Origin of the sequence: Nocardia sp. bgisy134, assembly GCF_965341865.1 — a bacterium.
Taxonomy (GTDB): Bacteria; Actinomycetota; Actinomycetes; order Mycobacteriales; family Mycobacteriaceae; genus Nocardia.
Genome location: NZ_CBDQZP010000002.1, coordinates 458,853 through 572,218 on the forward strand (window position 1 = coordinate 458,853; position 113,366 = coordinate 572,218).

A 113,366-nucleotide genomic window follows, 5' to 3' on the forward strand; every position below is an offset into this window, starting at 1 on the left:
ACGGCTGTGCTGGGCGACCATGTCGACGACGCTCGGGATGACCAGCGCGACCGGCACGTCGACCGGAATCGCCATGTCCACCTGGGTGTGCTTGGCCAGGATCGTCACCCGAGCCAGGTCCGGCGCACGGACGATACCGCGCGAGGAGTCTTCGTCGATATGGTCAAGTCGCGCGTGCGTCAAACTTCCCCCAACCTGGTGTTCTACCTCGATTTTCCGCTGACCCGTCGCGCTGGGGGGCGAGCTTGCGACCCTGGCGTCGGGGCAGCAGAATGCAGGTCGAACTGTACGACATGTCGGCGGTGGCCTCTACACTGAGCCCGAAGTCGCAGCATGTGAAGAGGGGGAATTCTCGTACGATGAGCGAACGCAGTGAGCGATTCATGTGCCAGCGCGCATCGCGCATGCCGGAGCCGAGCGTTAGCGAGGCGCAGCCATGAGCGAACGCAGTGAGCTAGTCATGTGCCTGTGCGCATCGCGTATGGCGGAGCCGAGCGAGGCGCGCGCATGAGCACCGTCCGGTTCCAGCGCCGTGCTCGTCGGGAGATGCCGCGTACGCCGGGTGGCGAGGTCACCCTGCAGCCGCCGCCCGAGATCCCAAGGGTGACACCGGGAAATCTGCTGATGAAGCTGATGCCCGTCGTCATGGTCATCGGCATGGTCGGCATGATGGCGCTGATGTTCACGCAGGGCGGCGGCATCGCGTCGAACCCGATGAGCATGATGTTCCCGGTCATGATGCTGTTCTCCATGGTCGGCATGTTCGCGGGCCAGGGCGGCGGCAAGGGCCAGAAGGCCGCCGAGGCCAACGAGGACCGCAAGGACTACCTGCGATACCTGGACCAGGTGCGCAAGGACGTCGACGACACCGCCAAACAGCAACGCGCCTCGGTGGAATGGAGCCACCCTGAGCCCGGGCTGATCTGGATGCTCGCGGGTACCAGCCGCATGTGGGAGCGCCGCGCGGGGGACAAGGACTTCTGCCACGCCCGCATCGGCATCGGCGGGCAGCGCCTCGCCACACGGCTCGTCGCGCCGGAGACCGGCCCGGTCGAGGAACTGGAACCGATCGCGGCGGTGTCGCTGCGCCGTTTCGTGCGCGCCCACTCGACGGTGCCCGACCTGCCGACCGCGATCGCGGTGAAGGGCTTCGCGACGATCGCGCTGGACGGCGATCGGGCCGAGGCGCGCGACATGGTGCGCGCGATGTTGTTGCAGCTGTGCATGTTCCAGGGCCCGGACCAGGTACTCGTCGCGGTCGTCTGCGGTCCGGACACCGCACCCGAGTGGGAGTGGACCAAGTGGCTGCCGCACACCCAGCACCCCGACGCCCAGGACGGCATCGGCACCCAGCGCATGTTCTTCGGATCGATCCGGGAGGCCACCGCCGGCCTGCATCCGCTGCTGGCCAACCGCGTCCGCTACTCGCGTAACCAGCCGGCGAATGCCGGTCTCGTGCAAGTCATTCTCGTGGTCGACGGCGGTCTGCTCGAGGCCGAGGACGACCACCTGCGCGAATCCGGCTACGAGGGCGTCACCATTATCGACCTGTGCGGATACGCACCGCGGCTGGCGGTTTCGCGCGGCATCAAGATGATCGTCGAGAACGGCGAGTGCGTCGGTCGTGGCGCCACCGGCAACCAGGAGCGGTTTGCGCTCATCGACCGGGTCAGCGCGCACCAAGCGCAGCAGGCCGCGCGCAGGCTCGCGCCGTACCGCGCCGCCACCCAGCGCAGCAGCGACGTGGAAACCGAGGACGCCGAGGTCATCTCGACGTGGGCGCAGCTGATGAACCTCGGTGACATCGGCTCGTTCAACCCCGAGAGCGCGTGGCGCCCGCGCTACGGCCGGGAGCGGCTGCGCGTCGCGTTCGGTGTCGACGCCGCGGGTCTGCCCATCGAGCTCGACATCAAGGAAGCCGCCGAGAACGGCATGGGCCCGCACGGTCTGTGCATCGGCGCCACCGGTTCCGGTAAGTCCGAGTTCCTGCGCACCCTGGTGCTGAGCCTGCTCGCGACCCACTCGCCCGACCAGCTCAACCTGGTCCTGGTCGACTTCAAGGGTGGTGCGACGTTCCTCGGTCTGGACGGCGTGCCGCACGTCGCGGCCGTCATCACCAACCTCGAGGAAGAGGCCGACCTCGTCGACCGTATGAAGGACGCGCTGGCCGGTGAGATGAACCGCCGCCAGGAAGTGCTACGCCAGGCGGGCAACTTCGCCAACGTTTCCGAGTACGAGAAGGCCCGCGCGGCGGGCGCCGATCTCGACCCGCTGCCCGCGCTGTTCGTGGTGCTCGACGAGTTCTCCGAACTGCTCACCCAGCACCCGGATTTCGCCGAGCTGTTCGTGATGATCGGCCGCCTCGGCCGCTCGCTGCATGTGCACCTGCTGCTCGCCTCGCAGCGGCTGGAAGAGGGCAAGCTGAAGGGCCTGGAGAGCCACCTGTCCTATCGGATCGGTCTGAAGACGTTCTCCGCCAACGAATCCCGCCAGGTGCTCGGCGTACCCGACGCCTACAACCTGCCCAACAGCCCCGGTGGCGGCTACCTCAAGTCCGACTCCGGCGAGATCCAGCGGTTCCAGGCGTCCTACGTCTCCGGCGCGTACGTCGGCGGCGGCTCGCAGCGCGAGGTCACCCAGGCCGGTGTCGCGGGCGGCGAGATCGACGTGAAGGCAAGGCCTTTCACCGCCCACCACGTGGACTTCCGTGCCATCGACCGGGTGCCGCTGCCCTCCCAGGCGAGCCACGAGCCGGAGGAGCATCGCACCGAAGAGGGCGAGCAGATCTCGAACGTCAACATGCTCGTCTCGCGCATCCGCGGGTACGGCCGTCCGGCGCACGAGATCTGGTTGCCGCCGCTGGACGAGGCGTCCACCCTGGATCAGCTCATCCCGCGCTCGATCCTCACCGGCGAATACTCGGCCGTCGCGACGCTGCGCGCGCCGATCGGCATCGTCGACCGCCCCTACGACCAGCGTCGCGATCCCTTGGTCGTGGACCTCTCCGGTTCGCGAGGCAACGTCGCGGTGGTCGGCGGTCCGCAGTCCGGCAAGTCGACCGCGCTGCGCACCATGATCATGGCGATGTCGATGACGCACACCGCCGAGCAGGTGCAGTTCTACTGCCTCGATTTCGGTGGCGGTACCTTGGCCAGCCTGGAGGGCCTGCCGCACGTCGGCTCGGTGGCCAGCCGTCTGGAAGAGGACAAGGTCCGCCGCACCATCGCCGAGATGACCACCATCGTCCGCCAGCGCGAGGCCCGCTTCCGTCAGCTCGGCATCGAGTCGATGGCGGAGTTCCGCCGCCTGCGGTCGATGGATCCGTCCAGCAGCCCGGGCGCTGCGGGCGCGCACGAGGACCCGTTCGGCGACGTCTTCCTGGTGATCGACGGCTTCGGCTCGATCCGCCAGGATTTCGATCCGCTCGAGCAGCCGATCATGAACCTTGCGGTGCAAGGCCTTTCGTACGGCGTGCACGTCGTCATCGCGCTGGCCCGCTGGGCCGAGGCCCGTCCCGCGCTCAAAGACCAGATCGGCACCCGCATCGAGCTGCGGCTCGGTGACCCGATGGACTCCGACCTCGGCCGCAAGTTCGCGGCGCTGGTCCCGATGGGCCGCCCCGGCCGCGGTATGACGCCGGACTGCCTGCACATGCTGACCGGTCTGCCGCGCATCGACGGCAGCGCCGACCCGACCACCCTCGGCCAGGCCGTTGCCGACGCCGTCGCGACCATCGCGCGCCTGACCCCGGGCAGGCACGCGCCCGCCGCGCGCATGCTGCCCGAGGTGCTGCCCCGCGAACAGCTGCTGCACCTGGCCGGGAATTGGCCCTCACAGCTCACCGTGGGTGTCAAGAACATGCGAATCCCGCTTGGCATCAACGAATCCGAGCTCGCGCCGGTCTACATCGACTTCAACGAGAGCCCGCACTTCGTCATCATCGGTGACACCGAGTCGGGCAAGACGACGCTGCTGCGCTCGATCATCGAGGGCATCGCCGCCGCCAACTCGCCGAACGAGGCCCGCTTCATCCTCGGCGACTACCGGCGCACCATGCTCGGCCTGGTGCCCGACGGCTATCTCGCCGGATATGGTTCCACCGCACCGCAGTTTACGCAGAACATGACCGACCTAGCCGCATACGTCGCCCAGCGAACGCCCGGCCCGGACGTCACGCCGCAGCAGCTGCGCGAGAGGTCCTGGTGGAGCGGACCGGAGCTGTTTGTCATCGTCGACGACTACGACCTGGTCGCCACCTCCATGGGCAACCCGGTCTCGGCCCTCGTCGAACACCTGCCGCACGCCCGCGATCTCGGCTTCCACCTGATCGTGGCTCGTCGCGCGGGTGGCGCCAGCCGGGCCATGTACGAGGCCACCATGGCGCGAATGAAGGACCTCGGCTCGGCAGGTCTGATCATGAGCTGCCCGAAGGACGAGGGCGTGCTGATGGGCACGGTGCGGCCGAGCCCGCTGCCGACCGGCCGCGGCACGTACATCACCCGTAACGCGCAGGAGCTGATCCAGCTGGCATGGATGCCGGCGGCCGAGTGATGTCGACGGTCGACCTTGTCCTGACGGACACCCGTATCTGGGCGCGCGGCCCAGCCACGCACTGGGACGCGCCGCCCTCGGTCGTGTTGGGCAGCAACGGAAATCTGGTCATCGGGGAGTCGTTGAACCCGCCGACCCAGGTCAGCTCCGCCGTCCAATTCGTACCCGCGGACCGGATCGCGCTACTGCCGCGCGTCCCGGCGGTGTCGGAGGCGTTGACCGCGGTCTTCGGCACGGCGTTGCAGAACCTCGGCGTCGCCGTGCCGTGTGAACGCATCACCCTCGTCTGCCCGACGCAGTGGGGCGGCCCGCGGCGCGCCGTGCTGGACGCCGCCGCCCGCCGGTTCGCGCACGACGTGGCATTCGAGGACATGGCCGCGCGCGCGGTGGCCGCCGACGAGCGCACATCGCGCAGCCGCCGCACCATCGTGCTGGAATTCGGCGCCACCACCACCGCCGCCACCGCGGTGACGCGCAGCCATCTCGGCGTCCACGTCGAAGCCTGCGAATACGAACCGAATCTCGCCCTGGCCGACCTCGGTCTCGACCAGCGAGCGTTCGACCTGCTGACCGCCCTGATCACCCGTCTGCTCGACGGCAGGCCTGCGGATGTGATTCAGGCCGTGGGTGTTTCCGATCCGGCCAAGCTCGACCTCATCGGCGCCGCGGTGCAGCAGTCCTGCGGTGCAGACGCCGAGCTGCGTCCGATCTCCGGGGCTGAACTGGTCCGCGGGACACATCAGGAACCGGAGTACCGGCCCGAAGCGGCCCCCGCCCTGCCTACCAACGAATGGCTCCAGCCGCTGCGCGAACGCGCCGCCGCCCAGGCCCCGGACCGCCCTATCGCCAAGTACGTCCTCGCGGGCGTTGCCGCGGTCGCGGTGATCGCTGCCGTCGTCGGTGGTGTCGTCGTGGCGGGCGGTTCCGACGAGGCCACGACCGCAGCCCCGACCTCCACCACAGCGGCCGCAGCGACGACCACTGCTGCCCCTGTCCGCCCGCCGCACCCGACGGGTGCACCTGGGGCACAGGAAACCTTGGGCCGCATCCGTTTCCAGGTTCCGGAGGGCTGGCGCCTCGCTCCGCCTTCCGCTCAGAGTGGCGGTCGCGTCGACCTGTCTCCACAAGACGGCGCGCGCCTGCGCATGACCCTCGTCCAGACCCCGGTCGCCCCCAACGCAGGCTACGAACAGATCGCCGCCAATCTCGAAGCCCAGATGAGAACGAAGCCGTCCATCGGCGACCTCCGCAGCGACGTCGTCTTCGGCGGCCGCTCCGGCCTCTCCTACGTGGAACGCCCGGAAGGCTCCACGGTCCAATGGCATGTGCTGGTGGAACACGGAATCCAGGTCAGCATCGGCTGTCAGTACGTGGGCAACACGTGGAGCGGTTTCGAGCCCACGTGCGAGAATTTCGCGTCGACGGTGCACGTGATTCCATAAGCGGGAACCTGCTCGGCACAAACTGATTCGGGCCCCCAGCGAAACGCTGGGGGCCCGAATCGTTCGAGTCGATCCAGTCGAACTCAGAAGAGGTTGGCGAGCGCGACGTCGGTGCCCTGCAGCTCAGCATTGCCCGTACTGACGAGCTGGCCCGCGCCGCGAAGCGTGTCGTTCAGCTGGCCGACATGCTGGTTCCAGACCCCCTGGAACTCGAGGACGGCGTTGCGGGCCTGACCGCCCTGCTCCATGAAGAACGCTTTGATCTCCGAGTGGAACCGCTGCAGCTCATCCCCGATGTCCTCGGCGCGACGGACGATCTGCTTCGCGCCCTCGTCGACGCCGGCGAAATTGGCGGAAATCGGCTTGCTCATGTTTGAAGCTCCTTCTGTGCGGGATTCTGGGTTAGACGGCAGGAAGGTCGAGGCTCGAGACCTGTGCCTGCACCTTGGCGGCGTGATCCTGGTCGTGTTCCGAGAACTGACTGGACATCTTGAAGAGCTTCTCAGAGGTTTCCATCAGCTTGTCGTTCATCTTGTCGGCCTGGAAGTAGTACCGCTCCATGAACGCGTTGAACGCGTCGCGGGCCGCTCCCTGCCAGTTGGCGCCGTTGGTGACATTGTCTTCATCCGACTTCAGCTGCCGGATGGCCTGCATGAGCCGGTCATGCTGCTCCTGGAACTGCTTCGCCTTCGCATTGATGCCCTCGGTATCAGCACTGAAGTTCGTGGAATTCCCTGCTTCAGACATTGCGATTCGCTCCTGCTTCTGCTCACGGTCAACGTCGCAACAGTCAGCTGACCTCGTTCATATGGTTGGACGCGTCTTCGGCTCGATCGGTTCCATCGAATGACGAAAAATTCGATGGATTCCGTCGCGTCTTGCCGTCTTGCGCGTTGTCGACTGGCTACACCGTGGACTGGCGGGCCTGGATGAGATCCCCCGGACATCTCGGACCGCGGTGTCTCCACGTCGGTCGCTGCCAGCGCTACGCTCCCCTCCTTCCCCCTGCTCGCGACCACTTGAACTGGCGAGTGGGCTGGCTTCGCATACCCTACCGAATGGCGCCTTGGAACGCTACAGCGTTAGCGACACTGCGGAGCGTCCGTGAAGCTTGCACGCCTGGTGGTAGGCCTATTTCACTACCTTTGCGATGACGGGCACCATCTTCTCCGCGAGTCGGCCGGGGGACTGGTCGGTCCACACCTGGAACGCTTGCACAGTCGACAGGTCGTCCACCACGACGATTTTCGCCGCACTGTTGAGCAGACTGCTCGGAAGTCCGCGCAAGCCACCGTTTCCGGCTTCGCTGTCACTGCGCAGAACGATCACCACTTCGGAATCCAGGTCGGACAGTGTGCCGCTCACCGACAATGGACGCGGTGACTTCTCCTCACCAACGGCTTTGTACTTGTTGCTGTACCGGAAACCGATGTCCTGCAGGAACTCCGCCTGATCACTCGGATTCAAGATCGCCGAGAGCGTTGCGTTGCCGAAATTCAATGCAGTGACTGTCTTGCCGTCGAATTGCGGATAGTTCTTTCGGACCTCGGCCAGCGTCTCGCCGCCGGGTCCGGCATCGGAAGGGCGAGTGAAGAAATACGTGCCCGCTGCGACGGCGATGGCGGCCACCAACGCGACAATCGCGGGCGCAAGCAGCTTGCGTGCCCGTGACGGCCGGTTCCCGTTACGCAGGGTCGTTACGCGACTCTGATCGGTGCTCTCCTGCGGCGGTTCGTACCTGGCCACCGACATGTGCGGAGCGGTCGGATAGGCGGCGCTAGGCGTGTGGGGTTCCGTCGGCTGGTGGGTAAAAGACGTGCGAGGATCGGTGTCGTGCGCGGGGCCGGGCGCCCGAAAGTGCTGCGCGCCGTACAACGCAGCCTCCGCATCGTGGATGAACTCGCGGCAGGTGCTGTATCTGGCGTTGGGATTCTTCGCCAGTGCCTTTTCCAGGACCGCGTCCAGCCCGTGGGGCAGCCCAGGGCGAGTCGCGCTCAGCTTGGGCGGCTGTTCATGGAGATGCCCCATCATGACAACCGCCGGCATGGTCGACGGATACGGGTTTTGCCCCGTCAGGAGCCGGTACAGGGAGCAGCCGAGACTGTAGATGTCGGCGCGGTGATCGAGACGGTTGCCTAGCAGCTGCTCAGGAGAGGCATACGCCACCGTGGCCATGAAGTTGCCTGTGGCGGTTAGATCCTGGCCGTCTTCGGCGGACTTGGCGACACCGAAGTCGGTCAGCAGCACGCGTTCTTCATCGCCCTCATCAGCGGCGGAGAGCAGGAAGTTGGCGGGCTTGATGTCACGGTGCAGCAACCCTCGCCGATGCGCGTAGTCGAGTCCCTTGCCGACCTCGGAGATGATCCGCAGCGCCCGCTGCGGCGTCATGATCGACGGACCCTTCTTTGCTTCTTCCGCGGCGTCGGTGCCATCGACATACTGCATCGCGATCCAGAGCTGGCCGTTTTCCTCACCGCGGTTGTACACCGCGACGATATTCGGATGATCAAGCCCCGCAGCTAGATTCGCCTCCCGCTCGAAGCGGGCGCGGAACTCGGCGTCGGTCGAGAGTTCGGCGCTCAGGACTTTCAGTGCGTCGCGTCGCGGCAGGATCGGGTTCTGGGCCAGGTAGACCGTGCCCATCCCCCCACTGCCGAGAGTTTGGATCACCCGGTATCCACCCACGATTGCGCCGGGTCGCAACGCCATTCGGTCCTCCTAGCGATATCGAAAGCACGGGCCCCGAGCCTTCCGAAGAAAAATCTAGCAAGCCGCCGTCGGGTGCACGACTCAGATCAGGCGTCGGACGAGGGTGTCCGCGGCGAACATCTGCTCAGGTCGCGCCCGCGAGGAGATCGTCTTTGCCGCGATTCACCGCGCGAGGCCCAGTCTCATCGGCAGTGCGGGACAGCGCGAGCCGGTTGGGGCTCGGCGTCGGTCACCTGCTGGTAAGCAAGGCGTACTGTGCCGAGGTCCGCTGGTGCAGGTCTTGCAGCTGCTTCCCGGATGCCTGCACCACGTAGCGATCCACCTGGAACGTGCAGAAATTCATGAGGACGGTTTCCACGCCATCGGTTTTACGAACGATCGCAAGGCATTCGACGCGATCTCCCAACCCGGACGGGCTGGCGACGATCTTCTGGTCCGGCTTCAGGTCTGCCGACGACTTCATATGCGCCCAGAACTTCTCAGAAGACTTGCTGGTTCGGCTGCGAAACACGACGGCATCTCCGAATGCGACCAGATCGACTTCACTCTGTTCCAACTCGGTGAGCAGGCTGTGGCCGGGCTGCTCCATCAGCGACAAGATGCCGCGGCCGGTGTAAGTTCCATCGGGCTCGCCTCTTGCCGGCGACTCGGGATTGCTCGCGAGCGTGCGCCCGAGGAGGCCCTGGGGGTCGAGCGGAATGCGGGGCAACTCGGCAGCCGGTGTGGGCTGGAACTTGCCGAGCAGTGGGATCTGAACATCGAGCATGCGCTCGACATGTCCGACCAGCGCCGGTAGATCGGGCGCTGCGGTGTCGTCCACGAGCTTTATGAAGACGACATAGCGGTCGTGTACGGTCCAAGAGCCGATCGATGAGACGCCAGGGCGCCAATGAGCCTGGGTATTTGGGTATTTGGCAATCTCGACCGGCTGATTGTCATGGTTGTAGGTGAAGTCGTCGTGCTCTAGCGCCGGCCCAACCGCTGCGGCCGTTGCCGCGTCGGGGAACATCAGCACGGCAATGTTCATTGTGCGCCGCTTTTCGTCTGGAGCGCCACCGGTCGACCATGAATTGACCCAACCGGCGACAAGGTCCTCTGCCACATCGTCGAACGTGTCGTTGATGACAAGATTGCCCAGTGTCTTTCGGTTGAGCACGATGTGCGGGCGAAGAAACCACGCATCCTCCACGTACGAGGGGTCGGCCTCGTAAGGAAGGGCGACATAATCCGCGAGGCGTTGCGACTCACGGGCCCTGGCTTGCTTGTCGCCCTTGGCGTTTCCGATGGTGCGCGGCTCGGTGGGGTAATTGCCGACTTCGAGTGTCGACTTGTCCGGCTCGACGCGCACGGCGGTTCCGGAGATGCTCGCGGAGCACGCGGCCGACCCGAACACCAGCAAGCCCGTTGCGCATACCGCCCAGATCGCCTGGGCTGGCCGCGATCTCGTGGTTCTGAACCTCATTCCTGCTCCCTAGCGATCGTGAGCTAGCAGCTTGTATTGCGCGGCTGCCTTCTGGTGCAGTTCTTGGATGTTCTTGCCCTGTACCCGCGCGACGTACCGGTCGTAGGCGAAGTAGCAGACCGGCGGGTAGCGATCAGTGCTGATCTTGGGACTCTTGGCTTCGAAGCACTTCGCGCTCGGCAGATTGGGCGGGCCGTCGATCGACTTGTACCCCTCGGAGGCTTGGTCGATCAGCGCGGCAATCAACCGCACCGTGCTGGCTGCGTTTTCGGTCCGATACAACCTGCCCGCGGCATTGGCAACGAGATCGACCCCGGCGTCATCGAAGGCCGCCTTCATGCGATCGGGTCGATGTTCGCGGTGCAGAGCGGTCTGTTTCGGTCCGACCGTGGACGGATCCTCGCCGTTGGCGTACTTCTCCTTGTCCTCCAGTGGCAGTGTGCGTCCGAGGAGTCCTTCCGGGTCCATGGGCAACGAAGCGAGTTGATCGACGGGGGTCGGCGTATAGCCTTTCAACATCTCCAGTTGGGTATTGAAGGCTCGCGTGGTGAAATCGATCAGCGGCGCCGTTTCGGAGGGCTCGGTGACCGGGTCTTCGATGTGTGTGTAGAGCAGAAGTGTGTCGCGGGTTAGCCAGGAGTCGAGGGTTCTCTTGCTCTCCGACCATCGCGCCCTGACTTGCGGGTGGTCCGGAATCGTTACCCGCTCGCCAGCGGTGGTCTCTGCTTGCCGATCGGCGATCCGCTGCGCAGCGGTCTCGGCCTGCGCAGCGGTTCCGAAGCGCATGACCTTCATGACAACCTGACGACCGAGCGACGGACTTCGCCGACGCTCGCCGTTGGTTTCCCATCCCGCGATGAGTCCCTCGGTCAAGCCCGAGAATTCCTCGAGGGAGCTCACATGCGGAATGTATCCCCTGAGAACCGAGCTGAGCCGCGGATCTGGATAGATCAACCGCATGTACGCGTACTTTCGATCCACGTCGTATGCCAGCGGAAACGCGTTGCCGATACGCATCGCCTCGAGGGCGAGACCCGTCTTATCCGTCCTGGTGGCATTGACGTCACGAGGTGCCGTCGGGTAGTTGCCGGAGTCCAGCTTCGAGATGTCGACTGCGGGCTCATCGAGGCGATTGTCGTTGTCGCCGCACGCGGCCGTCAGCGCGACGGTGGTTGCGATCATTGCACACAGCGCATGCCGAATTCGCATGAGTATCACTCGCTTTTCGCCAGGACGGCATACTGCGCGGCGGCCCGCTGATGCAACGTGTAGTCGACCCGGCCCGACAAGCGTGACTTCGCCACGACGACCCCGACGTAGCGGCCGAACACGACGGCGCAGAGTTCGTCGAAGTTTCGGTTCTCGTCGATCTTGTCCAACTTCACGCAGCGGGCATCGGGTAGACCCGGTGGTGGCTCGAGCTCCTCATCGTTCTTGCCGATGCGGACAAGCGTGGACTGGAGGCGAAACGCGCCGGCCAAGTCCCGAGCGCGGTACACAACGCCGCCGCGGCGCCCGATCAGGTCGACACCGCTCTCCTCGAATGCCTTCTCGAGCTCGACCGGATTGCGCTCGAAATGCAGCTCGCCTGCGGGTTGGTAGGCGGCGAAGTCCTGGTCGTCGCTGAATGGGTCACTGTAATCCGGCGCCTTCGGTAGCGCGCGTCGCATGATGCCATCCGGATCGAGCGGTGTGTCCAGAATGTCGTCCCAAGCCGGTGGCGTTTGGTTGTCCAATGCGGCGATCTGTTGATCGAGGGTGTTCTTCAGCACGCTCGACAGCGCGGCTCTATTCGGCTGTGGAACTCCGGGATTGGCCAGAATCACGTACGTCCCGTGTGCGAGGAAAGACAGCGCCGTGATGTCGTCGCCCGAAGACACCTTGGCCTGAGGATGGCCCTCGACAGGAATCGAGTGCCGTCCCGGAGCCGCGTTGGTCGCCTGATCGAACTGCTCGACCGCCTTGACGCTCGCGGCCGCGGTGGGGAATCGAAGCACTCCTATATTCAGCTTCTTGTGAGCTCGCGCGTTTCCGTTGGAGCGGGAGACGTAGGCTCCAGCGAGCATGTTGTTATCGACTACGGCGGGCCGATAACTCTCCGGGAAGACCTCGCGGATGAATGGGTACTCAGGTATGTGGAATAAATGGACTTCGCCGACCTCGGAAAGTTCGTTGTCGATATCGAACGGATGCACGACGTGGTTGATCAGGCGTTGTGCTTCGATCCTCCGCAGGTCAGTCTTGTAAGAGAGCGAACTAGGTTCGTAGTCACTAGGTTCTGGCGAATGGGCCCCGGTGTTCAGCGTCGATACGTCAACGGGCGCCAGCCCAGGCAGTGGGTGGCCGACAACAGTCGCGGAGCACCCTGCGCAGGCGACTGTCGTCGTCGCTACCAGCGCCAGCAAGCCGCTTCGAAACCTCATGGTTCCCCCTCGGATTCGCGGACCGAGTCCGCACGACTCAGCGTCGTCCTCACACACAGCATTGCCGCCCCCATAGATCGCGTACTTCCTGCCGGATCCTACGTCAACCCGCTGCACTGTGGGCGAGCAGCAGGTACTGGGCGCTCGTCCGCTGCGCGAGGTCCTGCGGTTGATTCGCCGTGACCTCTGCGACGTAGCGGCCGTGGGAGAAGTAGCAGCGGTGTTCCAGGATGATGCGGGCGCTCTGCGGTGGACCCGAGTCTTCGCGGAAGCATCGAGTCTCGGGGAGGCCGGGAGGGGCGGCTATCGGGTCGTAGCCCGATGGGGCTTGGGCGGCAAGGAAAGCGGTGAGGCGGGCCGCGGCGGCGGGGTCGCCCGCACGGTAGACACGAGAGCCCGCGTAGGCGACCAGGTCGACCCTCGCGTCGTCGAAGGCGCGGCGGGCCAGATCCGGGCGGCTTTCCAGATGCAAAGCGGCGGGCACGGTGTAGGTGCCGGTCACGTCGTCGAGGGTGCCGGGGCGTTCGGCGGCGAGAGTGCGGGCGAGCAGGTCGTCTGTGGGAGTGTCGGCGAATTCGCCGACGGGAGCCGGGGTGAAGCCGCGCAAGAGCTCGAACTGCCGGTCGAAGAGCTTCTTGGTGAAGGCCAGCAGCGGCGCGGGGTCGGGTGGGGTTGCGAGACCGTCGGAGACGAAGGTCCATAGCAGGTATACGCCCTGGGCGGTCCACGACTGCACGGAATCGTGGGCGCTGAGATAGGTGCGGCCGGTGGGGTACCCGGGCATTTCGAGGGTCTGCTTGGGCGGATACTTTTCAATTCCCTTGTTCGCGAGCAGGTGCATGGCATGGGTGGCCTGCTCGGGCGTGCCGAATCGCAGCAGCGCGATGCTGACATCGAGTCCGAAGTTGCGATTCGCGCGGCGGGAACCGCCGGTGTGCCACCCGGCGACCAGACCGGGCACCCGCTCGCCGAAGTTCTCGAGATTGCTGATCCCGCTGCCTCGGTACGGTGGATTCCGGGCTGTGTAGTGGTGACCCGCGAAGTTGGTGCGGCCGTAGACGAGCCGACTATCGAGATCCATGGGCAGCGGGACCAGGCTGCCGAGTCGGATGGATTCCCGGACGGCTCCGCTGTCCGCGGTGCGCAGCGCGGACAGGTCCCGAGGTGCGGTCGGGTAGTTGCCTGGATCGAGAGCCGAGGTGTCGACGCTCGCCTCGGGCTCGGAGCCGCAGCCGACGGTGAGGGCGAGCAGCGCCGTTAGGCAGGCGAAGGCGATGCGGGAACGGGGCATTGGTCAAGCACCCCGCGACAGGATCGAATATTGCGCAGCCGCACGCTGATACAGGCTCGGATCGAATGGCCCGCCGGGCAGCCCGTCGGCTTCGACGACCGCGACGTAACGACCGTGGACCAAGACGCAGGTGTAGTCGTAGCGCGGGTCGAAGGCGTCCGCATCGCGCTGCAGACACTGGGCGTCGGTGATGCCAGGCGGGCTCTGGAAGAGTTGCTCGTCGTCCTGGAGATCGGTGAGGGCGTGCTGGAGGCGGAACGCCGAGTCGAGATCGCGGGTGCGGTACACGGTCGCGTCGTTGCGCGCGACCACGTCGACGCCCGCGGTCGTCAGCGCTGCCTTCAGCTCGGCGCCGCGCGGCTCGAAATGCGCTTGCCCCATAGCGTCGTAGACGCCGACCGGCTGGGCGCGCTGTGAGGTCGGGCTGCCGCCCGCGGGCAGCGGCGGCAACGCCAAACGCATGACGCCGTCCGGGTTCAGCGGCAGATCGAGGATCTGGTCGACCGGTGTCGGCACGAACCCGGACAGCCGTTCGAGCTGTAGATCGAGCATCTTTCGCATTTGTGTCGCGAGGGCGGTCGGGTCGGGCTGCGGGACCGTGGACATGCTCATGATCACCATCGGTCCGCGGGCGGTGAACACATAGCCCTTCTGGTCGTTCGCGGTGGAGGCCAGGACGGCCGGGTGACCCGTGATGTCGAGGGCGTGGCGGTTCAGTGTGAGTTCGTCCATGGCGCGGTCGAATTCCGTTGCGGCGGATCGAGCCGCCTCCTCGGAGGGAAACCGCAGCAACGCGATCGACATGTTGCGCATGGCCCGCAGTTTTTGATTCGAGCGGGTGGTGACGACGCCCGCGATCAGCTGGTTGCGTTCGGCGATCGGCTCGAACTGGGCGGGCAGGGCGCCGAGAGAATCGCTGAACACCGAACCCGGGGCGGAGACAATACGCGTTGTGTCGAGGGCGGACATCTCGCTGTCGACTTCGTACGGCGCGACGAGATAGCTGAACAACCGCCGCGATTCGATCGCGAAGACGTCGACCTTGGTTTCCAACTTCGGCTCGTAGTCGACGGGCGCGGAGGGAAACGGTCCGACTGTGAGACTCGCCGGATCGACGGGAGTCATACCGGGCACGCCCCGCCCTTCGACAGTCTGCGCGCCGCAGCCAGACGTCACACCGGCGATTACGACGAGCGCCGCGGCAGCGAAAGGAAGGGCGCGGAATCCCGAAGCGGGGCGCGGCACGGTTCTCCCTTCGATCGAATGCGCGCGGCGACGGACTTTTTCACAAGGACGTGCCGACGTCCGGGTCCGGCGGGTCCGGTCCGCCGCCGTGCTCACAAACTGTTCGCGAGCAGCGCGTACTGGGCCGCCACTTTCTGGCGGACGTCGGGCTCCTTGTCGCTGGTCACCACGCCGACGTAGCGCTTGTACGGCACGTAGCAGCGGTACTTGTACTCGCGCTCCGGGTCGCCTTTGCTGTTGAGCTGCAGGCATTTCGCGCCGGGGACGTCGTTGGGGGCGCCGATCGGGTCGAATTGGTCGCCGACGGTATCGATGAGGCCGGTGACGAGTTTCTGGGCGGCGTCGTTGTCGCGGGTGCGGGTCACCGAGCTGGCGTCGACGATGGCGATCTTGTCGACGCCCGTCTCCTCGATGAGGCGCTGGGTGGCGGCTTCGTCGTCGGAGGAGTGGATGCCGTGGTTGCCGCTGTAGATGGCGAAGGTGTCCGGATCGGGGGAGTGGCCGCCGCGGTCGGCGACGGCGACGCGTGCCAGCAGGCCGTCCGGATCGACCTTCAAGGTGTCGAGCTTGGCGACCGGGGTCGGTTGGAACTTGTCCAGTGCGGGCACCTGGGCGGCGAAGGTCTTGTCCACCCAGTTCACCAGGTCGGTGCTGTCGGCGCGGGGACGCTGCACGAACAGTGAGATGACGAACTCGCGGTGGGCGAGGAAGGCGCCGACGTTGGGAACGCCTGGGCGCCAATGCAGATAGGCATCGGGGTATTTGGTGGATCCGAGCCTGCGGTTCTGGTCGGAGACGCCGATGTCGGCGTCCTCGAGTTCGCGGGCGGCGAGCTTGGCGGTGGCCTCGTCGGGGAAGCGGAACACGACATTGGTGACCGCGGTGGCGTCGGAGGCGGGGCGGGTCTGCCCGGCGGGATCGGCCTTGTCGGAACCGCTCGCGGCGAACCCGGTCACCATCTTGCGGTTGTCCAGCACCGGTTTGGAGACGTTGGCGACGAAGTCGAGGGCGGCTTCGGTGTCGGTGAGCACGGTGCTGCCGCGGCCGAACTTCAGCGACGGATCGATGCGCACGGTGGGCACCACGGCTTCGGACATGCGCATGCCCTCCAGCAGCGCGCCGTCGCCACCCGAATCCTGGTCGTAGGCATGCTTGTCCACCGGATAGGTGCCCACTTCGAGTTTGCGGACGTCGAGCTCACCTGGTAGCGCGGTGCCCGCCACGCCGCTGCACCCGGTCAACGCACCGGCCGCCACCACACACGCCGCCAAGATCGCGATGCGCGAAGTCCGAACCATGACAGGCCCCTCGTTCCTCCCGTACCTGCCCTTGAAGTTACCCGACGAACGCCGGGCAGAGCGACCGATCAGACACCGATTGCAATACGCTGGGGGACATGGCGACGACCTTGAACCAGACCCCCGGTGGAGGCCGATAACGGTGAAGGATCGGCAGGTCGAGGTCGTCGCGGGAAATCACGCCGTCGCCCGGGTCGCGGGCGCGGTGCTGGTGGTCGCGCATCGGGGCCGGGACGAGCCGACCGAGAACGCGCCGGCCGTCATGGCGCTGGAATCGCTTGCGGAACTGGTCAGAGCGGCCGTCGAGCAACAGCCGAACGGCCCCGGCGCGCTGGTCGCGCGGCAGGCGACGCGCTGGCTCATGAAGCACGCCGAGCAGATCAGCCCCGGCGTGCCGATCGATTTCGGCATTCTCTCCGCCGCGGAGAACGGCGGGGTGGCGATCTTCCTGCACGGCGCGGTGACCGCGGTGCTCGCGGGCGACGACAGGGTCGAGCGGTACCGGGGCAGCGACGCGGCGTTCACCGTCGACCGGGTCGCGTCCGTTCCTGCGCTCGGTGTCGCGCTGTTCGTCGACGACACCAAGGGCCGGGTCCCCGAAATTCCCGAGCAGCGCGGAATCGGCTGGCTGGTCGAGGGCATCGCGCAGGCCGGAGGCGCGATCGTCTGGTCGGACGGTGCCCGTTCGCGTCCGGCGCCGGTCGCGCAGCCGGAGACCGCCGAGCAGCGAGCGCCGCAGCACCACCGCACACCCGCCGCGCCGCTGCCGACCGCCCGCATCGATCCGGAACCGCGTCAGCGGCCCCGACCCGAACCGCAACCCGCGGCGACGCAGGCGTCGACCTCGATGCTGGACTCGGTGACCGACCAGGCCGATCCGCACGAGGCCGACACCCAGATCGGCGGCACCAACCCGGCGCCGCTGCCCGATCCCGATCTGCAGCGTCGCCTCGAGGCCACCGCCAAGGCCACCGCGCTCACCGTGAAGGTGATGGGATTCAAGTGCGCGCGAGCCCATCCCAGCGATCCGCGCGCGGCGTTCTGCACCGTCTGCGGCATGCCGGTGGATCAGACTCAGGCGCTGATCGAGGTGGTCCGCCCACCGCTCGGCATGCTCATCCTCGATGACGGTATGACCTACATGCTGGCCGCCGACGCGGTGCTCGGCCGCGATCCTGAGCACTCCGAGGCGGCGCAGCGCGGGCTGATTCCGCTGAAGGTCGAGGACAACTCCGGCGGAATGTCACGCGCGCACGCGGAGATTCGGCTGATCAACTGGGACGTGACCGTGGTGGACCGCGGCTCGACCAACGGCACCCGCACGCGGCTGCCCGGCTACCGCGACTGGATTCGCCTCAATCCCAACCAGCCGATGATCCTGGTGCCGGGCACCGAGGTGATGATCGGCAACCGGGTCCTGCGCTTCGAACCGGCCGCGCCGCCGCCGTTCGGGGGCTGACGGCCCGATCGACGCGTTCGCGCGGGGCCAGGGCTAGGAGTACCGCGACATGCAGGTGTTCTCGCCGTTGAGCACACCCGCGCGGAAGGCGTCCACCCTGGCGAACCCGCTCGGCACCGTCTTGCCCTGCACGTCGCTGGCCGCCAGGCCGTCGGTGAGCAGCCCCGACACCGCCTCGTCGAGATCGCCCGCGGCCAGGGAGATATCGCCCTGGGTGCGTTGGCGATTCGGGTCGGCTAGCTTGCCGGTGACCACGCCGGCCAGGCAGGCGGCGCGCAGCCCGGTCTTGGCGCCGACCAGCGACTGGCCGTGGCTCTGCTGCACCGCGAGAGTGTAGCGGGCGATGAAGACGACGTAACCGTTGTAGTCGCCGGTCACCTTGAGCGGTAGCGGATTGTCTTCGTCGATGTCGGCGGTGCCGCGTTTGGCCAGTTCGGGGATGTCGGTGGCGATGAGATTCTCGGCGGGACAATAGGAGACCGGTTCAGTGGTGGTGCCGTCGCGGCAGTCGATCTTCGCGCCGTTGTAGTCGTAGGTCGGGTTGTCCTCGACGGGCAGGATTGCGGCGAGCGCCTTGGTGAGCTCGATCAGGCTCTCCTTGTCGATCGGGTACTCGCCGGTGCTGCTGCCCAGCGTCTGCGGCAGACCGCCACGGCGCTGGTTGATCTCGTCGATGTCGATGCTTTTGCACGCCTTGGGGCCATCGGTGAATCCGATCTGCACCGCGGTGACCCGCTCGAACGCGGAGCCGTGCACGCTCTCCGGGTCGTCGGGGTCGGAGTCGCGGATCGCGACGGTGGCGGCGAGCACCGTGTTCAGGCCGTCGGAGGTGTTGATGGTGAAGTGCTTCGACTTGCCCTCCGCCACGTGACGAATGAACGCGCCCGCGAAGCAGTCGGCCTGCTGTTCCTTCACGATCACCGGATCCTTCGGATCGACGATCTTGGCCTGCGCCTGCACGGCGTGCCCGTACTCGTGGGCGAGCACCATGACCACGGCCATCTTGCCGAAAGTGTCCTCCATGGTGGGCAGCAGCACTGAGCGGTCCCACCCGATGGAGTTGTCCAAGCGACAGAAGGCCGCGTTCACCAGTCGGTAGGTGGTCTCCTTGCAGAACTCCGGCGCGTCGTTGCGCGGCGCCTTCGCACTCCAGGAGATGAGCCGCTCGACCGGTTCGAATTCGCCGTCGAACTCCTTGCCGTATTCGCCGCGCCAGTAGGTCTGGATGTCGTCGATGGCGTTGAGCGCCAGGGTGTCGGTCGCGCCGCCGTCGCCGTTGGCCGCGGTGAGGTCGGAGTCGGTCACCCCGGGACGCGGTCCGCTCGGGCCGCTCGTCGTGGGCAGTCCGGCCACCTTGAACGGGTCGTCGTAGACCGAGACCGCGCGGCCGTCCACCTCCCGCGTACATCCCGCGATCAGGGCCATCGCGCACAGCACAACCGTAATGACAGCGGTCGCTTGGAGTTTCGGCAAAGCTCCCCCTAGTCGGCCGGTAGCACGTTCTCGTCGGTCGCCGGATCGGGGCGAGAGGCACGTCGGGGGCACCGCCGATGTCCGGTTGATGGCATAGTATCCGCTGCATGTCTTTACCGGGGGCGCAGACCATCACCGTGCGCCATGATGGAACTGAACGGGTCTTCGATTCGAATCAGAAAGTCACCATGGGCCGTGCGCCCGAGGTGACGCTGTTCGTCGACAGCCCGCTGGTATCGCGGGTGCACGCGACGCTGGCCTGGCAGGGGAGCGGCTGGGTTCTCACCGACAACGGCAGTACCAATGGCGTTTTCGTGGACGCGCGCCGGCTGAGTCAGCCGGTGTCCATCGATCGGCCGACGCAGGTCAGGCTCGGCGACGCGATCAGCGGTCCGCTGCTGCACCTGCTGCCCGCCGCGGCGCCGGTGCGGCACGCGCACACGCCGCCACAACCGTCTTCGCAGCCGCAGCAGGCGGTTCGGCAACGGCCGAGTTACCAGCATCCGAACCGTCCGCCGATCGGGCAGGCATCGCATCAGCCCGCCCCATCGCATCAGCCGCCGACGCCGCATCATCCGCCGCAGCAGCACCAACCTGTCGGTGCGCACCCACCGCCTTCGCAGCCGACGCCGCAGCAGCCGAACTTCAACATGACCACCAAGGCCGACACCTCGGCGCTGCCGCCGCTGCGCACGAGGGCGTCGACCGCGCCGATCGCCAGGGCCGACCGGATCCCGTCCGGCGGCTTGGCCATCGGCCGCACCACCGACAACCAGATCGTCGTCAACGATCCGCTGGCCTCGCGCAAGCACGCCCGGCTCGTCGCGGCCACCGAGGGCCTCACCATCGAGGATCTCGGCTCCGCGAACGGCACTTTCGTCAACGGCACCCGCCAGCAGCGCGCGGCGCTGCGCGAGCGCGACATCGTCACCATCGGCAACGTCGACTTCGTCGTCCAGCAGGGCACCCTGGTGCACCGGCAGAAGCCGGTCGCCGAACAAGGTCTGCACGTGCACGGCGTCGGATTCACCGTCGAGGGCAACAAGCAGCTGCTCGTCGACGTGAACATGCAGGCGGGTCGCGGCACGCTCACCGCGCTCATCGGTCCGTCGGGCGCGGGCAAGTCGACGCTCTCGAAGCTGATCGCGGGTACCACTCAGCCGTCCGGCGGTGTGGTGACCTTCGAGGGCCGCAACCTGCACGCCGAGTACGAGGCGCTGCGTTCCCGTATCGGCATGGTCCCGCAGGACGACGTGCTGCACCGCCAGCTCACGGTGCGCCAGGCGCTCGGCTACGCCGCCGAGCTGCGGCTGCCGCCGGACACCACCAAGGCCGACCGTCAGCAGGTGATCGACGGTGTGCTGAAAGAGCTTTCGCTCACGGAACACGCCGACACCAGGGTCGACCGGCTCTCCGGCGGTCAGCGCAAACGCGCCTCGGTGGCGCTCGAACTGCTCACCGGTCCCTCGCTGCTGATCCTGGACGAGCCGACCTCGGGTCTCGACCCGGCGCTGGACCGGCAGGTCATGGTGATGCTGCGCGAGCTGGCCGACGCCGGTCGCGTGGTCATCGTGGTCACTCACTCGGTGGCCTGCCTCGACATGTGCGATCAGGTGCTGCTGCTGGCGCCGGGCGGCAAGACCGCGTTCTGCGGGCATCCGGCCGGTGTCGGCGGGGCCTTGGGCACCAGCGACTGGGCCGAGATCTTCGCGAACGTGGCGGCCAATCCGGATCAGGCGTTCGCCGCGTACCGATCCAGACAGGCGTTCGCGCCCCCGCCGCCCCCGCCGCCGCGCTACGGGCCCGCGGGCAGCCCGCCGCAGTCGAGCGGGTTCAAACAGTTCTCCACGCTGGTGCGGCGACAGATCCGGCTGATCTTCGCCGACCGCGGCTATCTGGTCTTCCTCTTGCTGCTGCCGTTCATTCTCGGTGTGCTGTCCCTGGTGGTGCCGGGCAAGAACGGTTTCGCGCCCGGCGGACTGACCACGTTGCCCACCGGTGAGATCGTGCGCGTCGGCGGCGGCGAGACCCAGCAGTTGCTCGTCGTGCTCATTCTCGGCGCCTGCTTCATGGGCGCCACCCTGACCGTGCGCGACCTGGTCGGCGAGCGCACGATCTTCTACCGCGAGCGCGCGGTCGGCCTGCTGCCCTCGGCATATCTGATGGCCAAGATCGCGGTGTTCAGCGTCACCGCGTTCCTCCAGGCGGCGGTGCTGGTCGGGATCACGCTAGCGGGCAAGAACCCGCCCGGCGCGGGTTCGTTGTTCTCCTCCGGCAGTGCCGAGCTGTACATCGACATCGCGCTGACCGCGGTGTGCTGTGTGGTGTTCGGTCTGCTGATCTCGAGTCTGGCGAAGTCGAACGAGCAGGTCATGCCGATGCTCGTCGTCATGATCATGGTGCAGCTGGTGATGGCGGGCGGGCTCATCCCGGTCACCGACCGTGTCGTGCTCGAACAGCTGTCCTGGGTGTTCCCCTCGCGCTGGGGTTACGCGGCCGGGGCGTCGACGGTCGATATCAAGACGATCTTCGCCAACGCCCAGCAGGACAAACTCTGGGACCACACCTCGGGAATCTGGATCCTCGACGTGACGCTGCTGCTGGTGATCACCGCGCTGCTCGCGTTCGTGACCTGGCAGCGGCTACGGCTCAAGAAGTCGGCGGCGTGACCACCTACTCGGGCCGCCACGACCTGGGGTCGGCCGGGATCGCGCGCGTGTCGCTCACGCAGCAGGCACACTTATGACTGTGACGGTGCGAGTAGGGGCAGTACATCTCGGCTGGGATGTGGTGTCCGTGGCAGCGGGCGGTCGACGTACTCCGATCCGGCCGGTGCAGGTGGAGGGTACGTACACGCCGCCGGCGTATTTGCTGGCCGATTCGTCGGGACGGCTGCACACCGCGGGCGTCGACCGGCAGCGTCCCGATCTCGGGATGGCCATCGCCGACGTGCGCGACATCCTCGGCCACCCGCAGATCGTGGTGGCCGGGGCGACCTGGCCCGCGGAGATGGTCTTCCGCGCCCGGATGTACAACCCGCTCGCCGCCATCGGCAAATACCTGCGCGGCAAACCGGATGTGGTGGCGCTGCCCTTCCCGGACGGCTGGCCGGACGAGAAGGTCGAGGTGTACGCCGAACTCGTCGAGACGCTCGACGTGGTGGTGGAACCGCTGCCGGAGAGCGTCGCGCTCTCGGGGTACGTGCGGGCCCTCGGTTTGGTGCGCGCGCCCGATGAGCGCAATCCGCGCGGAATCGGCGCCACCGGCGTGTACTCCGACGGCCGCACGATGCTCGTCGTCGCGGTGCACGGGGACGACGAGCAGCCCACCGAATCCGTCGACGTACCGGTGACCAGCGACGCGATGCGCGACGCGCGCTCGGCCGACAACGTGGTGATCGAGGTCATGGCCGCGGCTCGCTCCATCGGGGCGGACACCTCGACGGTGCTGCTGAGCGGCAATGTCTGTTTCAACGAGGCGTTGCGGCTCGCTTTCCAGAACCACCTCGGCCATCGGTTGCATGTCGCCGATCATCCGATGCACGCGCTGGTGCTCGGGGCCACCCATCTGCTGGTGACAGACAGCGAGGCGGGCGAGCCGGAGCAGGGCGGCAGGCATGCCGAGGGCGGGCCGCGCAACGACTACGCCCCGCCGCAGCAGGCGCATCCTCAGCATCAGATGCAGGCGCCGCAGTGGCAGGCGGATGCTGGGCAGCGGGCGCCCGAACCGCCTCAGCGTCCTGTCGAGCCGCAGCGCCCACCGGAAACGGTTCAGCGGCCCGACCTCGGTCCGCCGTCTTCACCGGGATCGCCCGTAGTCACCTACGGCCCCGGCTACCCGACCGCTCCACCGAACGCCGAACCGCCGCCCAGCGAGGAGCCGACCACCCGCGTCACCCGCGAGGATCTGGCGCGCGGTCTCCCGCCGAACCTGGCGGAGCTCGGCAGCCGGTTCACCAGGCCGCCCGGCCAGCACCCCGAGGATCAGCGGACCACCGCGCTGGGTCGGCAGGCGCCCGGCTCGCAGCCGCCCGGTTCCCCGACACCGTACCCGCCGCCCAGCCACCAGGGCTCCTGGCAGGAGCCGTCCGACGAGGACGACGAAGACGGCAAGGAGCGCAAGGGCAAGCTCTGGAACAAGATGAAGGGCAATCTGTTCGGTGCGAACGCCGTGGTGGGCGCGGTGGCGCTTGCCGTCGTGGCCATGCCTTCCGACGGCAACCGGGTCGAGTTCACCGGCGCCGAAGAGCCGGTCCGCTCGGTGATCGGCGAGGTCGTTTCCGTGTCCTGCGGGCTGACGCCGCACGTTGCGCCCGAGGACCGCAGGCAGGGGATCGCCACGGTGCGGGTGCCCTCGTCGACGGAGTCGGAATGCGCGCCGCCGAGCATGGACACGCTCCGGTATGTGGTGCCGGGACCACCGGGCGCGATCGATCCGGGGGCCCCGGTCGAGATCTGACCGGATTCGGGTCTCTCGATACCTTCCTGGTATCGTTCTGCGTTGGCGTGTGGGCGGCCGGGCGATTCCCCGTGGATCACCAGGTCGTACACCGAGGCCCGGGTCTCAACCGGCCGCCGGGGTCACCTCGACCGCACGCTTGGCCGGCAACACCGACTACAGACAGGGAAGCACTGTGCCTACGTACAGCCCCAAGGCGGGTGACGTGACCCGTAAGTGGTACGTCATCGACGCCACTGACGTAGTGCTCGGCCGTCTTGCCGTCCAGGCAGCGAATCTGCTGCGTGGCAAGAACAAGCCGACCTACGCGCCGAACTTCGACGGTGGCGACTTCGTCATCATCATCAACGCGGACAAGATTGCCATCTCCGGCAACAAGCGCACCGACAAGCTCATCCACCACCACTCCGGGCACCCGGGCGGCCTCAAGTCGCGCACTGTCGGTCAGGTGTTGGAGACCCGTCCGGACCGTCTCGTGGAGAAGGCCGTCAAGGGCATGATCCCGAAGAACAAGCTGGGCAACGCCATCGCGGGCAAGCTCAAGGTCTACGCGGGCCCGAGCCATCCGCACGCCGCTCAGCAGCCCGTTCCGTTCGAGATCAAGCAGGTGGCCCAGTGACCGCTCCCGAAGAATTCAACGAGGACTTCGCCGAAGAGGCCGCCGTCGAGGTCGTGGAGGAGGACTACGGCTACGAGGCCGAGCCCGCCGCCTACGCCCCGGTCGTCATCGACCGTCCGGTGCAGACCGTCGGCCGCCGCAAGGAGGCCGTCGTCCGCGTCCGGCTGCTGCCCGGCGCCGGTAACTTCGTGCTCAACGGCCGCACCATCGAGGACTACTTCCCGAACAAGGTGCACCAGCAGCTGGTGAAGTCGCCGCTGGTGACCGTGGAGCGCACCGAGTCCTTCGACGTGCACGCCCGCCTGGTCGGCGGCGGCCCGTCGGGCCAGGCAGGCGCCCTGCGTCTGGCCATCGCCCGCGCGCTGATCGAGGTCACCCCCGAGGACCGTCCCGCCCTGAAGCGGGCGGGCTTCCTGACCCGTGACCCGCGTGCCACCGAGCGCAAGAAGTACGGTCTGAAGAAGGCGCGTAAGGCGCCTCAGTACTCGAAGCGCTGATTTTGGCTTCGTCGATCTCCGCCATCCGGCACCCTGGAGGTGCCGGGGGCGGTATGGTCGGCGCTGCAGCTGTACGAGAGCAGGCTTCCAGCACCGCTGGTCGCCTGCTCTCGTTGTATTGACGTTCGCGGGCCTCGCACGGTTGACAGGCCGACGCCTGCGGGCTCATTCGCATGTCGCGAAACCACCTATGAGGGGCGAGGTATGGGACGTTTGTTCGGCACCGACGGTGTCCGCGGGCTTGCCAACGGATCGCTGAGTCCGGAACTGGCCCTGCGGCTTTCCGGAGCGGCGGCGCAGGTGCTCGGCCGCGGCAAGAAGCGTGCGCTCGCGGTGGTCGGCCGCGACCCGCGGGCATCCGGCGAGATGCTGGAGGCCGCCGTGACCGCCGGGCTGACCGCGGCGGGTGTCGACGTGCTCTCGGTAGGGGTGCTGCCGACTCCGGCGGTCGCCTACCTCACCGGCCTCTACGACGCGTGTCTCGGCGTGATGATCTCCGCCTCGCACAACCCGATGCCGGACAACGGCATCAAGATCTTCGCCGCGGGCGGTCACAAACTCGACGATGCCGTCGAGGATCGGATCGAGGCGCTGGTGGCCGAGGACGCCATGGTGCGCCCGACCGGCGCCGGTATCGGGCGGGTGCTGAACGCCTCCGGCGCGCGCGATCACGGCCTCGTCATCCCGGACCAGTACAGCCTGGAAGGCACCCACGAGCGGTACGTCGAGCACTTGGTCGAAGCCACCGGGCAGGACCTGAGCGGGCTCACCGTGGTGGTCGACTGCGCGCACGGCGCGGCCGCCGAGGTCGGTCCCGCCGCGTACCGCGAGGCCGGCGCGACGGTGTTCGCCATCAATGCCGAACCCGACGGCCTCAACATCAACGACGGCTGCGGCTCGACCCACCTGGAGCAGGTGCAGCGTGCGGTCCGCGAGCACGGCGCCGACCTCGGCCTCGCCCACGACGGCGACGCCGACCGCTGCCTCGCGGTGGATGCCGAAGGCAATGTCGTCGACGGCGACGCGATCCTCGCGATCCTCGCCCTCGCCATGAAGGACGCGGGCGACCTGGTCGGCGACACACTGATCGCCACCGTCATGAGCAACCTCGGCCTGCACATCGCGATGCGCGAGGCCGGAATCACCCTGCGCACCACCGCCGTCGGCGACCGCTACGTGCTGGAGGAGCTGCGCCGCGGCGGATACAGCCTCGGCGGCGAACAGTCCGGTCACGTGGTGCTGCCGAAGTACGGCACCACCGGCGACGGCATCCTCACGGGCCTGCGCCTGATGGCCAGGATGGCCCAGACCCACCGCACCCTCGCCGACCTGGCGAGCGTGCTGCGGACCGTGCCCCAGGTGCTGGTGAACGTGCCGGTCGGCGACAAGGCGGCTGTCGCCGCTGCGCCGGAGGTGCGGGATGCGGTGCTGGAAGCCGAGCGTGTGCTGGGGGATACCGGACGGGTTCTGTTGCGGCCCAGCGGTACCGAGCAGCTGGTGCGGGTGATGGTCGAGGCGACCGATCTGGTGCAGGCCAAGCAGCTTGCGGACGATCTGGCGAAGCGGGTTGCGTCGGTTTAGGTTTCGCTGAGTGATGCGGCTCGGGCGGTAGGATTTCGCACCGCGTTCAGTGGTGGCATCTGCCGCGATACTCCTGGCTCGGTCGGGTCGGTGACGGCGGCTGAGCTGCGGGGTTGCGTGTGTATCCCTGGGGTTCTGCCTGTTCGGATTTGCCTGTCTGCCATGGTTTCACCGTGAGCGGTGCTGGGCGCGTCGTGCGGCGTACCCGGCTTACCTCCCGCTGCCGGGTGGGCTGGTTCGGCTTCCGGCGTGGTCGACCGGCTGTGGTTGCGTTTCGGTCGGGTTGAGGGGGAAGTGATCGCACGTTCGTTGAGCGGCTGAGTACTTCGGACCCGAGCACTTTCGACCTGCCTTGGCTGTCAACCCCCGAACCACCATTTCTCTCCCGTCGATTTCCTCTCCTCCTCCAGCTCTTTGGACGGGACCACAGGCGGTTGACCGGGCTGGGACTTGCGCCCACTCACCTGACCGCGGGAGGTAAGCCGGGTACGGCACGCGACGCGCCCAGCACCGCTTCGAGGAATACCTGAGCACGCACCCCTTAAAGAGGACCCTCAGCAGCGGGAGTCTCGCCTCAGCCACCGCGATCACGCGAGTTGTCGGCGGAATCCGGCCTTGGCGGGCTCGCCTCAGCCACCCCGATCACGCGAGCTGTTCGTGGAATCCGGTCCGGCGGGCTTGCCTCAGCTACCGCGATCACGCGAGTTGTCCGTGGAATCCGGCCGGCGGGCGCGTCTCATCCACTCCAATCACGCGAGTTGTCGGCGGAATCCGGCCTTGGCGGGCTCGCCTCAGCCACTCCGATCACGCACGTTGTTCGCAGAATCCAGCACCAGCGGTCTCGCCCCGCCCACGCCGAACAGGCGAGTTATCTTCCACCCAGCGGCGGTCTCGCCTCGGCCGCGTTGATCAGGCGAGCTGGTCGCAGAACCGAGCGGCGGTCCCACCACGGCCGCCAGATGAGGCGAGTTGGCCGCAGAATCCGGCGGCGGTCTCACTTCAGCGAACACGGATTGCTGAGTTGCCGCGAGCCCAGTCACGGAAGCCTCACTGCACCGGCCGGACAGGGCTGTTGACCTGCAATCCAGCAGAGAGAGCCCCGAATCCGCCACCACGTACAGCCGAGTTGTCCACAGCTCCCGCGTTATCCACCGCCCAACCATTTCCGCAGGTCACCGAAACGCGTTCGCGGCGAGGTGACCGATGGTGGTCTCATGCGACCGGGACTGATGGAAGTTCGAGACAAGCAATTCGGCGCCTTCACCGCCTGGCAGGCCTTGTGCGAGTACACCCGCGCCGAAATGCGCACTCGCGTGGACCGTGGCGATTGGGTGCGCGTGTTCCACGGCGTCTACCGCGAGGCCGCGACACCGCCGACTCCGCAACTGCGGGTCGAGGCGGCGCGGCTGTCGATCGGCGCCCAGTCACTGGCCGCCGCATACGGGACCAGCGCGGAGCTACATGGATTCGCGGTGGGCGAAAGCCGGGCGACACATGTGCTCGGCGCTCAGCGGTCGCGAACCTCGCGTCTGGTCGTGCACAGCGACCGGACCGAGCCGGGCGAACTGGACCTGATCAAAGGCACCGTGACGACGAACGCCATCCGCACCACGGTCGACGTCGCGCGCACCACCGATCGGCTCGACGCACTGGCGACGCTGGATTCGGCCCTGCGCCTCGGGGTCTCCCGTACCGCATTGCTCGCGGAGAGTGAGCGGCACCGAGGACGTCGCGGCTATGTGCAGGCGGTGGAGCTGATCGAACTGGCCGACGGCCGCGCGGAGTCGCCGATGGAGTCGCGGACGCGCCTGCGCTGTATCGACGCCGGATTGCCGCGACCCGAGCCGCAGGTGGACGTGCTGACTAGCAATGGGCTACGAAGACTCGACCTGGGCTGGCCCGAGTGGCGTATCGGCCTGGAGTACGACAGCGCCGCATGGCATTCGGGCGACGCGGCGGCAGCGCGTGACGACCTGCGGCACAACTGGCTCTCGGCGGATGGGTGGACCGTCTACTACGCCACCGCCTCCGACGTGTACTTGCGACCCGAGAACTTCGTAGAACCCATCCGATGCGCGATGAGGGGGCGGTAGCTAGTGGTTGGGTTTCGCATGCTGAAGCCGCGTCGTGCGCGAGGATCAGTCTTCGATGAGCCGCCCGTTGTCCATATGCCAGCGGCGGTTCGCGCGGACCGAGTCAAGCATCCGCCGGTCGTGCGTGACGAGCAGCATTGTGCCGGTGAAGGATTCGACGGCCTGCTCGAGCTGTTCGATCGCGGGCAGGTCGAGGTGGTTCGTCGGCTCGTCCAGCACGAGCAGGTTCACTCCGCGTGCTTGCAACAGCGCCAGCGCGGCGCGGGTGCGCTCGCCGGGCGAGAGAGTGTCGCAGGCGCGCAGCACGTGCTGCCCGCGCAGGCCGAACTTCGCCAGCAGCGTGCGCGCCTCCGCGTCCGGCCAGTCCGGCATTTCCGCACTGAAAGTGTCCGCGAGGGAAGCGGTTCCGCGGAAGAGTCCGCGCGCTTGGTCGACCTCGCCGATCTCGACACCGGAGCCGAGCGACGCGGTCCCCGAGTCGGGCTGGATCTTGCCGAGCAGCAGCGCGAGCAGCGTCGACTTGCCGGAACCGTTCGCGCCGGTCAGCACGATCCGATCGGCCCAGTCCACCTGGGTCGTCACCGGGCCGAGGGTGAAGTCGCCGCGGGTGACCGTCGCGTCGGAGACCGTGGCGACCACCGATCCGCTCCGTGGCGCCGCGGCGATAGACATCCGCAGCTCCCACTCCTTGCGCGGTTCCTCCACCACTTCCAGCCGCTCGATACGGCGTTGTGTCTGACGGGCTTTGGCAGCCTGCTTCTCGGTCGACTCCGCGCGCATCTTGCGGCCCGCCTTGTCGGAATCGAGCCTCTTCGGGTCGCGTGCCTTGCGGCGGGCGTTGCGCACACCGTGCTCGAGCCAGTTGCGCTGCATCTGCGCGCGCGCCTCCAAGCCCGCCTTGGTGTCGGCGTACTCCTCGTAGGCGTCCCTGGCGTGCTGGCGGGCGATCGCCCGTTCGGCGAGATACGACTCGTAGCTGCCGTCGTAGACACCGACCTGCTGCTGCGCCAGATCCAGTTCGACGATCCGGTTCGCGGTGCGCGCCAAGAACTCTCGATCGTGGCTGATCACCATCAGCGGCACTCGCACGCCGGTGACGAACTGCTCGAGGCGAGCAAGTCCGTCCAAGTCCAGATCGTTCGTCGGCTCGTCGAGCAGCAGAATGTCGAAGCGGGACAGCAAGACCGATGCCAGTCCGGCCCGCGCCGCCTGACCGCCCGAGAGACCGGTCATCGGCGTGTCCAGCCCGCTCGCGAGGCTGGAAGTGAGACCCAGCTCCGCGGCGACCTCCTCGGCCCGCTGATCGAGGTCGGCTCCGCCGAGCGCGAGCCAGCGTTCCAGCGCGGGCGTGTAATCGTCCGCACCGCCCTCGGCGAGCCGTTCGGCGGCGGAGTCCATGGCGTGCTGCGCCGCCGTGACCCCCGTCCGTCGGCCGAGGAACTCCAGGACGGTTTCGCCCGGAATCCGATCCGGCTCCTGCGCCAGGTAACCGACCGTCGCGTCCGGCGGGCTGAGGGTGATCGAGCCGGTGGGCGCCGTGCGGTCGGCGAGCATGCGCAGCAACGTCGACTTGCCGGCGCCGTTGACGCCGACCAGGCCGATCACGTCCCCCGGAGCCAGCGTCAGGTCCAGCTCGTCGAACAGGGTGCGTTCGCCGTGTCCGGCGGAGAGTCCGCGCGCATGCAAAGTGGTGCTCACTGGGAGAAGTCTGCCGTGCTCGCGTCAGCGCACCGCACGGGGTCGCACTCGGAAGACCCTCACCGGCCGCCGAGCAGGGCGGGTTCGCGGTCGTACTCGGGGTTCCACCCTGAGTCGAGGCTTCGAGAATTCAGGGTGCCGATGGGTCACCGGACCGATGTGCGTGAGCGCGATTGTGCGGAGAGTGGATGGCACAGCGTTCGACACCAGAGAGGGAAATCCGATGACCGCACCCGCCCGCCGCCTCACCCGCACCTCCCACGACAAGTGGATCGCCGGAGTCTGCGGTGGCATCGCACAGTACTTCGGCTGGAACGCAGGCATCGTCCGGCTGCTGTTCGTTCTGTCCTGCCTGCTGCCCGGACCGCAGTTCATCCTGTACCTCGTTCTCTGGCTGGTGATTCCGAAAAAGTGACCACCACGACCGGGTCGGGGGCTGCGCCAGGGACTCGTGGATGACAGGATGGAGTGATTCCCCGCGTCCTGCGGGAGTTCCGTACCATCGCACGAGTCCCGTCCGAGGAGGAGCCATGATCACGTCCGGCGAGTTCCCGGGCATGGATCTACCCGACATCGACGCGTCCACGCCGTTGGGCGGACTCGGTGCGGTCGAACTGGACCAGCCCACCCAGGACATCAACGCCGACGGCATCCTGGATTCCATCACCACCCAGGGCGACGACGCGATGCAGGTCTGGACCGACTACGACCACGACGGCTTCGCCGACCACGTCACCGTCGTGGAAAAAGACGGCGACTACGCCGCCTGGGAATTCCACCGCCACCCCGACGGATCCTCCGAATGGGTGCGCACCGATCAGGGCAAACTCGGGCAGTAGTCGAGTCCGCCGGCGGGTGCGCCGCCAAAAGCCACCCGCCACCGACTCTTCCGAGAGGCGCCGCGCGGCCTCGTGATTCCGCACCGGCAAGACTCGTCCGACGGCGGTCCCGCACGCGGCCGAAAGCCGAGCGCCCCCAGAGGAACCCGACGATTGCGCTCGCCTCCGACTACACTCCCTCCCATACGGCCCCCGAACGCCGACCCCATGGAGGGGTGAAACAGGCCGCAGGCTGCAATGATCCGCACATCATCCGTGCGGATCATTGGAACCTGCGTCCACGTCCCCACGAGCCCGATTGAGCCTCGTTCCGGCGCCCAGTAAGTTCTCTGTACGACTGCGGCGCAGTGCTAGAGATCCGACGGAACCGAGCAACGCCCAAGCGCGTCGAAGAAAGTAAGGCGATTCTCGGCGTGCCTAGGCTCCCTAGGGTTCCGAGCTGGGGATCGGACGAAGCGACTACGGAGGGGCCCCGTACTGATGACCGACTCGAGCAGCACGCTTGGTGTGAAGACCGGTGAGCTCGGCAAGTTGAGCAACGAGCTTCAGGCGTCGACCGACGTCGTCAAGAATCAGATCAAGAAGATCAGCGACAACCTCTTCGGGCCGGGCGACGCCGGAACGAAGTACCAGAGCAAAGGCAAGGACATTCAGAGCGGGCTCGAAGCGCTGCGGCAACGCATCGACGACTGGTCGAACGCGAGCGGCGCCACCGCGGACGTGATCGGCGCCGCGGTGGTCAGCTACTCCACTGTGGACGAACAGCGTGCCAGCGAACTGAACACCAAGTGACCTGGGGGACCGAAGAATGACTGATGCGCCCGTCTCCAGCACTATCGCGCAGCTGCTGGACTACGGATCGAGGATGCTGCTGTACTTCGAAAACTTCGAGCCGCGCTACAAACGAGCCTTCGGTGACTTGCCCAGCAGCCTGAAGAGCTACGAAGACCTGCACAAGCGGTACTACGAGCAGAACGGGCTGAACGAGGACAAGCTCACGAATACGGTCGACGCCTTGAAAGAGGTCGTCAAGGCGATGCAAGAGCAGTACGGTGCGCAATCGAAGACCTCGGAGAGCATTTCGCAGGCCTGGCAGGGTGACGCGGCGACCGCGGCGCTGAACATGATGTCCACTCAGCTCAGGCTGGCCGACGCAGATGCCAAGATCGCCCAGGAAATCCTCGGGGCTTTCGAAAAGGCTCCGCAGAGCCTTCGTTTGGCCGTCAAAATCAAGTCGGACCAGGTTCTCCAGATTTTGGAGAATGGCGAACATGTAAAGATCGACGGCAAAACGCCGGAGGATGTAGACGCGATCATCTCGGGAGCGGGGGGCGTGTCGTGGACTAACACTTGGTCCGGGGACAGTGAGGCCAATAAGGTCGTCCGTATCTTCCCCGACATGCTGGAAGGGGCCAAAGACGGCTTCACAGGATGGGTCACAAACAATTTCATGGGTGGCGTGATATTCCCGGGCTCGCCCTACGAGCAGATGATCAAAGACAGATGTCAGCACTGGCTGGACAACGTCTTCAAGCCCGATTACACATCGAAGACAACGAAATTCATCGAAGCCTGTGACAAGACGGATACCAAGGTCACGGAAGCTTACGATCTGATCATCACCGCGGTGAAGAAAATCTCCGAGGAGCCGTATCCCCGGCCCGCCGGGACACCCAAGACATCCAATCCCGCACCAGGCAATAACAATCCAGGCCCGAGCCCCGGTCCTAGCCCTGGACCCAGCAACAACCCTGGTCCGAGCACCACGCCGGATGACACGACGACCGACGACGATGACGACGACTCGACGCAATCGGTGTCGTTGGAGGGTCTCGCGAGCTTGGCCGAGTCGCTGTCTTCGGCGGCGAGCACCATTGCCACGGGGTTGAGCTCGGGTCTCAGCGCGCTGAGCGGTGTCATTCAAGACGGCGTCGACACGGCGTTGGAACAGTTGGAAGCGGCTACCACACCGACGGAAGACGACGCCAAGACGGACGAGGAGAACAAGGACGACAAGGCGAAGGCCGAGTTCGATCTCGCGGGAAAGCATGTGACGGTCGAAATGGGACCGGACGGACAGTTGAAGCTGGTCGCCACCGATCCCGATGGCACATCGCACGAATACGGCATGAAGTTCGACGAGAACGGCAATCCGGTCATCACCGATACCGAGCAGAAGCCTGGCGAGGACGAGACTCCTCCTCCCGGGGAGGAGAAGCCCGCCGACGGTGGTCAGAATCCGGAGGGCGGTACCGGCAATCCCGGTGGGTCCACGCCGGTTCCGCCGGGTACCAAGCGGGAAGAGGACGGCGAGTACAAGCCGGAGCCCATTCCGGCGCCTGTCATCGAAGAGGACACCACAGAACCGGAAGAGCCGTTCGACAGCGGTGCGCAGCTGGCCGAGGCGGGACCATTGTGATTCCGGCTCGCGCAGCATGATCGGGATCGGCTAGGAGTGCAGCCATGGTGAATTACGCCCAGGAGATGGAGCGGATCGGTGACGAGTGCCGCCGGATATCCGCAGCGATCTCAGAAGATTTGATCGAGATAAACCGGAGGACGGCCGACAAGAGCCGCGAACTCGCGGAGCAGTCCGCGGCGGCGATGCGGGAGTTCTGGGAAGAGCACGGCGAAGAAATCGCCAAGGCCCAAGCCGAGGCCGAGGAGAAGGAACGGCAAGAGGTCGAGGCCAGGGCCGAACAGGAGCGGCTAGCGGCCGAGGCGCGCGAGCAGCGGGAGGCGATCGCAAGGTCCATCGCGGCACGCAAGTCGAAGGACGTCGTCACGCCGATCGACGAGGACGACGATCCCGAGTCGGAGTACTACCGACGGAAGAGCTGGTTGATCTGAGGGCCGGGAGCGTCTGAAGGCTGGGAGCGCCGCCTGCGTTCGAGCGGGCGGCGCTCTCCTCTTACTTCCGCAGCAAGTGGGCGAGGGTGCCGATGGAGAGCTTCGGCCGTTCCTCTTCTTCCTGCGGCGCGTTCGGGTCGACGAGCTGGGTGTGGGGGATGACGGTTTCCGGGTCGGCGAAGGGCCTGTAGGTCTTGTCGCCGAGGAGGGTGTAGTTGAGGTAGCCGACGAGGAGCGCGCGGGTGGTGCGAGCGGTTTTGGCTTCGTGCTTGCCCGCGCCGAGGGCGGCCAGGGCGCGGCGGCCCTCGATGATGCCGTTGTGCGAGGCGCCGTCGACTGTCCGCAGGAGCGCGTCGCCGCCCCACGCGGCGGTGAGCGGGAACGCGTTGGAGCTGACGGAGGAGACGTCGGTGGCGCCCGCCACGACGAGCGCGGGGATGTCGAGGTCGGGGGCGAGGGTTTCCGCTGCGGGAGCGGTCGGCGCGGGGTAGAGGGCGGCGAAGGCGGCGACCTTGCGCTGCGCCGCGGCGATGACGGCGGCGCCCGCACCCATGCCGTGCCCGACCAGGGCGAGCTTGTCGGGGTGCACGCTGATTTCGCCGTCGCCGAGGCGGACGCCGGTGCAAATGTCGAGGCTGGTGAGCAAGTCGGTCGCGAGGCCGAGATGTGACGGAATCGGTCCGCGCTCGGTGTCGGGAGCGGCGACAACGAAACCCCAGGACGCGAGGTGTTGGAGCAAATCGCGATAGTTGCCGACGCCGGTGAGCCAGCCGTGTCCGAACGCAACAGCTGGTAGACCGAGTCCGCTTTCGGGCGTATAGACGACCCCGGGCTGGCCCGCGATGGCCAGATTTCCCCGCAGCACCCGGTGCGGGCCGCGGCTGGTCAGGGTGCTCAGTAGCGATTTCACAGACGCCGACACGACGTGAACGTTAACCGATAAGTACTCTGGGGAGCCATGTGCGGAATCGTTGGCTACGTCGGATACCGGGACGCGCTCGGCGTCGTCGTTGACGCATTGCGCCGCATGGAATATCGCGGGTACGACTCCGCGGGCGTCGCAATCCTGGACGGACAGGGCGCTCTCGCGGTGGAGCGCAAGGCGGGCAGGCTGGCCAATCTGGAGGCCGAGCTGGCCGAAGCCGGGGCCGTGAGCTTCGCGGGCACCACCGGTATGGGTCACACGCGCTGGGCCACGCACGGCGCGCCGACCGACCGCAACGCGCACCCGCACCGGGATGTCACCGGCAAGGTCGCCGTGGTGCACAACGGCATCATCGAGAACTTCGCGCCGCTGCGGCGCGAGCTGGAGGACGCCGGGGTCGAGCTGCGCAGCGACACCGACACCGAGGTCGCGGTGCACCTGGTGGCCCATGCGTACGCCGACGGTCCGACCGCGGGCGATTTCCCGGCCAGCGCGCTGGCCGTGCTTCGCCGCTTGGAGGGCGCGTTCACGCTGGTGTTCACCCACGCCGATCACCCCGACGTGATCGTCGCGGCGCGCCGCAACACCCCGCTGGTGGTCGGCGTCGGCAAGGGCGAGATGTTCATCGCCTCGGACGTCACCGCGTTCATCGAACACACCCGCGAGGCGGTCGAGCTCGGCCAGGATCAGGCCGTGGTGATCACCTCCGACAGCTACCGGGTCACCGACTTCGCCGGCGTCGAGGACGGGGTGCGCACCCGCCCGTTCACCATCGACTGGGATCTGGCGGCCGCCGAGAAGGGCGGCCACGATTACTTCATGCTCAAGGAGATCGAGGAGCAGCCGACCGCCGTCGCCGACACCCTGATCGGGCATTTCACCACCGACGAGTCCGGCGGCCGGATCGTGCTGGACGAGCAGCGGCTCGCCGATCAGGAGCTGCGCGAGTTCGACAAGGTCTTCGTGGTGGCGTGCGGCAGTTCGTATCACGCGGGCCTGCTGGCCAAGTACGCGATCGAGCATTGGACGCGCCTGCCCGTCGAAGTGGAGCTGGCCAGCGAGTTCCGCTACCGCGACCCGGTCCTGGACCGGTCGACGCTGGTGGTGGCGATCTCGCAGTCCGGTGAGACCGCCGACACGCTGGAGGCGGTGCGACACGCCAAGGAGCAGAAGGCGCGCGTGCTCGCCATCTGCAACACCAACGGCGCGCAGATCCCGCGCGAGTCCGACGCGGTCCTCTACACCCGCACCGGTCCGGAGATCGGCGTCGCCTCCACCAAGGCGTTCCTGGCGCAAGTGGCGGCGAACTACCTGGTGGGTCTGGCGCTGGCGCAGGCGCGCGGCACCAAGTACCCCGACGAGGTGGCGCGCGAGTTCAACGAGCTGGAGGCCATGCCGAAGCTGGTCGAGCGGGTGCTGGAGACGGCGCCGCAGGTGCGGGCGATCGCCAGGGAGCTGGCGCACGTGCCGACCGTGCTGTTCCTCGGCCGCCACGTGGGGTACCCGGTGGCGCTGGAGGGTGCGCTCAAGCTCAAGGAGCTCGCGTACATGCACGCCGAGGGCTTCGCCGCCGGTGAGCTCAAGCACGGCCCGATCGCGCTGATCGAGGACGGACTGCCGGTGATCGTGGTGATGCCCTCGCCGAAGGGTCGCGCGGTGCTGCACTCCAAGCTGCTGAGCAATATCCGCGAGATCCAGGCGCGCGGCGCGCGGACGATCGTGATCGCGGAGGAGGGCGACGACACGGTGCGCCCGTTCGCCGACGACCTGATCGAAATCCCCTCGGCGCCCACTCTCTTTCAACCGCTGCTCTCGACCGTCCCGTTGCAGATCTTCGCCGCCGAGGTGGCGCAGGCCCGCGGCTACGACGTCGACAAGCCGCGGAACCTGGCGAAATCGGTCACGGTCGAATAGACCTCGGCCGGGCGTGTCCTCCCGGCTGCCGCCGCGAACGACCGAGCCACAAGCCGTCCGGCCCGTTGGCCACTTTCGGCCGAGACGACGGCCGCGGCGGACGACCAACCCAGCCGCGCGGCACCTTGATCACCTTCGGCTGAGCCGCCCAGCCGGCAGAGTGCGGGCACGCCGCGGAACCTGGATCCGTGCTGTCGCAACCGGACTCGGCGGCAAACGCCGACGGGCCTCGGAGTAGTGACACTCCGAGGCCCGTTCAACGCACGCATCACCCGCGACTGGCGATGGGTTCCCGCTCGACATCGTCGGCATCCCGAGCGCTTCCACGCTCCAGCGCACCCGACACCACCGCCCAACCCCAGCGCGCTGACCGCCGCGCCGTCCTGATCCAGTTGGGTGCGGCATACCCGTAGCCCGCGCCCGTAGCCCGCGGCGATGACCAGCCCGCCGAGCCGGGCCGAAAGCGCGTTGCCGAGGTGAAGGCGCCGATGTTCACCGCGGAGGCGAGGGTGGGGGCGCCCGCGGCCTGATCGAGAACCCGTTTCTGCGGCGGCGGGACGGTGGCGAACACGAACACGAACACGAGCACGACGGTGACGGCGGCGGCGGGCTTGCTGTGCGCGGTGAGCGTGAACAGCGCGAGGACCGCCGGCCGACCCCGAATTCGCGCTGCTCGTCGCGGCCGTCGAGGCGCTGAACACCTCGTCCGCGCGCGGTGCGCGGACCAGGGCGTATCGGCCGGTGTGACCGGAACTACTGCACGGTGACGGTGCCGCGCATCTCCGGGTGCAGGGTGCACAGGTAGCGGTAGGTGCCCGCCTGGGTGAAGGTGTAGCTCCACTCGCCCTTGTCGAAGATCGGGCTGTTGATGCCCATGGCCTTGTCGCCGATGCCCTGCACGGCGTGCGGCGCCTTGTCGGAGAACTTCCAGGTGACGGTGTCGCCGATGCCGATCGTGACGTTCTCGGGGGAGAACTTCATGTCGTCCACGTCGACGGTGACGGCGGCCGCCTTGCGTTCGCCGGTCGGGACGGCGGTCGCCGACGTGGCCTTCGCGGTGGTGGTGGGCGCGGTGGCGGAATCGTCGGAGCCGCAGCCTGCCAGTACAAGCGTCGCCGCCACGGCGAAGGCGGTGACGAACGGAGCGGGCTTGGCGCGGCTGACCATCGACATGATGTCCGAGCCTAGTCGCCGGGTGGACGGGGAACCGCCGGGGCTTGCGGCACGGCGGATTTCGCGGTGCATGGCGGTAGTGTCCGGACATGCGGGCGGCAGGCTCGCGGCACGCAGGTTCCGAACCAGTGGAGGCGCCGATGTCCGTTCAACGGGGCTATTTCACCGCCGACGAAGTGCGCGCGGCCGAGGCCGAACTGTTCACCAGGGTGCCCGAGGGTGTGCCCATGCAGCGCGCGGCGCACGGCTTGGCGACGGTCGTCGCCGGTGAGCTTCGAGCGCGCACGGGCGGCGTCGCCGGACGGGCCGTGACGCTGCTGGTCGGTTCCGGCGACAACGGTGGTGACGCCCTGTGGGCGGGTACGAAGCTGCGCCGAAGGGGCGTGGCGGTGACGGCCGTGCTGCTCGATCCCGCTCGCGCGCACGCGAAAGGGCTTGCCGCGCTGCGCGCCTCGGGCGGCCGGGTGCGCGAGGAGCTCGGCGAGCCCGATCTGGTCGTGGACGGCATCGTCGGCATCTCCGGGCGCGGATCGCTGCGGCCGCGCGCCGCGGAACTCGTTGCGGGGGTGGATGTTCCGATCGTGGCGGCGGACCTGCCGAGCGGAGTCGACCCGGACACCGGCGCGGTGACCGGGCCCGCCGTGCGCGCGGCGGTGACGGTCGCCTTCGGCGCGTACAAGCCGGTGCACGCGCTGGCCGCGCCGTGGTGTGGGCGGATCGAGTTGGTGCCCATCGGGTTGCGGCTCCCCGAGCCCGATCTCGCAGCCCTCGAACCGGCGTGGATCGGCGCGCGGTGGCCGGTGCCCGGGCCGGCCGACGACAAGTACACCCAGGGCGTCACCGGAATCTGCGCGGGCAGCGCGACCTATCCCGGTGCGGCCGTGTTGTGCACGGGCGGTGCGGTGGCAGCGACCTCCGGCATGGTGCGCTACGCGGGTACCGGATCGGCGCAGGTGCTCGCGCACTTTCCGGAAGTGATTGCGGCGCAGAGCGTCTCCGACACCGGGCGGGTGCAGTCCTGGGTGTTCGGCCCGGGGGCGGGCACGGACGCGGACGCGTACGAACGGCTCGAGGAGATCCTCGCCACCGACCTGCCGGTGGTGGTGGACGCCGACGGGCTGACCCTGCTCGCCGCCGCACCCGAGCTGGTGCGCAGCCGCACCGCGCCGACGGTGCTGACGCCGCACGCCGGGGAATTCGCCCGCCTGACCGGGCAGGAGGTGGGCGCGGATCGCGTCGGAGCGGTCCGCGACCTCGCCGAGAAGTGGCAGGTCACCGTTCTCCTCAAGGGCCGGGCCACCCTCGTCGCCGCACCGGGACATCCGGTGCTCGTCAACGAGGCGGGCGGTTCCTGGGCGGCTACCGCAGGCGCGGGCGACGTCCTCTCCGGCGTCATCGGCGCCCTGCTCGCGGCAGGGCGCGACCCCGCTTGGTCCGCCGCGGCCGCCGCCCGTGCGCATGCTCTGGCCGCCAACCTCGCCGCCCACGAGAATCACCCGACCGCCGCTCCCACTTCGGCGACCCCGCTTCTGAACCACCTCCGAGCGGCGATCCGCACTCTGCGTTCGTTGAGCGACTGAAGCCGCCGGTTGCCCACTCGACCGCGGCGTTCGCCGACCCGGGTGTCCCGTCGAGCTCGCTCCTCCGTCATCGAGGGTCGATCCCGGCCCGAAGCTGATCGAGCGGTTGTCGCTCGCTCGGGCCGCAGAACGATCGACCAGCGGTCCCCTTCATTTCGCGGATGCGCTGGGTACAGGCGCGTAGCGACGCCTCGCGATTGCCGGAGGTTGGCTGTGCTCGACAGCGGCTTTGACGAGGGCGAATGCCGTCCCGATGGACGCCAATGTTTCACTTCTCCGGCCGCGCTCGACCCGTCCGAAAGGGCTCCGACGCCGTGTTCGGGCCCGGGCCGCCGACGTCCGGTACACCTCGATGACCTGCGGTATCGGTACTCCCTCGCGACGCGGATCCCGGGAATGGCAGGATCGGCAGCTGTGAGTGCGCAAGTGGAGACGGTCGTCGATCTTGATGCCATTGCCCACAATGTGCGGGTCCTGCGTGAGTACGCGGGAGACGCGGCGGTGATGGTGGTGGTGAAGGCCGACGGCTACAACCACGGCGCGGCGGAGGTCGCGCGGACCGCGTTGGCGGCGGGAGCTCGTGAGCTCGGCACGACCACGATTCCGGAGGCGCTGCAATTGCGGGCGGCCGGGATCGACGCGCCGATTCTGTGCTGGCTCAACAACTCCGGCTCCGACTACGCCGCCGCGATCGCGGACGACATCGAGATCGGCATCTCCTCGCTGGCGCATCTGCGGTCGGTCGAGGCGGCGGCCCGGCGGGTGGGCCGGACCGCGACGGTCACCCTCAAGGTCGACACCGGGTTGAACCGCAACGGCATCGCCCCGGACGAATACCCGCGGGTCCTCGCCGCGCTGCGCGACCTGGTGGCGGAGGGCGTCGTGCGCTTCCGCGCGATCTTCTCCCACCTGGCGCACGCCGACGAGCCCGACCACCCGTTCCTCGACGTGCAGCGCGACCGGTTCGTCGAGGCCATCGCCGAGGCAGAGCGGCACGGTCTGCCGCCCGAGGTCGCGCACCTGGCCAACTCCGCCGCCGCCGTCACCCGGCCCGACCTGGCCTTCGACATGGTCCGCCCGGGCATCGCGGTGTACGGCCTCAGCCCGGTCCCCGAGATGGGCGATTTCGGGCTGCGCCCCGCGATGACGTTCCAAGCCAAGGTCGCGCTCGTGAAACGGGTGGCCGCGGGCGAGGGCGTCTCGTACGGGCACCAGTGGATCGCCCCGCACGACACCACCGTCGCCCTCGTCCCCGCCGGGTACGCCGACGGCGTGTTCCGCCCGCTGAGCGGCCGCTTCGAGGTGTGGCTCGGCGGCATGCGACGCCCCAACGTCGGGCGGGTGTGCATGGACCAGTTCGTCGTCGACCTGGGCGACAACGCCGCGGGCGTGGCGGAGGGCGACACCGCGATCCTCTTCGGCGGCGGTGTGGACGAGCCGGGCGCGCAGGACTGGGCGGACCTGCTCGGCACCATCCACTACGAGATCGTGTGCTCACCGCGCGGACGGGTCGCGCGACGTCATATCGGAGCGGATCCGGCTTGCCCGCGCTGACACCGTGTGCTGGACTCGTCGACGTGTGTGCCGCTGACAGGTGAGGGGTTCTCGATGCGATCGCGACGTCCGAAAGTAGTGCGGGGCAACAACAATCACTCGACCATCTGGCGCGGTGGGATGGCGACCGCCGGTATGGTCGGCGCGCTCGCGGGCGCGCACGCGCTACGCCGCGCGGGCGCGAAGGCGCTCTGGCCCGCGCGCCGCGACGAGTACCGCGACGAGGACTTCGCGCTCATGACAGAGGACAGCGCGGGCGCGGTGATCGCCGAGGACGGCGTCCGGCTCGCCACCAGCGAATGCGGTCCGGCCGACGCGCCGCTCACCGTCGTCTTCGTGCACGGTTTCTGCAACAGCATGGAGTCCTTTCACTTCCAGCGACGCGATCTGGAGAAGCGCTGGGGCGCGCAGGCCCGCCTGGTGTTCTTCGACCTGCGCGGACACGGGCGCTCCGGCACGCCTGCCACCGAGAGCTGCACCGTGGCGCAGCTCGGCCGCGACGTGGCCGCCGTCATCGAGGCGAGCGCACCCACCGGACCGGTCGCGCTGGTGGGTCACTCGCTCGGCGGTATGGCCGTGCTCGCCGCGGCGGCCCAGTTCCCCGAGCTGTTCGCGCGCCGGGTGATCGCGATCGCGCTGCTCTCCACGGCGGCCGCCGAGGTCACCGGGGCGGGCATCACCCAGCTGCTGCGCAACCCGGCGATCGACGGCTTCCGGCTCGCGGTGCACACCGCGCCCGCGCTGGTGCAGGCCGGTCGATCCACGGTGCGGCACTTGATCACGCCGATCCTGCACGTCAGCTCGTTCCGCGGACCGGTCAGCCCGACGCTGTCCAGGTTCACCACGCTGATGATCGACGACACCCCGGTGCAGACGATCGTCAAGTTCCTGAAAGCCATTGAGCTGCACGACGAATCGGCCGCCCTGCCGACGCTGGCCGGACTTCCGGTGCTGGTGCTCGGCGGCGCGCACGACCTGGTCATCCCGTTCCGCAACTCGCGCGCCCTCGCCCGTGAGCTGCCCAACAGCGAACTGGTCCGCCTCGCCGATGCCGCCCACATGCCGCATCTGCAGTTCCCCGACACCGTCAACTACGCGCTGCACCGGCTGCTGGTGCGCGCCGGGTTCTTCCGCGCCGACGAGGCCGACGAAGCCGACGCGGCCTCGGCAGGGTGAGCGAGGCCCGTCCCGGCGACCCCGAAGCTGATCGCGGCCGGGCCGACCCGCGCCGGTACGCTCGACCCGGATCAGCGGCAAGGCGAGAACGGATCGGAGGGCGGCGGTGACGCAGCAACGGCGAACGCTGCCGACCGTGGAGGACACCGAGGCGCTGGGCCGCGAACTGGCAGGCGAACTCGGCGCGGGCGACCTCGTGGTGCTCGACGGTCCGCTCGGCGCGGGCAAGACAGCATTGACGCGCGGCATCGCCGCCGGCCTCGGCGTGCAGGGCCGAGTGAGCTCGCCCACCTTCATCATCGCCAGGCAGCACCGCGCGGGCCTGCGCGTCGGCGCCGCGCCGGTGCCCATGGTGCACGTGGACGCCTACCGGCTCGGCGGCGATCTGGACGCGCTCGACGCCCTCGACCTCGACACCGACCTGCACGAGGCGGTGGTCGTCGTGGAGTGGGGCCTCGGGGTCGTCGAGCACTTGGCCGAGCGGCACCTGCGCGTCCTGCTGACCAGGGAACCGGAATCCGATGTGCGAACAGCGGTCTGGGAGTGGGTCGAGTAGACGCAGGTCACAGTGGGCGCCGGGCGGATCGGCCGCCGGGTTTAGCTACCCGGTAGCTCCGCGCCGCGGCGAGGTACCACCCGGTATCGTTGGGCCAATCATGCTTGTACTAGCTGTCGACACCGCGACACCCGCCGTTACAGCGGGATTGGTGGAACTGGAGCAGGCCGCGCCCGATGCGGTCACCGCGGCCGAGCTGCGCACCGTCGCCTCGCGGGTCCGGGTCGATGCCCGCGCCCACGCCGAGGTGCTGACCCCGCAGATCCTCGAATGCCTCACCGAGGCAGGCCGTTCCAGGACCGATATCGCCGCGGTCGTCGCCGGTATCGGGCCCGGCCCGTTCACCGGCTTGCGGGTCGGCATGGCGACCGCGGCCGCCTTCGGTGACGCCCTCGGCGTCCCGGTGTACGGCGTGTGCAGCTTGGACGCGATCGCCTCGGACGTCTTCGCTCAGGGCGAGTTCACCGCCGACGGCGAGCTGCTCGTCGTGACCGACGCGCGCAGGCGCGAGGTGTACTGGGCGCGCTACCGTGCCGGGCTGCGCGTCGCGGGGCCGGACGTGGTCAAGCCCGCCGCGCTCGATCACGACTCGGCCGCGGCGGTCGCGGGCTCCGCCTCGCACGTCGACCTGTTCGATCTTCCGGTGCTGCCGGTGGAGACGCCCTCGCCCGCAGGCTTGGTGCGCGTCGCCGCCGCCGAGCTGCTCGCGTGCGCCGTGCCGGAACCGCTGGTGCCGCTCTACCTGCGCAGGCCGGACGCGGTGGAGAACGCCTACCGCACCCTCGACAGGACGGGAGCGTGATGGTGGACGACGAAGTACGCACCGCCGCCTTCCGCATCGAGCCGATGAACGTGGGCGACATCGAGCGCTGCGTCGAACTCGAACAACTGCTGTTCCCGGAGGACGATCCGTGGCACGCGGTCGCCTTCCGCTCGGAACTCGCCGGACGGCACAACCGCTACATCACCGCGCGCGACGAGGACGGGCGGATGGTCGGATACGCGGGCGTGGCGCTGCTCGGTGACGCAGCACACCCCGAGGCCGAGGTGCACACCATCGGCGTCGACCCGAACTACCACCGCGGGGGCATCGGCACTCTGCTGCTCGAGGCGCTGCTCGCGGAGGCGGGCCAGCGCGGCGGACCGGTCTTCCTGGAGGTGCGCACCGACAACGCGCCCGCCATCGCGCTCTATGCCAAGCACGGATTCCACATCATCGGCTTGCGCAAGAACTACTACCACCCCAGCGGCGCCGACGCCTACACCATGCGCAGGCCGGAACTGACCGCGCTCCCGCTTCCCGACGAGGTGCTGTCGTGATCGTCATGGGCATCGAGTCCTCCTGCGACGAAACGGGAGTCGGCATCGTCCGCCGCAACCCCGACGGCAGCTGTGAGCTGCTCGCCGACGAGGTCGCCTCCAGCGTCGACCAGCACGCGCGCTTCGGCGGCGTGGTGCCGGAGATCGCCTCGCGCGCGCACCTGGAGGCGATCGTGCCCGCCATGCGCCGGGCGCTGTCGGCGGCGGGCATCGCCAAGCCCGACGCACTCGCGGTCACCATCGGCCCCGGTCTGGCCGGAGCGCTGCTGGTCGGCGTCGCGGCCGCGAAAGCTTATGCGGCGGCCTGGGATGTGCCGTTCTACGCGCTGAACCATCTCGGCGGCCATGTCGCGGTGGACACGTTGGAGCACGGACCGATGCCGCCCTGCGTGGCGCTGCTGGTGTCCGGCGGGCACACCCATCTGCTGCACGTCACCGATCTGGCCGAGCCCATCGTCGAACTGGGCAGCACGGTCGACGACGCGGCGGGGGAGGCCTTCGACAAGGTGGCCCGGCTGCTCGGTCTCGGCTTCCCCGGCGGACCCGCGCTGGACGCGGCCGCCGCGAGCGGCGATCCGAAGGCGATCGCGTTCCCGCGCGGCATGACCGGGCCGCGCGACCCGCGCTACGACTTCTCGTTCTCCGGCCTCAAGACCGCCGTCGCACGCTACGTGGAGGCCGCGCAGCGCAGCGGTGTCGCGCCCGAGGACCTGCCGATCCCGGATATCGCCGCGTCCTTCCAGGAGGCGGTCGCCGACGTGCTGACCATGAAGGCCATTCGCGCCGCCCAGGACGTGGGTGCAGGCACCCTGGTGCTCGGCGGTGGCGCCACCGCCAACTCGCGGATTCGCTCGCTGGCCGAAGAACGCTGCGCCGCGGCGGGTTTGACGCTGCGGGTGCCGAAACCGCGGCTGTGCACCGACAACGGCGTGATGATCGCCGCGCTCGGCGCGCATGTCATCGCGGGCGGGGCGAAGCCCTCACCCCTCACCGTCGCGACCGATCCGGGGTTGCCGGTATCGGTCAGCCAGATCGGCTGAGCTGTCGGGTGCCGATCTGGCTGCCTGCGGGCCGAATCGGATCGTCTACCAGCGAATGGCATTCCGTCCGGGGGTGATTCGTTCGGTCGGATCGAGCGTGCCGTTCAGCGGTGCGGGGCGAACTCGACCTCGAGCAGCGGCAGTGCGCTCGTCGTGTCCTGCCCGGCGGAGCCCGAGTTGGAGCGCGGCATCGGGATCGGAATCCTGGTGTGTGCGGGCGCCTGGGGCGGCCCACTCGCCGGAGGGGGCGCCGGGCTCGTCGACGGCCCGTATTCCTCGCGGTTCTGCTGTGTGGGCAAGAGGGGGTTACCAGGGGGATTCAGCAGCGGGCCGAGCAGTTCCGGGAACGGGATCGGCGGGAGGTTCGGGTCGGGGCGCAGCGTCGGCTGGGCCGATGGGATCGGCGCCGGTGTCGGGATCGGCGTCGGTGTGAACACGGCGCCGGTGCGGGTCGACGGCAGACCGGCCTCCTGGGTGCCCGGCGGCGGCGATGCGACGGTGGACCCCTCGGTGGTCTCGCGGCCGCCGGAGGTGACAGTCCCCGCGCCGGTCTGCGGGGGCACTGTGACCGACGTCGGCGGCAGTTGCGCGCTACTCGTCGTACCCGCGGGCGAGACCTCCTCGTCCGACGTCGGCGCGAAGGTCTTGAAGCCGTAGCCGACCACCAGGCCGACCACCACGATGGCTCCGGCGAGCGTGCCGATGACCTTGGTGAAGGTGCCCGCGGGCGCGTCGCCGCCGATCCCGGCCGCCACCGGGAACCCGGAAGGCTGTGCGGCGTCGGCCACCAGCGCGGCGCCCTTGGCGATGACCGCCTCCGGATCGTCGACGGTGAGCACCGGCACATCGAGTGCGCGTTCGAGGGTCTCGAGGACGGCGGGGATGTTGGCGCCACCGCCGATCACCGCCACCGCCTCCGGGGACTTGGGCGCCCGCGCGAACACCGCCGCGGTGAACAAGGCGGTGTCGCGCAGCAGATCTCCGATCAGTTCCTCGAAATCGGCCCTGGTGAGTTTGAGCGGCCTGCCCGCGACGTGGTCGATGGTGACGGCGGGCGAAACCGAGAGATGTTCCTTGGCGGCGCGGCCGCGGTTGGTCAGCATGCGGCGGTTCGGCCTGGTGCCGCGCCGGGCGTAGTGGAGGTCGACCAGGTGGTGGTAGATCAGGTCGTCGATCGCGTTGCCGCTGATCGCGTGGATGCGTTCGGAGCGAAGCACGGTGCCGTCGGCCTGCTCGGCGACGGTGACGCTCAGACCGGTCGCGCCGAGGTCGACGACGGCGACCGTCTCGTAGCGGTCGAGCAGCCCGGTGTGGCGCAGGAAGGTGAGCGCGGCGGTGCCTTCCGGGACCAGCTCCAGCTCACGCTGTTTGCCGGTGGCCGAACGGATCACCTGCGCCTGCTCCTTGCTGCGGTAGGCGACGGCGACGCTGGTCGGCGGCCTGCCCGCCGCCGCTTCCAGCCCGACCGAGCCGGTGCCTGCGAATCGGACGCCGACCGGCTGAGTGGGCCACGCGATGTCGTGCGGCACTTGCTGACTCGGTAGCTGGGTGGTCATCAGGTCGATGGACGACGCGACCAGATCACCGATGTCGGAATGGGCCGCGTCGGCGGAAACGACGCGGTAGTCGAAGCTTTGGGCGCCGTTCGGCGCGGTGGCGACCAGCGCCGAGCACACGACCTCGTTCCCGGCGGAGATGCCGAGGGATGTTCGCATGTTCACCTCCCTTCGAGCGGATGGTCATCCTGTCGCCGACCATCTCGAATGGACTTCCGGACCGTCGCGTGGTCGGCGAGCGATCCGAACTCGGGATCCGGCCGGACCGACGTCCGGGTGGGTCGCGAGAACCGGCCTTGGATCACGTGTGGACTTGCCCTCTGGGTGAAGCTGTGGCGCAACGGGATCTGTGACGCTGTGCTGGTTCTTTCGTAACGCTCGATGCCTCCCTCGGACGCCGGTTCGTGATGAACTCGGCGGCCGAAGAACGACCGTCGTCAATACTGTCACAATCCGTTATCCGAACGTTACAGATTTCCCGAACCAATGGAAAGCCCTGAGGCCGTGGGGCAACCAACCCTGGTGAGTGCATATCGGAACAGCGGCGGGTCGCGAAGTGGGACGACGACGCGCATTGGCACCGCCCGGCCTTGAGCGCTGGCACTCTCGTGTATAGAGTGCTAGTGGCACTGGTGAACGTGGACGGCCGGGTAACCGTCCGCCCTCCGCATTCGCCGGGTGTCAGCAGTTGTGACTACTGAGCAGGGGTCCCGGCACCCGCGACGACGGGGCTATGCGCAGGGTCAGCACCGTGACCGAACCGATGGTCCGGGACAACAGTTCCGGACGACCGTAAATCCCCTGAAAGTGGAGGGCTCAACGTGGCGAGCGTGAACATCAAGCCGCTCGAGGACAAGATCCTCGTCCAGGCCAACGAGGCCGAGACGACGACGGCCTCCGGCCTGGTCATCCCGGACACGGCGAAGGAGAAGCCGCAGGAAGGCACCGTCGTCGCCGTCGGCCCCGGCCGCTGGGACGAGGACGGCGAGAAGCGCATCCCGCTGGACGTCCAGGAGGGTGACACCGTCATCTACAGCAAGTACGGCGGCACCGAGATCAAGTACCAGGGCGAGGAGTACCTGATCCTCTCCGCGCGCGACGTGCTGGCTGTCGTCAGCAAGTGACCGCGCTCGGCGCGGTCCGGATCGGATCGCGCTTCCCGGCCACGCCCGGGATCGAGTCGTAACGACGTTGCCCCGGTTCCCCTCCCAGCGGGGCCGGGGCAACGTCGTTTCAGCCCACCGGGCGGGTTCGCACGGCCCCACCGGGCCGGACCCGCCCAGGCATCCAAGGAAAAGGACTTATGGCAAAGCAGATCGAGTTCGACGAGAAGGCTCGCCGGGCTCTGGAACGCGGCGTCGACAAGCTCGCCGACGCGGTGAAGGTCACCCTCGGCCCGCGCGGTCGCCACGTGGTGCTCGCGAAGGCGTTCGGCGGCCCCACCGTCACCAACGACGGCGTCACCATCGCGCGCGACATCGACCTCGAGGATCCGTTCGAGAACCTGGGCGCGCAGCTGGTCAAGAGCGTCGCCACCAAGACCAACGACGTCGCGGGCGACGGCACCACCACGGCGACCGTGCTGGCCCAGGCGCTGGTGCGCGGCGGCCTGAAGAACGTCGCGGCGGGCGCCAACCCGATCGTGGTCGGCGCGGGCATCGCCAAGGCCGCCGAGGCGGTCTCCGAGGCGCTGCTCGCCGCGGCCACCCCGGTCTCCGGCGAGAAGGCCATCGCGCAGGTCGCCACCGTGTCCTCGCGTGACGAGCAGCTCGGCGAGATGGTCGGCAAGGCGCTCACCACTGTTGGCAAGGACGGCGTCGTCACCGTCGAGGAGTCCTCGACGCTGGAGACCGAACTCGTCGTCACCGAGGGCGTGCAGTTCGACAAGGGCTACCTCTCGCCCTACTTCGTCACCGATGCCGACACCCAGCAGGCGGTGCTCGAGGACGCCCTGGTGCTGCTGCACCGCGAGAAGATCAGCTCCCTGCCCGACCTCCTTCCGCTGCTGGAGAAGATCGCCGAGAGCGGCAAGGCCGTGCTGATCATCGCCGAGGACGTCGAGGGCGAGGCGCTGTCCACCCTGGTGGTCAACTCCATCCGCAAGACCCTCAAGGCCGTCGCGGTGAAGGCGCCGTTCTTCGGTGACCGTCGCAAGGCGTTCCTGGACGACCTGGCCGTGGTCACCGCGGGCACCGTCGTCAACCCGGACATCGGCGTCACCCTGCGCGAGGCCGGCCTGGAGGTGCTCGGCAAGGCCCGGCGCGTTGTCGTCACCAAGGACGACACCACGATCATCGACGGCGCGGGCACCGCGGAGGACATCGCCGCCCGCAGCACGCAGCTGCGCCGCGAGATCGAGGCCACCGACTCCGACTGGGACCGCGAGAAGCTCGAAGAGCGCCTGGCCAAGCTGGCGGGCGGCGTCGCGGTGATCAAGGTCGGCGCGGCCACCGAGACCGCGCTCAAGGAGCGCAAGTACCGCGTCGAGGACGCGGTGAGCGCGGCCAAGGCCGCGGTCGAGGAGGGCATCGTCCCCGGCGGCGGTACCGCGCTGGTGCAGGCGGGCGCCAAGCTCGTCGAGCTGCGCGACTCGCTGTCCGGCGACGAGGCCGTCGGCGTCGAGGTGGTGCGGCGGGCGCTGCAAGCGCCGCTGTACTGGATCGCCACCAACGCGGGCCTGGACGGCGCCGTCGTGGTCAGCAAGGTCTCCGAGGGTAAGGAAGGCTTCAACGCCGCCACCCTCACCTACGGTGATCTGCTCACCGACGGCGTGGTCGACCCGGTCAAGGTGACCCGTTCCGCGGTGGTCAACGCCGCGTCGGTCGCCCGTATGGTGCTCACCACCGAGAGCGCCGTGGTCGACAAGCCCGCCGAGGAGGCGCACGACCACGGTCATCACGGTCACGCGCACTGACGCGTCGAGCGTGTGAAAGGCCCCCGGATGTTCGAATCCGGGGGCCTTTTCGTCATGTGGGGGTCGGTGCGCCGCTCGGCAAGCCCGCTGCGGATCGTGAGAGGCGACAGGCGTCGGGTCGATCGCGCGGAAAAGGGACTACGCGAGACGCGCGGGAAGCGGCCCGGTGCGGAGACTTCGGCGCAGCAGACGACGCGGTCGCGCGCGGAAGCTCCGGCGGGGATGGCGAGCGGTCTCTCGGCGATCGGCGCGGGAGCGCGCGAGGTCACCGGAGATCGGTGCCGTGGCGCAGCCCTGGGCGCGCCGACTGGGGGTGTAGCTCAGGAGGCGACGGGAGGTTGCTCGGCAGCGATGGCCGCGAGCAACCGACCGCGAAGCGCGGCGGGCGGCGCGGTGGCCGTCACCGCCGCGAGCGCGGCCAAGGCATCCTTGGCCTGCCGCACCTCCGCGATGAACTCGGCGTGTAGCACCGGATCCTCGCCGTCGAGCAATTCCTGTACCGCGTGATGGTCTTCGTCGTCGATCGATCCGAGCGCGACGGTGTGCGCGAGATCGATCTGGGCTTCGTTCATCTCACGTCACCCCCAAACTTTTCTTCAGTCGTGTCAATCCATCCCGAATTCGGGACTTGACGGTCGGTAACCCTACGCCGAGATAGGTGGCCACCTCCGCGTAAGTTCGGCCGCCGTAGTAGGCCAGCGAGATGGCTTCTCGCTGGGTTTCCGTGAGGCCGGTGAGTCCCTCGAGGACCGCTTGCTGTTCGAGCCTGCGCTCGACCTCTTCGATCACCTCGTCGAACTCGTTGCCGAGAACCCTTATCCCGTACGCGACTTCGCGCAGGGTATGGGCCTGCTCGGCGCGGACCCGGTCGACGGCACGCCGATGGGCGAGCGTCATCAACCACGTCACCGCCGACCCCTTCGCGGGGTCGAAACTGGCTGCGGTACGCCAGAGCTGGAGATACACCTCTTGCGTGGTCTCCTCCGCGTACCCCGGATCGTGTAGCACCCGGAGCACCAGACCGAACACGCGCGCACACGTTCGGTCGTACAGTTCGGCGAAAGCTTCCTGGTCGGACTGGCCGCAGCGATGCAAGAGAGCGGCTAGTTCGATGCTTTCGGCTGCGCGTGCCGACACCGCAGAATCCACACTCGGTGGGAAGGCTTCTCTTCGGAACGAGTCGCCCTCTGCGGCTGGCGGCCGCGTTGTCACAACGCTCCATTCTGTGTCATCGGTCACTACCGTAGCGTGCCGCTATCGCCTCCTTCCAGTGGGGTGCCAGCAAACCGCAAGCAGCTCAGCTACTTTGCGGTGAACTCCCAAACGCCGGGCGAATTCAGATGTGACACGCCAACAGCAACCGATCGCCACCGGGCCGACAATCGCGCGGCTCCTGCTCGCCGCGACCGCGGGTACGGCGGTGGTGACCGCCTGATGCCGCGCGTCGGCGTCGGTTCCGGACCGGGACAGCGGTGTGCCATCGGGTTCGGCCGGGATCGTGTTTCTGGTGTTTCAGTGGCCGGTTATTTGCTAGGCATTCGGCGCGCCACGCGGTCCGGATGGGTCGCGGATTCGCGCTGTGGCTGCGGCGATGGCTGGTCGCGGCTCAGACGGCCATGCGACGGCGGTTGCGCCGCGCGTGCATCTCGCGCTCGGTCTCCGACATGCCGCCCCAGATGCCGTAGGGCTCGCTGACTTTCAGCGCGTGGCTGCGGCACTGCATGAGTACCGGGCAGGCGCGGCAGATCTCCTTGGCTCGCATCTCGCGTGCGGTGCGGGCGCGGCCGCGTTCGCCGTCGGGATGGAAGAACACGGCGGAGTCCACGCCTCGGCAGGAACCGCGCATCTGCCAGTCCCAGACGTCGGCGTTCGGTCCGGGGAGGTGGGTCGGCATGGGCATGGTGAACTCCTCGTATTGCGAGCTCGTCGGCGTTGTCGAGCAGTTGACTGCAACAGGTGGGGGACACGTGCGATCGGCGGTGTCCCTCGGCTCGCCCTTCCGGTCGCTGCAATTTCGCGCGGCGCCGTCCGTGGCGATGAGTTACGTTAGGGGTAGCCGCGAAATTCCGTCAATAGTTCGACGCACTGGTTTTCGAAATCTGGCAATGGCGAGATTTAACCTACCCGCTGTTTACTTTTAACGTGGGTTCCGGTGATACTGTTCGGTTGGCTAGAACGCGGCGGGTAGCTGCTTGTGTCGAGTATGTCAAGGTTTCCGCAGGTCGTGAGTCTTTTTTGGGACCGCTCACAGGTTACTGGTTCCATGGGGGACAGGTAACCGGAGTGACGGTGGCCACCGTACGGGCTGTGCGCGAGCACAGCCCATATGGCGGAAACGGGGCGCGGAGGTTAATTGCGCGAAACGCGCGTGAATTTGTGTCGCGGATGATCTCGCAATGCTGAGACGAGATTTACCTGATGGAAACATGGGCGGCGTACCAGAAATGCTGACAAGTAGCCAGGTCTTCGAGCCGCCATTTACTACGCGCGGTCGTCGGCCGCGGACGGGATAGAGTTCGCGCGTGTTCGCGCCAGTTCCGACCGTGGATGTCCGATATGAAGTCCTCGCTATGGGAGCCTTCGGGGCTCGTCCCGGCCTCGCCGCTGCCGAGTTGCCGGCCGCCGAGGACGCCCTGAGTTCCTGGCTCCGGGCGGTGATTCTCGGGGGACAGGGCCGCTACGCCGCGGCCCGCGCGGAATTGTCCGCGATGCGACGGCGGACCGCCGATCCGGTACTGCTCTCGTTGGCCGCGAGCACCGAGGGCTCGCTGCTGCGTCAACTCGGCTGGCACGCTGCGGCGTCCGGCCCGGACGGACGTGCGGCCGCGCTGGCGCTGCCGGGCGGCGACCTCGCATTCGCGCCCGCCGGGTCCGCGCCGGACCGCGTCGACGCGATGTGCGACGCCCTCACCGGCCTGGCCGCCGACGCGCTGGGCGCCGGCCGCCTCGCACTGGCGCGCACGCTGCTCGACCGGAGCCGCGCCGCGCTGGATCCGGACGGCCTGCGATGGCGGGCCTGGATCCGCTGGCACTGGGTCAGCGCCGAGACCGCGTTGGCGTCGGGTGCGGCCCGGGAAGCGCTGCCGCACGCGCGCGAAGCCCTCGCCCTCGCCGAGGCCGCGCCGTCGGTGCGGCACCGCGTCAAGTCCCGGCTCCTCGTCGCCGCGGCGACGGCCGCGTCGGGTGATGTCGAACACGCCCGAGTGCTGGCCGACACGGTGGCCGCCGAATGCCGGGAGCACGATCTGCTTCCGCTGCGCTGGGCGTGCGCGATGCTGCGTTCCGGCTTGTCGGATCCGGGCGCCGCGGGCGAGGCGGCAGCGTGCGCCGCGGGAATCGCCCGTCGTGGCGGGCGTTTTCGGCCACCGGGCGCCGCGTGACGGTCGGCGAGACGTTCTCGAGACAAGTGACCATGTTGCTCGGTTCCTCGTCGCCTATCGCTATTGTTAGATCCGTTCCGCCACATCCGCGGAAGCACAGGTCATCGGGCCCGTGCCACTTGTAACGCCAGGAATATCTCTGACGATGACGCACACGGGCGAAGAGTTGGACCTCGCCGTCGCTGCCGCAGCGCAGGGCGACAGATCCGCTTTAGCTCAGGTACTAGAGCTGATCCGCCCGCTGGTTGTCCGGTACTGCCGCGCGCGTATCGGCGCGGCGGAGCGTGGACAGCTCTCCGCGGACGACGTTGCGCAGGAGGTATGTCTGGCCGTGATGACAGCCTTGCCCAGGTATCAGGACCAGGGCAGGCCCTTCATGGCCTTCGTATACGGAATCGCTTCGCACAAGGTCGCCGACGCACACCGCAACGCCGCCCGTAACAAGGCGGAGGCGATGGCCGAAGTACCAGATGTCATATCCACCGACCAAGGACCGGAACAGCGAGCTCTCGAATCGGAGACGAGTAGGCAGATGAACCGTCTGCTCGCGACTCTCCCCGAAAAGCATCGAGAGATCCTGATCCTGCGATTGGTCATGGGTTTGTCAGCGGAAGAAACCGCGGTCGCCGTGGGCAGTACGGCGGGCGCTATACGGGTGGCCCAGCACAGGGCGCTCGCGAAACTGAAGTCACAAGTGGCGAGGGCAGGTGAAATGTATGGCTAGGGATGGCGAGCGCGGTCGGGGTGACTGGAAGGCGCGACGTGGATCGCGAAATAGCGGTCCCTACGCCGGGGGGACTGGTGACACCGGACCGGTGGACATCGCCGCGGTACGCCGTGACGATGTTCTGATCGACGCCATCGCCAGCGATGGACCGGTACAGACCGATAGCGCGGAGGAGTTTCAGCTAGCCGCACTGCTGGCTGACTGGCGTGCGGAACTGATTTCGCCGCCGCTGCCGAGCGCACCGGATCTGGACGCGGTCGTTGCCGCGGTCAACCAGGAGATCGGCGCGCGCAAGGTTCGAGTCGGCGCAGTCAACCGTGGCCGTCTTCGGCTTGTCGGTCCGATCGCGGGAACCGCGGCGGCATTGGCACTGGTCTTCGGCGGTGTGACGGCGTTCTCCTACAGCGCCGAGCCCGGCGATCCGCTGTGGCGGGTCAAAGAGGTCGTGTTCAGCGAGCAGGCGCAGACCACCGTGGTGCAGCGCGCAGGCAACGAGCTGGACCAGGCCGAGCAGGCTCTGGCGCAGCGCAATCCGGCGCAGGCGAAGGCGCTGCTGGAGCGCGCGTCGGTGAACGTCGACCAGGTCAGCGACTCGGGCAAGAAGCAGGATCTGGAGTCCGAGTGGCAGAAGCTGCTCACACAGCTGCGTGAGCTGTCGCCGGAGGCGGCGGCCGCGCTCGAACAGGCCACCACGAACCAGCCGCGGCCGACCGGCGCCACCGGTTCCACCACCACCACGCCGACGCAGCCTGCCCGCGAGACCACCACCATCACCAACATGATGGTGCCGCCGATCTCGGAGACCACGCCGCCGACCACCGTGGAGCCGGCTGGACCGACCGGACCTACCGGGCCGACCGGTGGTCCGACCGCGCCGACGACGCAACAGCCGGTGACCACCGTGCCGACCACGCCTGTCGAACAGCCGCCGAACCCGGGGCCGCCCACCACGCAGGCGCCGACGACGGTCGGCGTGCCGACCGGCGGAGATGTCGAAGCACCGACTCAGCCGGCGACGAGGTCGCCGATCCTGGAGGACGGGCCGGGCACGGTGAACATTCCGACCGCGCCCTCGGTCAGCCACACTCCGAGCAACTGAGCTCGGGCGTAAGCGAGTTCGTCTTCCCCCGGTGCCTGCCGGGTGTCCGGCCGGTCGCAGGTTGGATATTCACCGTGATCGCGTGTCGTTGATCGTGTGTCGTTCGACACCGACAAGAGGAGTGCGCGCACGCCGTGCGTCGGCGTGTCGCGGAGGCCGTGAGGGCCGTCACCCGAATACGCGCGCGTCGACCGATTGCCGACCGGCGGTCGGTATTTCGTCGTGTTCGGGTGTCGGGATCGCGAGATCAGCTGTCGAAGCCGTCGAACCCGTCGCCGTGGAATGCTTCGTTCATCGACGCGTCCGCGTAGCCCCTGCAGTAATCCCAGGTGACGTACGCCTCTGGCGTCGGATCGTAGGCGGGCTCGTGTGGCCGCACCGTGCCGTCGACCAACAACTGAAGCAGGTTGGCGCGCAACATGTCCCAGTCGTGGTAATGGTCCTGCCTACAGTCCTCGCAGCTGACGACGAGCCCGCGTATTCCGCGGTGCGCGAGCAGCGCTTCGTAGACCGCGAGGTCGGCGAGATCCTCCTCGACCGCAAGGCGCTCGTGGGGATCCAGCGGCTCGCCGGGCTCGATAGCGTCGAGCGCGGCGGACGGGTCGGAGGGGTCTCCGGCAAACGGATCCGGCGGCAAGCCAGGTGGTAGATGGTCACGCACACACCCACGGTACGCAGAACAGGGTGGTCTGCGCCAGCTATGTAGGGTGCCAGTTTCGCGACCGGGCGCGCCTCCGCCTGCCACTCCGGCCGTGCGCGGTCTTCCGCCGGACTTCGTCCCGGCTGCGCCCACTGGGCTCAGTTCATCGACGAGTTTGCGGGACAGATACCATAGGTGGCAGGCGCCGGACAGTTCCCGACACGCTGACCTCGCCGCCACCGTCCATCCCATCAGTTGTGCGCGACGCCGGTCCATCCGGCGTCTCTCGCTTTCGACGTTCCAGGAGGGGTCGATCCGAATGAGTAATCCCGTACCGGGCGAACGACTGGCAGTCCGCCCCCCTACGGGTGGCGACGACCCGAACAAGATCGCCATGCTCGGCCTCACGTTCGACGACGTGCTGTTGCTGCCCGCCGCATCGGATCTGATTCCCAGTTCGGTGGAGACCTCGAGTCAGCTCACCAGGGAGATCCGGCTGCGCACCCCGCTGGTCAGCTCTGCCATGGACACCGTCACCGAGGCGCGCATGGCCATCGCGATGGCCCGTGCGGGCGGTATGGGCGTGCTGCACCGCAATCTGTCCGCCGCCGACCAGGCCGCCCAGGTGGAGACGGTCAAGCGCTCCGAGGCGGGCATGGTGACCGATCCGGTGACCTGTCGCCCGACCGACACGCTGGCCGAGGTCGACGCGATGTGCGCCCGGTTCCGCATCTCCGGCCTTCCGGTGGTGGACGAGACCGGCGCGCTCGTCGGCATCATCACCAATCGCGACATGCGCTTCGAGGTGGACCAGGACCGCCGCGTCGCCGATGTGATGACCAAGGCGCCGCTGATCACCGCCCAGGAGGGCGTCACCGCGGAGGCCGCGCTCGGGCTGCTGCGCCGCCACAAGGTGGAGAAGCTGCCGATCGTGGACGGCAACGGCCGCCTGCGCGGGCTCATCACCGTCAAGGACTTCGTCAAGACCGACCAGTACCCGAACGCCACCAAGGACCGCGACGGCCGTCTGCTGGTCGGCGCCGCGGTGGGCGTCGGCGAGGACGCCTGGTCGCGCGCCATGACCCTGGCCGACGCGGGCGTCGACGTGCTGGTCGTCGACACCGCACACGGACACCAGGTGCAGGTGCTGCAGATGGTCGCCAAGGTCAAGGCCGAGGTCGGCGACCGCATCCAGGTGGTCGGCGGCAACGTCGCCACCAGGGCGGGCGCGGCCGCGCTGGTCGAGGCGGGCGCCGACGCGGTGAAGGTCGGTGTCGGCCCCGGCTCCATCTGCACCACCCGCGTGGTCGCGGGCGTCGGCGCGCCGCAGATCACCGCGATCCTCGAGGCCGTCGCCGCGTGCAAGCCGCACGGCGTTCCGGTCATCGCCGACGGCGGCATCCAGTTCTCCGGCGACATCGCCAAAGCCATCGCGGCGGGCGCGTCCACCGTGATGCTCGGCTCGCTGCTGGCGGGCACCGGCGAATCGCCCGGCGAGCTGATCCTGGTGGGCGGCAAGCAGTTCAAGAGCTACCGCGGTATGGGCTCGCTGGGCGCCATGCAGGGCCGCGGTCAGGCCAAGTCGTTCTCCAAGGACCGCTACTTCCAGGACGACGTGCTCGCCGAGGACAAGCTGGTGCCCGAGGGCATCGAGGGCCGCGTGCCCTTCCGCGGCCCGGTGAATCAGGTGATCCACCAGCTCGTCGGCGGCCTGCGGGCCGGCATGGGCTACACCGGCGCGCAGTCCATCGCCGAGCTCCAGGAAGCGCAGTTCGTGCAGATCACCGCGGCGGGCCTGAAGGAGAGCCACCCGCACGACATCACGATGACGGTCGAAGCGCCGAACTACACCGGCCGCGGCTGACCCGACCGACGCGAGCCTCGGTAGCCGGGCAACCTGCCATCACAGGCCCGGCTGCCGCGGGCGGCGCGGGGAAGGGGCCCTGACGGAGTCGCCGGTCGAGTTCAGGACACCGGTGCACATTCCGGTTTTCGGCGCGAGGTACAGGACGCGATTGCGATCCGAGTGGGTACCCCGTGCATGATTAACCTGTTCGCGAGTCGACGTGCCCGCACGGGCGCTCCCTCCCGACCACCCCGAGGGCGAGTCTTACGAGCCCGTTCGCGGCCGTCTCGCTTCCGAGCGGTCGAAGCGCATGCGACGCAGTCGCGAGTCTCGACCGCTCGGAAGCGAGACATAAAAGGCCGCGAACACGCGCGCGCCAGCGCGCCAAAGACACGGCCGCGAACACGCGCGCGCCAGCGCGTAAATAAACACCGAAAGGACAGACAAGTGCGCGACATGGTCGAAATCGGCATGGGCCGGACGGCCCGGCGTACCTACGAACTGGACGATGTCGACATCGTTCCCTCGCGGCGTACCCGCTCGTCGAAGCAGGTGTCGCTGGCGTGGCAGCTCGACGCCTACCGGTTCGAGATTCCGTTCCTCGCGCACCCGACCGACGCCCTGGTGTCGCCGAAGTTCGCCATCGAGCTCGGCCGTCTCGGCGGGCTCGGCGTGATCAACGGCGAGGGCCTGTGGGCCAGGCACGCCGACGTCGAGGCGAAGATCGATCAGCTGCTCGAGCTGGTCGGCAAGGGCGGTTACGAGCGCGCGGTCGCCATGCTGCAGGAGCTGCACGCGGCGCCGATGCAGCCGGATCTGCTCGCGGCCGCGGTGGCCGAGGTGCGTGCGGCGGGCGTGACCGTCGCCGTGCGGGTCAGCCCGCAGAACGCCCGCGCGCTGACGCCCGCCCTGTTGCAGGCGGGCATCGATCTGCTCGTCGTGCACGGCACCATCATTTCCGCGGAGCACGTCGGTGACGGCGAACCGCTGAACATGAAGACCTTCATCGCGGAGCTGGACGTGCCCGTGGTCGCGGGCGGTGTCAGCGATCACCGCACCGCGCTGCACCTGATGCGCACCGGCGCCGCGGGCGTGATCGTTGGCTACGGCTCCTACCCCGGCGCGACGACCACCGGCGAGGTGCTCGGCATCGGGGTGCCGATGGCCACTGCCATCGCCGATGCCGCGGCCGCGCGCCGCGATTACCTGGACGAGACCGGCGGCCGCTACGTGCACGTCATCGCGGACGGCGATATCGCCACCTCCGGTCAGCTGGCGAAGGCGATCGCCTGCGGCGCCGACGCCGCCATGCTCGGGGTGCCGCTGGCGCTGGCCGCCGAGGCGCCGGGCCGCGGCTGGTACTGGCCGTCGGCGGCCGCGCACCCGTCGGTGCCGCGCGGTTCGCTGCTGCACGTGGACGATCCGTGGGATCTGGGCGGCGAGTCCACCGAGCAGGTGCGCCCGAGCCTGGAGCGGGTGCTCTTCGGTCCGTCCGACGACCCGTTCGGCTCGCTGAATCTGGTTGGCGGCCTGCGCCGCTCGATGGCGAAGGCCGGGTACTCGGACCTGAAGGAGTTCCAGAAGGTCGGACTCAGCGTTCGCGCCTGAGGCCGTCCGCGTTCGCCTCGAGCCCGCGCCCGACCGATCGGGCGCGGGCTCAGCGCTGTTCGTCGGCTGTGCGAACCGGCGTCACCGCGCGTGCGTTGGCATCACGTGGTCGCGGAGGAACTGCCGGATCGTGTGATTCACCGGTTCCGGGTGGGTCATGGTGACCGCGAGGCGAGCGCCCGCGATCTCCACGTAGGTCGCCGACGCCAGGCCCGCGGCCAGTTGTTTAGCGCGGTCGTGCGTGATGCCGCTGTCGGTGGCGTGGATGACCAATGCGGGACAGGTGATTTCGGGAAGCCGGTCGAGCACCGACTCCCTGGCGAGCAGGCAGCCCGCGGCGACCTCGATGCCGTCTCGATCGCGGCCGAGCCAGCGTTTGGTCCAGATCGCCCGATACCAGTCGTCGTCGCCGATCAGCCAGGTGGCGAGCCGGCCGACCGCGTGCTCCCTGCTGTCGTCGTCGTACCACTCGTCGAGGAAGCGCTGGGTGGCCGTGGACTGCTCGGGCGTCGGTCCGTGCGCCTCGGTGCTGATGAGGATGAGTCCCGCGATCCGCTCGGGCGCGATGAGCGCGGCGCGCAGCGCGGTGAAGCCGCCCTGCGCCGTGCCGCCGAACACCGCGCGCTCGGCGCCGAGCTGGTCGAGCACGGTGAGCGCGTCGCGCGCCGCGGTCCAGTACGTGAAGGGTAGGCCCTGATCCCTGGTGCGTCCGTGCCCGCGAGCGTCCCAGGACACGATCCGGAATTCCGGCGCGAGCGCGGCCATCTGTGCAGCGAACATGGTGCGGTCCATGAGGAATTCGTGCGCGAGCAACACCACCGGACCGTTGCCGCCGCTGTCCTCGTAATGGATGTCGGCGTCTATCGCACGGGCGAAGGGCACGAGCAAGAGGATAACGAGCCGCGGCCCGGTCGATGCGGGATTCGAGCCGCCCGCTTCGAGATAGTCGGAGGAGGCCGAGGGCGCCCGGTGTGTCGGAGACAACGTGCCTGCACAGGGGACCTGCCCGTTGGTTCGGGCGCGCACCCGGCTCACTAGACTGTGGCTGTGGCAGAATCCCAGAGACCGGTCCTCGTCGTCGACTTCGGTGCCCAATACGCCCAGCTGATCGCTCGGCGGGTGCGCGAGGCAAGTGTGTACTCCGAGGTGATTCCGCATACCACCACCGTCGAGGAGATCGCCGAGAAGAACCCGCTCGCGGTGATTCTGTCCGGCGGCCCGGCCAGCGTGTACGCCGAGGGTGCGCCGCAGCTGGACGCGCGGCTCTTCGATCTGGGGCTTCCGGTCTTCGGCATCTGCTACGGCTTCCAGGCGATGGCGCAGGCGCTGGGCGGCACGGTCGCGCACACCGGCACCCGTGAGTACGGCCGCACCGAGCTGAACATCGACGGCGGCCTGCTGCACGGTGGTCTGCCCACCATCCAGCCGGTGTGGATGAGCCACGGTGACGCGGTCACCGACGCGCCGGAGGGCTTCGAGATCACCGGCACCACCGCGGGCGCGCCGGTCGCCGCGTTCGAGGACCGGGCCCGTCGCCTGGCGGGCGTGCAGTACCACCCCGAGGTGCTGCACTCGCCGCACGGTCAGCAGGTGCTCAGCCGCTTCCTGCACGAGCTCGCGGGCATCCCGTCAGCGTGGACGCCCGCCAACATCGCCGACGCGCTGATCGCGCAGGTCCGCGCGCAGGTCGGCGACGGGCACGCGATCTGCGGCCTGTCCGGCGGTGTGGACAGCGCCGTCGCGGCCGCGCTCGTGCAGCGCGCCATCGGTGACAGGCTGACCTGTGTGTTCGTCGATCACGGCCTGCTGCGCTCGGGCGAGCGCGAGCAGGTGCAGCAGGATTTCGTCGCCGCGACGGGCGCCAAGCTGGTCACCGTCGACGCGGTGGACAAGTTCCTCGGCGAGCTGAAGGGCGTCACCGATCCCGAGGAGAAGCGCAAGATCATCGGCCGCGAGTTCATCCGCTCCTTCGAAGACGCGGTGAGCGAGGTCGTCGCCGAGCACGGCGCCGAGGACGGGCAGGCGCCCGAGGTCGAGTTCCTGGTGCAGGGCACGCTGTACCCGGACGTGGTGGAATCCGGCGGCGGCAGCGGCACCGCGAACATCAAGTCGCACCACAATGTCGGTGGGCTGCCGGAGGATCTGGAGTTCGAACTCGTCGAGCCGCTGCGGCTGCTGTTCAAGGACGAGGTCCGCGCGGTCGGCCGCGAGCTGGGCCTGCCCGAGGAAATCGTTGCGCGCCAGCCGTTCCCGGGTCCGGGCCTGGCAATCCGCATTGTCGGCGAGGTCACCGGTGATCGTCTCGCCACGCTGCGGCAGGCCGACGCGATCGCCCGCGAGGAGCTCACCGCGGCCGGGCTGGACCGCCAGATCTGGCAGTGCCCGGTGGTGTTGCTCGCCGATGTGCGCAGCGTCGGCGTGCAGGGCGACGGCCGCACCTACGGTCACCCGATCGTGCTGCGCCCGGTGTCCAGCGAGGACGCCATGACCGCCGACTGGACCCGTTTGCCGTACGAGGTGCTCGAGCGCATTTCGACTCGTATCACCAACGAGGTCGCCGAGGTCAACCGCGTCGTGCTCGATGTCACGAGCAAGCCGCCGGGCACCATCGAGTGGGAGTGATCCCCTGAGACCTCGACGGCCCCCGCACACGAGGTGTGCGGGGGCCGTCGGCGTTTCGGGATTCAGTCCGTCTCGGCGCGGCTCCAGCCGAGGCCGAGGACGAGGTGGCCGAGTAGTGTGCCGCCTCCGGCGTGGGCCCTGGCCGGCGTGACCGGCACGACCCGCGCGACGGGCGTGCCCGGTCGTTGCGGCGGCGTCGGATCGGCCGCGTCGGTCTCGAATTGTTCTCGCGCCATGAGGTTCTCCTGTGCGACTCGGGCCATCGCGCTAGTGCCGTCTGCGGGGGGAGATCACCAGCAGGACGCCGACGACGATGGCGGCGATGACGACGATCCAGCCGAAGGAGATCGCTCCGCTGGCCGTCGCGGTGGGGCCGATGAAGCCCCAGACGCTCACCGCGAGGGCGAGCAGGCCGACTATCAGCAGGGACGCCGACGGTCCTCGGCCTTCGGTCGGGTCCTTGGGGCGGGGTTGTTCAGCCACGCTGCACCTCCACACTGCCGAGATGAATGTCCACATCGAGGTCGAGCACCGGGGCGCCCGGGGTGTTCGGACCGGTGACGCCCTGCGGGCACAGGTTCTCGCCCATGTTGACGGTGCAATCGGTGCGAACGGTCATACCCGCCGGCACCAGGATGCGGGCCTCGCCCATCTGCACATCGACGTTCACCGTCCGGTTCTCGGTCAGGTTCAGCGAACGCAGGTCGAGCGTTCCCGAACCCATCGAGATCCGGTAATCCTGCTGTAGTTCGGCCATCGTCGCGGGCGTCCAGACGTGATCGCCCATGGCGCCCCTGTCGAATTCGATGGGTCCGATCATCGAGGCGAGCATGACGAAGCCGGCGAGCGGAGCGGTGACGACCAGCAGGCCGTAGCCGCGCCGCAGGAACGCGCCGAGCACCAGGCCGAGGCCGATCACGGCCAGGGCCACCGAGGCGATCCGGCCGGGCGTCATCCAGTCCACGCCCGCGGCGGCGATCGCGCCCGTACCCGCCGCGGCCAGGATGGCCAGGCCGAGCACGACCGGGGTGAGCCGGGAACGGGGACGCTTCGGCGGCAAGGCGACCACCGGGCGGGCCGGGGTCGGCTCGGGCAGGTCCCAGGCCAGCGGCGCCACGCCGAGCGGATCCCACGACGGCGGGGTCACGCCGGTGAAGGCCGCGGGCGTCGGGTGGGCCGGGATACGGGCAGGCTGTTCCGCGAGCGTCTTCGGCTCGGTGGGGGCTTTCGGCTCGGCGTCGGGCTTCTCCAGCGAAAGCGATTCCCCGGCGCTCGGCTGCGGTGACGAGGTCCGCGCTTCGAGCACTTCGGTTTTCGCGTCGGTCACCTCGGCGGGTTCGTCGACGCTTTTGTCCAGCGATACGGTCTCCGGCGCATCGGCGCGCAGCACGGGGGTCTCCGCCTCCGGCTCGCGCGGTGTGTCGGGAACGTAGGCGTCCGGCAGCTTGGTGTACGGGCTGTACACCGGCGGGACGTCGGGGACCGGGTAACCGGGGTTGCGCAGCGGGCCGGTCGGGAACGCGGCTCCGGGGTAGCCCGTCGCGGCGAGGCCGTCGGCGAACCCGCTGTCGGCGAAACCGCCGTCGAGTGCGCTGGTGCCCGGCGGCGGCTGCGGGCACCGCATGAACAGCATCCACCAGCCCGCCAGCATCAGGGCCAGGCTGATCATTCCGGAGCCCGCCAGCCCGACGCCGAACGGGCCGACCGTCGTGACCGCGATGGCCAGCGCCACGATCAGCACGACCGTCTTCGTCTGCGACTGTGAGCTGTGTCCCTTGCCGAACAGCGATTCGGCGGCCGAGGACTGATCCCCGGATTCGTTCAGCAGCAGCCAGGCGAGCAGGTACAGCACGATGCCCGCGCCGCCGAAGAAGGTGGACACCACGAACGCGACCCGCACCAGCACCGGGTCGACGTTGTAGCGCTGCCCGAATCCTGCCGCGACGCCCGCGACCGGACCCTGCCGCGGCAACCGGACGGGCCGCGTCTGCCACATCTGCTGCAGCTGATCGCCGAAGGTTGTTCTCGTCATAATCCCCATGGTGCGGCTGACCAGCGGCGCGGCGCATCGGGGGGAACCCTGAAATACATCCTGATCCGGTTGGACGGGCGGGCGCGGGCCCCGGCGATCACATCGTGAACGGATCCCCGAACACCGCGCCGTCCGCGGTCACCTCCGGCGTTTCCGCCGTGATGATCGCGTAAGCCTGCACCGTCAACGGCCCGCCGCAATCCTCGACGTGGACGCGCCGGTCCCGGCTGAACACGTACCCCGTGCTCCCTGGCAGCAGCTCCTTCTCGCCGACCGGCACGTCGACCACCTTGCCCGGGCTGATCGAGAGATCGACGCCGATCCCCGCGCTCAGGTACGGCCCGACGCTCACGTCCACCCCGGGCAGCAGCGACTCCGGCGTCAAACCCAGGTGCGCGCTCGCATCCGCGTCGATGCCGACCTCGGCCCCGAGATCGAGCTTTGCCTTCAGGTCGACCGCGCAGGCCACGAAGTACCCGGTCTTCAGGTGACCGGTTCCGTCCGACACCTGCCCGTAGAACGTATTGTCCAGGAACACGTCCCGATTCGTCGGCATGCCGTTCAGCGATCCCGTCGGCCGGGCCGCATGCTCGGTGTGGCCCACCGTGAACTCCAGCCCGCCCGGGGCGGAGTACGTCTTCTCGTGCGGTGCGAGATCGACCGCCGCCGCCTGCGGTGCGAGCCCCGAGAGGCAACCCACCGCGATCGCGACAGCGGCCAGCCCAGACTTCCCATACATACGGGTATCCCCCTCGTTCCACGCCCGGGCTCCCTACCCGGCGCGACCACGGACTGCCCCCGTGGTCGCTTTCAGCATGGTCGGCGGTCCTGAAGGAATGCTTGGAAAGTCCCTGTAAGAGGGTGTGATTCAGGAGCAGGGTGGGCGGTAGGGGAGTTGGGGGAGGTGGCGTTGCCAGAAGTCCTCGGTCAGTAGGGAGCCGGTGACGTTGCAGATTCGATCGATGGCATGGGAGATGTCGAGGTCCCAGACGCGCAGCCCTCCGCCGGAGATGACGAGGTGGTTGCCGTGGGGGAGGAATTGGGCGGTCCAGTTCTCACCGTCGCGCGGCGGTGCAATGGGGGCGCCGACCTGTCGAGGATTGGCGTGATCTGTCAAGTCCCACAGGGTTATTCGGCTGTCGCCACCTGTGATGACGGCGCTGCGGGAGTCTGCGGCGAAGGAGATACGGTCGACCGAAAGGCTGTCCGCGACGATCGGCGCGCTGATCGGTTGGATGTGGCTGCGGTCGCCGATGTCCCACACCTGCATCAGCTGGTTGTTCACCAGGAGCATCGTCCGGCCATCGGGAGCGAACTGTGCGGTGCTCAGGTTGGTGTCCAGGTCGGGAAGGGCGTTGCCGAGCGGGATAGGTCGTAGCGGATCGGCGAAGTCCCACAACGTGAGTGGCTCCCACACGACATGGCCCGGCACTAATGTGCGGACCGCGAGGAGGCTGCCGTCGCTGCTGAATGCGATGTCTCTCGCGCCGGCGACCGACACCTTTTCGCCGAGCGGGGTGGGGTTGGCGAGATCCTGGAGGCTCCACACTTGGAGCGAGTCGTCGTGTGACGTCACGGCGACCCGCCAATCCGGCCGGATCGCGTAGTGGTCGGTGTTCTCCAGCATTTTCGCCCAGTCGCCGAGACGACGCACGTTCGCCGGATCGGAGATGTCATACAGCGCGATGGGGCGTCCGAGCGAAGTGATGAGCAGGGTAGTGCCGTCTGGGCTGACCTTGGACGGGTAGCTGCCGGATTGGTGCGTGAAGCGACCTAGCAGCCGCCACCGCAACGGATCTCGGGTGTCCCAGATCTCGCTCGCGTCAGCGCCCGAATAGGTGACCGCGCGGTGGCCTGCCGCGTCGAAGAACGGAAAAGCCGACTTCTCTGCCGCGCCCGACACCAGTCCAGGCGGCATCGACCAGACGCGCAGGTTGCCGTCCGGGCCGCTCGCTGTCAGGGTCCGCCCGTCGGAACCGAACGCCAGGTCGGTGGGACCGCCGCGGCAGGGCATCGCCAAGCCGTTCGAGTACCGACAGGTCACCGGACTGATCGCCAGCGGCTCGTCGATAGGTGCGGGCCGGGACGGATCCGCTACGGTCCACAGTGCCGCCCGTTTGGTGGTGGCGACTGCGAGCACCAGGCCGTCCGGGCTGAAGGCGAACGACGACAGGACGAACTCGCCGATATCCACCGGTGCGCTGATCGGTGCGGGCGATATATCTCGCCCGACCCGCCACAGCCTCACCGCCGCCTGTTCCGCCTGCCGGTTGGGTCGCAGCGACCCGTCGCCCGTGCCGACGGCGAGAATTCGCCCGTCCGGGCGGAAGTCCATGTGGCGCAGTGCCGCCGTGTCGGCCTCGATCGGCGATCCGATCGGCACGATGCCCTCGGGGCGGCCGACGTCCCACAGCTGAATCCGCCCGTCGCTGGGCAGCGTAGTCGTAGACAGCTTGTTCGTCAGGACGGCCAACACCGGCTCGGTGGGGCTGAACAGCACGTCGGCACTGATGTCTCGTCCAAGCGGCAGCACCTGCCGAAGCTGTGGGCGAACGGGATCGGTGACGTTCCACAGCGTGACCGAGTCGGCGTTCACGGCGGCGAGGATGTTGCCGTCCGCACTGAAGCTCGTGGCCACGTACGGTCCAGCCTCGGCGCGCGGCAGCTCGGCCAACTGTCGTGGTGTGCCCGGCTCGGAGATGTCCAAGAGCCGCGTGACCTCGTTGCCGCTCGTCGCCATCACGCGACGGATCGGACTGAACCCGACATGCGAGATCTTGCCGGGGAGCTGCGTCAGCTTGCGGGGGTGCTGTGGGTTGCGCGTGTCCCACAGGTAGGCGACGCGGTCGTGGTCGACCGAGGCCAACAGCGCACCCCCTGGCTGCTGAGTCACCTCGACGTACCCGTTGACGTGGGCCGAGACGGTGGTCGCGAGTGGTTGATTCTGCGCGCTGAGCAGCTGGGTTCGCACCGCCTCGTCGCCGGGCCGCATCCGTTCGGCGACGAGATAGAGCTGCGCGGACAGCGAGGGATCGATGGCGCGCAGGCGCTGAGCCTCGGTCAGCACGGCGGCGAAATTCTTCTCCGCACGCTGTCGTTCCCCGAATTCGGTCTGGGTGTAGGCGGTGAGGCCGAGCACCAACAGCACCACTCCCGCCAACGCGAGACCGAGCCGGGTCAGCGAGGTGCGTCGGCGGGTCCGGCCGCGCGATGCGCGCGAGGCGTGCAGGAAGTCGTGGACTACCCCGTCGGCCGCCACGGCGTGGTCGAGCGCCGCCTCCAACCGGGACCCCCGATACAGCAGCGCCGGATCACGCCCCATCGAATCCCATTCGACCGCATCGGCTTCCACCCGCTGCCGCACCAGATAGCCGACCCGGTTCTCATCGATCCAGGCGCGCAGTCGCGGCCAGGCGTCGAGCACGATCTCGTGGGTGAGGAACACCGAGTCGGCGTCCAACGTCACAAGCCGGGTGCGCACGAGCAATTCCAGCGCCGTGGCGGCGGAGAGCGGGTCGGGACTGCGCTGCTGGAGTGCGGGGCGCACCGCGATGCGCCGGGTGTCGCGGGAGTCGCGCGCCACGGTGACGAGTCCGAGCAGGACGTCCTTCGCGGCAGACTGCTGCGGATCGGACAGTTCGCTCCACGCCTGTTCCGCGGTCGCGGCGACGGAGCCGACCACACCGCCCGCCGCGCGATAGCCCGCGACGGTCAGTTTGCGTCCCTCCCGGTGCTGCCAGGTGGCGGCCACGACGTGGGAGAGGAGCGGCAAGGCGCCAGGGTCGTAGCTCTGGCGGGTCCGATGGTCGCCGAGGCCGCAGAGTTCGGTGATGACGAGTTCGTCGAGTCCGGGTTCGAGTTTCAGTCCCGCGCGTTCGGCGGGGCCGGTGATCGCCTCGGTGAGCTCGTCGACGCGCATGGGGCCGAGCAGATAGCTGCGCTTTTCCAGGGACTCTTGCAGAACGGGATAGTCGAGGCAGCGGGCGTAGAAGTCGGCGCGCAGGGCGAGCACGACGGCGACGTTGTCGGTCTGCGTGGCGTGCCGATCGAGCAGCGCCAGGAACTCGTCGCGCTCCTGTTCGTCGGCGCAGACGGTGAAGAGCTCTTCGAATTGGTCGATGATCAGCAGGAGCGATCCATCGGTCGACCTAGTCGCGGCGGCGCGGTCCTCGCCGGATGCTTTCACCGCGTCGGTGCTCGCGAAGTTCTCGCCCAGCACGCCAACAGTCTTCGCCGAGGCGATGCCAGCGGAGTCCTTGTCCTCCGTGCCGAATACTTTCGCCGAGTTGGTGTGGACAGAGTTCTTGCCTTGCGCGCCCGAGGGCTTCGCCGAGTCGGTGTCCGCGACGTCCCTGTCCTGTACGCCAGGAAACTTTGCCGTTTCCGTGCTCGCGGCGTTCTTCTCTTGCCCGCCAAGGGCCTTCGTCAACGAGTCCAGCGGATGCGCGCCGGGCGTCACTGTGACGATGTGCCAGTTACCTTGTCCCCGTGCGAGTTCGGACGACAACCCCGCCGCGAGCAGCGAAGACTTACCGGCTCCCGATGCGCCGATGAGCGTGACGATTCCGCCACCGTCGCGCCCAGTGTTCCGTACCAGCTCGGTGAGCTCCTCGGTCACCCGCTCGCGCCCGAAGAAGATGTCGCTGTCGGTGTTTCGATAGGACTGGAGGCCGAGGTAGGGGCACACGGCGTCGTCGGCGTCGTCGGGCGTCCAGGAGTTCGACGCGGTCCACAGCCGCTTCCACTCCTGCGGGTCCGCGAGTTTCGCGGGCAGCGCGGCGCCGCGCTTCTTCGCGAGATCGATGAGCGTCAGTACCACCGGCAGCAGGGATTCGAAGCGGGCGGGCACATTTCGGCCCGCCTTCCAGTCGCTGATCCGCTGGGCGGACGCCGGGTTCGCCGCCGCGGCGGCCCGCATGCGGTTCTCCGCCTGGGCGGCGACCCTGCGCAGCGTCGGGTTGCCCGCAGCGGCATACAGGTCGGCGAATCGTTCAGCGAAAATCGCTCGTGGCGAACGAATTTCCCCCCGCAGCGCGTCCCCTGTCACGCGTGCCCACGGAAACGTTTGGGCGGTACGAACACAGGGACAATTTACCCGGCCGGGCCGCCGCTCACCTCCTCGACAGAGGCGGTGCGCCGCATCGCGCACCGCCTTCCATCTCGACCTCACAGGAAGATCGGGTCGCCGTAGACCGCTTCGCGCCCGCTGACTTCCGACGACTGCGCGTCGACGATCGTGTACGAGCGGATGGTGAGCGGACCGCCGCAATCCTGCACCGAGACGTGGAAATCGCGGCTGACGAGGTAGCCGGTGCCACCGGGCGGCAGTTCCTTGGTACCGACCTCGAAGGGCTGGACCTTGCCCGGCGTGATCGACAGGTCGATGCTCGCGCCGATGTGCAGGTCGGGGCCGAGGCTCGCGTCCACGCTCGACGAGGCCGAGTCGCCGCTGCTGGAGCCGCCGACCTGGAATCCCGCGTCGAAGCCGATCGCCGCGCCGAGGTCGATGCCGACGGTCAGGTCGACCGCACAGGCGACCAGGTATCCGGCCTTCAGTGTTCCGGTCCCGCCCGCGTCGATCCGGCCGTAGAACGTGTCGTCGAGGAACACCTCCCGATTGGTCGGTATGCCGTTCAGCGGGGCCACCGGATGGAAGGCCTGATCGGAGTGTCCGACGGTGAACCGGAATCCGTTCGGCCCTTCGACCGTCTTCTCGTGCGGCGCCATCGGTGCCGCCCCGGCGAACGGGCTCCCCGTAAGGATCATGCAGACCACCAGGACGGCGGCCGAGAACAGCGACGCGAATACCGATATGTATTTCATGTGTTCCTCCCCGAAGTGCTTTCCCGCCGAAATGCGGGTGATCGAACCGGGTGATCCCGGTGGTGACCGGGTCTTCGGCGACCCAACGGAAAGGTATGGGGCGGTCGATGTCCGGGCCCAGCGCCGCAAGCGGGTCGTGAGCGGGAAAGCCCTGGTCGCGGCGTCGGTGCGGGTTTTCCGGACCGGCGAGGCGAGTGGGCGGGCCCGTGCCGCCGGTCGGGCTCGACGGCCGGGCGACAACTCGGCGGATGCTTGCATCTCCGCAGCTCAACAGGGTTCTTTGTCCGGTCCGGACGGCGTGGTGCGTCCGGATCGTGCTCCGGCTGGACCGGAAAGTCCGGGTTTCGGCGGGGCGGTTCTGCGTACCGGGATCGGTCAGCAGGCCGGGCGAACCGGTGGACCTTTGTTTCCGCAGTTCAACGGGATAGTCGGTCCAGAAGGACAACGTGGTGTGCCCGGATCGCGATCCCCGCGGGGATGAGGGCGAGATCAGGGTGATTCCTGATGGCCGGGGTCGGGGGAGCGTGCCAGTATCGAAGCATGCACCCGACTGGTCCCGCGTTCGACGCTGCCCGCGGCGCCGCTCCGGGCTTCGGGAGCGCGCCCGGGTACGACGCCTCCCGCAGCTTCGGCGGCGGGCGCGGTCTCGGACCCGCCCCGGTGCTCGATCTCGGCAGACATCCGCAGCTGCGGCTGGTGCGCCGGTCCGGCGGACGGATCGTCGGCGGTGTCGCAGGCGGTCTCGCCGACCACCTCGGGCTCGACGTGTTCAAGGTGCGGATGGCGTTCGTGCTGCTTTCCGCGCTGGCGGGGGCGGGCATCATCGCCTACGGCCTGCTGTGGATCTTCACCCCGAGCGGCGCCGATTCGGCCAAGCCGACCGGCACCGAGCGACGCCAGGCGATCGGTCTCGCGCTGCTCGGGCTCGGTCTCTCGGTGGCGGTCTCGTGGTTGATGAACGGCACCGTCGCGGCGAAGGTGATCGTGCCGATCGTCGTCGTCGCGGTAGGCGCCGCGCTGGTCTGGCGCGAATACGACACCGACGGCCCCCGTTCGCTGCTCGGCCTGCCCGCGCACCCCTCGGTGATCACCTGGGCGCGCGTCGTCGCGGGCGCCACCATGGTGGTGCTCGGGCTCGGCGTCGTCGTGCTGGCCAGGATCGATCTGAGCTCGCTCGGTTCGGCGCTGATCGCGGTGGCGGTCACCCTGATCGGCGCCGGACTGCTCACCGTCCCGCTGTGGCTGCGCATGATGCGCGCGCTGAACACCGAGCGCGCGGCCCGCATCCGCAACGAGGAACGCGAGGAGATCGCCTCGCATCTGCACGATTCCGTGTTGCAGACCCTGGCCCTGATCCAGCGTCAAGCGGACGACCCGCAGGAGGTGGCGCGGCTGGCCCGCAGCCAGGAGCGGGAACTGCGCAGGTGGCTGTTCGAGGATTCCGGTCCCGCGCAGTCGAGCTTGGCCGCGGCGCTGCGCACGATCGCGGGCGAGGTGGAGGACCAGCACGGCGTCAAGGTCACCCCCGTGACGGTCGGTGATGTCTCGATGGACGTCGACGACTCCGGAAACGGCCTGCCCAAGGAACATTTCACCGCGCTGCTCGGCGCCAGCAGGGAAGCGATGGTGAACGCCGCCAAGCACGCGGGCGTGCCGACCATCGATCTGTTCGCCGAGGCGGAGCCGCACCAGGTGAGCGTCTTCGTGCGCGACCGCGGTGCCGGATTCGACGTCGCCGCGGTGCCGCAGGACCGGCAGGGCCTCGCCAAATCCATCCGCGGCCGGATCGAACGCCGCGGCGGCCAGGTGGAGATCCTGTCGACTCCCGGTCGCGGCACCGAGGTGCGGATCTTCATGCCGCGCAGCGACTCCGGGGCGCACGAGGGCGCGGTCACCGACGCCGCGGGGGCCGGCGATCCGCCGACCGAGCGCGTCAGGCAGTCGGTGCGGTCCGGAAAGTAGTCGCGGAACCGGCAAGCGGTCGCACTCGGTCGAGTCGCGGGCGATGGACAACGTCGTGGCCGGGCCCGCGGTGTGGTACCGATGGAATGCGGACCTCCTCCTGGTGGGTCGGCGCAGTCAGGGTGGGTCGCTCCACCGAAGGTGAGGAGAAGCAGGTGAGCGTGCGGGTCTTTCTCGTCGACGATCACGCCGTGTTCCGTTCGGGTGTGCGCGCGGAGCTGAGCCGCGAGGCCGACATGGAGGTGGTCGGCGAGGCGGGCGGCGTGTCCGAGGCCATCGCCGGGATCAAGTCCACCCGTCCGGACGTGGTGCTGCTCGACGTGCACATGCCGGACGGCGGTGGCGTCGCGGTGCTGGCGGGTATCGAGGACGGCCCGGTGTGCTTGGCGCTCAGCGTGTCCGACGCCGCCGAGGACGTGATCGCGGTGATCCGCGCCGGCGCACGCGGCTACGTCACCAAGACCATCTCCGGCGCCGAACTCGCCGACGGCATCCGCAGGGTCGCCGGTGGTGACGCCGTCTTCAGCCCGCGACTGGCCGGATTCGTGCTCGACTCGTTCACCGGTAAGTCCCCGGTCCCCGAACCGCCGCTCGACCCGGAACTCGACTCGCTGACTCCGCGCGAACTCGAGGTCCTGCGCCTGCTCGCCCGCGGCTACACCTACCGCGAGATCGCCGAGAACCTCTTCATCTCGGTGAAGACCGTCGAGACGCACGCCTCCAACGTGCTCCGCAAAACCCAGCAGTCCAATCGCAATGCCCTCACCCGCTGGGCGCATCGCCGCCGCATCGATTAGTCCTCGCAAACCTTCCACACGCTTCGCAGCGGATACCCCTGCGAGGCGTGTGGAACGTCTGCGATGTGCCGTTACAGCGCGATGATGATGATGCCCATGATGATGAGCAGGCCGATGAAGAGGCCGATGGCTATGGCCAGGGGGGCGTTGTTGGGTTGGGATTTGGGAGCGCGCTGGGGGGCGGCAGGAGTAGTGGCTCTGGGGTTGGGAGCGGTGCGGTGAGGGCGGGGGAGAGGGGCCGAGTGCGGGCTGCGTAGGCCCGAGGCCGAATTCCGTGCCGCCCAGGGCGGGATGGTGCCGTCTTCGGTGCGCACGGGGGTGCCGAGGATATACGGCCCGGTACCGGGACCGAAAGCGGCGGTGAGGATTTCGTCGCGTGCCTCGGCCATGGTCGGCCTGCGCTGCGGCGCGGGCTCCATCATGTGCAGCAGGGCGTTGGTGAGGATGCCGCTGCGCGAGGGCGGAATGATCTGGGCCATCGCGGCGCGCTCCACCAGGACGTCGCTGTTCTCGTCCAAGCCGAACGGTGGCTGTCCTTCGATCGCGGTGTACAGCGTCGCGCCGAGCGAGAACACGTCGCTGGCCTCGGTCGGCTGCGCGCCGCGCGCCACCTCGGGCGGGAGGTAGGCGGGGGTGCCGGTGATGATCCCGTCCGGCTCGTCGGAGATCTCGCCTGCGCCGCGCGAGATGCCGAAGTCGCTGAGCTTGGCCATGCCGACGGCTTGGCCGCGGTCGGCGACGAGGATGTTGCCCGGTTTGATGTCGCGGTGGACGATGCCGACGGCGTGCGCGGCGGCCAGCGCGTCGGCGACCTGGGCGCCGATCTGTGCGACCTCGATCACCGGCAGCGTGTCGACCAGCGCCAGCGCCCGCGCCACGCTGCGCGAGGGCAGGTGTTCCATCACCAGCCATGGCTCGCCCGCTTCGAGCACCACGTCGTAGACGGCGATGGCGTGCTCGTGCGACAGCTTCGCCGCGACCCGGCCCTCGTGCATGATCTGATTGCGCACCTCGGTGGCCTCGGCCTCGGGCAGTTCGGCGGTGGAGAGCACCTGCTTGATGGCGACCTCCCGGTCGAGCAGCCGGTCGTGCGCGAGCCACACCGCGCCCATGCCGCCGCCGCCGAGCTTGGACTTCAGGCGGTAGCGGCCTGCGACCAGATACTCGGGGCCGACGATGGGACGGGGGCGATCGATCATGGTGTGCAGGGTATCCGAATATCCCCGCGTCGCCGCGCCTCTTGCGCCGACAAGTGGCGGTGCGAGAACAAGTTACGGCGATACCTCGCTTTTCGGGCGGCCTGGCGTTCGGCGCCGGAAAAAGCCGGGCGCGGGGTGCGCGGTGATCCCGGGCGCGTCCGGTGCTCTTGACGGCATTCCGGGGGTGGGTTTCTACTTGAGGCGTATCGAACGTATATTCGATCAGAGATCGATAGCTGGATCGGTGCTGGCTTCCGTTCCTCCGCGTGGAGGTGGGGTCGGTCCGCTCGCTTCGCCTCGGAGTCCATCGTGGGAAGTAGGTGGTTGTGATGGGTTCGGACGTGCGGGTGGGGGAGACAGATAGACAACAGAAGCTGGCCGAGCTGCGCAGTCGGATGGCCGCCATCCCCGGCCGCGGCGAGTCGGCGGCCGCGCGCGTCCCGCATGCCGAGGACATGCGCCGCGAACCGCTACCGGTGCCCCGGGCCCTTGCGGAATTGTTGCCGGAGGGCGGTCTCGGCAAGGGTTCCGTGGTCGCCTACACGGGGGCGCGTTCGCTGCTCGCCGGTCTGCTCGCCGCGGTGACCGAGCACGGCGGGCACGCCGCGGTCGTCGGGGTGCCGAGATTCGGTCTGCTCGCGGCGGCGGAGATGGGCGCCGAGCTGGCACGGCTGGCCGTGATCGCCGATCCCGGCCCCGACCCGGTCGAGGTGGCCGCGGTGCTGCTGGACGGCCTCGACCTGGTCGTACTCGGGCTCGGCGGCGTCGCCGTCCCCCCGGCGCGCACCCGCGTGCTCGCCGCTCGCGCCCGCAGCAAGGGCGCCACCCTGATCGTCGCCGACGGCGATTGGCCCAACCCCACTCTGCGCCTCGACGCCCGCATCGCCGGATACGTCGGTCTCGGCACCGGACACGGCCGCCTGCGTTCCCTCAGCCTCGAGGTCGAGGCGCGGCACCGGGCGAGCCTGCCCCGGCGCGGACGAGTCGAACTGCGCCCCAGCGGTGGTCGTGTCGAATGGTTCGCCCAGGAGACCTCGCCCGCGCCCGTCGAACTGCCGATCGCGCGGGGTGCGGCGTCATGAGTCACCCGGAGACCGGCGCCACGCGGCGTCTCCGAGAGGAGCGGTGCGGCGACCGCCGTGGTGTCCAGAGTGGTGGTGCGGCACCGTGATCCGGCCGCGTGGCGCGACGCGGGTGCTCGCGGTGTGGTGTCAGGACTGGCCCGCGGTCGCGGCGGCGGCCGTGGCCGAGCTGCCGCCGACGCGGCCGGTGGCGGTGCTGTCCGCCAATCGGGTGGTGGCGTGCTCGGCGGTGGCGCGGGCCGAGGGGGTGCGGCGCGGGCTGCGACGCAGAGAGGCGCAGGCGCGGTGCCCGGAATTGTTTCTGGTGCAGGCGGATCCGGATCGGGATGCGCGACTGTTCGAGCCGGTGGTCGCGGCCGTGGACGCCACGGTGCCCGGCGTGGAGGTGCTGCGGCCCGGGCTGCTCGTGCTCGGCGCGCGCGGGGCGGCCCGGTTCTTCGGGTCCGAGGAGACGGCCGCCGAACGGTTGGTCGACGCGGTGGCCGCGGTCGGGGTGGAGGCGCAGATCGGCATCGCCGACGAGCTGTCCACAGCGGTGATCGCGGCGCGGCGCGGGGCGATCGTGCCGTGCGGCGAGGGCGCGGAATTCCTGGCGCCGCTCGCGGTGTCCGAACTCGCGCTGGAGCCGAGCCTGGCCGCGCCGGAGCGCGCCGAGCTGGTGGACCTGTTGCACCGCTTGGGTTTACGCCGGATCGGTGATTTCGCGGCGCTCGGCCCCGCCGAGGTCGCCTCCCGCTTCGGCGCGGACGCCGTGCTCGCGCATCGCAGCGCGCGCGCCGTCCCGGAACGCCCGCCCGCCGCGCGCCGCCCGCCGCCCGAGCTCGCGGTGGAGCAGCGCTGCGACCCGCCGATCGACCGGGTCGACGTGGCCGCCTTCGCGGGACGCATGCTCGCCACCCGGCTGCACGCCAAGCTGTCCGACGCCGCGCTGGCCTGCACCCGGCTCGCGGTGTTCGCCGAAACCGAAGCGGGCGAACAGCTCTCCCGGATCTGGCGGTGCGCCGAGCCGCTCACCCCCGAGGACACCGCCGACCGGGTGCGCTGGCAGCTCGACGGCTGGCTGACCCGCCGCGATCGCCCCACCGCACCGGTTACATTGCTGCGCCTGGAACCCGTGGAGGTCGTGCGGGCGGGCGCGCTGCAACTCGGTCTGTGGGGCGGCGTCGGCGAGGAGGACGAGCGCGCCCGCCGCGCCCTGGTCCGGGTGCAGGGACTGCTCGGCGGCGAGGCGGTCCAGGTGGGAGTGCTCAGCGGCGGCCGCGGTCCCGCCGAACGCGTCACCATGGTCGTGCTCGGTGACGAACGGGTGCCCGCGGCCGATCCGGAGCTGCCATGGCCCGGCCGGCTACCGGAACCCGCCCCCGCGGTGCTGCTGCTGAACCGTCCCGTTGTGCGCCTGGAGGCGGCCGACGGAACGCCGGTCCTGGTCACCGAGCGCGGCCTGTTCACCGCCGACCCGGCCCGCCTGCACTGGGGCAGCCGCAGCTGGCCGCTGGCGGGCTGGGCCGGACCGTGGCCGATGGACGAGCACTGGTGGGTCCCCGATTCCGCCGCGGCGGCCCGCGCCCAGGTTCAGCTGGGCGGCGACGCGGGCGAGGTCCGGGTGTTGCTGCTCGTCTACAGCGACGAGTCGTGGCGAGCCGAGGGACTTTACGACTGATCCGCCCGCCAGTCCTGGCGCGCCGCCCAGTCACGCAGGCTGGTGGCTCCGGTCTCGAGCACCGACGGATCGGGTTCCGGAGGTGTCGGCGCTCCCGGGGGTGGCGGTGTGTATACCGAGGCGACGCCTTCGGCGGCCTCGATCCCGAGGTGCGGGGCGAGCATCTCCCGATAAGCGGTGGGAGATATGGAATTCCACCGCACCGGGTGTCCGAGGGCTGCGCTGAGTTCGGCGGCGACCTCGTCTCCCGTCAGTGCCTGTGGGCCCGCCACGATTCGCAGCGGGGGTCGAGCCGTCGCAGTGATCAAGGCCGCGACGGCTGCGCCGAGATCGTCCAGCGCGACCCATGGGACGGGTATTTCCCGCGGCAGCGGGTAGGCGATCTCTCCGGCGCGCACGAGCGGGGCGGACCAGGGCGCTACGAGGTTCTCCATGTACTGCCGAGCGGGTGCGACCACCGTGGCCGCCTCGATGTCGCGGGACAGTTCGGCGGACAGCAGCACGCGGGCATCCACGAACGGCACGCCGACGGGCGCGGGCGGCATCACGCTGCCGGTATTGAGAACGACTCGCCGCACGCCTGCCTTGCGGAGTCCGGCCAGCACGGACTCGGCCTGCCGGACGGCGAGGTCGGTGAAGACCAGCGGCAACTGCACGATCACGACGTCGGCGCCCGCGTACGCGGCGGCCAGCGACTCGGGTTCGAGTAGATCGGCCTGGACCGGCTCGGCATCCGGATGCAGCCGGGTAGAAGAAGAGCGGACGATGCCCCGGACGCGGTGCCCCGCCGACAGCAGCCCGCGGACGATGGCCGCGCCCTGCGTTCCGGTCGCGCCGTGGACGATCACGGTTGATGTGTTCATGCTCGCGACGTTAGTTTCCAGAATGAAGCAATACCTAGAAAGTGATATAGTTTTCCAATGGGAACTATTGGCGTTGAGCAGCTGAAACGCTTGCAAGAAGCCGCTTGTTCTGGCTGCGGTGTAGAACGCACGCTGAAGGTCCTGGACGGAAAGTGGACGACGCTGATCGTCCGAGAACTACTGTCCGGCCCCAAGCGCTTCGGCGACCTGCGCGCGGCACTCGGTTCGCCGAGCGCCAAGACCCTCACCGATCGCCTCCGCGCCCTCGAACACCAGCGGATCCTCACCCGCACCGTCTATGCCGAAGTCCCGCCCCGCGTCGTCTATCAGCTCACCGAAGACGGCGAGAGTCTCAGCGACATCCTCTACGCCATGTTGAAGTGGGGCGAGGAACACCCTCTCGTCGAGGACTGACAGCCGCGCCGAACGGTGCCTTCCGGCGAGTTCGGCGTCGCTCGGACGGCGTTCGGCCGCTGTGATACTGCCGACAAATCCTGGGTGGCGGCCGGGTGGTGGTCGGTACCCTCGAACATCGTGGATCTGACGGTTGCCCGGATGGCGTTCGGTGGGGTGCAGATCGCCTTTCGCGATTCGGGGGCGGTCGACGACACGCCCGTCGTGCTGGTGCACGGGATGGGCGGGGACGGGCACACCTGGGATCGCTTCGCGCGCCGGTTGGCGCGGACCGGGCGACGGGTGATCATCCCGGATCTGCGTGGGCACGGCCGCAGCGCGCACACCGATTCCTACCGATTCGACGAGTTCGGCGCCGACGTGCTGCGCCTGTGCGAACACCTCGACCTGCGCCAGGTGGATCTCGTCGGGCACTCGCTCGGCGGTTACGCGGTGTCCTGCGTCGCGCAGGAGCGGCCCGAGCTGGTGCGCAGGCTGGTGATCGAGGAGTGTCCGCTTCCGCTGCGCTCCGGTGACGAGGAACTGCGGCTGACCCGCCGTTTCCCCACCATCCCCGAACTCTGGCACGCCACGACCAGCCTGATCCGGCACCCGCGCGCCGTGCTGGCCTTCGACCGCTCGATGACCCGCACCGCACTGGAGCAGTTCCGCAAGCCGAACCCGGAATGGTGGGACCGGCTGTCCGACATCACCGCACCCACGCTGGTACTGCGCGGCGGGCCGGGCGGCATGGTCGATCCGGAGAAGCTGGCGGTGCTGCTCGACTTGGTTCCCGACTGCACCGCCACCCCGTTCTCCTGCGGCCACAGCATCCATCGCGACCGGTACCGCGAGTTCGAGGCCGTGGTGCTGCCGTTCCTCGCGCGGTGAACGCCTTCGACGGCTTGCCCTGTTCGTCGGCCTCGGCCGACGTCCCGCTGCCCGGCACCGCGACGCGGGTGAGCGGATGGCTCTGCGTCGAACATCCCGGCGCGTGGGGTCGTGACGTGATCGGCGACGAGGTGCTCGGTCCCGGCATCACCGCGGAACTCGCCGCGCGCACCACCGCCGCGCGGGTGCGCCCGACCCTGATCCGTCGCCCCGGACGCAGCGAATTCACCGGAGTCCGAACGGTTCTGCTGGTCAACTCGCGCGCCGAAGGCGGCTGGTGCGAGCGGCTCGAGATCGCCGACCTGAAGCAGTTGCTCGACATCGATCTCCACCTGCTCGACGGTCCGCCGCCGGGCCTCGGGGAACTGGTGACCGATCCGCTGGTCCTGGTATGCGCGCACGGCAAGCGCGATCAGTGCTGCGCCATGCTCGGTCGCCCCATCGCCGCGGCGTTGTCGGCCGCTCATCCCGGCCGGGTCTGGGAGTGCTCGCACACCGGCGGCCATCGCTTCGCGCCCGCCATGGTGCTGCTGCCTTCGGGACTCACCTACGGGCGCGTCGACGCCGCCGCCGCGAACGCTGCCGTGGCGGCCGTGCACCGCGGCGAGGTGGCGCTCACCGGTCTGCGCGGGCGCAGCGGACACAATCCCGTCGAACAGGTCGCCGAACTCGCGGTGCGCGCCGAGGTCGCCGCGGGCCTGGACGACCTCACGGTGCGCTCGGAACCCGAAAACAACTCCGTCGCAACAGATCCCACGTACGTGGGCAGCGCGCTCGTCAGCCACCACGACGGCAGGCGCTGGCGCGTCACCGCACGGACGGTCGCCTATGCCCCGCGACAGGCCAGCTGCGGCGCGGGCCCGAAACCGGTCACCGCGTTGGTCGCCGACCCCATCCAGCCGCTGCCCTGACCCCCGGGCTGGCGTGCTTCGGATGCTGGCGCGGCCGGGCGGCGCGGGGCAGGTAATGTCCCGACGACAAGCCGGTCGAGGGAGGGACGCGATGACGACACCGCCGTGGGGATCGAACATGCCGGGTTATCCGCCCGGACCACCGCACGGTGGCGTGCCGGGATATCCGCCGCAACCCCACGGTGCGCCTCCAGTTCCGCCGCCCGGCGGGTATCCCGTTCCGCCGCAAGGCCACCCGGCCCCGCCCGGCTATCCCGCCCCGCCACCGCATGGGCACCCGGCTCCGCCGCCCGGCTACCCGGCCCCGCCGCCGGGCTATCACCAACCGCCACCACCCGCTCAGCCGAACCTCGAATTCGCAGGCACCCCAGCGGTCAAGGCGTATCTCGCCGCGGTGACGCATCACATGACCGTCGGCCGGATGCAGATCGCGCAGCACATGGTCGGTCCGCTGATGAGCCTGGTCGGCGTCACCGCGGTGATCGCGACCGCGCTGAACCCGATCGATCTCGTGCTCTGCGTCGCCACGCTGGAGGAGATCTCGCCCGCCGCCGTCGACGACTTCCCGCGCCAGGTGGACGGTTTCGCCAAGAATCAGCGCAGACGGAGTGTGTTCGGGGTGAAGGGCGGCGCGATGGGAGTGGCGGCGCTGGTATCCGAACGCGTACACCCCGCCGCCGTGCAGGCGCTGCGCAATCGGCCGATGAGCTTCGGCTCGGTGGTGACGCCCGCGGTGGTGGATCTGGGGAATCGGCAGCTGCACATCGCCGCCAACACGCCCGCCGTCGGCCTGGCGATGTGGCACAGCGTGCGCTCGCAGGCGCGGGCCTACCTGCCGGAGCCGCGCCTGGTCCTGGGGTAGTCCCCGATCACCAGTGGGTGCCGGGGACCCAGCGCGCGGCGCGGCGCAGCACGGTGCCGGTGACTCGGCGCGCGGTGGATGGCTGCTGCGGTTCCGGTTGCGTGGCAACGGGCTCCACGTCGTCCTCGATGTCGGTGATCTCGCCCTTGGCGGCGGGGGAGTCCGGCAGCGCACGGTAGTAGCGGTGCAGCATGCGGTCGCGGAGCTTGGGTGTGAGCAGCGCGCCGTACTCGGCGAAGGTGCCGATCGGGACGTCGATCCGCTTGGGGCGCTCGGTGAGCGCGCGCACGATCGTGGCCGCCGCCCATTCCGGTGATTCCGACGGGCCCTGGTCGCCGCTCGGTGTGATCATCGGCGTGCGCACCAACGGCATGTGGATGGTGGTGAAGGTGACGCCGTCGGCCATGGTCTCCACGGCGGCCACCTCGGTGAACTTGTCCAGCGCCGCCTTGCTGGCCAGGTACGCGGCGAATCTGGGGGTCGCGACCTGCACGCCCGCGCTGCTGATCTGCACGACGTGGCCGAACTTGCGCTCGCGCATCTGGGGCAGCAGGGCGAGCGTCATGCGCAGCGCGCCGAAGTAGTTCACCGCCATGGTGCGCTCGAAGTCGTGCAGGCGGTCGGTGGAGCGGTGGATGGCGCGGCGGATGGAGCGGCCCGCGTTGTTCACCAGCATGTCGACGTGGCCGTGCTCGTCGAGGATGGTCTTGACGGTGTGGTCGACGGAATCGGAATCCGTGACGTCGCACTGGTATCCGTATGCCGAGCTGCCCGCGGCACGGATCTCGTCGACCACGGTCGCGAGCTCGTCGCCGCGGCGGGCCAGCAGGAACACGGTGGCGCCCTTGGCGGCCACGGCCGCCGCGGCGGCCCGGCCGATGCCGGAGGAAGCGCCGGTGATGAGGACGTGCCTGCCGGTCAGGTCCCGGTTGCGGCGGTTGCGTCGGCTCTGCCCGCGCGCACCGGCGTCGTCGGCGGAAGCTTGGGTCATCGGGTTGCTCCTTTGTCGCGGTCAACGGAGACGGCCAGGGTTGGCACGAACTTACTCTGAAGTAAGTTTACCCGCCAAGTGGCGCTCGTCACGCCCGAGGACATGGCCGAACGAACCTCGAATACATCGAACATATGTGCGATACTCGTGCGCATGGCGGACGATCGGATGGCGGACATCTTTGCCGCGGTGCGGCTCGGCAGCGGAAACCCGGAAGCGGCGCGGCGTGCGCTCGGCGCGCTGTGGGAGGAATTGGACCCGTCCGGTGATCCCTTGCAGCGCTGCGTGATCGCGCATCATCTAGCCGTCCTACAGGAAGCGGACGAGGACGCGCTGAGCTGGGATCAGCGCGCGCTCACCGCGGTGTTCGGGCCCGGTATCCCGCTGGACGAGGGCCTGCGCTGCTTCCTGCCCTCGCTGTATCTGAATCTGGCCGACAGTCACCGCAGGCTCGGCGACTTCGACGGCGCGCGAATGCAATTGGCGATCGCGCGCGGCCACCTGCGGATCCTGGCCGACGACGCCTACGGCGAGATGATTCGCGACGGGCTGGACCGGGTGGATGCCGCGGTGGCGGCCGGCTCCACCGCGCGCGTTCGCGGGGACTGATCGACCGGGGAAGCGGGCGGGCGGCGGATCGATGAGGGGTTCGCCGTCCGCCTGTTGCGACTCGGTATCCGTTGAGGATGCCCGCGCGCGTCTCTCTTCTATCGAATGTATGTTCGACTGAGGAGGTGATACGTCATGGGTTGGAGCAACGGGCCCCCGACCTGGGCGGAACTGGAGCGGGTGCTCTCCGGTCGGCCCGGCCGGACCAACCCGGACGCCATGTACCCGGGCGACGGCGGTGACAGCCCGGCGTGGTCGCGCAAGCGCGAGCCGTACGTGGCCGAGCCGATGCGCCCAGACGGCCCGACGGTGCCGTACGCGGAACTGCACGCGCACTCGGCCTACAGCTTCCTCGACGGCGCCTGCCAGCCCGAAGAGTTGGTGGAGGAGGCGGTGCGGCTGGGGCTGGAGGCGATCGCGCTCACCGATCACGACGGCTTCTACGGAACCGTGCGCTTCGCCGAGGCGGCCAAGGAATGGGGGATGACGACCGTCTTCGGCGCGGAACTGTCGCTGGGACCGCCGGACGCGCGTCGGCGCGCGACGGAAGCGGCCACGCACGCCGACGCGCCGGATTCGGCGCCGCGCACGGGCGAGCCGGACCCGGCCGGACCGCACCTGCTCGTGCTGGCCCGCGGCCAGGAGGGTTATCGGCGGCTCTCCCGCGAGATCGCCGCCGCCCACTTGGCCGCGGGGGAGAAGGGCATTCTCCGCTACGACCTCGACGTCCTCACCGCGGCGGCGGGCGGCCACTGGCACATCATGACCGGCTGCCGCAAAGGCCACCTCCGCCGCGCGCTCGCCGAGGACTTGCGCGCGGGCGACACCCGCCTGGTGCGAGCCGAGGCCGCGCTGCGCGAACTCACCGAACGCTTCGGCGTCGAACGGGTGGGCGTGGAACTCACCCACCACGGCGTCCCGGAGGACGACGAGCGCAACGCCCACCTGATCGACCTGGCCGACCGGCTCGGTCTTCCCGTGATCGCCACCACCGGAGCGCATTTCGCCGCGCCCGCGCAACGCCGCCGCGCCATGGCGCTGGCCGCCGTCCGGGCCAGGCGGAGCCTGGACGACATCGCGGGCTGGCTCGCGCCCACCGGCGGCGCGCACCTGCGCTCCGGCGCGGAGATGGCGCGGCTGTTCGCCGCCTGCCCCGACGCGGTGGCCAATGCCGCGGCGCTGGCCCGTGAGTGCGCCTTCGACCTGCGCCTCATCGCGCCCCAGTTGCCGCCCTTCGACGTGCCGGAGGGCCACGACGAGAACACTTGGCTGCGCGAACTCGCGCTCACGGGAGCGGGCCGCCGCTACGGCTCGCCGCGGGAGAACCCGGCGGCCTACCGCCAGATCGAACACGAGCTCGAGGTGATCGAGCAGCTCGGCTTCCCCGGCTACTTCCTGGTGGTGCACGACATCGTCAGTTTCTGCGCCGACAACGACATCCTGTGCCAGGGCCGGGGTTCGGCGGCCAACTCCGCGGTCTGCTTCGCCATCGGCATCACCAATGTCGATCCGGTGGCCAATCAGCTGTTGTTCGAACGCTTCCTCTCGCCGGAACGCGACGGCCCGCCCGATATCGACGTGGACATCGAATCCGATCGCCGGGAGGAGGCGATCCAGCACGTGTACGCCAAGTACGGCCGCGAATACGCCGCCCAGGTGGCCAATGTGATCACCTATCGCGGTAAGTCGGCGGTGCGCGATGCCGCACGCGCGCTGGGCTTCTCGCCCGGGCAGCAGGACGCGTGGAGCAAACAGGTGAGCCGCTGGTCCGGCGTCGCGGCCGAGACCGGCACCGACATCCCCGACGAGGTCCTGCGTTTGGCCGCCGACATCGAGGGGCTGCCGAGGCATCTCGGCATCCACTCCGGCGGCATGGTGATCTGCGACCGTCCCATCGCCGACGTGTGCCCGGTGGAGTGGGCGCGGATGCCAGGCCGCAGCGTATTGCAGTGGGACAAGGACGATTGCGCCGCGGTCGGGCTGGTGAAGTTCGACATGCTCGGGCTCGGCATGCTTTCCGCGCTGCACTACATGATCGATCTGGTGCGCGAGCACAAGGGCGTCGAGGTGGAGCTGCACAAGCTCGACCTGAAGGAAGCCGCCGTCTACGAAATGCTCTCGCGCGCCGACTCGGTCGGCGTCTTCCAGGTGGAGTCGCGGGCGCAGATGGCCACCCTGCCCCGGCTGAAGCCGCGCGATTTCTACGACCTGGTGGTGGAGGTCGCGCTGATCCGGCCCGGTCCCATCCAGGGCGGCTCGGTGCATCCGTACATCCGCCGCCGCAACGAGCGCGAAGAGGTGACCTACGACCATCCGGCGCTGGAGAATTCGCTCGGCCGCACCCTCGGCGTTCCGCTGTTCCAGGAGCAGCTGATGCAGATGGCCGTCGACGTCGCCGGTTTCACCGCCGCCGAGGCCGATCAGCTCCGCCGCGCGATGGGTTCCAAACGCTCACCGGAGCGCATGGAACGGATCAAGGCCCGTCTCTACCAGGGCATGCGGGAGCTGCACGGCATTACCGGCGAGGTCGCCGACCGTATCTACGAGAAGCTCTACGCCTTCGCGAATTTCGGCTTCCCGGAAAGCCATTCGCAGAGTTTCGCCGCGCTGGTGTTCTACTCGGCGTGGTTCAAGCTGCATTATCCCGCCGCGTTCTGCGCCGGATTGCTGCGCGCCCAGCCGATGGGCTTCTATTCCCCGCAATCCCTGGTCGCCGACGCGCGCAGGCACGGTGTCGCGGTGCACGGTCCGGACATCAATGCCAGTCTCGCCGACGCCACCGTGGAGGCGGCGGGCTCCGAGGTCAGGCTCGGGCTGGCCGCGGTTCGTCATCTCGGCACGGAGCCGGCCGAGCGCATCGTCGCTGCCCGCCGCGAAAGCGGTCCGTACACTTCGTTTCTCGATCTGACCGGACGGGTGCCGCTCACCGTCGCCCAGGCCGAATCGCTGGCCACCGCGGGCGCGCTCGGCAGCCTCGGCATCAGCAGGCGCGAGGCGCTGTGGGCGGCGGGCGCCGCGGCGGGGGAGCGCGCGGATCGGCTGCCCGGCACCGGGGCGGCGACCACCGCGCCCGCCCTGCCCGGTATGAGCGAGCTGGAGCTCGCCGCCGCCGACGTGTGGGCCACCGGGATCTCACCGGGCAGCTACCCGACCGAATTCCTGCGTCCCCAGCTCGACGCGCTCGGCGCGATCCCCGCCGCCGGATTGCTCGCCGTCCCCGACGGTTCCCGGGTGCTGGTCGGCGGAGCGGTCACCCACCGCCAGCGACCCGCCACCGCCGCGGGCGTCACCTTCCTCAACCTGGAGGACGAGACCGGCATGGTGAACGTGGTCTGCTCGGTCGGGCTGTGGACCCGCTATCGCCGCTTGGCCCAGGGCGCCACCGCCCTGCTCGTCCGCGGCCGGGTGCAGAACGCGGAGGGCGCGGTCAGCGTTGTCGCGGAACACCTTCAGCGGCTGCATCTGCGGATCGAGGGGAAGTCGCGCGACTTCCGGTGAGCGTGTCAACGCACATCGGCGTCAGCCAGGCGGCGCCGCACGCACCGTGGCGAGTTTTGCGGGTGGTACCCTATATGGCATGATCAAGACGACCGTGTACCTCCCCGAAGATCTGGAGGTCCGGCTCGACGCCGAAGCCGCCGCGACGGGGGTGAGCAAGGCGGAACTCATTCGACGGGGGATCACCATGCTGCTCGACTCATCGGACAGGCCCAAGGATGATCGACCGCTGCCGGTCTTTCGCAGCGGTCGATCGCGCAGTGCGGAAGAGATGGACGACGCGGTCTACGACCACATCAAGTCACGGGCGGCGCGGCGGTGATCATCGTTGCCGATACTTCAGCCCTCTTCGCGGCTTTCGATCAGGATCAGGTGGAGCATGAGCAAGCGCTCCTGGTCATGGAAACCGAGACATTGGTGATTTCACCACTGGTCATGAGCGAACTGGATCACCTCGTCCACCGCGACCTCGGATTCGAGGCGGCGATGCAGGTCACCGATGCTCTGCTGGGACGTCTGATAGACGGGCGCTACAAGCTTGCGGAGTTGAAGCACGTCGATCTCGCGGCCGCGCAGTCGATTCGCGCCAAATACGAGGGTCTCCGGCTCGACTTGGCGGACGCTGTCGGCGTCGCGCTCGCCGATAAGTATCGGACGGATTGCATATTCACGTTGGACCAGCGTGACTTCCGGGCGATCGAGCCGCTGACGCCAGGCGTTGACACCTTCCGAATCCTGCCCGCCGATCTCTGACACTTCGGATCGGGAAGTCGCGCGACTTCCGGTGAGCGTGTCCACGCGCTCGCGGCTCATCAACGCGGGGAACGAGTTCGGTGACCGTACGCACCGTGAGGGTTACGCTGCGATCATGCGGAAGCTTGCTGTGCTGTGCGTCGGTCTGCTCGGGTTGGCGCTGCTCGTCGGCTGCGGCGCCGACAAAAGTGCCGATTCGGGGGGGTCGACGGCAGTGACGGCCGGGCCCGCGCCGGTGTCGCCGCCCGGATTCCGGGAGCAGGCGCCCGCGCCGGGCGAGGGACGCGGACAGGACACCGACACCGTCGACCGCAAGGAGGTCGTCACCGGCAGTATCGAGCTCACGGCGGGCGATCCGATCGTGGCCGCGGCGCGGGTCGCCGACCGGGTGCGCGAGGCGGGCGGCCGGGTGGACAGCCGCACCGAGCAGCCCGGCACCGACGACATCGAGCCCAGCGCCTCGCTGACCGTGCGGGTACCCGCGGACAAGACCGACGCGTTCGTCAACGGTCTCGGCGGAATCGGCACCCTCACCCGGGTGAGCACCAACCGCGAGGACGTCACCATGCAATGGGAGGACCTGGACGCCAGGATCAAGGCGCTGCAAGCCTCGGTCGACCGCCTGCGCGCGCTGATCACCACCGCCGCCACCACCGCCGACCTCATCGCCGCCGAGCAGGCGCTGTCCAGCCGCCAGGGCGAGCTCGACAGCCTCACCGCCCAGAAACGCCTCCTCGACGATCAGGTCGCGCTGTCCACCCTCACCATCGAGATCACCACGACCGCCAAGGATTCCGACGAGGGACCGAGCAACTTCTGGGATGGCGTCGTCGCGGGCTGGAACTCCCTGGTCGACTGGCTGAAGGACGCGATCGTGTTCATCGGCAAGGCGATTCCCTGGCTCGGCTTCCTCGCGATCGTCGGCGGTATCGTCTTCGCCCTCGTCCGCGTCGTGCGTCGCAAGCGCCGGGCCACCCCCGAAACCCCGGCCGCCGCTACCCATTCCGCGCAGCCGGTGACCACTCAGACAGGAGCCCCCGATGCCCCCGACAGTGGTCAGGGCGATCATCAAACCCAACAGCCGTAAAGGCCCGCTCGTGGAAGCCCTCCCCGACGGCACGCTCCAGCTCTACGTCCGCGCGCCCGCGGTCGAAGGCAAGGCCAACAAGGCCGCCATCGAACTCCTGGCCGACCACTACGACGTCCCCAAAACCGCCGTCCGCCTCACAGCGGGCGCCACGTCCCGCCACAAGCGCTTCGAAATCGATACTTAGACGGTGCCGGAGGTACGCCCTAGACCCCGCCAGGGAAACCGAGCTGGCGCCAGGCTTCGTACACGGTGACGGCGGCGCAATTGGAGAGATTCATCGAGCGCCTGCCGGGCAGCATCGGGATGCGCACGTGGGCGGTGACGTGCGGGTCGTCGAGCACGTGGTCGGGGAGACCGGTGGGTTCGGTGCCGAAAAGCAGGACGTCGCCGGGTTGGTAGGCGATGTCGGTGTACCGGGTCGTCGCCTTGGTGGTGAAGGCGTAGACGCGTTCCGGCCGCAACGCCTCCCATGCCGCGGGCAGGCTCTCGTGCACGGTGACCGAGGCCAGATCGTGGTAGTCCAGTCCGGCACGGCGCAGCTTGGACTCCGAGAGATCGAATCCCAGCGGCTCGATCAGGTGCAGCTCACAACCGGTCCCGGCGACCAGGCGGATCGCGTTGCCGGTGTTCGGCGGAATACACGGCTCATGGAACATCAGGCGGAACACGGAATCAGTCAATCAGGCCGGCCGTGGAGGGTTTCGGAGCGGGTGCGGGTGGCAGGGGTTCATCTGCAAGAATCGGTGCCGTGACCGATGTCGACGCGTCCGCCGGACGACACGCAGGCGGTAGCCGTGCCGCGCAGTTCCTGCGCTGTCACCTGCCGATGGTGGCCGTGATGCTGGTCGTGCTGGTCGCGGTGGTGTTCGTGGCCTCGGATCGCTGGCGCCGCGGCGCGTTGTTCTTCGGCGGTGCGACGCTGTTGGCCGCGACCTTCCGTTTGTGCCTGCCGAGCGCGCGGGTGGGGCTGCTCGCGGTGCGCAGCAAACCGTTCGACGTCGGCGCGCTGAGCCTGCTCGGCTCCGCCATCGTCTTCCTGGCGGCCACCATCAACACCCTCGGTGTCGGCTGATCCCTCCGAGCGTTTCGACGCCGTCGCTGGACGGCGCGCGCTGGTTGGGTGGCACCGGCCGAGAAGCACAGCGACGCGCGAAACCGCTGTGTCCCAGCTGGTCTCGTGCGACGGGGAGGCTGTGGCTACCGGTTCTCGCGCGCCAGGCGCATGGTCTCGATGAGCAGTTTGGAAACGGCCGCGGCCTCGGTGAGGAATCCGTCGTGGCCGTCGCGGGAATGCACTACTTCCAGTCGATCGCAGCCGGGCAGCGCGTCGGCCAGTTCCTGCTGGGTGCGCAGCGGGTACAGGCGGTCGGAGTCGACGCCGCCCACCACGCACGGCACCGGCGTCGCGGCCAGCGCCGCTCGGATTCCGCCGCGTCCACGACCGACGTCGTGCCGGTTCATAGCCTCGGTGAGCAGCACGTAGGTGGCGGGATCGAAACGCTTGCAGAGCTTTTCGGCCTGGTGGTCGAGATAGCTCTGCACCGCGTAGCGGCCGCCGCGCCACGGGTCCTCGGAGCCCTGCGCCCGATTCTCGAAGCGGTGGTCGAGTTCGCCCTCGGTGCGGTAGGTCAGGTGCGCGATGCGGCGGGCGATGCCCATGCCGGTCCTCGGCGTGCGGCCAGTGTCGTGATAGTCGCCGCCCTGCCAGTCCGGATCGGCCTTGATGGCCGCGATCTGGGTGGTCTGGGTACCGATCTGGTCCGCGGTGGCGCGGGCGCCGACGGCGAGCACCAGCGCCGCGGCCACCCGCTCGGGCTTGCCGATCATCCACTCCAGCACCCGCATGCCGCCCATCGAGCCGCCGACCACCGCGGCGAGCCGCTCGATGCCGAGCAGATCCAGCAGCGCGGCCTCGGCGGTCACCTGATCGCGGATGGAGATCTCCGGGAAACGCGAGCCCCACGGTTCGCCGTCGGGCGCGGGCGAGGACGGTCCGGTGCTGCCTTTACAGCCGCCGAGCACGTTGGTCGCGATGACACACCATTCGTCGGTGTCCACCGGCGCGCCCGGTCCGACCATGCCCTCCCACCAGCCGGGCTGCGAGTGCACGTCGTCGGGCGTGCCGACGACGTGCGAGTCACCGGTCAGAGCGTGCTCGACGAGCACCACATTGTCCAGGGCGGGGGAGAGTTCGCCCCACCGCTGCACCGCGAGGTGCACGTCCGGGATCACCGTGCCGCTTTCCAGCCGCACGTCCCCGATGGCGATCACGCCCGGCCGACCGTCCGGCGGTGGCAGCAGGTCGACACCGGACGCCGGGCGGGCGGGGCTCTGATCGGTGCTCACGGTCACGTCGTCGCCGCCGTGAATCCGGCGCGCAGATCGGCCAGAATGTCGTCGATTCCCTCGATGCCGACGGCGAGACGGACCAGTCCCGGGGTGACGCCGGAGGCCAGTTGCTGCTCGGGCGTCAGCTGGGAGTGCGTAGTCGAGGCCGGGTGGATCACGAGAGAACGCACATCCCCGATGTTAGCGACGTGGCTGTGCAGGACTAATGCGTCCACGAACTTCTTGCCCGCGTCGACGCCGCCGCGCAGTTCGAAGGAGACGATCGCGCCGGTCCCCTTCGGCGCCAGCCGCTTGGCCCGCTCGTGCCACGGCGAGTCGGGCAGCCCCGCGTAGAAGACGGATTCGACGGCGGGGTGCTCGGCCAGGAATTCGGCGACCGCCTGCGCGTTGGCGACGTGGCGCTCGACGCGCAGGCTGAGCGTCTCGATGCCCTGCGCGATGAGGAAGGCGTTGAACGGCGAGACCGCCGCGCCCAGATCGCGAAGCAGCTGCACGCGGGCCTTCAGCGCGTACGCGGGTGCGCCGAGATCGGCGAAGACCGCGCCGTGGTAGCTGGGGTCCGGGGTGGTGAAGCCGGGGAAGCGGGACTCGCCGTTGTCGTCGCGGACGGTCCAATCGAAGGCGCCACCGTCGACGATCACGCCCGCGACAGCGGTGCCGTGCCCGCCCAGGTACTTCGTGGCCGAATGCACCACGATGTCGGCGCCGTGCGACAGCGGCTGGATCAGGTACGGGGTGGCGACCGTGTTGTCCACGATGAGCGGGATCCCGGCGGCGTGCGCGACCTCGGCGATGCCGGGGATGTCGAACACGGCGCTGCTCGGGTTGGCGATGGTCTCGCCGAAGAACGCCTTGGTGTTGGGCCGGATCGCGGCGCGCCACTGCTCGAGATCGTCCGGGTCCTCGACGAACGAGACCTCGATGCCGAGCTTGGGCAGCGAGTAGCGGAACAGGTTGTAGGTGCCGCCGTAGAGGTGCGGGCTGGACACGATGTGGTCGCCCGCGGCGGCCAGGTTCAGGATCGCGTAGGTCTCGGCGGCCTGCCCTGAGGACAGCAGGAGTGCCGCGACGCCGCCTTCCAGAGCGGCGATGCGCTGCTCGACCACGTCCTGGGTCGGGTTCATGATCCGGGTGTAGATGTTGCCCGGTTCGGCGAGCCCGAACAGCGCGGCCGCGTGGTCGGTGTCGCGGAAGGCGTAGGAGGTGGTCTGGTAGATCGGCAGCGCGCGGGCGCCGGTGCTCTGATCGGGGGCTTGGCCCGCGTGGATCTGCTTGGTCTCGAAGGACCACAGGGCAGGATCGAACTCGGCCGCGACGGGGTCGGTCATGTCATGCTCCACAAGAGTTGTTCGCCGGAACTAACGAGATCGGGAATGCGGTCTATCCACAACAACACAATTTCCGGGAACCTCCTGACAGCGCGCTTGCCCTCGACCGTCGAGGGCCCGGTCATCACCCGGAGCACCCCACCGCTGCTGGAGGGTTGCCGTCCAGCGAGCCGGGGCTTGGCGCTGGCACTCATGACCTGACGGACATGGTAGCTGGCGGGCGGTCAATGACCGAAATTCGTAGCCGATCTCACTTCGCCGATTCGGCAGGCGGTTCGGTGCAGACCCGCATGAACTCCGCGTACGCGTCGAGCAAGGTCTCCTTCGACGCACGCACCGCGGTGGCCGGATCGCCGTCCATGATCAGCGCATCGTGCGCGTCCATCGCCAAATGGCACAGCATCTGCCAGGTGGAGACGATCAGCCGGACGGAAAGCGCCCCCTGCGTGGTGTCGAGGCGCTCGGCCAGCACGGCGGTGATGGCGTCGGATTTGTTGTCGGCGAACTCCAGCGCGCGGCTGTTGACCGAAGGGCAGTCGCGCGCGATCCGCTGCATCTGCTGAAACCTGCGGAACGAGACCGGCGAGTTCTCGGTGGCAGCGTCATCGATCACCCGCAGGTAGGCATTGCACAGCGCGCGCAGTTCGTTGCCGCCACACGGCTCTTCTCGCAACTTGTCGGCAACCATTTCGCCGAAGTCGAGGACGGGCGCGAGGACGATGTCCTCCTTCGTCTCGAAGTAGCGGTTCACGGTGCGTGGCGAGACGTCGGCCGCGTTGGCGATCTGCTCGACCGTTGTCGCGTCGAAGCCCTGGGCCTCGCAGAGCTCCAGCGCGATGCTCGTGATCCGCATCCTGGTCTGCTGCTTCTTGCGCTCGCGCAGGCCGATCGGGCGTTCTCGCATCGCGGTATCGCCGCATCCTCGGTTCGCAGGCGCGGCGTTGTCCCCGGTCACGGCGGGATTGCCGACCGTGTCCGGACTCGGCGTCGGTGATTCGAGCATCTCCCCACTGTAACGCAGATCCCACATCAACTGTCCTATCCAGGCAAATGTCTGACTGCGACATTTTTCTATTGACGCCAAATGTCGGCCGATGACAGGATTGCTGCCACGCCACTTCGGACGATTGAGGAGACAAAGTGAGCGAGACTTCGACAGCCGTGCACGTGCCGGAGGGCCGGCGCGACTCGGCCCGCTGGCTGGCATTGGGGGTGATCGGTCTGGCCCAGCTGATGGTGGTCCTCGACGCGACCATCGTGACGATCGCGCTGCCATTCGCGCAACGTGACCTGGGCATCAGCGAGGGCGACAAGCAATGGGCCCTCACCGCGTACACACTGATCTTCGGCGGACTGCTGCTGCTCGGCGGCCGTCTGGCCGACTTTCTCGGCCGCCGCCTGATCTTCATGGTCGGCCTGGTCGGCTTCGCCGCCGCGTCGGCGCTCGCGGGTCTGGCGCAGAACGGCGCTCAGCTCTTCGCGGGCCGGGGACTTCAGGGCGCCTTCGCCGCACTGCTCGCACCCGCGGCGCTCGCGCTGGTCTCGGTGACCTTCACCGAGGCGAAGGAACGGGCCCGGGCCTTCGCGGTGTTCGCGGGCATCTCCGCGGGCGGCGCGGCCATCGGGCTGATCGCGGGCGGCGCGCTCACCGAATACGCGTCCTGGCGGTGGACCCTGCTGGTCAACACCCCGATCGCGATCATCGCGCTGGTCGGCGCGCTCGCGTTCGTGATCAAGGACGTGCCCGTCGCCCGGACCGGCGGCTACGACGTGCCCGGCGCCGTCACCGTGACGGCAGGCCTGATCGCCATCGTGTACGGCTTCAGCCGCGCCGCCGAGCACGGCTGGACCTCGGGCGGCACCCTCGGGCTGCTCGCGGCCGGGCTCGCGCTGCTGATCGCGTTCGTCGTGATCGAGCGTCGTTCCTCGAATCCGCTGTTGCCGCTGCGCATTCCCGGGGAGACCAACCGCGGCGGCGCGCTGCTCGCCGCGTTGCTCATCCCCATCGCGATGTTCGCGATGTTCCTGTTCCTGAGCTTCTACTTCCAGGTCACGCTCGGCTACTCGCCGCTGAAGGCCGGTGTCGCGTTCCTGCCGTTCCCCGCGGGCATCGCGATCTCAGCGGGCGTCACCAGCGCGTTGCTGCCGAAGCTCGGGCCGCGGCCGCTGATGGTGGTGGGCGCCGCGCTCGGCGTGGTCGGGCTGATCTGGCTCGCGCAGCTGAGCTACGGCGACAGCTATGCCGCGGGCGTGCTGCCCGCCCAGCTGCTGATCGCGCTCGGCATGGGTCCGCTGTTCGTCGGGATGCAGGCGGTCGCGCTGCACCGGGTGGACGAGGCCGACGCCGGTGTCGCGAGCGCGTTGCTCAACGCGGCCCAGCAGGTCGGCGGCGCGGTCGGCACCGCGCTGCTCACCACGATCTCGGTGCAGGCGGCGAAGGATTACTTCGCCGACAACCCGACCGTCAGCGACCTGGCCGCCCGCGCCGCCATCCACAGCTACGACGTCGCGTTCTACGTCGGTGCGGGTTTCTTCCTCGCCGCGATCCCGGTGATCGCGCTGATGATCAAGGCCGGACCGGAGCACTTCGCCGAGGACGCGGAGGAGGGCGCTCGGATTCCGATCGCGGTCTGATTCGGACCGGGCATAGCCCGCGCATCGGATCCTCGCAGATCCGGTGCGCGGGCGGTGTCGCCTCCGGCGGTCGTCCAGTTCCCGCCCAGGTCGGAGTGGTCGATCGCCCCGGGATGACATTATGGAGAAAGTGGTTGGGGTCACAGGGGGGCTACTCGTCGGTAACTCGGCGCGTCGTCCGCACAGTGGGCCCTCCCCGCACGGTGAGATCGTCGGCAGCAGTACGCTTGTCTTGCTTGCACCACACGTCCCGCAAACAACGCGGTACATATACGTTGTCTGTTGAACAGCTGGGGTCCGCTCACAAGCGTCTTCGCCTGGCCGTGCAATAAGGGCACCATCCTAGGAGGACACGAAGATCCATGTCCAAGATCAAGGTTGAAGGCGCCGTCGTCGAACTCGACGGTGATGAGATGACCCGGATCATCTGGCAGTTCATCAAGGACAAGCTGATCCACCCGTACCTCGACGTGAACCTCGAGTACTACGACCTGGGCATCGAATACCGGGACAAGACAGACGACCAGGTCACCATCGACGCGGCCAACGCCATCAAGAAGCACGGCGTCGGCGTGAAGTGTGCCACGATCACGCCGGACGAGGCCCGCGTCGAGGAGTTCGGCCTCAAGAAGATGTGGCGCTCGCCCAACGGCACCATTCGCAACATTCTCGGCGGCACCATCTTCCGCGCGCCGATCATCATCTCCAATGTTCCGCGACTGGTTCCCGGCTGGACCAAGCCGATCATCATCGGCCGCCACGCCTTCGGCGACCAGTACCGCGCCACCGACTTCAAGGTCTTCGAGGCGGGCACCGTCACCCTCACCTTCACCCCCGAGGACGGCAGCGAGCCGATCGTGCACGAGGTCGTGAAGATGCCGGAGGACGGCGGCGTCATCATGGGCATGTACAACTTCAAGAAGTCCATCGAAGACTTCGCGCGGGCGTCGTTCAACTACGGCCTGCAGCAGAACTACCCGGTGTACATGTCGACGAAGAACACCATCCTGAAGGCCTACGACGGCATGTTCAAGGACACCTTCCAGGAGGTCTTCGACGCCGAGTTCAAGAGCCAGTTCGATGCGGCGGGCCTGACCTACGAGCACCGTCTCATCGACGACATGGTCGCCTCCTCCATGAAGTGGGAGGGCGGCTACGTCTGGGCCTGCAAGAACTACGACGGCGACGTGCAGTCCGACACCGTGGCCCAGGGCTTCGGTTCGCTGGGTCTGATGACCTCGGTGCTGCTCACCCCGGACGGCCAGACCTGTGAGGCCGAGGCCGCGCACGGCACCGTCACCCGGCACTACCGCCAGCACCAGCAGGGCAAGCCGACCTCGACCAACCCGATCGCGTCGATCTTCGCCTGGACCCGCGGGCTCGAGCACCGCGGCAAGCTGGACAACACCCCCGAGGTGATCGGCTTCGCGCAGACCCTCGAGGACGTCGTCATCAAGACCGTCGAGGGCGGCCAGATGACCAAGGACCTCGCGCTGCTCGTCGGCGGCGACCAGGGTTACCTGACCACCGAGGAGTTCCTCGGCGCGCTCGACGCGAATCTGGCTCGCGCGCTGCGCTGAGTCCACACCGGGGGCCGGGCGTGATCCGTCCGACCCCGACCGGCGCTGGGACTTCCCAGCGCCGGGGGTTGAACCGGGCACCCGCCCACCTCGCGGTGAACGGGTGCCCGACGTGTATCCGGGAACGCCGCGGCGGATCCCGATGACGCCGGTGCGGCCGTCGCGTGCGGCACGCCGTGTGTGTCGGTCGAGTGCCGATGCGCCGCGGTCCATTCGCGCGGCGTGCTCAGCTCCCGGAAGACGCCGGTGTGTCGACCAGTCCGGCGAATGCCCTGGTGAAGCTGGCCGTTCCGTGCCCGCGTTCGACCTCGGCGTCGAACAGGCGCTGCAATGGATCGAGCAGATCCGTTGCCACGCCTTGGTTTCGGCTGGTGGTGCGGATGTCGACGAGCCCGGTTGCGTTGACCGCGAGATCGGAGAAGTTCACCGGGAACTCCCGCGAGTCGATCTCGGCGGCCAGCGTCGGCAGCATGTCGAGCAGCGCGCGCAACCAGGGCACCAGGAACGTATCGGTGAAGTCCACCGCGGAGACCTGCTCGGTGTGCACCATCGCCGTCGCCTGGAAGAACCCGCCGAACAGGCCGTACATCCCGCCGAGCACCGCCATGTCGTGCAGCGCCGCGAGGCCCGCGTCGGTCCCCACGTACCTCGTCGCGCCCAGTTCCCTGACGACGTCCGCGAATTCGGCCTCGGCGTCGGCCGCGCCGCTGTAGACGAGCAGCGTATCGGGTGTGCCCACTGTCTGCGGGACGCCGAAGATGCCGCCGTCCAGCAAGCGCGCGCCGTGCTCGGCGAGCCGGTCGGCCAGCTCGCGCGCGGTGTCGGGCCTGCCGGTGGCGACGTTCAGTACCGTGCGTCCGTTCAGCGCCGAGCCCAGCGGGGCCAGTTGGTCTCCGGCGGCCGCGGTGTCGGCGAGCACGGTGACGATCAGTTCGCCCGCCGCGACCGCGTCCGCGACGTTGTCGGCGCGCCGTGCGCCCAGCTCGTCGAGGTGAATCGCCTTGCCCGGCGTGCGATTCCACACCGTGGTCGGGTGCCCGTTGCGCAGGAAGACCTCGGCGATCGCCGTGCCCATCCGTCCGAGACCCAGCACGGTGACCGATGCCTTGCTCATGATTCCTCCGTCGTGTCGTTCTGTCGGGTGGGCGCCCGCCGACCAGTCTTCGCGCTCGGGTCGCCGAGACGTGAGTGGCAGAACTGACGCCGATCGAACTATTCCTGCCATACTCGAGGAATGAGCGAGCGAATCATGTGCCAGCGCGCAGAGCGAACGCCGAAGCCGAGCGTCAGCGGGGCGCGGGCATGAGTGGTCGAACCGTCGCCATGGCCATCGCTCCCGGCGCGCTGCACCCGTGGGATCTGTACGAATTGGGTGTCGTCGCCTCGATTTTCGGCACGCCGCAGCCGGATCTGGCGGAGCCCTGGTACGAGCTGAAGGTCTGCTCGGTGACACCGCAGCCGGAGACCCAGCCGATCGGTTTCGGCGCCTTCCTGCGCGCCGAGCGCGGTCTCGACGACCTGCTCACCGCCGACACCGTGATCGTTCCTTCGGTGGCCAACGAGTGCGTCACCGCTGAACGCGAACTGCCACCCGAATTGCTCGACGCGCTGGCGGCCGCGCATCGCGGGGGCGCGCGCATGGTCGGGCTCTGCGACGGCACCTTCGCGCTGGCGGCCGCGGGGCTGGTGGACGGGCGGCGCGTGGCCGCGCACTGGGTGCACGCGGAGATGCTGGCGAAGCGCTTCCCTGCCATCGAGGTCGACGACTCGGTGCTCTACGTCGACGACGGCGATGTGCTCACCAGCGCGGGCATGACCGCGGCGGTCGACCTGTGCCTGCACCTGGTGCGGCGCGATCTGGGCGCCGAGGTGGCCAACCAGCTGGCGCGCCGGATGGTCATCCCGCCGCACCGGTCCGGCGGTCAGGCCCAGTACGTGGACCGGACGGTGCCCGCGCACCCGGCGGACGACCTGGGCGTGGTGCTCCAGTGGGCGGCCGAACACCTCGACGAGCCGTTGACCGTGGACACGTTGGCGGCCAGAGCCAATATGAGCCCGCGCACCTTCCATCGCCGCCTGCACCGCTCCACCGGAGCCACTCCGATGCAGTGGTTGCTGAATCAGCGACTCGCGCATGCCCAATCGCTGCTGGAGACCACCGACTTCAACATCGAGCGGATCAGCCGCCTGTCCGGCCTGGGGACCGCGACCAACCTGCGCAGGCATTTCGCGTCCGTGATCGGCGTGACGCCCGCCGGGTACCGGAGGACCTTCGCGCGCCGGGAGTCGATCGGCTGACCTGTCCCACTTGCTGGAATATCGAGTGAGCTGGGCGAATACGGCGGCAGGCGGTGGTCTAACTCACGTCGGATCGGGGAGCGATCCGGCTCGCGCGCCGGTTACATGAAGACGTGACGAGCCAGGTAGCCACCCATCAGCCCGACCCGCCCGAGAAGGCGCGGACCGATTGGCATGTCCCCGCGATGCTGGCACTGGCTCTGGGCGGCTTCGGCATCGGCACGACCGAGTTCGTCACCATGGGATTGCTGCCTGATATCGCGCAGGCTATGAACGTCTCCGAGCCGATCGCCGGTCACGCGGTGTCGGCCTATGCGCTCGGTGTGGTGATCGGCGCGCCTGTACTGGCCGCGCTCTGCGCGCGGGTTCCGCGCAAGCGCCTGCTCATCGCCTTGATGATCGCGTTCACCGTGGGCAACGCGGCCACCGTGGTTGCGCCGAACTTCCAGACCTTGGTCGCCGCGCGCTTCGTCTCGGGTCTGCCGCACGGCGCCTATTTCGGCGTCGCCTCGCTGGCCGCCGCCACGCTCGCGCCGGCAGGCCGGCGCGCCAAAGCCATTGCCGCGGTTATGCTGGGGTTGAGCGCCGCCAATGTCGTCGGCGTTCCCACAGCCACCTGGCTCGGCCAGCATCTCGGCTGGCGGGACGCCTTCGTGGTGGTCGCCCTGATCGGCATCACCACGGTCGCGGCGCTCGTGCGATTCGTGCCGGAACTCACCGGCATCAAAACCACCAACCCGATGACCGAACTCGGCGCGCTGCGTCGTTCGCAGGTATTGCTGACCTTGGCGGTCGGGGCCATCGGCTTCGGCGGCATGTTCGCCGTCTACACCTACATCACCACCACCCTCACCGATGTGGCGGGCATGTCGCTCGGCCTGGTGCCGGTGGTGCTGATGCTGTTCGGTCTCGGCATGGTGGCGGGCAATATCGTGGGCGGCGTGCTCGCCGATCGCGGCGTCGATCGCGCGATCTTGCTCGCGCTGGTCGCCATGTCCGTGGTGCTGGCGGGTTTCGTCGCCGCGGCGCAGCACCCGGTCACCGCCGGGCTCGGCGCGTTTCTGGTCGGCGCGACCGGCGCGGCGCTCGCCCCCGCTTTGCAGACCCGCCTGATGGACGTCGCCGCCGACGCCCAAACCCTCGCCGCCGCACTCAATCACGCGGCCTTGAACATCGCCAATGCCGCGGGCGCTTGGCTCGGCGGCCTCGTCATCGCCGCGGGCCTCGGCTACACCGCTCCCGCCGCCGCCGGCGCGGGCCTCGCGGTGGGCGGTACGCTGCTGTTCGCCGTCACCGTGTGGATCGCCCGGCGCACCGAACCGCCAGAACATACAGATCTGTATGTAAGTGTAGAATCGTCGGAATGACCAGGACCGCCGCCGACAAGCCGCAGCGCCGAACCCAGGAGCAGCGCAGCAGCGAGATGCGCGTCCGGCTGCTCGACGCCACCATCGACTGCCTGGTCGAATACGGCTACGCGGGCACAACGACGCCGCGGGTCGCCGAGCGCGCGGGGGTCACGCGCGGGGCGCAGGTGCACCACTTCGGGTCCAAGAACGATCTCGTCGTCGCCGCGATCAGTCACCTGGCTCAGCGCCGCGCGGAGACCGCGATGCGGGAGATGGCCAAGGTCGAGAGCGGCGCCGATCCGGTCGCCGCGGCGCTGGACTTCCTGTGGGAGCTGCACCAGGGCCCGCTGTTCATCGCGACCGTCGAGCTGTGGGTGGCCGGCCGGACCGATCCGGTGCTGGCCTCGGCCATGGAGAAGGTCGAGCCGTTCGTCAACAACGCGGTGCTGATGGCCGTGGCCCGCTTCGTCCCGGACGAGATGCGCCGCAAGGACGCTCGCGATTTCGTCTACACCGCGATGGACGCCCTGCGCGGCATCCTCATCTCGAACTTCATCGAGCCCGACACCGACCGGGCTCGTCGGCGCTGGGTCCGCGCGTCGGCGAATCTGCGCGCCGCAGCGGTGGCGAGTCTCGTTCCGCGATTGCAGTGATGCGACGCGCGCCGACGCTGAATCACGCTGGCGCCGAAGCTCGCCGATGCCGGAGCTGCCCTGTCACTGTCTCCATCTCTGAGGCTCCGCAGGCTGCCTCCGGCAAGGCGTCATGTTTCACCGATGCCGACGCCGAAGCGCGCCGCGCCGAAGTGCCCCGATGCATCGGTCATGTTGTCGTCAAGTCCGTCTCATCTGATTCGGCGGATTTCTGAATGCCGCGGGTCGACGGAGGAGGCGGGGGTTGTCATCGCGGGCGCTCGGTATGCGGCGGCGGCTTCTTGCAGCTCGTTCAGGACGATGCGGCCGGGGTAGTAGCGGTGCGGGTATCGGTTTCGGTAGTAGCAGCGCCAGTAGCTGGCGACGCGTTGGCTGGTGAGGTGGAGGAAGTCGGGGTTGGCGGCGGCGAACCGTCCGTAAGCCTCGTGCTGGGCGGTGTCGACTGTGACGACATCGGTGAGTCCCCGCTTGATGTCGATGACAATGTCGACCACGTATTCACCGACGAGCTTGATGACGAAGGGAACGATCCACGGATCGGTGGCGCCGATGATCTGGTTGAGGTGGTGCTGGCGGACGTAGCCGTCGCTGTGGCGGCTGTAGAGGCAGTGCAGGATCTTGGTCTGCGTCGCAGACAGTTGGGCTGTGGTGTCGTCCGATGGAGCGGGGGTGCACAGGCGGTAAGGGATGGCGAGGTGCTCACCTTCGACAAGGACGTTGAAACCCCGAGAGAGCACCGGATATCGCGCTGGCGGCAGGCCCTGCGCGACGACGCGTACGTCATCGGCGAGGGCTGCGGGGAATGCTGCGAGAAGGACGAGTTCGAGTGCGGTGTTCAGATGGTTTATCGGGTGCGGCGAGATTGTAGGCCGGTCTGCACGAGGGGCTGGTCCGGCAGGCCAGCGTGACAGTCGGCCGGTGAAGGCCCGTGCGTCATGGACAGCGGAGGTTGGGTTGAAACCGAATTCGCCCCACTGCGGCTCGGTGAGCTCGGACCGGATCATGTCGGACCAGTCGGCGCGGGCCATCAGCGCCGAGTAATCGGCGGCCAGAGCGGCGACCTTGTCCGAGGTCCAATCCAGTTCCGGGGGCGAATCATTCAGCAATTCCGTGATGGTTCGCACGCTACGGATGCGTGGGAGGGTCGGAGCAGCGGCGGTGAGTAATTCGCAGTAGCGAACCAGCACTGGTAGCGCATCGGGGTAGTTCCGGATATCCGTGGTCGGTTCACCGACGATCAATGCGTCCAGGATGTCGGCAGCGCCGTCCAGTAGTTCGTCATCGACGGAGGACTCGAGCAGAGCGTCGCGGAGATCGCCTGTGGTGGCCGCGATGTGGGCGAGGTATGCGGTCATCACGTTGTTACGGAAGCCGGTCCGCAACAACCAAGCTTTGATCTCGGGATCTCGGGATCCCGTCAAACGCTGTACGGCGTGGACACGTCCCCATCCGTCGACCCGGCGAGCAAGCTGAAATACCGCACGATCACGATCGGGTTGGGAATTGGCCAGTGCGACAGCCGCGTAGAGCGTGAGTTCGCCCAACCCGCCCAGTAGTAGCAGCAACTCCCGATCCCGTTCGTCGCCGACCACGCCCAACATGACGATGCCGAGGGCCACCGCATTGCGGCGAGTGCCGCGTTCTGTCAGCTGCCGTGCTACCGACCGCACATCCTCGACGGGCAAGTCGATCGAGCGCAGCTCACGAACCAGGTCATCAGCCAGATCGAATGCGCGGCAATCAGCGAGTTGGTCGTGCAATACCTCGATCGCCGCACCACCGGGTGCCTCAACGATCTCTGCGATCGCCGTGACCACCGCAGCGGCAGAAGATGAATTGATTGGAGCCTTGAAGTATTGGCTCTCTACACCGACGAGGACAGTCGATTTCGGGAATTCGCATTCGTTGGGTAGGCCGTCCGGAAGCGGACTACCCCCGGCACTCCACGGCCCTGGACCGTGCAAGGCGCTGAGACCGACCGCATAAGCAAGAAGAGTGGTCTGATCATCGGAAACCAGCCACTCCCCGGGCGTCACCGGCAGGGGCGCGCGGCGCCCTTCCCACAAGAGAAGATCACGGCCACACCGTATCGGACTGTCATTCCGCCTGCAAGATTCGCGCTGCCCTCGTCACGGGCGTCCGCACCTGAGCATCCTCGCGGGTTCGAGTGAGAACTCGCCACGGTTGCGGCAGATCGCGTGAGAAACGACAGATCAGGTGAGAACTGACACCACGCGCTCGCCTGTGGGGTTGCCGAGTCGCGGGCAGTGGGGCGCATCCGGTTGACATGTCAGCGGCAGATGGCGCAGATACACAACTAGTTGTATGTCCGTCAACGCTCGATTGACCTGCCCATTCGCCATCTGGAACCACGAGTATCGGATAACCCTTGCGGTCTTACATACAGCTTTGTATGTTTGTTTCAGCTCGATCCGGTCGGATCGGACGCTGATGTCCGTCGCCCGCGCCACCGGTGCATCGCCACGGCGCGCGCAGGCCCGAAGTGAGGAGTTCGATGGCGAACAACGCCCACCCGTCGCCCGACCACCACCCCCCATCGACTCGCTTCGCGAGCAGGGTTTATGTCGTCGGCGTCGGCATGACGAAATTCGAGAAGCCGGGCCGTCGCAAGAACGAGGACGGCACCGACTGGGACTACCCGGACATGGCCCGCGAGTCGGGCACCAAGGCCCTCGCCGACGCGGGCATCGATTACCGCGAGGTCCAGCAGGCCTACGTCGGCTACGTCTACGGCGAATCCACCTCCGGCCAGCGCGCGGTCTACGAACTGGGCATGACCGGTATCCCCGTGATCAACGTCAACAACAACTGCTCGACCGGGTCGACCGCGCTGTACCTCGCGGCGCAGGCGATCCGCGGCGGGCTCGCCGACTGCACGCTGGCGCTCGGCTTCGAGAAGATGCAGCCCGGCTCGCTCGGTTCCACCTGGGACGATCGCGAGCAGCCGATGGCCAAGCACGTCATGGCGCTGGCCGAGATCTCCGAGGTGCTCTTCCCGGTGGCGCCGTGGATGTTCGGCGCGGCGGGCCGCGAGCACATGAAGGAGTACGGCACCACCGCCGAGCACTTCGCCAAGATCGGCTACAAGAACCACAAGCACTCGGTGAACAACCCGTACTCCCAGTTCCAGGACGAGTACACCCTCGACGACATCCTCGGCGCGCGGATGATCTACGACCCGCTCACCAAGCTCCAGTGCTCGCCGACCTCCGACGGTTCCGGCGCGGTCGTCCTGGCGAGCGAGGACTTCGTGAACTCGCACGATCTCGCCGGGCAGGCCGTCGAGATCGTCGGCCAGGCCATGACCACCGACTTCGCCTCCACCTTCGACGGCACCGCGAAGAACCTGATCGGCTACGACATGAATGTCCAAGCCGCACAGCAGGTCTACCGGCAGGCGGGCCTCGGTCCCGAGGACTTCCAGGTCATCGAGCTGCACGACTGCTTCTCGGCCAACGAGCTGCTGCTCTATGAGGCGCTCGGCCTCTGCGGCCCCGGCGAGGCGGGCGCGCTGATCGACGCCAACCAGACCACCTACGGCGGCAAGTGGGTCGTCAACCCCTCGGGTGGCCTCATCTCCAAGGGACACCCACTGGGCGCCACCGGCCTGGCGCAGTGCTCCGAGCTCACCTGGCAGCTGCGCGGCACAGCCGACAAACGCCAGGTCGAGGGCGTCACCGCCGCGCTACAGCACAACATCGGCCTCGGCGGTGCCGCGGTCGTGACCGCCTACCGGCGCGCCGACCGCTGACCGGCGAAAACCCTTACCCGACAGGAGCAATCATGGGACACATCGAAGCCACCAAGGACGTCAACGCCACTCCCGAGGCGCTGTGGGCGGTCGTCTCCGACCCGCAGACCTGGGACAAGTGGTTCACCATCCACGAGCGCTTCATGGAGGAACCGCCCACCGTCTTGGCCGAGGGGTCCAAGCTGGTGGCGAAGATCGTCATGCTCGGCATGGCCAACAAGCTGGAGTGGACCATCAAGGCGGTCGAGGCCCCGAACAAGCTGACCCTCGGCGGCACCGGAATGGCCGGGGTGAAGACCGAATTCACCTTCGACATCCAGCCCAAGGGCGCGGGCAGCACCATCCTGGTGTCCGGTGACTTCGAGGGCGCGCTGATCAAGGGCGCGCTCGGCAAGGCGGTCGAGAAGGACGGCATCAAGCAGCTGGACAAGTCGCTCGAGCAGCTCGACGCGCTGGCCTCGGCGTAGGTGTCGCGATGACAGCGGAAACCACCGCGTCCCGCGTCATCGAATTCGACGACGCGGGACTGGAAACCTGGTGCGACGAGGAACGTTTCTCGGTGACCGCCAAGCGGATCGCCGAATACGCCGCGGCGACCAACGATCCCATCGCGGCGCACCGCGCGGGCGAGGTCGCCTCGCCGGTGTTCGGCATCGTCCCGGTCTTCGAGGCCATGATGATGCCGGTGATCGATGTGGCGCCGATGGACATCTTCGGCCGGGTCGTGCACGGCGAGCAGGACTTCCACTTCCACCGCGCCATCCGGCCGGGCGACGAGCTGGTCACCCGGGCCAAGGCGGTCGGCTACGCGAGCAAGTCCAACGGCAGCACGATCACCATTCTCGTCGAATGCCGTGACGTGGACGGGGAACTGGTCAACGAGCAGTATCTGACCGCGTTCTTCCGGAACATCGACGCGGGCAAGACCGTCGGGCAGGCCGCGCCCGCGCACAAGTTCGACGAGTCGTTGCGCGGCACCGAGCCGTTCGCCGTCGTGGCTCAGCACGTCGACCACGACCAGACCTTCCGCTACGCACCGGCTTCCGGCGATCCGGTGCCGCTGCATCTGGACGAGCAGGTCGCCAAGGACGCCGGGCTGCCCGGCATCATCGCGCACGGTCTGTGCACCATGGCGTTCGCGTCGTGGGCGGTGCTCACCGAGGCCGCGGGCTCGGACGTGCACCGGCTGCGCCGCTTCGCGGTGCGCTTCGCCAAGATGGTCTTCCCCGGCGACGACCTGGAGACCCGGATCTGGAAGGTGGGCGCCGCCGACGGCGTCACCACCTACGGCTTCGAGACGGTGCGCGGCACGGACGTCGTGTTGAGCGACGGCCTCGCCGAGATCGCCGACTGAGCCGAGCGGCCCGCGGCTCGGACCGCCGCGGGCCGCTCTTTCGTTCGGCGCGAGCCGACACCCCATTCATCACACCTCGCCCTGTCCGGCGGGCGAGACCACAGCACAGGAGACGCACAGATGGGCGCATTGGAAGGAAAGGTCGCCGTCATCACCGGCGCGGGCCGGGGGATCGGCCGCGAGCACGCGCTGCTGTTCGCGAGCGAGGGCGCGCGCGTCGTCGTCAACGACCTCGGCGGCAGCAACGCGGGCGAGGGGACCGATTCCGGCCCGGCCCAGCAGGTGGTCGAGGAGATCGTCGCGGCGGGCGGCAAGGCGGTCGCCAACACCGATGACATCGCCTCCTGGGAGGGCGCGCGCAACCTGGTCCAGCAGGCGGTGTCGGAGCTGGGCGGACTGGACATCGTGGTCAACAACGCGGGCATCCTGCGCGACGCGTTCGTCGCGGGCATGGACGAAGCCCAGTGGGACGCCGTGATCGCGGTGCACCTGAAGGGTCACGCCGCGGTGCTGCACCACGCGGCGGCGTACTGGAAAGAGCAGAGCAAGGCGGGCAACCAGCCCAACGCGGCCGTGGTCAACACCGCGTCCGCGTCGGGCACCACCGTCCCGAACGCGGGCCAGGCCAACTACGGCGCAGCCAAGGCGGGCATCGCCGCGCTGACCCTTGTCGCCGCCGACGAACTCGCCCGCTACGGCGTGCGGGTGAACGCGATCGCGCCGATCGCGCGGACCCGGCTCACCCTCGCCACCCCCGGCATGGGCGAGATGATGGCGGCCGAGGCCGAGGCCGCCGAGGAAGCGGGCGGATTCGATGCCTTCAGCCCCGCCAATATCTCCCCGTTGGTCGCATACTTGGCTTCGGACAAGTGCCCGATCACCGGCAAGGTGTTCGCGGTGCAGGGCGGCGCCATCTCCGAGCTGGCGGGCTGGCACGACGTGAAGACGATCGAGACCGAGGGCCCCTGGCTCGTCGACGACATCGCCGCTCGGCTGCCCTGAGGCTGGGCCGCCAGAAAGGAGAACGACGATGTTCGAATGGTCCGAGACCGATGTGATGGTCCGCGACGCGGTGCGCACCTTCATCGACAAGGAGATCCGCCCGCACCTGGACGCGCTCGACAGCGGCGAGATGCTGCCGTATCCGATCATCCGGAAGCTGTTCAGCGAGTTCGGTATCGACGCGATGGGCGGCGAGGCGGTCGAGAAGCTGCTCGCCAAGCAGCGGGCCAGGGAGGAGGCGCTCGCCGCCGGTGCGGCCGCGCCGGAGAAGAGCGAGAAGCGTTCCGGCGGTAGTCCGTTCAGTGGCCAGGAGTCGCTGATGGCGGTGCTGATCAGCGAATTGTCCGGTGTCTGTATGGGTTTGGTCACCGCGATGGGGGTCAGCATCGGGCTCGGCGCGACCACCATCATCTCGCGCGGCACGCTGGCGCAGAAGGAGCGCTGGCTCGCGGACATCGTGACGATGCGGAAGGTCGCGGCCTGGGCGATCACCGAACCGGATTCGGGCTCGGACGCGTTCGGCGGCATGAAGACCTACGTCAAGCGCGACGGCGAGGACTATCTCCTCAACGGCCAGAAGACCTTCATCACCAACGGTCCCTTCGCCGACGTGATGATCGTCTACGCGAAGCTCGATGAGGGAGATTCGGTGGACAAGCGCGAGCGCAAGGTGCTGACCTTCGTCCTCGACAAGGGCATGGAAGGCCTCAGCCAGGGCAAGCCGTTCAAGAAGATGGGCCTGCACGCCTCGCCGACCGGTGAGCTGTTCTTCGACAACGTGCGCGTCGGCCGGGACCGGCTGCTCGGCGAGACCGAGGAGCACAAGGGCGGCGACGGCCGCGAGTCCGCGCGCTCCAGCTTCACCGCCGAACGCATCGGCGTGGCGTTCATGGCGCTCGGCATCATCAACGAATGCCACCGGCTGTGCCTCGAGTACGCCAAGAGCCGCAAGCTGTGGGGCCAGGAGATCGGGCGCTTCCAGCTGGTCCAGCTCAAGCTGGCCAAGATGGAGATCGCCAGGATCAACGTGCAGAACATGGTGTTCAACGCGCTCGAGCGCGGCCGTGCGGGCAAGCCGCCGACTCTCGCCGAAGCGTCCGCCATGAAGCTCTACTGCTCCGAAGCCGCCACCGACGTGGCGATGGAAGCGGTCCAGCTCTTCGGCGGAAACGGCTACATGACCGAATACCGCGTCGAACAACTGGCCCGCGACGCCAAATCCCTCATGATCTACGCGGGCTCCAACGAAATCCAGGTAACCCACATCGCCAAGGCCCTCCTGTCCCGCTGACATTTCCCGCACACGCCCCGCATAGGAACCCGCCTGTGTGGGGCGTGCGGAGGGTGAGTGAGGACGGCTGGACCGCTTACAGATGGGTTCGGCCTGAGTCCAGGCGGGGTTCTCCTATGCCGCCAGCGACACCGACAGCTCGGTTTCGAGGGCGGCGGCAATCCGTTCGAGGGTGGTGATCGTCGGCACCACGTCCCCGGCCTCGAGTCGGCTCACGGCGTGTTGGCGCATACCGGCGCGGGTCGCCAGTTCGGTTTGCGACCACCCGCGTGCTTCACGAGCTTCGCGGATCTGGCGGCCGAGTTCGTGCGCGAGCGCGTAGGCGCGGGCGGCTGCCTGGTATTCAGCGGTGGCACGGGTCGCCTCGAGGTGCGCATCGAATTCCTTCTGGCTGGTCATGATTCGGTGCCTCCTGTTGGGTCGAAGGTCAAGCGCGCCGGTTCGGTGTGCGCCGATTCGCACAGCTTGCGGGCCATTTTCGCGCGGTCGATCTGGGCTGTCTCCCGTTGTTTCGTCTTTTGAAACGCCACCCCGTCGCCGAGGTAGCGGCAATACGGTTCGCCGAGTTCAGGGCCATATGCGGCGAGAAGTCCGGCGGCGAAGTCGGCGCGAGCGAGATCGGTCGGTGACAATCCAGCCAGGAACGAGCGAACCTCGGGCTCGATCTCGATCGCGCACAGCATTACCTGGGGTTATCACATCTGTGTGATGGGACTTGCGATCGTGGGTTGCCGCCCGTACCTCTGCGCGCTCAGACCGCGCGTAGGTGGTTGCGGCTGGCGTAGACGTGTTCGGCGATGAGGGTGGCGATGCGGTCGGGGGCTTCGAGCATGGGGACGTGGCCGACGCCGTTGACGACGATGCGGTCGGCGGAGTCGGGGAGTTCCTTCAGGTAGCGGCGGGCGTAGACGCGGTTCGGGATGATGCGGTCGTACTCGGAGAGCAGCAGGCGGACCGGGGTGGTCAGGTCGGACAGGTCGGCCAGAGCGGGGGCGCGCAGGGCGCCCACGATCATCGGCAGCATCGCGGTGCAGTTCAGCGCGGCGCGCAGGACGTTGGCGATCTCGCGGCGCGGCACCGCGGAGGCGTGCTTGCTCAACAGGAACAGCGCGAAACGCTGCGGGATGACGTTGTCGGTGGCGAAATCGCCCAGCCGCCTGCCGATTCGGACGAGCGGAATCATCGAAAGGAACTTCAGCCCTACCCGGAACTGGGTGATCGAGGGGACATTCCAGCCACCGGCGGGCGCGATCAGCGTCAGCGTGCGGGCCCGGCCGCGGCGGGCGAGCTCGATGCCGACCCAGGCGCCGAGCGAGTTGCCCGCGATATGGCAGGTGCGCCAACCCAATTCGTCGAGCTGAGCTTCGACCGCGTCGGCCAGCGTGGCGACGCCGACCAGTTTGCCCTCGGCGGGCGGGCCACCCCAGTGACCTGGTAGAGCGGGGGCGTACACCTCGCAGTGTGAGGACAACCGGTCCGCCGTGCGTTCCCAGCAGTGCGGCGAGAGCATGAAGCCGTGCAACAGCAGCAGCGGATCACCGGAACCCAGGTGCAATGCCTTGATCCGTTTGTCGGCCGCGCGGGCGGCGGTTCGCGATCGGTCGGAGCGCGGGGCGGCGGCCGGGGACTTGGAGGTGTCGGACGTCATCGTCAGCACCCCTTCCTGGACGGCGGTGTCCGGGGGCGATATCTCTGACCAGCATTGTACGGTCGTTGCGTGCCCTACATCATCTCCACGGTCAACGTAAACGGCGTCCGAGCTGCCACGGGCAAGGGCATGCTCGAGTGGCTCGCGACCACCGAGGCCGACATCGTCTGCCTGCAGGAGACCCGCGCCACCGACGAGCAGACCCGCGCCGCGCTGGCGCCCACGCTGGCCGACGGCTGGTGGCTGGCGCACGCGGAGCCCGAATCCAAGGGCAGGGCCGGTGTCGGCATCCTGTCCAGGCGGGAGCCGAAGGCGGTGCGGATCGGATTCGGCAGCGCCGAGTTCGGTACCTCCGGGCGCTACCTCGAGGCCGAATTCGACGAGCTGACCGTCGCCAGCGTGTACGTGCACTCCGGTGACGCGGGCACCGCGCGCCAGGACGAGAAGTACCAGTTCATGGCCGAGTTCGGCGCCTACCTGAAGACCCGCGCCGGCGACTTCGTGGTCAGCGGCGACTGGAACATCGCGCACACCGAACGCGACCTGAAGAACTGGAAGGGCAATCTGAAGTCGGCCGGGTTCCTGCCCGAGGAACGCGCCTGGATCGACGAGCTGATCGCCGCGGGCTATGTCGACGTGGTGCGTCAGCTGCACCCCGGCGTCGACGGGCCCTACAGCTGGTGGTCCTACCGCGGCCGTGCCTTCGACAACGATTCCGGCTGGCGCATCGATTACCAGCTGGCGCGCGGGGAGCTGCCCGGCCGCGTCAAGCAGGCCGTCGTCGAGCGGGCCGCCGCCTACGATCAGCGCTGGTCCGACCACGCTCCGGTCACGGTGCAGTACCGATGAACGAACATCGCTTCGCGCATGCGGGAGCAGGGCGTCAGTGAGGTGAGGGCATGAGCGAGCGGGGTGAGCGAGTCGTGTGCGAGCGCGCTTCGCGGATGCTGGAGCCGGGTGTCAGCGAGGTGCAGGCATGAGCGAGCGGGGTGAGCGAGTCGTGTGCGAGCGCGCTTCGCGGATGCTGGAGCCGGGTGTCAGCGAGGTGCAGGCATGAGCGAGCGGAGTGAGCGAGTCGTGTGCCAGCGCGCTTCGCGCATGCCGGGGCCGGGCGTCATGGAGGTGAGGGCATGAGCAACAAGGTGATTCGGGCGCTGGCGGCGCTCGGCGCGGTGGCGGTGGTTCTGTTGCTCGCGGTGCTCACGTCGCGCGGCGGCTCCTACACCGACCGCACGGCGGGCTCGGCCACCGCGACGACCCGCGCCACGGCGACCGCCTCGAACGTCTCCGCGCGTCCGACGGCCTTCCCGCCCGCCGCGGTCACGGCTTCGCCGAGCCGGGCACAGGGCGTTCCGGACCGCGCCTACGTCACGTTGGCCGAGATCGATGCGCGCCGCTGGCCGGATTCGGCGAACGCGCCAGGCACCAAAGGCGGCGAGCGCTGGATGAATCGGGAGGGCACGTTGCCGCGCACCGACGCCACGGGCGGGTCGATCACCTATCAGGAGTGGGACGTCAATCCCAAGCAGCGCAACCGCTCCCGCGACGCCCAACGCATCGTCACCGGCAGCGACGGCACGGCCTGGTACACCGGCGACCACTACGAGACCTTCACGAGGATGCGCTGATGCCACGTCCGGTTCCGCTCTCGCGGTTCCTCGCCCGCACCGGCGACGGCGCGCCTTCCGCACCGGGCGGCAGGTCCGAGCCGGTACTCGGCGCGCTGCCGGTCGACGCGCCGGAACTGAGCGAGGTCCGCTACCGAGCGCCCGCCGGGTACCTGGTGCGCGAGTTGCGCGGGCGCAAGATGCGCGGCACCGGAGGCGTCTTCGACGAGTGGGCGGCGGCCTTCCAGTTCCCGTACTACTTCGGCGCCAACAAGGACGCCTTCGACGAATGCCTGCGCGACCTGGACGATTTCGTCGGGGAGGCGAGCGGTTACGTCGCCGTGGTGCGCGATGCCGACGCGCTGCTCGCCGATCAGCCCGACGAGCGGGACTGGTTCGAGCAGGCGATGCGTGAGTGCGCCGACTACTGGGCGCGGCGCGACGTCGCGTTCCGCGTGGTCTATCAGAGCGCACCGTTCTCGCCCGAGGTCGTCGCGCTGACCATGGCCTGATCGGCCCGCGTCACCCGAGCGGCGCGGTCACCCCAAGCGGCGCGCGAGGTCCTCGCCGAGCAGGACGAACACGTCCGTGGTGTGGTCGATGAGCTCCTCTTTCGTGAGGGGCAGTTCGCCTTGCAGCCACGTGGTCAACGTCTGCACCAGCCCGCCGACCAGGTAGGTCGCGCGGAAGAAGATGGCGGGATCCGGTTCGGGATCGGTGATGCCGTAGAAGTCGATGCCCTCGGCGGCGACCATGCGCGCGAAGACCCGGATCGTCTCGGTGGTCCTGGCCCGCAGCTCCGGTGTGGCCATGCCCGCGACCAGCGCGACCTTGGCCTTGCGCGGATCGTCGGTGAGCACATGGATGCCCGCGGCGATGGCGGCGTGTGCCTTGGCGCGCGATTCGTCCGGCGCGCCGCGCAGGCTCTCCAGGATCGCGATCGCCAGCTCCTCGGCGATCCGGTCGGTCAGCGCGGTGAGCACGGCGTCGCGGCTGTCGAAGTTCTCGTAGTAGTACCGCTCGTTGAGCCCGGCCTGCGCGCACAGCCCGGAGACGGTGAGCTTGGCCAGGCCGTGGACGCCGATGATCTCGAGTGCGGCGTCCAGCAGTGCGGTGCGCCGTTGTGCCCGGCGTTGGTCGGCGGAGACGCCGCCGTAGGTCCGCTGCGCTGTCACAGCACGATTCTGGCACGGACACAATTCTGGCATTGAGTATTGCCAGAAGGTTTGATCTGGAGGATTCTATTGCCAGATGCTGTCGGTTTCGGCTCGGGCCGGGACCTTCGATGAGGAGACAACGATGTCCGCACACTCGTCCCAGCCCGGATACTTCGCCGACAACTCCATGGCGCGACGCGTCATGAGCAAGCGCGCGGTCGGCCTCACCTACGGACAGCGGGCGCTGGTGATCGGCGCCGTGCACCCACGGCTCTACGTCGGGACGGCCGAGAACACCGAGCACCGCGGCACGCCCTACACCCGGCTGGCGCTCACCGGGAAACTGTTCGAGGCCGTCTTCCTCGGCAGCAAGGAGGAGGCGGATCGGGCGCTGGCTTTCACCACCAAGAAGCATGCCAGGGTCGTAGGCGAGCTGCCCGAGGACGCCGGGCCGCACCATCCGGCGGGAGCGTCGTACTCGGCCCTCGATCCGCACCTGATGTTCATGACCATGGCGTTCACCTTCGATTCCGCCGAGGTGATGTACGACCTGCTGGTCCGCAGGCTGACCGACGGCGAGCGTGCGGGGCTGTACCAGGACTACGTGCGCTGGGCGGAGCTGTTCGGCATGCCCCGCGACGCCGCGCCCGCCGACTATCCGGCCTTCCGCCGCTACTTCGACGGCTACCTCGCCTCCGACGAGCTGTTCCTCACCGACGAGGCCCGGTTGGTCGGGTCATATCTGGCGGGTCAGCGCGTCCCGTATCCGCAGCGTGCGCCGTTGCAGCAGGTCGCATCGGCGTTCTTCCTGCTGGTGCAGGGCAGTCTGCCGCCGCGCATCCGCGCCATGTACGGCATGCGCTGGGGAACGGCCGACGAGCTCGCCTTCCGCGCGCTGGCGGGCGGTGTGCGCACCGCGCACTTCGCGCCGCCGCTCGCCCCCAGGGTGCTGCGCGGCACGCTCGCCGGTCCGAGCGGCCCGGTCTACCGGCTGGTCTCCGACCGCGAGCGCAGGCTCACGCGGACCGGCAGGCCGAGCATGCCAGGCGTCGACCCGCGCAACTGGGCGGCTCGAAATTCCGCTGGACTCCCATGGAAAGATCGGGGGCATGTCGAGTCCCGCACCAGCCCCGGCCGCCGAGCGTAAACAGCGCGTGCTGTCCGGGATCCAGCCGACCAGCTCCTCGTTCCACCTGGGCAACTACCTTGGGGCGCTGCAGTACTGGGTCACCATGCAGGACGACTACGACGCGCTGTACTTCATCCCGGACATGCACGCCATCACGGTCCCGCAGGACCCGAAGGAACTGCGGGCGCGCACCAGGGCCGCGGCGGCGCAGCTGCTGGCGATCGGCATCGACCCCAAGAAGTCGACGCTGTTCGTGCAGAGCCAGGTGCCCGAGCACGCCGAGCTGGCCTGGGTCCTCAGCTGCATCACCGGTTTCGGCGAGGCCAGCCGGATGACCCAGTTCAAGGACAAGTCGGTCAAGCAGGGCGCGGAGAACGCCACCGTCGGCCTGTTCACCTATCCCGTGCTGATGGCCTCCGACATCCTGCTCTACCGCCCGCACCAGGTGCCGGTCGGCGAGGATCAGCGCCAGCATCTGGAGCTGACCCGAAACCTGGCGCAGCGCTTCAACACTCGCTTCAAGAAGACCTTCGTGGTGCCGGAGGCGCACATCGTCAAGGGCACCGCGAAGATCTACGACCTGCAGGACCCGACCGCCAAGATGAGCAAGTCGGCCGCCACCGACGCGGGCTTGATCAACCTGCTCGACGACCCGAAGATCACCGCCAAGCGGATCCGCTCCGCGGTCACCGACACCGAGCGCGAGATCCGCTACGACCCGGAGGTGAAACCGGGCGTCAGCAACCTTCTGGTCATTCTGAGCTCGCTGGGCGGAACGCCGATCGTCACGCTGGAGAAGGATTACGAGGGCAAGGGCTACGGCGACCTGAAATCCGACGTTGCCGACGCGCTGGTGGAATTTGTCACGCCCTTGCGCGCCAAGGTGGAAGAGTATCTGGCGGACAAAGGCGAACTCGACCGTATCCTCGCAGCCGGTGCGGAGCGGGCGCGGGAGATCGCCGGCAACACTCTCGCACAGGTCTACGACCGGGTGGGTTTCCTGGCCCGCTAGCTCGGGTACGACGCTTGCGAGGGCCGGGCGTGATTCCGCCTTCGCTTCGGCTGTGCGCGAGCCGGTGACGGACTGCGCCCGGCCGCGTTCATCGGGTGTCGAAGGGGCGAGCACGTGCAGGCGATCGACAACGTCAAGGCCGGGATCGAACATCGTGTGCAGGCGCGGC

At 68.5% G+C, this 113,366-nt stretch carries 101 protein-coding genes and 1 riboswitch (2 of these 102 cut by a window edge); of the genes, 61 read left to right on the forward strand and 40 right to left on the reverse strand.

The features are described from left to right. Window positions 1–183 carry the 5' end (the start) of a type VII secretion integral membrane protein EccD gene (gene eccD / locus ACRWNM_RS05625; RefSeq protein WP_431964155.1) on the reverse strand. 1,284 nt of this gene lie to the left of the window's left edge, so the window shows 183 of its 1,467 coding nt (coding positions 1–183); its start codon is at window positions 181–183; its stop codon lies off the left edge, out of view. A 324-nt stretch (window positions 184–507) separates the two neighbouring features. Here eccD and eccCa point away from each other — a divergent pair, with 324 nt between their 5' ends. Together eccCa and ACRWNM_RS05635 are read left to right on the forward strand one after the other, a co-directional pair. Beyond that, window positions 508–4,551, forward strand: a complete 4,044-nt coding sequence (gene eccCa, locus ACRWNM_RS05630) for a type VII secretion protein EccCa (protein ID WP_431964157.1) — start codon at window positions 508–510, stop codon at window positions 4,549–4,551. Next, window positions 4,530–5,993 (forward strand): type VII secretion-associated protein, encoded by a 1,464-nt coding sequence (locus ACRWNM_RS05635; RefSeq protein ID WP_431964159.1) that lies wholly within the window; start codon window positions 4,530–4,532, stop codon window positions 5,991–5,993. Before eccCa ends, ACRWNM_RS05635 begins: the two co-directional genes overlap by 22 nt. Before the next feature lie 83 nt (window positions 5,994–6,076). Here the strand turns inward: ACRWNM_RS05635 and ACRWNM_RS05640 are convergent, their stop codons facing one another. From ACRWNM_RS05640 to ACRWNM_RS05680, 9 genes are all read right to left on the reverse strand, one after another. After that, window positions 6,077–6,364 carry a WXG100 family type VII secretion target gene (locus ACRWNM_RS05640; RefSeq protein ID WP_431964161.1) on the reverse strand — a complete coding sequence of 96 codons (288 nt, stop codon included), beginning with the start codon at window positions 6,362–6,364 and terminating at the stop codon, window positions 6,077–6,079. 31 nt (window positions 6,365–6,395) lie between these two features. Beyond that, window positions 6,396–6,740, reverse strand: a complete 345-nt coding sequence (locus tag ACRWNM_RS05645) for a WXG100 family type VII secretion target (protein ID WP_431964163.1) — start codon at window positions 6,738–6,740, stop codon at window positions 6,396–6,398. A 384-nt stretch (window positions 6,741–7,124) separates the two neighbouring features. Next, window positions 7,125–8,702: a serine/threonine-protein kinase gene (locus tag ACRWNM_RS05650; protein ID WP_431964165.1), complete on the reverse strand. Its 1,578-nt coding sequence runs from the start codon at window positions 8,700–8,702 to the stop codon at window positions 7,125–7,127. A 229-nt stretch (window positions 8,703–8,931) separates the two neighbouring features. Further along, the gene (locus ACRWNM_RS05655; protein WP_431964167.1) at window positions 8,932–10,164 is read right to left on the reverse strand and encodes a DUF7373 family lipoprotein; all 1,233 of its coding nucleotides are present in this window, start codon (window positions 10,162–10,164) and stop codon (window positions 8,932–8,934) included. 9 nt (window positions 10,165–10,173) lie between these two features. After that, the gene (locus ACRWNM_RS05660; protein ID WP_431964169.1) at window positions 10,174–11,346 is read right to left on the reverse strand and encodes a DUF7373 family lipoprotein; all 1,173 of its coding nucleotides are present in this window, start codon (window positions 11,344–11,346) and stop codon (window positions 10,174–10,176) included. A 32-nt stretch (window positions 11,347–11,378) separates the two neighbouring features. Next, a complete protein-coding gene (locus ACRWNM_RS05665; protein ID WP_431964171.1) occupies window positions 11,379–12,587 on the reverse strand; it encodes a DUF7373 family lipoprotein in 1,209 nt (402 codons plus the stop codon). Window positions 12,588–12,690: 103 nt separating this feature from the next. Then, window positions 12,691–13,878 (reverse strand): DUF7373 family lipoprotein, encoded by a 1,188-nt coding sequence (locus tag ACRWNM_RS05670; protein ID WP_431964173.1) that lies wholly within the window; start codon window positions 13,876–13,878, stop codon window positions 12,691–12,693. A 3-nt stretch (window positions 13,879–13,881) separates the two neighbouring features. Then, the gene (locus tag ACRWNM_RS05675; protein ID WP_431964535.1) at window positions 13,882–15,003 is read right to left on the reverse strand and encodes a DUF7373 family lipoprotein; all 1,122 of its coding nucleotides are present in this window, start codon (window positions 15,001–15,003) and stop codon (window positions 13,882–13,884) included. A gap of 212 nt (window positions 15,004–15,215) precedes the next feature. Then, the gene (locus ACRWNM_RS05680) at window positions 15,216–16,421 is read right to left on the reverse strand and encodes a DUF7373 family lipoprotein (protein ID WP_431964175.1); all 1,206 of its coding nucleotides are present in this window, start codon (window positions 16,419–16,421) and stop codon (window positions 15,216–15,218) included. Between the two features lie 142 nt (window positions 16,422–16,563). Between ACRWNM_RS05680 and ACRWNM_RS05685 the strand changes: the two genes are divergently transcribed. Further along, window positions 16,564–17,880 carry an FHA domain-containing protein gene (locus ACRWNM_RS05685; RefSeq protein ID WP_431964177.1) on the forward strand — a complete coding sequence of 439 codons (1,317 nt, stop codon included), beginning with the start codon at window positions 16,564–16,566 and terminating at the stop codon, window positions 17,878–17,880. A gap of 33 nt (window positions 17,881–17,913) precedes the next feature. Here the strand turns inward: ACRWNM_RS05685 and ACRWNM_RS05690 are convergent, their stop codons facing one another. Next, window positions 17,914–19,305 (reverse strand): metallopeptidase, encoded by a 1,392-nt coding sequence (locus tag ACRWNM_RS05690; protein WP_431964179.1) that lies wholly within the window; start codon window positions 19,303–19,305, stop codon window positions 17,914–17,916. Window positions 19,306–19,460: 155 nt separating this feature from the next. Between ACRWNM_RS05690 and ACRWNM_RS05695 the strand changes: the two genes are divergently transcribed. The 6 genes from ACRWNM_RS05695 to ACRWNM_RS05720 all read left to right on the forward strand — a co-directional run bounded on the left by ACRWNM_RS05695 (window position 19,461) and on the right by ACRWNM_RS05720 (window position 28,601). Beyond that, window positions 19,461–22,022 (forward strand): FHA domain-containing protein, encoded by a 2,562-nt coding sequence (locus ACRWNM_RS05695; RefSeq protein WP_431964181.1) that lies wholly within the window; start codon window positions 19,461–19,463, stop codon window positions 22,020–22,022. A 73-nt stretch (window positions 22,023–22,095) separates the two neighbouring features. Then, window positions 22,096–23,811: a hypothetical protein gene (locus ACRWNM_RS05700; RefSeq protein WP_431964183.1), complete on the forward strand. Its 1,716-nt coding sequence runs from the start codon at window positions 22,096–22,098 to the stop codon at window positions 23,809–23,811. Window positions 23,812–23,986: 175 nt separating this feature from the next. Next, the gene (gene rplM / locus ACRWNM_RS05705; RefSeq protein ID WP_431964185.1) at window positions 23,987–24,430 is read left to right on the forward strand and encodes a 50S ribosomal protein L13; all 444 of its coding nucleotides are present in this window, start codon (window positions 23,987–23,989) and stop codon (window positions 24,428–24,430) included. Then, window positions 24,427–24,927, forward strand: a complete 501-nt coding sequence (rpsI, locus tag ACRWNM_RS05710) for a 30S ribosomal protein S9 (protein WP_431964187.1) — start codon at window positions 24,427–24,429, stop codon at window positions 24,925–24,927. The genes rplM and rpsI overlap by 4 nt, the downstream gene beginning before the upstream one ends. Window positions 24,928–25,131: 204 nt before the next feature. Next, window positions 25,132–26,508, forward strand: coding sequence for a phosphoglucosamine mutase (glmM, locus tag ACRWNM_RS05715; RefSeq protein ID WP_431964189.1), 1,377 nt, complete (start codon window positions 25,132–25,134; stop codon window positions 26,506–26,508). A gap of 1,214 nt (window positions 26,509–27,722) precedes the next feature. Continuing rightward, window positions 27,723–28,601: a hypothetical protein gene (locus ACRWNM_RS05720; RefSeq protein WP_431964191.1), complete on the forward strand. Its 879-nt coding sequence runs from the start codon at window positions 27,723–27,725 to the stop codon at window positions 28,599–28,601. Between the two features lie 45 nt (window positions 28,602–28,646). Here ACRWNM_RS05720 and ACRWNM_RS05725 read toward each other — a convergent pair whose 3' ends face one another. Beyond that, the gene (locus tag ACRWNM_RS05725) at window positions 28,647–30,299 is read right to left on the reverse strand and encodes an ABC-F family ATP-binding cassette domain-containing protein (protein ID WP_431964193.1); all 1,653 of its coding nucleotides are present in this window, start codon (window positions 30,297–30,299) and stop codon (window positions 28,647–28,649) included. A 223-nt stretch (window positions 30,300–30,522) separates the two neighbouring features. On the opposite strand from ACRWNM_RS05725, the gene ACRWNM_RS05730 reads away from it, so the two are divergent. From ACRWNM_RS05730 to ACRWNM_RS05750, 5 genes are all read left to right on the forward strand, one after another. After that, window positions 30,523–30,714: a PspC domain-containing protein gene (locus ACRWNM_RS05730; protein ID WP_067784968.1), complete on the forward strand. Its 192-nt coding sequence runs from the start codon at window positions 30,523–30,525 to the stop codon at window positions 30,712–30,714. 115 nt (window positions 30,715–30,829) lie between these two features. Then, window positions 30,830–31,138, forward strand: coding sequence for a DUF6802 family protein (locus ACRWNM_RS05735; RefSeq protein ID WP_431964195.1), 309 nt, complete (start codon window positions 30,830–30,832; stop codon window positions 31,136–31,138). A 480-nt stretch (window positions 31,139–31,618) separates the two neighbouring features. Next, entirely contained in the window at window positions 31,619–31,930 is a 312-nt protein-coding gene (locus ACRWNM_RS05740) for a hypothetical protein (RefSeq protein WP_431964197.1), read from the forward strand. 16 nt (window positions 31,931–31,946) lie between these two features. After that, on the forward strand, window positions 31,947–33,557 hold the full coding sequence (locus ACRWNM_RS05745) for a hypothetical protein (RefSeq protein WP_431964199.1): 1,611 nt from the start codon (window positions 31,947–31,949) through the stop codon (window positions 33,555–33,557). A 44-nt stretch (window positions 33,558–33,601) separates the two neighbouring features. Then, complete coding sequence (locus ACRWNM_RS05750) at window positions 33,602–33,988, forward strand: hypothetical protein (RefSeq protein ID WP_431964201.1); 387 nt, start codon at window positions 33,602–33,604, stop codon at window positions 33,986–33,988. Between the two features lie 61 nt (window positions 33,989–34,049). Here the strand turns inward: ACRWNM_RS05750 and ACRWNM_RS05755 are convergent, their stop codons facing one another. Further along, the gene (locus ACRWNM_RS05755; RefSeq protein WP_431964203.1) at window positions 34,050–34,910 is read right to left on the reverse strand and encodes a dienelactone hydrolase family protein; all 861 of its coding nucleotides are present in this window, start codon (window positions 34,908–34,910) and stop codon (window positions 34,050–34,052) included. A gap of 36 nt (window positions 34,911–34,946) precedes the next feature. On the opposite strand from ACRWNM_RS05755, the gene glmS reads away from it, so the two are divergent. Next, on the forward strand, window positions 34,947–36,827 hold the full coding sequence (gene glmS, locus ACRWNM_RS05760) for a glutamine--fructose-6-phosphate transaminase (isomerizing) (protein WP_431964205.1): 1,881 nt from the start codon (window positions 34,947–34,949) through the stop codon (window positions 36,825–36,827). Between the two features lie 268 nt (window positions 36,828–37,095). Here the strand turns inward: glmS and ACRWNM_RS05765 are convergent, their stop codons facing one another. Together ACRWNM_RS05765 and ACRWNM_RS05770 are read right to left on the reverse strand one after the other, a co-directional pair. After that, the gene (locus ACRWNM_RS05765) at window positions 37,096–37,410 is read right to left on the reverse strand and encodes a hypothetical protein (protein ID WP_431964207.1); all 315 of its coding nucleotides are present in this window, start codon (window positions 37,408–37,410) and stop codon (window positions 37,096–37,098) included. Window positions 37,411–37,580: 170 nt separating this feature from the next. Beyond that, window positions 37,581–38,000 carry a cupredoxin domain-containing protein gene (locus ACRWNM_RS05770; RefSeq protein ID WP_431964209.1) on the reverse strand — a complete coding sequence of 140 codons (420 nt, stop codon included), beginning with the start codon at window positions 37,998–38,000 and terminating at the stop codon, window positions 37,581–37,583. Window positions 38,001–38,140: 140 nt separating this feature from the next. Between ACRWNM_RS05770 and ACRWNM_RS05775 the strand changes: the two genes are divergently transcribed. From ACRWNM_RS05775 to tsaD, 7 genes are all read left to right on the forward strand, one after another. Beyond that, the gene (locus tag ACRWNM_RS05775) at window positions 38,141–39,580 is read left to right on the forward strand and encodes an NAD(P)H-hydrate dehydratase (protein WP_431964211.1); all 1,440 of its coding nucleotides are present in this window, start codon (window positions 38,141–38,143) and stop codon (window positions 39,578–39,580) included. Window positions 39,581–39,976: 396 nt separating this feature from the next. Beyond that, window positions 39,977–41,134: an alanine racemase gene (gene alr / locus ACRWNM_RS05780; protein WP_431964213.1), complete on the forward strand. Its 1,158-nt coding sequence runs from the start codon at window positions 39,977–39,979 to the stop codon at window positions 41,132–41,134. A gap of 120 nt (window positions 41,135–41,254) precedes the next feature. Then, complete coding sequence (locus ACRWNM_RS05785) at window positions 41,255–42,310, forward strand: alpha/beta fold hydrolase (protein WP_431964215.1); 1,056 nt, start codon at window positions 41,255–41,257, stop codon at window positions 42,308–42,310. Between the two features lie 106 nt (window positions 42,311–42,416). Then, a complete protein-coding gene (gene tsaE / locus ACRWNM_RS05790) occupies window positions 42,417–42,866 on the forward strand; it encodes a tRNA (adenosine(37)-N6)-threonylcarbamoyltransferase complex ATPase subunit type 1 TsaE (protein ID WP_431964217.1) in 450 nt (149 codons plus the stop codon). A gap of 100 nt (window positions 42,867–42,966) precedes the next feature. Further along, window positions 42,967–43,668, forward strand: coding sequence for a tRNA (adenosine(37)-N6)-threonylcarbamoyltransferase complex dimerization subunit type 1 TsaB (gene tsaB / locus ACRWNM_RS05795; protein ID WP_431964219.1), 702 nt, complete (start codon window positions 42,967–42,969; stop codon window positions 43,666–43,668). Next, complete coding sequence (rimI, locus tag ACRWNM_RS05800; RefSeq protein WP_431964537.1) at window positions 43,668–44,186, forward strand: ribosomal protein S18-alanine N-acetyltransferase; 519 nt, start codon at window positions 43,668–43,670, stop codon at window positions 44,184–44,186. Before tsaB ends, rimI begins: the two co-directional genes overlap by 1 nt. Beyond that, window positions 44,183–45,226: a tRNA (adenosine(37)-N6)-threonylcarbamoyltransferase complex transferase subunit TsaD gene (gene tsaD / locus ACRWNM_RS05805; RefSeq protein ID WP_431964221.1), complete on the forward strand. Its 1,044-nt coding sequence runs from the start codon at window positions 44,183–44,185 to the stop codon at window positions 45,224–45,226. The genes rimI and tsaD overlap by 4 nt, the downstream gene beginning before the upstream one ends. A gap of 104 nt (window positions 45,227–45,330) precedes the next feature. Here the strand turns inward: tsaD and ACRWNM_RS05810 are convergent, their stop codons facing one another. After that, window positions 45,331–46,941, reverse strand: coding sequence for an Hsp70 family protein (locus ACRWNM_RS05810; protein WP_431964223.1), 1,611 nt, complete (start codon window positions 46,939–46,941; stop codon window positions 45,331–45,333). A gap of 662 nt (window positions 46,942–47,603) precedes the next feature. Here ACRWNM_RS05810 and groES point away from each other — a divergent pair. Together groES and groL are read left to right on the forward strand one after the other, a co-directional pair. Next, entirely contained in the window at window positions 47,604–47,906 is a 303-nt protein-coding gene (gene groES / locus ACRWNM_RS05815) for a co-chaperone GroES (protein WP_014349218.1), read from the forward strand. Between the two features lie 179 nt (window positions 47,907–48,085). Next, complete coding sequence (groL, locus tag ACRWNM_RS05820) at window positions 48,086–49,696, forward strand: chaperonin GroEL (protein ID WP_431964226.1); 1,611 nt, start codon at window positions 48,086–48,088, stop codon at window positions 49,694–49,696. 320 nt (window positions 49,697–50,016) lie between these two features. Here the strand turns inward: groL and ACRWNM_RS05825 are convergent, their stop codons facing one another. The 3 genes from ACRWNM_RS05825 to ACRWNM_RS05835 form a co-directional block, all read right to left on the reverse strand. Beyond that, window positions 50,017–50,268, reverse strand: a complete 252-nt coding sequence (locus ACRWNM_RS05825) for an RskA family anti-sigma factor (protein ID WP_357407582.1) — start codon at window positions 50,266–50,268, stop codon at window positions 50,017–50,019. A gap of 1 nt (window position 50,269) precedes the next feature. Further along, window positions 50,270–50,845, reverse strand: coding sequence for a sigma-70 family RNA polymerase sigma factor (locus tag ACRWNM_RS05830; protein ID WP_431964228.1), 576 nt, complete (start codon window positions 50,843–50,845; stop codon window positions 50,270–50,272). A 457-nt stretch (window positions 50,846–51,302) separates the two neighbouring features. Further along, window positions 51,303–51,596: a WhiB family transcriptional regulator gene (locus ACRWNM_RS05835; RefSeq protein ID WP_067784918.1), complete on the reverse strand. Its 294-nt coding sequence runs from the start codon at window positions 51,594–51,596 to the stop codon at window positions 51,303–51,305. Between the two features lie 670 nt (window positions 51,597–52,266). Here ACRWNM_RS05835 and ACRWNM_RS05840 point away from each other — a divergent pair. The 3 genes from ACRWNM_RS05840 to ACRWNM_RS05850 all read left to right on the forward strand — a co-directional run bounded on the left by ACRWNM_RS05840 (window position 52,267) and on the right by ACRWNM_RS05850 (window position 54,902). Next, on the forward strand, window positions 52,267–53,076 hold the full coding sequence (locus ACRWNM_RS05840; RefSeq protein ID WP_431964230.1) for a hypothetical protein: 810 nt from the start codon (window positions 52,267–52,269) through the stop codon (window positions 53,074–53,076). A gap of 145 nt (window positions 53,077–53,221) precedes the next feature. Further along, window positions 53,222–53,800 (forward strand): sigma-70 family RNA polymerase sigma factor, encoded by a 579-nt coding sequence (locus ACRWNM_RS05845; protein WP_067784912.1) that lies wholly within the window; start codon window positions 53,222–53,224, stop codon window positions 53,798–53,800. Window positions 53,801–53,891: 91 nt separating this feature from the next. Then, complete coding sequence (locus ACRWNM_RS05850; protein WP_431964232.1) at window positions 53,892–54,902, forward strand: anti-sigma-D factor RsdA; 1,011 nt, start codon at window positions 53,892–53,894, stop codon at window positions 54,900–54,902. 247 nt (window positions 54,903–55,149) lie between these two features. On the opposite strand, the gene ACRWNM_RS05855 is transcribed toward ACRWNM_RS05850, so the two are convergent. Then, window positions 55,150–55,563 carry a DUF5319 domain-containing protein gene (locus ACRWNM_RS05855; RefSeq protein ID WP_011207424.1) on the reverse strand — a complete coding sequence of 138 codons (414 nt, stop codon included), beginning with the start codon at window positions 55,561–55,563 and terminating at the stop codon, window positions 55,150–55,152. Between the two features lie 298 nt (window positions 55,564–55,861). Here ACRWNM_RS05855 and guaB point away from each other — a divergent pair, with 298 nt between their 5' ends. Next, window positions 55,862–57,406, forward strand: a complete 1,545-nt coding sequence (guaB, locus tag ACRWNM_RS05860; protein ID WP_431964234.1) for an IMP dehydrogenase — start codon at window positions 55,862–55,864, stop codon at window positions 57,404–57,406. Between the two features lie 429 nt (window positions 57,407–57,835). Then, window positions 57,836–58,996 (forward strand): GuaB3 family IMP dehydrogenase-related protein, encoded by a 1,161-nt coding sequence (locus ACRWNM_RS05865; RefSeq protein WP_141807277.1) that lies wholly within the window; start codon window positions 57,836–57,838, stop codon window positions 58,994–58,996. 81 nt (window positions 58,997–59,077) lie between these two features. On the opposite strand, the gene ACRWNM_RS05870 is transcribed toward ACRWNM_RS05865, so the two are convergent. Next, window positions 59,078–59,878, reverse strand: coding sequence for an alpha/beta fold hydrolase (locus ACRWNM_RS05870; RefSeq protein ID WP_431964237.1), 801 nt, complete (start codon window positions 59,876–59,878; stop codon window positions 59,078–59,080). 159 nt (window positions 59,879–60,037) lie between these two features. Here ACRWNM_RS05870 and guaA point away from each other — a divergent pair, with 159 nt between their 5' ends. After that, the gene (guaA, locus tag ACRWNM_RS05875) at window positions 60,038–61,618 is read left to right on the forward strand and encodes a glutamine-hydrolyzing GMP synthase (protein ID WP_431964239.1); all 1,581 of its coding nucleotides are present in this window, start codon (window positions 60,038–60,040) and stop codon (window positions 61,616–61,618) included. Window positions 61,619–61,680: 62 nt separating this feature from the next. Here guaA and ACRWNM_RS05880 read toward each other — a convergent pair whose 3' ends face one another. The 6 genes from ACRWNM_RS05880 to ACRWNM_RS05905 form a co-directional block, all read right to left on the reverse strand. Beyond that, complete coding sequence (locus ACRWNM_RS05880) at window positions 61,681–61,854, reverse strand: hypothetical protein (protein WP_431964241.1); 174 nt, start codon at window positions 61,852–61,854, stop codon at window positions 61,681–61,683. 31 nt (window positions 61,855–61,885) lie between these two features. Further along, window positions 61,886–62,101: a hypothetical protein gene (locus ACRWNM_RS05885; protein ID WP_431964243.1), complete on the reverse strand. Its 216-nt coding sequence runs from the start codon at window positions 62,099–62,101 to the stop codon at window positions 61,886–61,888. After that, complete coding sequence (locus tag ACRWNM_RS05890) at window positions 62,094–63,659, reverse strand: PspC domain-containing protein (RefSeq protein WP_431964245.1); 1,566 nt, start codon at window positions 63,657–63,659, stop codon at window positions 62,094–62,096. Before ACRWNM_RS05890 ends, ACRWNM_RS05885 begins: the two co-directional genes overlap by 8 nt. 88 nt (window positions 63,660–63,747) lie before the next feature. Then, window positions 63,748–64,389: an MspA family porin gene (locus tag ACRWNM_RS05895; RefSeq protein WP_431964247.1), complete on the reverse strand. Its 642-nt coding sequence runs from the start codon at window positions 64,387–64,389 to the stop codon at window positions 63,748–63,750. A 129-nt stretch (window positions 64,390–64,518) separates the two neighbouring features. Continuing rightward, the gene (locus ACRWNM_RS05900) at window positions 64,519–68,799 is read right to left on the reverse strand and encodes an NACHT and WD repeat domain-containing protein (protein ID WP_431964249.1); all 4,281 of its coding nucleotides are present in this window, start codon (window positions 68,797–68,799) and stop codon (window positions 64,519–64,521) included. Window positions 68,800–68,816: 17 nt separating this feature from the next. Further along, window positions 68,817–69,473: an MspA family porin gene (locus ACRWNM_RS05905; protein WP_431964251.1), complete on the reverse strand. Its 657-nt coding sequence runs from the start codon at window positions 69,471–69,473 to the stop codon at window positions 68,817–68,819. A 540-nt stretch (window positions 69,474–70,013) separates the two neighbouring features. Between ACRWNM_RS05905 and ACRWNM_RS05910 the strand changes: the two genes are divergently transcribed. Together ACRWNM_RS05910 and ACRWNM_RS05915 are read left to right on the forward strand one after the other, a co-directional pair. Further along, window positions 70,014–71,435: an ATP-binding protein gene (locus ACRWNM_RS05910; RefSeq protein WP_431964253.1), complete on the forward strand. Its 1,422-nt coding sequence runs from the start codon at window positions 70,014–70,016 to the stop codon at window positions 71,433–71,435. A 161-nt stretch (window positions 71,436–71,596) separates the two neighbouring features. Beyond that, a complete protein-coding gene (locus tag ACRWNM_RS05915; protein WP_357407925.1) occupies window positions 71,597–72,232 on the forward strand; it encodes a response regulator transcription factor in 636 nt (211 codons plus the stop codon). Window positions 72,233–72,303: 71 nt separating this feature from the next. Here the strand turns inward: ACRWNM_RS05915 and ACRWNM_RS05920 are convergent, their stop codons facing one another. Continuing rightward, window positions 72,304–73,431, reverse strand: a complete 1,128-nt coding sequence (locus tag ACRWNM_RS05920; protein ID WP_431964255.1) for a protein kinase domain-containing protein — start codon at window positions 73,429–73,431, stop codon at window positions 72,304–72,306. Between the two features lie 329 nt (window positions 73,432–73,760). On the opposite strand from ACRWNM_RS05920, the gene ACRWNM_RS05925 reads away from it, so the two are divergent. Continuing rightward, window positions 73,761–74,513 (forward strand): hypothetical protein, encoded by a 753-nt coding sequence (locus ACRWNM_RS05925; RefSeq protein ID WP_431964257.1) that lies wholly within the window; start codon window positions 73,761–73,763, stop codon window positions 74,511–74,513. An 85-nt stretch (window positions 74,514–74,598) separates the two neighbouring features. Next, window positions 74,599–76,173, forward strand: coding sequence for a DNA polymerase Y family protein (locus ACRWNM_RS05930; protein ID WP_431964259.1), 1,575 nt, complete (start codon window positions 74,599–74,601; stop codon window positions 76,171–76,173). On the opposite strand, the gene ACRWNM_RS05935 is transcribed toward ACRWNM_RS05930, so the two are convergent. After that, window positions 76,164–77,036, reverse strand: a complete 873-nt coding sequence (locus tag ACRWNM_RS05935) for an NAD(P)H-binding protein (protein WP_431964261.1) — start codon at window positions 77,034–77,036, stop codon at window positions 76,164–76,166. The genes ACRWNM_RS05930 and ACRWNM_RS05935 overlap by 10 nt on opposite strands. Before the next feature lie 57 nt (window positions 77,037–77,093). Between ACRWNM_RS05935 and ACRWNM_RS05940 the strand changes: the two genes are divergently transcribed. From ACRWNM_RS05940 to ACRWNM_RS05955, 4 genes are all read left to right on the forward strand, one after another. Continuing rightward, window positions 77,094–77,450: a winged helix-turn-helix transcriptional regulator gene (locus tag ACRWNM_RS05940; protein WP_431964263.1), complete on the forward strand. Its 357-nt coding sequence runs from the start codon at window positions 77,094–77,096 to the stop codon at window positions 77,448–77,450. 141 nt (window positions 77,451–77,591) lie between these two features. After that, window positions 77,592–78,320, forward strand: coding sequence for an alpha/beta fold hydrolase (locus ACRWNM_RS05945; RefSeq protein WP_431964540.1), 729 nt, complete (start codon window positions 77,592–77,594; stop codon window positions 78,318–78,320). Next, entirely contained in the window at window positions 78,317–79,231 is a 915-nt protein-coding gene (locus tag ACRWNM_RS05950) for a sucrase ferredoxin (RefSeq protein ID WP_431964265.1), read from the forward strand. Before ACRWNM_RS05945 ends, ACRWNM_RS05950 begins: the two co-directional genes overlap by 4 nt. A 91-nt stretch (window positions 79,232–79,322) precedes the next feature. Continuing rightward, on the forward strand, window positions 79,323–80,093 hold the full coding sequence (locus ACRWNM_RS05955) for a hypothetical protein (protein WP_431964267.1): 771 nt from the start codon (window positions 79,323–79,325) through the stop codon (window positions 80,091–80,093). 7 nt (window positions 80,094–80,100) lie between these two features. Here the strand turns inward: ACRWNM_RS05955 and ACRWNM_RS05960 are convergent, their stop codons facing one another. After that, window positions 80,101–81,084 carry an SDR family NAD(P)-dependent oxidoreductase gene (locus ACRWNM_RS05960; RefSeq protein WP_431964269.1) on the reverse strand — a complete coding sequence of 328 codons (984 nt, stop codon included), beginning with the start codon at window positions 81,082–81,084 and terminating at the stop codon, window positions 80,101–80,103. A 153-nt stretch (window positions 81,085–81,237) separates the two neighbouring features. On the opposite strand from ACRWNM_RS05960, the gene ACRWNM_RS05965 reads away from it, so the two are divergent. From ACRWNM_RS05965 to ACRWNM_RS05990, 6 genes are all read left to right on the forward strand, one after another. Then, window positions 81,238–81,693: a hypothetical protein gene (locus tag ACRWNM_RS05965; protein WP_431964271.1), complete on the forward strand. Its 456-nt coding sequence runs from the start codon at window positions 81,238–81,240 to the stop codon at window positions 81,691–81,693. Window positions 81,694–81,828: 135 nt separating this feature from the next. Beyond that, window positions 81,829–85,191 (forward strand): error-prone DNA polymerase, encoded by a 3,363-nt coding sequence (locus ACRWNM_RS05970; RefSeq protein WP_431964273.1) that lies wholly within the window; start codon window positions 81,829–81,831, stop codon window positions 85,189–85,191. Between the two features lie 79 nt (window positions 85,192–85,270). Next, entirely contained in the window at window positions 85,271–85,513 is a 243-nt protein-coding gene (locus tag ACRWNM_RS05975; protein WP_431964275.1) for a CopG family transcriptional regulator, read from the forward strand. Next, on the forward strand, window positions 85,510–85,944 hold the full coding sequence (locus ACRWNM_RS05980; protein WP_431964277.1) for a type II toxin-antitoxin system VapC family toxin: 435 nt from the start codon (window positions 85,510–85,512) through the stop codon (window positions 85,942–85,944). The genes ACRWNM_RS05975 and ACRWNM_RS05980 overlap by 4 nt, the downstream gene beginning before the upstream one ends. Window positions 85,945–86,059: 115 nt before the next feature. After that, window positions 86,060–87,031: a DUF4349 domain-containing protein gene (locus ACRWNM_RS05985; RefSeq protein WP_431964279.1), complete on the forward strand. Its 972-nt coding sequence runs from the start codon at window positions 86,060–86,062 to the stop codon at window positions 87,029–87,031. Next, window positions 86,985–87,218 (forward strand): DUF167 domain-containing protein, encoded by a 234-nt coding sequence (locus tag ACRWNM_RS05990; RefSeq protein ID WP_431964281.1) that lies wholly within the window; start codon window positions 86,985–86,987, stop codon window positions 87,216–87,218. Before ACRWNM_RS05985 ends, ACRWNM_RS05990 begins: the two co-directional genes overlap by 47 nt. A gap of 19 nt (window positions 87,219–87,237) precedes the next feature. On the opposite strand, the gene ACRWNM_RS05995 is transcribed toward ACRWNM_RS05990, so the two are convergent. Next, on the reverse strand, window positions 87,238–87,702 hold the full coding sequence (locus tag ACRWNM_RS05995; protein ID WP_431964283.1) for a tRNA (cytidine(34)-2'-O)-methyltransferase: 465 nt from the start codon (window positions 87,700–87,702) through the stop codon (window positions 87,238–87,240). A 158-nt stretch (window positions 87,703–87,860) separates the two neighbouring features. Here ACRWNM_RS05995 and ACRWNM_RS06000 point away from each other — a divergent pair, with 158 nt between their 5' ends. Further along, window positions 87,861–88,106, forward strand: a complete 246-nt coding sequence (locus ACRWNM_RS06000) for a DUF3017 domain-containing protein (protein ID WP_431964542.1) — start codon at window positions 87,861–87,863, stop codon at window positions 88,104–88,106. Between the two features lie 125 nt (window positions 88,107–88,231). On the opposite strand, the gene metX is transcribed toward ACRWNM_RS06000, so the two are convergent. The 3 genes from metX to ACRWNM_RS06015 all read right to left on the reverse strand — a co-directional run bounded on the left by metX (window position 88,232) and on the right by ACRWNM_RS06015 (window position 91,714). After that, the gene (gene metX / locus ACRWNM_RS06005; RefSeq protein ID WP_431964285.1) at window positions 88,232–89,380 is read right to left on the reverse strand and encodes a homoserine O-acetyltransferase MetX; all 1,149 of its coding nucleotides are present in this window, start codon (window positions 89,378–89,380) and stop codon (window positions 88,232–88,234) included. Window positions 89,381–89,382: 2 nt separating this feature from the next. Continuing rightward, window positions 89,383–90,711, reverse strand: coding sequence for a bifunctional o-acetylhomoserine/o-acetylserine sulfhydrylase (locus tag ACRWNM_RS06010; protein ID WP_431964287.1), 1,329 nt, complete (start codon window positions 90,709–90,711; stop codon window positions 89,383–89,385). Window positions 90,712–90,798: 87 nt separating this feature from the next. Further along, window positions 90,799–90,909: riboswitch (SAM riboswitch) on the reverse strand. Window positions 90,910–90,961: 52 nt separating this feature from the next. Then, window positions 90,962–91,714, reverse strand: coding sequence for a TetR/AcrR family transcriptional regulator (locus ACRWNM_RS06015; RefSeq protein ID WP_431964289.1), 753 nt, complete (start codon window positions 91,712–91,714; stop codon window positions 90,962–90,964). A 137-nt stretch (window positions 91,715–91,851) separates the two neighbouring features. Between ACRWNM_RS06015 and ACRWNM_RS06020 the strand changes: the two genes are divergently transcribed. Next, entirely contained in the window at window positions 91,852–93,345 is a 1,494-nt protein-coding gene (locus ACRWNM_RS06020; protein WP_431964291.1) for an MFS transporter, read from the forward strand. A 362-nt stretch (window positions 93,346–93,707) separates the two neighbouring features. After that, on the forward strand, window positions 93,708–94,925 hold the full coding sequence (locus tag ACRWNM_RS06025) for an NADP-dependent isocitrate dehydrogenase (protein WP_431964293.1): 1,218 nt from the start codon (window positions 93,708–93,710) through the stop codon (window positions 94,923–94,925). A gap of 226 nt (window positions 94,926–95,151) precedes the next feature. On the opposite strand, the gene ACRWNM_RS06030 is transcribed toward ACRWNM_RS06025, so the two are convergent. Continuing rightward, window positions 95,152–96,039 carry an NAD(P)-dependent oxidoreductase gene (locus ACRWNM_RS06030; RefSeq protein WP_431964295.1) on the reverse strand — a complete coding sequence of 296 codons (888 nt, stop codon included), beginning with the start codon at window positions 96,037–96,039 and terminating at the stop codon, window positions 95,152–95,154. A gap of 188 nt (window positions 96,040–96,227) precedes the next feature. On the opposite strand from ACRWNM_RS06030, the gene ACRWNM_RS06035 reads away from it, so the two are divergent. From ACRWNM_RS06035 to ACRWNM_RS06045, 3 genes are all read left to right on the forward strand, one after another. Continuing rightward, a complete protein-coding gene (locus ACRWNM_RS06035) occupies window positions 96,228–97,223 on the forward strand; it encodes a helix-turn-helix domain-containing protein (RefSeq protein WP_431964297.1) in 996 nt (331 codons plus the stop codon). 113 nt (window positions 97,224–97,336) lie between these two features. Further along, window positions 97,337–98,590, forward strand: a complete 1,254-nt coding sequence (locus ACRWNM_RS06040) for an MFS transporter (RefSeq protein ID WP_431964299.1) — start codon at window positions 97,337–97,339, stop codon at window positions 98,588–98,590. Then, entirely contained in the window at window positions 98,587–99,225 is a 639-nt protein-coding gene (locus ACRWNM_RS06045) for a TetR/AcrR family transcriptional regulator (RefSeq protein ID WP_431964301.1), read from the forward strand. The genes ACRWNM_RS06040 and ACRWNM_RS06045 overlap by 4 nt, the downstream gene beginning before the upstream one ends. Before the next feature lie 191 nt (window positions 99,226–99,416). On the opposite strand, the gene ACRWNM_RS06050 is transcribed toward ACRWNM_RS06045, so the two are convergent. After that, the gene (locus tag ACRWNM_RS06050) at window positions 99,417–101,042 is read right to left on the reverse strand and encodes a hypothetical protein (RefSeq protein WP_431964303.1); all 1,626 of its coding nucleotides are present in this window, start codon (window positions 101,040–101,042) and stop codon (window positions 99,417–99,419) included. Window positions 101,043–101,740: 698 nt separating this feature from the next. Here ACRWNM_RS06050 and ACRWNM_RS06055 point away from each other — a divergent pair. From ACRWNM_RS06055 to ACRWNM_RS06075, 5 genes are all read left to right on the forward strand, one after another. Beyond that, complete coding sequence (locus ACRWNM_RS06055) at window positions 101,741–102,997, forward strand: lipid-transfer protein (RefSeq protein ID WP_431964305.1); 1,257 nt, start codon at window positions 101,741–101,743, stop codon at window positions 102,995–102,997. A 32-nt stretch (window positions 102,998–103,029) separates the two neighbouring features. Further along, window positions 103,030–103,464: a type II toxin-antitoxin system Rv0910 family toxin gene (locus tag ACRWNM_RS06060; RefSeq protein ID WP_431964307.1), complete on the forward strand. Its 435-nt coding sequence runs from the start codon at window positions 103,030–103,032 to the stop codon at window positions 103,462–103,464. Window positions 103,465–103,472: 8 nt separating this feature from the next. Beyond that, window positions 103,473–104,351 (forward strand): MaoC/PaaZ C-terminal domain-containing protein, encoded by an 879-nt coding sequence (locus ACRWNM_RS06065; RefSeq protein ID WP_431964309.1) that lies wholly within the window; start codon window positions 103,473–103,475, stop codon window positions 104,349–104,351. Window positions 104,352–104,471: 120 nt separating this feature from the next. After that, the gene (locus tag ACRWNM_RS06070; protein WP_431964311.1) at window positions 104,472–105,353 is read left to right on the forward strand and encodes an SDR family oxidoreductase; all 882 of its coding nucleotides are present in this window, start codon (window positions 104,472–104,474) and stop codon (window positions 105,351–105,353) included. 28 nt (window positions 105,354–105,381) lie between these two features. After that, window positions 105,382–106,644: an acyl-CoA dehydrogenase family protein gene (locus ACRWNM_RS06075; protein ID WP_431964313.1), complete on the forward strand. Its 1,263-nt coding sequence runs from the start codon at window positions 105,382–105,384 to the stop codon at window positions 106,642–106,644. Between the two features lie 114 nt (window positions 106,645–106,758). On the opposite strand, the gene ACRWNM_RS06080 is transcribed toward ACRWNM_RS06075, so the two are convergent. The 3 genes from ACRWNM_RS06080 to ACRWNM_RS06090 form a co-directional block, all read right to left on the reverse strand. Next, window positions 106,759–107,043, reverse strand: coding sequence for a helix-turn-helix domain-containing protein (locus ACRWNM_RS06080; protein WP_431964315.1), 285 nt, complete (start codon window positions 107,041–107,043; stop codon window positions 106,759–106,761). Then, entirely contained in the window at window positions 107,040–107,327 is a 288-nt protein-coding gene (locus ACRWNM_RS06085; protein ID WP_431964317.1) for a hypothetical protein, read from the reverse strand. Before ACRWNM_RS06085 ends, ACRWNM_RS06080 begins: the two co-directional genes overlap by 4 nt. Before the next feature lie 68 nt (window positions 107,328–107,395). After that, entirely contained in the window at window positions 107,396–108,292 is an 897-nt protein-coding gene (locus tag ACRWNM_RS06090) for an alpha/beta fold hydrolase (protein ID WP_431964319.1), read from the reverse strand. A gap of 69 nt (window positions 108,293–108,361) precedes the next feature. Here ACRWNM_RS06090 and ACRWNM_RS06095 point away from each other — a divergent pair, with 69 nt between their 5' ends. From ACRWNM_RS06095 to ACRWNM_RS06105, 3 genes are all read left to right on the forward strand, one after another. After that, window positions 108,362–109,141 carry an exodeoxyribonuclease III gene (locus ACRWNM_RS06095; protein ID WP_431964321.1) on the forward strand — a complete coding sequence of 260 codons (780 nt, stop codon included), beginning with the start codon at window positions 108,362–108,364 and terminating at the stop codon, window positions 109,139–109,141. A gap of 281 nt (window positions 109,142–109,422) precedes the next feature. Then, window positions 109,423–109,920: a ribonuclease domain-containing protein gene (locus ACRWNM_RS06100; protein WP_431964323.1), complete on the forward strand. Its 498-nt coding sequence runs from the start codon at window positions 109,423–109,425 to the stop codon at window positions 109,918–109,920. After that, window positions 109,920–110,411 carry a barstar family protein gene (locus ACRWNM_RS06105; protein WP_431964325.1) on the forward strand — a complete coding sequence of 164 codons (492 nt, stop codon included), beginning with the start codon at window positions 109,920–109,922 and terminating at the stop codon, window positions 110,409–110,411. Before ACRWNM_RS06100 ends, ACRWNM_RS06105 begins: the two co-directional genes overlap by 1 nt. Window positions 110,412–110,438: 27 nt before the next feature. Here the strand turns inward: ACRWNM_RS06105 and ACRWNM_RS06110 are convergent, their stop codons facing one another. Then, complete coding sequence (locus tag ACRWNM_RS06110; RefSeq protein ID WP_431964327.1) at window positions 110,439–111,074, reverse strand: TetR/AcrR family transcriptional regulator; 636 nt, start codon at window positions 111,072–111,074, stop codon at window positions 110,439–110,441. 124 nt (window positions 111,075–111,198) lie between these two features. Between ACRWNM_RS06110 and ACRWNM_RS06115 the strand changes: the two genes are divergently transcribed. The 3 genes from ACRWNM_RS06115 to yhjD all read left to right on the forward strand — a co-directional run. Beyond that, window positions 111,199–112,203 (forward strand): oxygenase MpaB family protein, encoded by a 1,005-nt coding sequence (locus tag ACRWNM_RS06115; protein ID WP_431964329.1) that lies wholly within the window; start codon window positions 111,199–111,201, stop codon window positions 112,201–112,203. Further along, window positions 112,166–113,197: a tryptophan--tRNA ligase gene (gene trpS / locus ACRWNM_RS06120; protein ID WP_431964331.1), complete on the forward strand. Its 1,032-nt coding sequence runs from the start codon at window positions 112,166–112,168 to the stop codon at window positions 113,195–113,197. The genes ACRWNM_RS06115 and trpS overlap by 38 nt, the downstream gene beginning before the upstream one ends. Before the next feature lie 114 nt (window positions 113,198–113,311). Further along, on the forward strand, window positions 113,312–113,366 hold the beginning of the coding sequence (gene yhjD / locus ACRWNM_RS06125) for an inner membrane protein YhjD (protein ID WP_431964333.1). Its footprint extends 965 nt past the window's final position; the window shows 55 of its 1,020 coding nt (coding positions 1–55); it begins with the start codon at window positions 113,312–113,314; its stop codon lies off the right edge, out of view.

What these genes read in the sequence shown, in the direction of transcription:
- ACRWNM_RS06045 (WP_431964301.1), top strand. Translation starts at nt 98,587, where the DNA reads ATGACCAGGACCGCCGCCGACAAGCCGCAGCGCCGAACCCAGGAGCAG.
- ACRWNM_RS05840 (WP_431964230.1), top strand. Translation starts at nt 52,267, where the DNA reads ATGGGAGCCTTCGGGGCTCGTCCCGGCCTCGCCGCTGCCGAGTTGCCG.
- ACRWNM_RS06065 (WP_431964309.1), top strand. Translation starts at nt 103,473, where the DNA reads ATGACAGCGGAAACCACCGCGTCCCGCGTCATCGAATTCGACGACGCG.
- ACRWNM_RS05845 (WP_067784912.1), top strand. Translation starts at nt 53,222, where the DNA reads ATGACGCACACGGGCGAAGAGTTGGACCTCGCCGTCGCTGCCGCAGCG.
- ACRWNM_RS05935 (WP_431964261.1), bottom strand. Translation starts at nt 77,036, where the DNA reads ATGAACACATCAACCGTGATCGTCCACGGCGCGACCGGAACGCAGGGC.
- ACRWNM_RS06080 (WP_431964315.1), bottom strand. Translation starts at nt 107,043, where the DNA reads ATGACCAGCCAGAAGGAATTCGATGCGCACCTCGAGGCGACCCGTGCC.
- ACRWNM_RS06015 (WP_431964289.1), bottom strand. Translation starts at nt 91,714, where the DNA reads ATGCTCGAATCACCGACGCCGAGTCCGGACACGGTCGGCAATCCCGCC.
- ACRWNM_RS05895 (WP_431964247.1), bottom strand. Translation starts at nt 64,389, where the DNA reads ATGTATGGGAAGTCTGGGCTGGCCGCTGTCGCGATCGCGGTGGGTTGC.
- ACRWNM_RS05745 (WP_431964199.1), top strand. Translation starts at nt 31,947, where the DNA reads ATGACTGATGCGCCCGTCTCCAGCACTATCGCGCAGCTGCTGGACTAC.
- ACRWNM_RS05905 (WP_431964251.1), bottom strand. Translation starts at nt 69,473, where the DNA reads ATGAAATACATATCGGTATTCGCGTCGCTGTTCTCGGCCGCCGTCCTG.
- ACRWNM_RS05660 (WP_431964169.1), bottom strand. Translation starts at nt 11,346, where the DNA reads ATGATCGCAACCACCGTCGCGCTGACGGCCGCGTGCGGCGACAACGAC.
- ACRWNM_RS05810 (WP_431964223.1), bottom strand. Translation starts at nt 46,941, where the DNA reads ATGCGAACATCCCTCGGCATCTCCGCCGGGAACGAGGTCGTGTGCTCG.
- ACRWNM_RS05690 (WP_431964179.1), bottom strand. Translation starts at nt 19,305, where the DNA reads ATGGCCCTGATCGCGGGATGTACGCGGGAGGTGGACGGCCGCGCGGTC.
- ACRWNM_RS05700 (WP_431964183.1), top strand. Translation starts at nt 22,096, where the DNA reads ATGACTGTGACGGTGCGAGTAGGGGCAGTACATCTCGGCTGGGATGTG.
- ACRWNM_RS06100 (WP_431964323.1), top strand. Translation starts at nt 109,423, where the DNA reads ATGAGCAACAAGGTGATTCGGGCGCTGGCGGCGCTCGGCGCGGTGGCG.
- ACRWNM_RS05920 (WP_431964255.1), bottom strand. Translation starts at nt 73,431, where the DNA reads ATGATCGATCGCCCCCGTCCCATCGTCGGCCCCGAGTATCTGGTCGCA.
- ACRWNM_RS05675 (WP_431964535.1), bottom strand. Translation starts at nt 15,003, where the DNA reads ATGACTCCCGTCGATCCGGCGAGTCTCACAGTCGGACCGTTTCCCTCC.
- ACRWNM_RS06115 (WP_431964329.1), top strand. Translation starts at nt 111,199, where the DNA reads ATGTCCGCACACTCGTCCCAGCCCGGATACTTCGCCGACAACTCCATG.
- ACRWNM_RS05735 (WP_431964195.1), top strand. Translation starts at nt 30,830, where the DNA reads ATGATCACGTCCGGCGAGTTCCCGGGCATGGATCTACCCGACATCGAC.
- ACRWNM_RS06090 (WP_431964319.1), bottom strand. Translation starts at nt 108,292, where the DNA reads ATGACGTCCGACACCTCCAAGTCCCCGGCCGCCGCCCCGCGCTCCGAC.
- ACRWNM_RS06060 (WP_431964307.1), top strand. Translation starts at nt 103,030, where the DNA reads ATGGGACACATCGAAGCCACCAAGGACGTCAACGCCACTCCCGAGGCG.
- ACRWNM_RS05960 (WP_431964269.1), bottom strand. Translation starts at nt 81,084, where the DNA reads ATGACCCAAGCTTCCGCCGACGACGCCGGTGCGCGCGGGCAGAGCCGA.
- ACRWNM_RS05665 (WP_431964171.1), bottom strand. Translation starts at nt 12,587, where the DNA reads ATGAGGTTTCGAAGCGGCTTGCTGGCGCTGGTAGCGACGACGACAGTC.
- ACRWNM_RS05955 (WP_431964267.1), top strand. Translation starts at nt 79,323, where the DNA reads ATGACGACACCGCCGTGGGGATCGAACATGCCGGGTTATCCGCCCGGA.
- rimI (WP_431964537.1), top strand. Translation starts at nt 43,668, where the DNA reads ATGGTGGACGACGAAGTACGCACCGCCGCCTTCCGCATCGAGCCGATG.
- ACRWNM_RS05635 (WP_431964159.1), top strand. Translation starts at nt 4,530, where the DNA reads ATGGATGCCGGCGGCCGAGTGATGTCGACGGTCGACCTTGTCCTGACG.
- ACRWNM_RS06105 (WP_431964325.1), top strand. Translation starts at nt 109,920, where the DNA reads ATGCCACGTCCGGTTCCGCTCTCGCGGTTCCTCGCCCGCACCGGCGAC.
- ACRWNM_RS06010 (WP_431964287.1), bottom strand. Translation starts at nt 90,711, where the DNA reads ATGACCGACCCCGTCGCGGCCGAGTTCGATCCTGCCCTGTGGTCCTTC.
- ACRWNM_RS05650 (WP_431964165.1), bottom strand. Translation starts at nt 8,702, where the DNA reads ATGGCGTTGCGACCCGGCGCAATCGTGGGTGGATACCGGGTGATCCAA.
- ACRWNM_RS05985 (WP_431964279.1), top strand. Translation starts at nt 86,060, where the DNA reads ATGCGGAAGCTTGCTGTGCTGTGCGTCGGTCTGCTCGGGTTGGCGCTG.
- ACRWNM_RS06075 (WP_431964313.1), top strand. Translation starts at nt 105,382, where the DNA reads ATGTTCGAATGGTCCGAGACCGATGTGATGGTCCGCGACGCGGTGCGC.
- ACRWNM_RS06085 (WP_431964317.1), bottom strand. Translation starts at nt 107,327, where the DNA reads ATGCTGTGCGCGATCGAGATCGAGCCCGAGGTTCGCTCGTTCCTGGCT.
- alr (WP_431964213.1), top strand. Translation starts at nt 39,977, where the DNA reads ATGGCAGGATCGGCAGCTGTGAGTGCGCAAGTGGAGACGGTCGTCGAT.
- ACRWNM_RS05975 (WP_431964275.1), top strand. Translation starts at nt 85,271, where the DNA reads ATGATCAAGACGACCGTGTACCTCCCCGAAGATCTGGAGGTCCGGCTC.
- ACRWNM_RS05640 (WP_431964161.1), bottom strand. Translation starts at nt 6,364, where the DNA reads ATGAGCAAGCCGATTTCCGCCAATTTCGCCGGCGTCGACGAGGGCGCG.
- ACRWNM_RS05680 (WP_431964175.1), bottom strand. Translation starts at nt 16,421, where the DNA reads ATGGTTCGGACTTCGCGCATCGCGATCTTGGCGGCGTGTGTGGTGGCG.
- ACRWNM_RS05890 (WP_431964245.1), bottom strand. Translation starts at nt 63,659, where the DNA reads ATGGGGATTATGACGAGAACAACCTTCGGCGATCAGCTGCAGCAGATG.
- ACRWNM_RS06000 (WP_431964542.1), top strand. Translation starts at nt 87,861, where the DNA reads ATGGTGGCCGTGATGCTGGTCGTGCTGGTCGCGGTGGTGTTCGTGGCC.
- ACRWNM_RS05645 (WP_431964163.1), bottom strand. Translation starts at nt 6,740, where the DNA reads ATGTCTGAAGCAGGGAATTCCACGAACTTCAGTGCTGATACCGAGGGC.
- tsaB (WP_431964219.1), top strand. Translation starts at nt 42,967, where the DNA reads ATGCTTGTACTAGCTGTCGACACCGCGACACCCGCCGTTACAGCGGGA.
- ACRWNM_RS05720 (WP_431964191.1), top strand. Translation starts at nt 27,723, where the DNA reads ATGCGACCGGGACTGATGGAAGTTCGAGACAAGCAATTCGGCGCCTTC.
- ACRWNM_RS05770 (WP_431964209.1), bottom strand. Translation starts at nt 38,000, where the DNA reads ATGTCGATGGTCAGCCGCGCCAAGCCCGCTCCGTTCGTCACCGCCTTC.
- ACRWNM_RS05750 (WP_431964201.1), top strand. Translation starts at nt 33,602, where the DNA reads ATGGTGAATTACGCCCAGGAGATGGAGCGGATCGGTGACGAGTGCCGC.
- ACRWNM_RS05740 (WP_431964197.1), top strand. Translation starts at nt 31,619, where the DNA reads ATGACCGACTCGAGCAGCACGCTTGGTGTGAAGACCGGTGAGCTCGGC.
- ACRWNM_RS06035 (WP_431964297.1), top strand. Translation starts at nt 96,228, where the DNA reads ATGAGTGGTCGAACCGTCGCCATGGCCATCGCTCCCGGCGCGCTGCAC.
- ACRWNM_RS05730 (WP_067784968.1), top strand. Translation starts at nt 30,523, where the DNA reads ATGACCGCACCCGCCCGCCGCCTCACCCGCACCTCCCACGACAAGTGG.
- trpS (WP_431964331.1), top strand. Translation starts at nt 112,166, where the DNA reads ATGTCGAGTCCCGCACCAGCCCCGGCCGCCGAGCGTAAACAGCGCGTG.
- glmM (WP_431964189.1), top strand. Translation starts at nt 25,132, where the DNA reads ATGGGACGTTTGTTCGGCACCGACGGTGTCCGCGGGCTTGCCAACGGA.
- ACRWNM_RS05670 (WP_431964173.1), bottom strand. Translation starts at nt 13,878, where the DNA reads ATGCCCCGTTCCCGCATCGCCTTCGCCTGCCTAACGGCGCTGCTCGCC.
- ACRWNM_RS05965 (WP_431964271.1), top strand. Translation starts at nt 81,238, where the DNA reads ATGGCGGACGATCGGATGGCGGACATCTTTGCCGCGGTGCGGCTCGGC.
- ACRWNM_RS05775 (WP_431964211.1), top strand. Translation starts at nt 38,141, where the DNA reads ATGTCCGTTCAACGGGGCTATTTCACCGCCGACGAAGTGCGCGCGGCC.
- eccCa (WP_431964157.1), top strand. Translation starts at nt 508, where the DNA reads ATGAGCACCGTCCGGTTCCAGCGCCGTGCTCGTCGGGAGATGCCGCGT.
- groL (WP_431964226.1), top strand. Translation starts at nt 48,086, where the DNA reads ATGGCAAAGCAGATCGAGTTCGACGAGAAGGCTCGCCGGGCTCTGGAA.
- ACRWNM_RS05825 (WP_357407582.1), bottom strand. Translation starts at nt 50,268, where the DNA reads ATGAACGAAGCCCAGATCGATCTCGCGCACACCGTCGCGCTCGGATCG.
- ACRWNM_RS06070 (WP_431964311.1), top strand. Translation starts at nt 104,472, where the DNA reads ATGGGCGCATTGGAAGGAAAGGTCGCCGTCATCACCGGCGCGGGCCGG.
- ACRWNM_RS05835 (WP_067784918.1), bottom strand. Translation starts at nt 51,596, where the DNA reads ATGCCCATGCCGACCCACCTCCCCGGACCGAACGCCGACGTCTGGGAC.
- ACRWNM_RS06025 (WP_431964293.1), top strand. Translation starts at nt 93,708, where the DNA reads ATGTCCAAGATCAAGGTTGAAGGCGCCGTCGTCGAACTCGACGGTGAT.
- ACRWNM_RS05940 (WP_431964263.1), top strand. Translation starts at nt 77,094, where the DNA reads ATGGGAACTATTGGCGTTGAGCAGCTGAAACGCTTGCAAGAAGCCGCT.
- ACRWNM_RS06055 (WP_431964305.1), top strand. Translation starts at nt 101,741, where the DNA reads ATGGCGAACAACGCCCACCCGTCGCCCGACCACCACCCCCCATCGACT.
- glmS (WP_431964205.1), top strand. Translation starts at nt 34,947, where the DNA reads ATGTGCGGAATCGTTGGCTACGTCGGATACCGGGACGCGCTCGGCGTC.
- ACRWNM_RS05695 (WP_431964181.1), top strand. Translation starts at nt 19,461, where the DNA reads ATGTCTTTACCGGGGGCGCAGACCATCACCGTGCGCCATGATGGAACT.
- ACRWNM_RS06030 (WP_431964295.1), bottom strand. Translation starts at nt 96,039, where the DNA reads ATGAGCAAGGCATCGGTCACCGTGCTGGGTCTCGGACGGATGGGCACG.
- guaB (WP_431964234.1), top strand. Translation starts at nt 55,862, where the DNA reads ATGAGTAATCCCGTACCGGGCGAACGACTGGCAGTCCGCCCCCCTACG.
- ACRWNM_RS05785 (WP_431964215.1), top strand. Translation starts at nt 41,255, where the DNA reads ATGGCGACCGCCGGTATGGTCGGCGCGCTCGCGGGCGCGCACGCGCTA.
- ACRWNM_RS05910 (WP_431964253.1), top strand. Translation starts at nt 70,014, where the DNA reads ATGCACCCGACTGGTCCCGCGTTCGACGCTGCCCGCGGCGCCGCTCCG.
- ACRWNM_RS05970 (WP_431964273.1), top strand. Translation starts at nt 81,829, where the DNA reads ATGGGTTGGAGCAACGGGCCCCCGACCTGGGCGGAACTGGAGCGGGTG.
- ACRWNM_RS05925 (WP_431964257.1), top strand. Translation starts at nt 73,761, where the DNA reads ATGGGTTCGGACGTGCGGGTGGGGGAGACAGATAGACAACAGAAGCTG.
- ACRWNM_RS05990 (WP_431964281.1), top strand. Translation starts at nt 86,985, where the DNA reads ATGCCCCCGACAGTGGTCAGGGCGATCATCAAACCCAACAGCCGTAAA.
- ACRWNM_RS05880 (WP_431964241.1), bottom strand. Translation starts at nt 61,854, where the DNA reads ATGGCGCGAGAACAATTCGAGACCGACGCGGCCGATCCGACGCCGCCG.
- ACRWNM_RS05655 (WP_431964167.1), bottom strand. Translation starts at nt 10,164, where the DNA reads ATGAGGTTCAGAACCACGAGATCGCGGCCAGCCCAGGCGATCTGGGCG.
- ACRWNM_RS05945 (WP_431964540.1), top strand. Translation starts at nt 77,592, where the DNA reads ATGGCGTTCGGTGGGGTGCAGATCGCCTTTCGCGATTCGGGGGCGGTC.